General features: G+C 41.5%; 108 protein-coding genes, 2 tRNA genes and 1 pseudogene (1 of these 111 only partly in view). 59 read left to right on the plus strand and 52 right to left on the minus strand.

Annotation, left to right across the window (positions count from 1 at the left end):
- Nucleotides 1-368, minus strand: the 5' end (the start) of a protein-coding gene (locus MB09_RS12095) for a 3-coathanger stack domain-containing protein (RefSeq protein ID WP_045081184.1). It extends 1420 nt beyond the left edge of the window; the window shows 368 of its 1788 coding nt (coding positions 1-368); it begins with the start codon at nucleotides 366-368; its stop codon lies beyond the left edge, outside the window.
- Nucleotides 369-400: 32 nt separating this feature from the next.
- Entirely contained in the window at nucleotides 401-1462 is a 1062-nt protein-coding gene (locus MB09_RS15575) for a tail fiber protein (RefSeq protein WP_052671376.1), read from the minus strand.
- 216 nt (nucleotides 1463-1678) lie between these two features.
- On the opposite strand from MB09_RS15575, the gene MB09_RS12105 reads away from it, so the two are divergent.
- Nucleotides 1679-3928: a zinc-dependent metalloprotease gene (locus MB09_RS12105; protein ID WP_045081185.1), complete on the plus strand. Its 2250-nt coding sequence runs from the start codon at nucleotides 1679-1681 to the stop codon at nucleotides 3926-3928.
- A gap of 192 nt (nucleotides 3929-4120) precedes the next feature.
- Here the strand turns inward: MB09_RS12105 and MB09_RS12110 are convergent, their stop codons facing one another.
- The 3 genes from MB09_RS12110 to MB09_RS15800 all read right to left on the minus strand — a co-directional run bounded on the left by MB09_RS12110 (nucleotide 4121) and on the right by MB09_RS15800 (nucleotide 5761).
- Nucleotides 4121-4654: a hypothetical protein gene (locus MB09_RS12110; RefSeq protein WP_045081186.1), complete on the minus strand. Its 534-nt coding sequence runs from the start codon at nucleotides 4652-4654 to the stop codon at nucleotides 4121-4123.
- 203 nt (nucleotides 4655-4857) lie between these two features.
- Entirely contained in the window at nucleotides 4858-5598 is a 741-nt protein-coding gene (locus MB09_RS12115) for a hypothetical protein (RefSeq protein ID WP_045081187.1), read from the minus strand.
- A 4-nt stretch (nucleotides 5599-5602) separates the two neighbouring features.
- Nucleotides 5603-5761, minus strand: a complete 159-nt coding sequence (locus tag MB09_RS15800; RefSeq protein WP_076692431.1) for a YqaE/Pmp3 family membrane protein — start codon at nucleotides 5759-5761, stop codon at nucleotides 5603-5605.
- Between the two features lie 248 nt (nucleotides 5762-6009).
- Between MB09_RS15800 and lysS the strand changes: the two genes are divergently transcribed.
- The 4 genes from lysS to MB09_RS12140 all read left to right on the plus strand — a co-directional run bounded on the left by lysS (nucleotide 6010) and on the right by MB09_RS12140 (nucleotide 11083).
- Complete coding sequence (gene lysS / locus MB09_RS12125; protein WP_045081189.1) at nucleotides 6010-7701, plus strand: lysine--tRNA ligase; 1692 nt, start codon at nucleotides 6010-6012, stop codon at nucleotides 7699-7701.
- Between the two features lie 196 nt (nucleotides 7702-7897).
- Complete coding sequence (locus MB09_RS15580; protein ID WP_084709109.1) at nucleotides 7898-10018, plus strand: T9SS type A sorting domain-containing protein; 2121 nt, start codon at nucleotides 7898-7900, stop codon at nucleotides 10016-10018.
- Nucleotides 10019-10215: 197 nt separating this feature from the next.
- Nucleotides 10216-10644 carry a hypothetical protein gene (locus MB09_RS12135; RefSeq protein WP_045081190.1) on the plus strand — a complete coding sequence of 143 codons (429 nt, stop codon included), beginning with the start codon at nucleotides 10216-10218 and terminating at the stop codon, nucleotides 10642-10644.
- Between the two features lie 94 nt (nucleotides 10645-10738).
- The gene (locus tag MB09_RS12140; RefSeq protein ID WP_045081191.1) at nucleotides 10739-11083 is read left to right on the plus strand and encodes a hypothetical protein; all 345 of its coding nucleotides are present in this window, start codon (nucleotides 10739-10741) and stop codon (nucleotides 11081-11083) included.
- Between the two features lie 102 nt (nucleotides 11084-11185).
- Here MB09_RS12140 and hemL read toward each other — a convergent pair whose 3' ends face one another.
- From hemL to MB09_RS12155, 3 genes are all read right to left on the minus strand, one after another.
- Entirely contained in the window at nucleotides 11186-12475 is a 1290-nt protein-coding gene (gene hemL / locus MB09_RS12145; protein WP_045081192.1) for a glutamate-1-semialdehyde 2,1-aminomutase, read from the minus strand.
- Between the two features lie 205 nt (nucleotides 12476-12680).
- The gene (locus MB09_RS12150) at nucleotides 12681-13517 is read right to left on the minus strand and encodes a glucosaminidase domain-containing protein (RefSeq protein ID WP_045081193.1); all 837 of its coding nucleotides are present in this window, start codon (nucleotides 13515-13517) and stop codon (nucleotides 12681-12683) included.
- A 1-nt stretch (nucleotide 13518) separates the two neighbouring features.
- Nucleotides 13519-14442 carry a 1-aminocyclopropane-1-carboxylate deaminase/D-cysteine desulfhydrase gene (locus tag MB09_RS12155; protein ID WP_084709111.1) on the minus strand — a complete coding sequence of 308 codons (924 nt, stop codon included), beginning with the start codon at nucleotides 14440-14442 and terminating at the stop codon, nucleotides 13519-13521.
- A 218-nt stretch (nucleotides 14443-14660) separates the two neighbouring features.
- Between MB09_RS12155 and MB09_RS15585 the strand changes: the two genes are divergently transcribed.
- From MB09_RS15585 to MB09_RS16595, 4 genes are read left to right on the plus strand one after another with little or no spacing between them, the layout of a single operon-like run.
- Complete coding sequence (locus MB09_RS15585; RefSeq protein WP_052671378.1) at nucleotides 14661-15455, plus strand: hypothetical protein; 795 nt, start codon at nucleotides 14661-14663, stop codon at nucleotides 15453-15455.
- A gap of 12 nt (nucleotides 15456-15467) precedes the next feature.
- The gene (locus MB09_RS12165) at nucleotides 15468-16319 is read left to right on the plus strand and encodes a hypothetical protein (protein WP_045081194.1); all 852 of its coding nucleotides are present in this window, start codon (nucleotides 15468-15470) and stop codon (nucleotides 16317-16319) included.
- 16 nt (nucleotides 16320-16335) lie between these two features.
- Complete coding sequence (locus MB09_RS12170; RefSeq protein WP_045081195.1) at nucleotides 16336-17157, plus strand: hypothetical protein; 822 nt, start codon at nucleotides 16336-16338, stop codon at nucleotides 17155-17157.
- A 36-nt stretch (nucleotides 17158-17193) separates the two neighbouring features.
- Complete coding sequence (locus tag MB09_RS16595; protein ID WP_084709113.1) at nucleotides 17194-20289, plus strand: choice-of-anchor B family protein; 3096 nt, start codon at nucleotides 17194-17196, stop codon at nucleotides 20287-20289.
- A 374-nt stretch (nucleotides 20290-20663) separates the two neighbouring features.
- Here MB09_RS16595 and MB09_RS12180 read toward each other — a convergent pair whose 3' ends face one another.
- The 3 genes from MB09_RS12180 to MB09_RS12190 all read right to left on the minus strand — a co-directional run bounded on the left by MB09_RS12180 (nucleotide 20664) and on the right by MB09_RS12190 (nucleotide 25281).
- A complete protein-coding gene (locus MB09_RS12180) occupies nucleotides 20664-21410 on the minus strand; it encodes a hypothetical protein (protein ID WP_045081196.1) in 747 nt (248 codons plus the stop codon).
- 227 nt (nucleotides 21411-21637) lie between these two features.
- Nucleotides 21638-24130: a DUF5686 and carboxypeptidase-like regulatory domain-containing protein gene (locus tag MB09_RS12185; protein ID WP_045081197.1), complete on the minus strand. Its 2493-nt coding sequence runs from the start codon at nucleotides 24128-24130 to the stop codon at nucleotides 21638-21640.
- A 170-nt stretch (nucleotides 24131-24300) separates the two neighbouring features.
- Nucleotides 24301-25281 carry a pyruvate dehydrogenase complex E1 component subunit beta gene (locus tag MB09_RS12190; RefSeq protein WP_045081285.1) on the minus strand — a complete coding sequence of 327 codons (981 nt, stop codon included), beginning with the start codon at nucleotides 25279-25281 and terminating at the stop codon, nucleotides 24301-24303.
- A 313-nt stretch (nucleotides 25282-25594) separates the two neighbouring features.
- On the opposite strand from MB09_RS12190, the gene MB09_RS12195 reads away from it, so the two are divergent.
- From MB09_RS12195 to MB09_RS12210, 4 genes are all read left to right on the plus strand, one after another.
- On the plus strand, nucleotides 25595-26335 hold the full coding sequence (locus MB09_RS12195; RefSeq protein WP_045081198.1) for an electron transfer flavoprotein subunit beta/FixA family protein: 741 nt from the start codon (nucleotides 25595-25597) through the stop codon (nucleotides 26333-26335).
- 129 nt (nucleotides 26336-26464) lie between these two features.
- Nucleotides 26465-27433: an electron transfer flavoprotein subunit alpha/FixB family protein gene (locus tag MB09_RS12200; RefSeq protein ID WP_045081199.1), complete on the plus strand. Its 969-nt coding sequence runs from the start codon at nucleotides 26465-26467 to the stop codon at nucleotides 27431-27433.
- 165 nt (nucleotides 27434-27598) lie between these two features.
- A complete protein-coding gene (locus MB09_RS12205; protein WP_045081286.1) occupies nucleotides 27599-28222 on the plus strand; it encodes a bifunctional nuclease family protein in 624 nt (207 codons plus the stop codon).
- Between the two features lie 97 nt (nucleotides 28223-28319).
- Nucleotides 28320-30029: a NupC/NupG family nucleoside CNT transporter gene (locus tag MB09_RS12210; protein ID WP_045081200.1), complete on the plus strand. Its 1710-nt coding sequence runs from the start codon at nucleotides 28320-28322 to the stop codon at nucleotides 30027-30029.
- Here the strand turns inward: MB09_RS12210 and MB09_RS12215 are convergent.
- A complete protein-coding gene (locus MB09_RS12215) occupies nucleotides 30026-30391 on the minus strand; it encodes a hypothetical protein (RefSeq protein WP_045081201.1) in 366 nt (121 codons plus the stop codon). The two genes, MB09_RS12210 and MB09_RS12215, sit on opposite strands and share 4 nt — an antisense overlap.
- 143 nt (nucleotides 30392-30534) lie before the next feature.
- On the opposite strand from MB09_RS12215, the gene MB09_RS12220 reads away from it, so the two are divergent.
- From MB09_RS12220 to MB09_RS12240, 5 genes are all read left to right on the plus strand, one after another.
- Nucleotides 30535-31359, plus strand: coding sequence for a thymidylate synthase (locus MB09_RS12220; protein WP_045081202.1), 825 nt, complete (start codon nucleotides 30535-30537; stop codon nucleotides 31357-31359).
- Nucleotides 31360-31379: 20 nt separating this feature from the next.
- Nucleotides 31380-31814 carry an energy transducer TonB gene (locus tag MB09_RS12225; protein ID WP_045081203.1) on the plus strand — a complete coding sequence of 145 codons (435 nt, stop codon included), beginning with the start codon at nucleotides 31380-31382 and terminating at the stop codon, nucleotides 31812-31814.
- Nucleotide 31815: 1 nt separating this feature from the next.
- Nucleotides 31816-32319, plus strand: a complete 504-nt coding sequence (locus tag MB09_RS12230; protein WP_052671380.1) for an energy transducer TonB — start codon at nucleotides 31816-31818, stop codon at nucleotides 32317-32319.
- A 101-nt stretch (nucleotides 32320-32420) separates the two neighbouring features.
- Entirely contained in the window at nucleotides 32421-33584 is a 1164-nt protein-coding gene (gene egtB, locus MB09_RS12235) for an ergothioneine biosynthesis protein EgtB (RefSeq protein ID WP_045081204.1), read from the plus strand.
- 16 nt (nucleotides 33585-33600) lie between these two features.
- Nucleotides 33601-34569 carry an L-histidine N(alpha)-methyltransferase gene (locus tag MB09_RS12240; protein WP_045081205.1) on the plus strand — a complete coding sequence of 323 codons (969 nt, stop codon included), beginning with the start codon at nucleotides 33601-33603 and terminating at the stop codon, nucleotides 34567-34569.
- Between the two features lie 58 nt (nucleotides 34570-34627).
- On the opposite strand, the gene MB09_RS12245 is transcribed toward MB09_RS12240, so the two are convergent.
- A complete protein-coding gene (locus MB09_RS12245; RefSeq protein ID WP_131459914.1) occupies nucleotides 34628-35719 on the minus strand; it encodes an aminotransferase class V-fold PLP-dependent enzyme in 1092 nt (363 codons plus the stop codon).
- A gap of 75 nt (nucleotides 35720-35794) precedes the next feature.
- Between MB09_RS12245 and MB09_RS12250 the strand changes: the two genes are divergently transcribed.
- From MB09_RS12250 to fabD, 4 genes are read left to right on the plus strand one after another with little or no spacing between them, the layout of a single operon-like run.
- Nucleotides 35795-36232, plus strand: coding sequence for a 2TM domain-containing protein (locus MB09_RS12250; RefSeq protein ID WP_045081207.1), 438 nt, complete (start codon nucleotides 35795-35797; stop codon nucleotides 36230-36232).
- The gene (locus MB09_RS12255) at nucleotides 36229-36714 is read left to right on the plus strand and encodes a dihydrofolate reductase (RefSeq protein ID WP_045081208.1); all 486 of its coding nucleotides are present in this window, start codon (nucleotides 36229-36231) and stop codon (nucleotides 36712-36714) included. The genes MB09_RS12250 and MB09_RS12255 overlap by 4 nt, the downstream gene beginning before the upstream one ends.
- A 60-nt stretch (nucleotides 36715-36774) precedes the next feature.
- Nucleotides 36775-37620, plus strand: a complete 846-nt coding sequence (locus tag MB09_RS12260) for a fructosamine kinase family protein (protein ID WP_052671389.1) — start codon at nucleotides 36775-36777, stop codon at nucleotides 37618-37620.
- Between the two features lie 37 nt (nucleotides 37621-37657).
- Nucleotides 37658-38539, plus strand: coding sequence for an ACP S-malonyltransferase (fabD, locus tag MB09_RS12265; protein WP_045081209.1), 882 nt, complete (start codon nucleotides 37658-37660; stop codon nucleotides 38537-38539).
- Nucleotides 38540-38617: 78 nt separating this feature from the next.
- Here fabD and MB09_RS12270 read toward each other — a convergent pair whose 3' ends face one another.
- On the minus strand, nucleotides 38618-38764 hold the full coding sequence (locus tag MB09_RS12270) for a hypothetical protein (RefSeq protein WP_205618098.1): 147 nt from the start codon (nucleotides 38762-38764) through the stop codon (nucleotides 38618-38620).
- 340 nt (nucleotides 38765-39104) lie between these two features.
- Between MB09_RS12270 and MB09_RS12275 the strand changes: the two genes are divergently transcribed.
- Both MB09_RS12275 and MB09_RS12280 read left to right on the plus strand, forming a co-directional pair.
- Nucleotides 39105-39410 carry a hypothetical protein gene (locus tag MB09_RS12275; protein WP_045081211.1) on the plus strand — a complete coding sequence of 102 codons (306 nt, stop codon included), beginning with the start codon at nucleotides 39105-39107 and terminating at the stop codon, nucleotides 39408-39410.
- 106 nt (nucleotides 39411-39516) lie between these two features.
- Entirely contained in the window at nucleotides 39517-40374 is an 858-nt protein-coding gene (locus tag MB09_RS12280; RefSeq protein WP_045081212.1) for a T9SS type A sorting domain-containing protein, read from the plus strand.
- A gap of 60 nt (nucleotides 40375-40434) precedes the next feature.
- Here the strand turns inward: MB09_RS12280 and MB09_RS12285 are convergent, their stop codons facing one another.
- From MB09_RS12285 to MB09_RS12295, 3 genes are all read right to left on the minus strand, one after another.
- A complete protein-coding gene (locus tag MB09_RS12285; RefSeq protein WP_045081213.1) occupies nucleotides 40435-40779 on the minus strand; it encodes a cupin domain-containing protein in 345 nt (114 codons plus the stop codon).
- A 230-nt stretch (nucleotides 40780-41009) separates the two neighbouring features.
- Nucleotides 41010-41201, minus strand: coding sequence for a hypothetical protein (locus tag MB09_RS12290; protein WP_045081214.1), 192 nt, complete (start codon nucleotides 41199-41201; stop codon nucleotides 41010-41012).
- A 218-nt stretch (nucleotides 41202-41419) separates the two neighbouring features.
- Complete coding sequence (locus tag MB09_RS12295) at nucleotides 41420-42889, minus strand: T9SS type A sorting domain-containing protein (protein WP_045081215.1); 1470 nt, start codon at nucleotides 42887-42889, stop codon at nucleotides 41420-41422.
- A 165-nt stretch (nucleotides 42890-43054) separates the two neighbouring features.
- Between MB09_RS12295 and MB09_RS12300 the strand changes: the two genes are divergently transcribed.
- Complete coding sequence (locus MB09_RS12300; RefSeq protein WP_045081289.1) at nucleotides 43055-44131, plus strand: diphosphomevalonate/mevalonate 3,5-bisphosphate decarboxylase family protein; 1077 nt, start codon at nucleotides 43055-43057, stop codon at nucleotides 44129-44131.
- 66 nt (nucleotides 44132-44197) lie between these two features.
- Here the strand turns inward: MB09_RS12300 and MB09_RS12305 are convergent, their stop codons facing one another.
- Both MB09_RS12305 and MB09_RS12310 read right to left on the minus strand, forming a co-directional pair.
- Nucleotides 44198-47464, minus strand: coding sequence for a CHAT domain-containing protein (locus tag MB09_RS12305; RefSeq protein WP_045081216.1), 3267 nt, complete (start codon nucleotides 47462-47464; stop codon nucleotides 44198-44200).
- 105 nt (nucleotides 47465-47569) lie between these two features.
- Complete coding sequence (locus MB09_RS12310) at nucleotides 47570-48712, minus strand: hypothetical protein (RefSeq protein WP_131459916.1); 1143 nt, start codon at nucleotides 48710-48712, stop codon at nucleotides 47570-47572.
- A gap of 216 nt (nucleotides 48713-48928) precedes the next feature.
- On the opposite strand from MB09_RS12310, the gene MB09_RS12315 reads away from it, so the two are divergent.
- Nucleotides 48929-49867: a mevalonate kinase family protein gene (locus MB09_RS12315; RefSeq protein WP_045081218.1), complete on the plus strand. Its 939-nt coding sequence runs from the start codon at nucleotides 48929-48931 to the stop codon at nucleotides 49865-49867.
- A 50-nt stretch (nucleotides 49868-49917) separates the two neighbouring features.
- On the plus strand, nucleotides 49918-50829 hold the full coding sequence (locus MB09_RS12320; protein WP_045081219.1) for a geranylgeranylglycerol-phosphate geranylgeranyltransferase: 912 nt from the start codon (nucleotides 49918-49920) through the stop codon (nucleotides 50827-50829).
- Between the two features lie 23 nt (nucleotides 50830-50852).
- Here the strand turns inward: MB09_RS12320 and MB09_RS12325 are convergent, their stop codons facing one another.
- A complete protein-coding gene (locus MB09_RS12325; protein WP_045081220.1) occupies nucleotides 50853-51401 on the minus strand; it encodes a TrmH family RNA methyltransferase in 549 nt (182 codons plus the stop codon).
- 233 nt (nucleotides 51402-51634) lie between these two features.
- Between MB09_RS12325 and mutS the strand changes: the two genes are divergently transcribed.
- From mutS to MB09_RS12345, 4 genes are all read left to right on the plus strand, one after another.
- Nucleotides 51635-54250: a DNA mismatch repair protein MutS gene (mutS, locus tag MB09_RS12330; protein ID WP_045081221.1), complete on the plus strand. Its 2616-nt coding sequence runs from the start codon at nucleotides 51635-51637 to the stop codon at nucleotides 54248-54250.
- 156 nt (nucleotides 54251-54406) lie between these two features.
- Nucleotides 54407-54479, plus strand: a tRNA-Gly gene (locus MB09_RS12335).
- A gap of 114 nt (nucleotides 54480-54593) precedes the next feature.
- Nucleotides 54594-54677, plus strand: a tRNA-Leu gene (locus tag MB09_RS12340).
- Nucleotides 54678-54808: 131 nt separating this feature from the next.
- Nucleotides 54809-55102, plus strand: a complete 294-nt coding sequence (locus MB09_RS12345; RefSeq protein WP_045081222.1) for a GIY-YIG nuclease family protein — start codon at nucleotides 54809-54811, stop codon at nucleotides 55100-55102.
- 467 nt (nucleotides 55103-55569) lie between these two features.
- Here the strand turns inward: MB09_RS12345 and MB09_RS12355 are convergent, their stop codons facing one another.
- Nucleotides 55570-56337 carry a TIGR03915 family putative DNA repair protein gene (locus tag MB09_RS12355; RefSeq protein ID WP_045081224.1) on the minus strand — a complete coding sequence of 256 codons (768 nt, stop codon included), beginning with the start codon at nucleotides 56335-56337 and terminating at the stop codon, nucleotides 55570-55572.
- Nucleotides 56334-57617, minus strand: a complete 1284-nt coding sequence (locus tag MB09_RS12360) for a putative DNA modification/repair radical SAM protein (protein ID WP_045081290.1) — start codon at nucleotides 57615-57617, stop codon at nucleotides 56334-56336. The genes MB09_RS12355 and MB09_RS12360 overlap by 4 nt, the downstream gene beginning before the upstream one ends.
- Before the next feature lie 103 nt (nucleotides 57618-57720).
- On the opposite strand from MB09_RS12360, the gene MB09_RS12365 reads away from it, so the two are divergent.
- Nucleotides 57721-58503, plus strand: a complete 783-nt coding sequence (locus tag MB09_RS12365) for a LexA family transcriptional regulator (RefSeq protein ID WP_045081225.1) — start codon at nucleotides 57721-57723, stop codon at nucleotides 58501-58503.
- A 37-nt stretch (nucleotides 58504-58540) separates the two neighbouring features.
- Here the strand turns inward: MB09_RS12365 and MB09_RS12370 are convergent, their stop codons facing one another.
- The 4 genes from MB09_RS12370 to MB09_RS12385 all read right to left on the minus strand — a co-directional run bounded on the left by MB09_RS12370 (nucleotide 58541) and on the right by MB09_RS12385 (nucleotide 60728).
- A complete protein-coding gene (locus tag MB09_RS12370) occupies nucleotides 58541-58792 on the minus strand; it encodes a hypothetical protein (RefSeq protein ID WP_045081226.1) in 252 nt (83 codons plus the stop codon).
- A gap of 45 nt (nucleotides 58793-58837) precedes the next feature.
- On the minus strand, nucleotides 58838-59089 hold the full coding sequence (locus MB09_RS12375) for a hypothetical protein (protein WP_045081227.1): 252 nt from the start codon (nucleotides 59087-59089) through the stop codon (nucleotides 58838-58840).
- 30 nt (nucleotides 59090-59119) lie between these two features.
- A complete protein-coding gene (locus MB09_RS12380) occupies nucleotides 59120-59341 on the minus strand; it encodes a hypothetical protein (protein WP_045081228.1) in 222 nt (73 codons plus the stop codon).
- Between the two features lie 154 nt (nucleotides 59342-59495).
- Nucleotides 59496-60728 carry a 3-deoxy-D-manno-octulosonic acid transferase gene (locus MB09_RS12385; RefSeq protein WP_045081229.1) on the minus strand — a complete coding sequence of 411 codons (1233 nt, stop codon included), beginning with the start codon at nucleotides 60726-60728 and terminating at the stop codon, nucleotides 59496-59498.
- 182 nt (nucleotides 60729-60910) lie between these two features.
- Here MB09_RS12385 and MB09_RS12390 point away from each other — a divergent pair, with 182 nt between their 5' ends.
- From MB09_RS12390 to MB09_RS12445, 13 genes are all read left to right on the plus strand, one after another.
- Entirely contained in the window at nucleotides 60911-62068 is a 1158-nt protein-coding gene (locus tag MB09_RS12390) for a DegT/DnrJ/EryC1/StrS family aminotransferase (RefSeq protein WP_045081230.1), read from the plus strand.
- 35 nt (nucleotides 62069-62103) lie between these two features.
- Nucleotides 62104-63126 (plus strand): UDP-glucose 4-epimerase GalE, encoded by a 1023-nt coding sequence (galE, locus tag MB09_RS12395; RefSeq protein ID WP_045081231.1) that lies wholly within the window; start codon nucleotides 62104-62106, stop codon nucleotides 63124-63126.
- Between the two features lie 266 nt (nucleotides 63127-63392).
- On the plus strand, nucleotides 63393-64982 hold the full coding sequence (locus tag MB09_RS12400) for a T9SS type A sorting domain-containing protein (protein ID WP_045081232.1): 1590 nt from the start codon (nucleotides 63393-63395) through the stop codon (nucleotides 64980-64982).
- 252 nt (nucleotides 64983-65234) lie between these two features.
- Nucleotides 65235-65627, plus strand: a complete 393-nt coding sequence (locus MB09_RS12405) for a hypothetical protein (protein ID WP_045081233.1) — start codon at nucleotides 65235-65237, stop codon at nucleotides 65625-65627.
- A gap of 273 nt (nucleotides 65628-65900) precedes the next feature.
- A complete protein-coding gene (locus MB09_RS12410; protein WP_045081234.1) occupies nucleotides 65901-66626 on the plus strand; it encodes a hypothetical protein in 726 nt (241 codons plus the stop codon).
- A gap of 247 nt (nucleotides 66627-66873) precedes the next feature.
- Nucleotides 66874-67302 (plus strand): hypothetical protein, encoded by a 429-nt coding sequence (locus MB09_RS12415; protein WP_045081235.1) that lies wholly within the window; start codon nucleotides 66874-66876, stop codon nucleotides 67300-67302.
- Between the two features lie 161 nt (nucleotides 67303-67463).
- Nucleotides 67464-68066 carry a hypothetical protein gene (locus MB09_RS12420; RefSeq protein ID WP_131459918.1) on the plus strand — a complete coding sequence of 201 codons (603 nt, stop codon included), beginning with the start codon at nucleotides 67464-67466 and terminating at the stop codon, nucleotides 68064-68066.
- Nucleotides 68067-68149: 83 nt separating this feature from the next.
- Nucleotides 68150-68293, plus strand: coding sequence for a hypothetical protein (locus MB09_RS16215; protein WP_165586707.1), 144 nt, complete (start codon nucleotides 68150-68152; stop codon nucleotides 68291-68293).
- 56 nt (nucleotides 68294-68349) lie between these two features.
- A complete protein-coding gene (locus MB09_RS15595; protein ID WP_052671382.1) occupies nucleotides 68350-69405 on the plus strand; it encodes a T9SS type A sorting domain-containing protein in 1056 nt (351 codons plus the stop codon).
- 349 nt (nucleotides 69406-69754) lie between these two features.
- Nucleotides 69755-70129 (plus strand): helix-turn-helix domain-containing protein, encoded by a 375-nt coding sequence (locus MB09_RS12430; protein ID WP_045081237.1) that lies wholly within the window; start codon nucleotides 69755-69757, stop codon nucleotides 70127-70129.
- A 78-nt stretch (nucleotides 70130-70207) separates the two neighbouring features.
- On the plus strand, nucleotides 70208-72541 hold the full coding sequence (locus MB09_RS12435) for a T9SS type B sorting domain-containing protein (RefSeq protein WP_052671383.1): 2334 nt from the start codon (nucleotides 70208-70210) through the stop codon (nucleotides 72539-72541).
- Nucleotides 72542-72685: 144 nt separating this feature from the next.
- Complete coding sequence (locus MB09_RS12440; RefSeq protein WP_045081238.1) at nucleotides 72686-73786, plus strand: DUF4407 domain-containing protein; 1101 nt, start codon at nucleotides 72686-72688, stop codon at nucleotides 73784-73786.
- Between the two features lie 297 nt (nucleotides 73787-74083).
- The gene (locus MB09_RS12445) at nucleotides 74084-77089 is read left to right on the plus strand and encodes an aminotransferase class III-fold pyridoxal phosphate-dependent enzyme (protein ID WP_045081239.1); all 3006 of its coding nucleotides are present in this window, start codon (nucleotides 74084-74086) and stop codon (nucleotides 77087-77089) included.
- A gap of 75 nt (nucleotides 77090-77164) precedes the next feature.
- Here the strand turns inward: MB09_RS12445 and MB09_RS12450 are convergent, their stop codons facing one another.
- Nucleotides 77165-78199: an AI-2E family transporter gene (locus MB09_RS12450; RefSeq protein WP_045081240.1), complete on the minus strand. Its 1035-nt coding sequence runs from the start codon at nucleotides 78197-78199 to the stop codon at nucleotides 77165-77167.
- A 134-nt stretch (nucleotides 78200-78333) separates the two neighbouring features.
- Here MB09_RS12450 and MB09_RS12455 point away from each other — a divergent pair, with 134 nt between their 5' ends.
- Nucleotides 78334-78762: a YybH family protein gene (locus MB09_RS12455; RefSeq protein WP_045081241.1), complete on the plus strand. Its 429-nt coding sequence runs from the start codon at nucleotides 78334-78336 to the stop codon at nucleotides 78760-78762.
- Between the two features lie 2 nt (nucleotides 78763-78764).
- On the opposite strand, the gene MB09_RS12460 is transcribed toward MB09_RS12455, so the two are convergent.
- The 11 genes from MB09_RS12460 to hemW all read right to left on the minus strand — a co-directional run bounded on the left by MB09_RS12460 (nucleotide 78765) and on the right by hemW (nucleotide 88990).
- Entirely contained in the window at nucleotides 78765-80300 is a 1536-nt protein-coding gene (locus tag MB09_RS12460; RefSeq protein WP_045081242.1) for a cryptochrome/photolyase family protein, read from the minus strand.
- Between the two features lie 12 nt (nucleotides 80301-80312).
- Complete coding sequence (locus tag MB09_RS12465) at nucleotides 80313-81623, minus strand: DASH family cryptochrome (protein WP_045081243.1); 1311 nt, start codon at nucleotides 81621-81623, stop codon at nucleotides 80313-80315.
- Nucleotides 81590-81736, minus strand: coding sequence for a DUF2256 domain-containing protein (locus MB09_RS15805; protein WP_084709115.1), 147 nt, complete (start codon nucleotides 81734-81736; stop codon nucleotides 81590-81592). Before MB09_RS15805 ends, MB09_RS12465 begins: the two co-directional genes overlap by 34 nt.
- Before the next feature lie 3 nt (nucleotides 81737-81739).
- Nucleotides 81740-82735 carry a metal-dependent hydrolase gene (locus tag MB09_RS12470; RefSeq protein ID WP_045081244.1) on the minus strand — a complete coding sequence of 332 codons (996 nt, stop codon included), beginning with the start codon at nucleotides 82733-82735 and terminating at the stop codon, nucleotides 81740-81742.
- Nucleotides 82736-82841: 106 nt separating this feature from the next.
- The gene (locus MB09_RS12475; protein ID WP_165586708.1) at nucleotides 82842-83537 is read right to left on the minus strand and encodes a hypothetical protein; all 696 of its coding nucleotides are present in this window, start codon (nucleotides 83535-83537) and stop codon (nucleotides 82842-82844) included.
- A gap of 301 nt (nucleotides 83538-83838) precedes the next feature.
- On the minus strand, nucleotides 83839-85611 hold the full coding sequence (locus MB09_RS12480) for a MutS-related protein (protein WP_045081293.1): 1773 nt from the start codon (nucleotides 85609-85611) through the stop codon (nucleotides 83839-83841).
- 65 nt (nucleotides 85612-85676) lie between these two features.
- A complete protein-coding gene (locus MB09_RS12485) occupies nucleotides 85677-86036 on the minus strand; it encodes an MmcQ/YjbR family DNA-binding protein (RefSeq protein ID WP_045081246.1) in 360 nt (119 codons plus the stop codon).
- On the minus strand, nucleotides 86033-86644 hold the full coding sequence (locus MB09_RS12490) for a DUF4230 domain-containing protein (RefSeq protein WP_045081294.1): 612 nt from the start codon (nucleotides 86642-86644) through the stop codon (nucleotides 86033-86035). Before MB09_RS12490 ends, MB09_RS12485 begins: the two co-directional genes overlap by 4 nt.
- Before the next feature lie 4 nt (nucleotides 86645-86648).
- On the minus strand, nucleotides 86649-86999 hold the full coding sequence (locus MB09_RS12495) for a DUF4260 domain-containing protein (protein WP_045081247.1): 351 nt from the start codon (nucleotides 86997-86999) through the stop codon (nucleotides 86649-86651).
- 1 nt (nucleotide 87000) lies between these two features.
- Nucleotides 87001-87768, minus strand: coding sequence for a cyclase family protein (locus tag MB09_RS12500; RefSeq protein WP_045081248.1), 768 nt, complete (start codon nucleotides 87766-87768; stop codon nucleotides 87001-87003).
- Between the two features lie 67 nt (nucleotides 87769-87835).
- Nucleotides 87836-88990, minus strand: coding sequence for a radical SAM family heme chaperone HemW (gene hemW, locus MB09_RS12505; RefSeq protein ID WP_240484837.1), 1155 nt, complete (start codon nucleotides 88988-88990; stop codon nucleotides 87836-87838).
- Between the two features lie 118 nt (nucleotides 88991-89108).
- Here hemW and MB09_RS12510 point away from each other — a divergent pair, with 118 nt between their 5' ends.
- A complete protein-coding gene (locus MB09_RS12510) occupies nucleotides 89109-90167 on the plus strand; it encodes a transporter substrate-binding domain-containing protein (protein ID WP_045081249.1) in 1059 nt (352 codons plus the stop codon).
- A gap of 9 nt (nucleotides 90168-90176) precedes the next feature.
- Here MB09_RS12510 and ruvC read toward each other — a convergent pair whose 3' ends face one another.
- On the minus strand, nucleotides 90177-90734 hold the full coding sequence (ruvC, locus tag MB09_RS12515; protein WP_045081250.1) for a crossover junction endodeoxyribonuclease RuvC: 558 nt from the start codon (nucleotides 90732-90734) through the stop codon (nucleotides 90177-90179).
- A gap of 44 nt (nucleotides 90735-90778) precedes the next feature.
- Between ruvC and MB09_RS12520 the strand changes: the two genes are divergently transcribed.
- From MB09_RS12520 to MB09_RS12530, 3 genes are read left to right on the plus strand one after another with little or no spacing between them, the layout of a single operon-like run.
- Nucleotides 90779-91735 carry a hypothetical protein gene (locus MB09_RS12520; RefSeq protein ID WP_045081251.1) on the plus strand — a complete coding sequence of 319 codons (957 nt, stop codon included), beginning with the start codon at nucleotides 90779-90781 and terminating at the stop codon, nucleotides 91733-91735.
- A complete protein-coding gene (locus tag MB09_RS12525; protein ID WP_045081252.1) occupies nucleotides 91732-92859 on the plus strand; it encodes a glycosyltransferase family 2 protein in 1128 nt (375 codons plus the stop codon). The genes MB09_RS12520 and MB09_RS12525 overlap by 4 nt, the downstream gene beginning before the upstream one ends.
- 48 nt (nucleotides 92860-92907) lie before the next feature.
- Complete coding sequence (locus MB09_RS12530) at nucleotides 92908-93798, plus strand: hypothetical protein (protein ID WP_045081253.1); 891 nt, start codon at nucleotides 92908-92910, stop codon at nucleotides 93796-93798.
- Here MB09_RS12530 and MB09_RS12535 read toward each other — a convergent pair whose 3' ends face one another.
- From MB09_RS12535 to MB09_RS12590, 9 genes are all read right to left on the minus strand, one after another.
- A complete protein-coding gene (locus MB09_RS12535; protein WP_045081254.1) occupies nucleotides 93799-94278 on the minus strand; it encodes a hypothetical protein in 480 nt (159 codons plus the stop codon).
- A 192-nt stretch (nucleotides 94279-94470) separates the two neighbouring features.
- Nucleotides 94471-95760 (minus strand): M56 family metallopeptidase, encoded by a 1290-nt coding sequence (locus MB09_RS12540; protein ID WP_045081255.1) that lies wholly within the window; start codon nucleotides 95758-95760, stop codon nucleotides 94471-94473.
- Nucleotides 95757-96125 (minus strand): BlaI/MecI/CopY family transcriptional regulator, encoded by a 369-nt coding sequence (locus MB09_RS12545; protein WP_045081256.1) that lies wholly within the window; start codon nucleotides 96123-96125, stop codon nucleotides 95757-95759. The genes MB09_RS12540 and MB09_RS12545 overlap by 4 nt, the downstream gene beginning before the upstream one ends.
- Nucleotides 96126-96277: 152 nt before the next feature.
- Nucleotides 96278-96832 (minus strand): nitroreductase family protein, encoded by a 555-nt coding sequence (locus tag MB09_RS12550; protein WP_045081257.1) that lies wholly within the window; start codon nucleotides 96830-96832, stop codon nucleotides 96278-96280.
- A 54-nt stretch (nucleotides 96833-96886) separates the two neighbouring features.
- Nucleotides 96887-98956 carry a glycosyltransferase family 9 protein gene (locus tag MB09_RS12555; protein WP_045081258.1) on the minus strand — a complete coding sequence of 690 codons (2070 nt, stop codon included), beginning with the start codon at nucleotides 98954-98956 and terminating at the stop codon, nucleotides 96887-96889.
- A gap of 86 nt (nucleotides 98957-99042) precedes the next feature.
- On the minus strand, nucleotides 99043-99678 hold the full coding sequence (locus tag MB09_RS16465; RefSeq protein ID WP_052671385.1) for a hypothetical protein: 636 nt from the start codon (nucleotides 99676-99678) through the stop codon (nucleotides 99043-99045).
- Nucleotides 99679-99795: 117 nt separating this feature from the next.
- Complete coding sequence (gene gldJ, locus MB09_RS12570; RefSeq protein WP_045081259.1) at nucleotides 99796-101457, minus strand: gliding motility lipoprotein GldJ; 1662 nt, start codon at nucleotides 101455-101457, stop codon at nucleotides 99796-99798.
- Between the two features lie 813 nt (nucleotides 101458-102270).
- Nucleotides 102271-102708, minus strand: coding sequence for a DUF5675 family protein (locus MB09_RS12585; RefSeq protein WP_045081262.1), 438 nt, complete (start codon nucleotides 102706-102708; stop codon nucleotides 102271-102273).
- Nucleotides 102709-103464 carry a hypothetical protein gene (locus MB09_RS12590; RefSeq protein WP_045081263.1) on the minus strand — a complete coding sequence of 252 codons (756 nt, stop codon included), beginning with the start codon at nucleotides 103462-103464 and terminating at the stop codon, nucleotides 102709-102711. It lies immediately after the preceding gene.
- Between the two features lie 852 nt (nucleotides 103465-104316).
- On the opposite strand from MB09_RS12590, the gene MB09_RS15820 reads away from it, so the two are divergent.
- Nucleotides 104317-104478 carry a DUF1328 family protein gene (locus MB09_RS15820; protein ID WP_045081265.1) on the plus strand — a complete coding sequence of 54 codons (162 nt, stop codon included), beginning with the start codon at nucleotides 104317-104319 and terminating at the stop codon, nucleotides 104476-104478.
- 34 nt (nucleotides 104479-104512) lie between these two features.
- Entirely contained in the window at nucleotides 104513-104914 is a 402-nt protein-coding gene (locus MB09_RS12605) for a VOC family protein (RefSeq protein WP_045081266.1), read from the plus strand.
- A gap of 255 nt (nucleotides 104915-105169) precedes the next feature.
- Here the strand turns inward: MB09_RS12605 and MB09_RS12610 are convergent, their stop codons facing one another.
- The 3 genes from MB09_RS12610 to MB09_RS15605 all read right to left on the minus strand — a co-directional run bounded on the left by MB09_RS12610 (nucleotide 105170) and on the right by MB09_RS15605 (nucleotide 107592).
- Nucleotides 105170-105616, minus strand: a complete 447-nt coding sequence (locus MB09_RS12610) for a hypothetical protein (protein ID WP_045081267.1) — start codon at nucleotides 105614-105616, stop codon at nucleotides 105170-105172.
- A 126-nt stretch (nucleotides 105617-105742) separates the two neighbouring features.
- A complete protein-coding gene (locus tag MB09_RS12615) occupies nucleotides 105743-106156 on the minus strand; it encodes a response regulator (RefSeq protein WP_045081268.1) in 414 nt (137 codons plus the stop codon).
- A gap of 2 nt (nucleotides 106157-106158) precedes the next feature.
- Complete coding sequence (locus MB09_RS15605; protein WP_052671386.1) at nucleotides 106159-107592, minus strand: sensor histidine kinase; 1434 nt, start codon at nucleotides 107590-107592, stop codon at nucleotides 106159-106161.
- Between the two features lie 159 nt (nucleotides 107593-107751).
- Here MB09_RS15605 and MB09_RS12625 point away from each other — a divergent pair, with 159 nt between their 5' ends.
- The 5 genes and pseudogenes from MB09_RS12625 (at nucleotide 107752) to MB09_RS12645 (ending at nucleotide 111099) form a co-directional block, all read left to right on the plus strand.
- The gene (locus tag MB09_RS12625; RefSeq protein WP_045081269.1) at nucleotides 107752-108309 is read left to right on the plus strand and encodes a response regulator; all 558 of its coding nucleotides are present in this window, start codon (nucleotides 107752-107754) and stop codon (nucleotides 108307-108309) included.
- A 304-nt stretch (nucleotides 108310-108613) separates the two neighbouring features.
- Nucleotides 108614-109135 carry a DUF421 domain-containing protein gene (locus MB09_RS12630; protein WP_045081270.1) on the plus strand — a complete coding sequence of 174 codons (522 nt, stop codon included), beginning with the start codon at nucleotides 108614-108616 and terminating at the stop codon, nucleotides 109133-109135.
- Between the two features lie 250 nt (nucleotides 109136-109385).
- Nucleotides 109386-110045, plus strand: coding sequence for a guanitoxin biosynthesis heme-dependent pre-guanitoxin N-hydroxylase GntA (gntA, locus tag MB09_RS12635; protein ID WP_205618099.1), 660 nt, complete (start codon nucleotides 109386-109388; stop codon nucleotides 110043-110045).
- 98 nt (nucleotides 110046-110143) lie between these two features.
- Nucleotides 110144-110508 (plus strand): annotated as a pseudogene (locus tag MB09_RS12640) (MgtC/SapB family protein).
- Between the two features lie 3 nt (nucleotides 110509-110511).
- Complete coding sequence (locus MB09_RS12645) at nucleotides 110512-111099, plus strand: DUF1989 domain-containing protein (RefSeq protein ID WP_045081272.1); 588 nt, start codon at nucleotides 110512-110514, stop codon at nucleotides 111097-111099.
- Nucleotides 111100-111137: 38 nt separating this feature from the next.
- Here MB09_RS12645 and MB09_RS12650 read toward each other — a convergent pair whose 3' ends face one another.
- Nucleotides 111138-112448: a GIY-YIG nuclease family protein gene (locus tag MB09_RS12650; RefSeq protein WP_045081273.1), complete on the minus strand. Its 1311-nt coding sequence runs from the start codon at nucleotides 112446-112448 to the stop codon at nucleotides 111138-111140.
- A 70-nt stretch (nucleotides 112449-112518) separates the two neighbouring features.
- On the opposite strand from MB09_RS12650, the gene MB09_RS12655 reads away from it, so the two are divergent.
- A complete protein-coding gene (locus MB09_RS12655; RefSeq protein WP_052671387.1) occupies nucleotides 112519-114555 on the plus strand; it encodes an ATP-dependent helicase in 2037 nt (678 codons plus the stop codon).
- A 250-nt stretch (nucleotides 114556-114805) separates the two neighbouring features.
- Complete coding sequence (locus tag MB09_RS12660; RefSeq protein WP_045081274.1) at nucleotides 114806-115261, plus strand: ferritin-like domain-containing protein; 456 nt, start codon at nucleotides 114806-114808, stop codon at nucleotides 115259-115261.
- Nucleotides 115262-115343 lie beyond the last annotated feature (82 nt).

Below are 115343 nucleotides of genomic sequence, written 5' to 3' on the forward strand. Positions count from 1 at the left end.
TGATTCGTTCCTGTACCACCTCCACAATAGCCCTCAACTTCATAGAACATATCAAGCATTGTGTTTGTTCCAGGCGGAATACCAGCAAGATAGTTTCCATTGCTCATCATATTACCATTTTTATCAAAAATTTTAATTCCATTTGTAAAGAAAAGTAACTGACCAGAGCTTCTATCACTTATTGAAGCAGTGCTATATTTACTTATAAAATTATTAAGAGTAGAAAAAGAAAAGCTATTGTTCTGATCAAAAATCCATTTATTTTGACCAAACACCCATGTATCATTTTCACGTTGACCATATATTGGTGAGAATTGAAGCGCAATAGCGATCAATGCCAATAAAATTCTATAATTAAGAGTTCTCATAACATTATATTTTTAGATTAAAGAAAAAAGAGTTATTTATTGGATTCTAGCTTCGTCTCCAAAATCTTAATCCGTTTCTCTTGCTCAATAGTATACAATGTCAATTCCTCTATCTTTTGTAAAAGTATAGCCGTCATCTTACTTAACTTCAAGCCATCCTTTTGAATTTCTTCTGCAGAAGGCACATTAGGCAGGTGAAAATTCAATTTAGTAAAATCTTCAATCTCTTGAAGGGTGGGCATCTGGTAGTCACTCTTTAAAGTTGATTCTCCAGTATAAAATTTTTCAAATACATAATCGGGTGGTACATTTAAATCCACCTTAACTTCTTCTGCATGAATTTTCCCCTTTACGGTTAATTTTTCATCTGGATTGGAAGTTCCTATTCCAACTTTTCCGTTAACATAGGAATTTCCCTGAACAAATAAATCGACTTCAGTTGTTATATTTCCATCAGCAATAATGTTCCCTTCGATAATCGCATTCCCTTGTTTAACGATCAATTTCCCTTCACTAAATCTATAATCGCCAAATCCTCCAATAACAATTCGGGAGTTGGTCTTAGGCATGTGAATAAATGAACCTAAAGTAGGATCATTACTCACCTTAAATATCTCACCATTGTTGTTATCACGCAAACCTAAATAGGTTGTAGATGAACTTGCATAGAATTGGGAACGGTTATTCCCTATTGTTGAGGTTATTCCGCCGTTAGTTGAATTCAAATTATAAATGCTGCCATTCAATCCTATCTGGAAGAGATTTCCAGAAGCAAATTCTGGATTGATTTTAACCGTTCCAGCAAAATTGCTGTTAACATTGACATAAAACTTCTCATTTGTTATAACTGGATTTCCGATTACCAAAGAATTACCTACAAAATTCATGAGTGTGCTCCCACCTCCAAACGGATTATAATGTTCAAATCTTAGGATTGTTCCATTATATCCCTGAGTACTAGCTTTACTTATGAAGTAGCCCTTCGCCGTCCCCTGGGTATAAAATTTAATTGATCCGTCACCAACTACAGGATCCATTTGTGCGTTAAGACTCCCTGCACAAACCAAGATAATAATAAGATAGATTATTCTCATAATTGTAAAAATTTAAGTTAATATATTCTAAAATTAATTTTAAATTTTGATTATAATGTTAATTTTAGGTTAATAAAAAATATATTATCGTTGTTTTACCAATTATATCGTTACATGTACCTCGATGTTAACATAATATTTCATATAGAAATCATTTAAAATTCCACAAAGACCTTTATATTTACCATTCTAAACATTCATAAAAATTTCCTAAAAATGAAAAAAAGTACTTTTAAATCCATTGTGGTTTTATCCATTTCACTTTTGTGGTTTGGAATGAACGCACAAAATTCTTCTAATTTCTGGACGCCGGTCTCAGAAAATTCCGTTGCCACCAAAGCAAAGGAAGCGAGAAGCTCGACTCCAGCTGAATATAAACTTTTCAGCTTAAACACCTCGGCTTTGCAAGCTGCTCTGGCAACTGCACCAGCACGGGCAAACCTAAAAAACTCAACTACTGTTATTGACTTACCAGTAGGCAATGGGGAACTGCAGTCCTTTAGAATTGTGGACGCATCCAATTTTGCACCTGAATTGCAACAAAGACATCCAGATATCCGTTCCTTTGCGGGACAGGGAATCGACGATCCTACGGCCGTAGCAAGATTCAGCACTTCTCCGTATGGAGTCCATGTAATGATTTCATCTGCCACACGCCCAACTGTTTATATAGATCCTTATACTAAGGACAAGCAGCAATACATCAGCTACTCCAGAACAGACCTGCCTCCAGCACTCGAACCTTTCGTGTGTATGGTGGAAGATCAAGTAGGGCCCCGACCTAATACTGAAGAAGACTTGGATTTCAACAGAAATGCTGATGATGGAATGTTAAGAACCTATAGACTGGCTTTGGCCGCTACTGGCGAATATTCCATCTTTCATCTAAACGATCAAGGTGTAGATCCTTCTGCTAGCGATGCCGTTAAGAAAGCAGCTGTATTGGCAGCCCAGAATGTTGCTATGACAAGGGTAAATGGAATTTATGAAAGAGACGTGGCCATAACTATGGTCATTATCCCAGACAATGAGGATATTATATTTTTAAATCCTGCTACGGATGGTTTGAATAACGATTCTAGTGCAATCAATCAAATTCAAGCCAAAATTGATGGAATAATTGGTTTCGCAAATTACGATATTGGCCACTTATTTTCAACTGGTCCTGGGGGTATTGCTCAATTGCGTTCCCCTTGTGGCAGTGGTAAAGCAAGAGGTGTAACTGGCTTGCCCCAACCTATGAACGACCCTTTTTATGTAGATTATGTGTCCCACGAGATGGGGCATCAATTTGGTGGTAACCACACCCAAAACAACAACTGCCAAAGATCGAATGCTTCTTATGAGCCAGGTAGTGCTTCAACAATTATGGGGTATGCTGGTATTTGTCCTCCCAACGTTCAAAATGCAAGTGACGATTATTTCCACGGATACAGCATTCAGGAAATGTGGAATTTTGTAAGATTCGGCACGGGACAATGCTCCGTACAAACGCCTACGAACAATTTACCTCCTGTTGCAGATGCGGGACCCAATTATACTATACCAAAATCAACTCCTTTTATATTGGAAGGAACTGCTACCGATCCTGATGGAGATGCACTGAGTTATTGCTGGGAACAATTGGATAGCAATCCAGCCCCAATGCCTCCAAACAATACTTCCACTGTAGGGCCTGCCTTTAGATCTCTTGATCCCACAGATTCACCAGATAGATTTATGCCAAAGATAGCTACAGTCCTCACCGGCTCAACCCAAAACATTTGGGAGGTTGTACCGGCTGTTGGCAGAACCATGAACTTTAGATTGACCGTTCGCGATAACGTAGCGGGTGGAGGATCTTCAGACAGTGACAACATGGTTGTTACTACTGATGCCGGTTCGGGTCCATTTGTGGTTACTTCACAGAGTACGAACACTACCTGGACTATCGGCAATACCGAAACGGTGACTTGGGATGTTGCAGGTACGGATGTCGCTCCGGTTAACAGCCCCAATGTGGACATTTGGTTCTCAACGGATGGCGGACAAACTTATCCATTGAGTGTGGCATTAAATCTGCCAAACACAGGAAGTGCTACGATTAGCGTACCTAATGTGAATACTACTGCAGGTAGGTTGATGGTAAAATCTTCAAACAATATTTTTTATGACATTAACAATGCCGCTATAACAGTAGATGGTACTGTGGGTGTAGAAGATTTCACTTTTGATAATTTCTCGGTATATCCAAATCCATCCAATGGTACTTTCAACCTTACATTTAAGCCTGCTTCAAATGATAAGATTGAGATTTCTCTTTACGACTTAAGAGGTAGAGCGATCAACCAGTATACTTTTGACGATGTTTCCGCTACAAGTACTTTCAGCAAGCAGTTGGAGTATAGCTATATTGAAAGTGGAATGTATTTCCTTGTTGTGAAAAATGGCAATAAGATAACAACCAAAAAAATTGTGAAAAACTAAGCTTCACAAGGTAGTTTTAAACCAAAAAGAGAAAAGACAGAATTTACATTCTGTTCTTTTCTCTTTTTTTTTGGGTTTACCTGATTCTTTGCACTAAGTGCAAGTCGATCAAATGTTTCCCGAATGAAACAAACAATCCAAAAAATGATAAACTAACCGGTACCAACTACCGACTACCAACTACCGACTACTTCAAAACTTAACCGTCTCCGATATGTTGGAAATTACCTGCGAAGTTTTTCCCACTTCAAAATTTAGATTAAATGCAAGGGTCTGATTATTGATGGAAACCGACAGTTCCCCATTCGTAATTGGATAGTAACCGGCTTCTCCTTTGCAATAGCAATGTTTGCCATAAAGCAATTTCACATCGCTTAAGGAAGCATTCACCTTGTTAATATTTTTCATGGCTTTTGGTATCTCAAAGTGGATGGTTTCAGAATAATCCCCATCTACCGTATTTTCCGGTCCTTTTTTTAAATAGGTGTAAACAACTACGGTATTCGAGCCGGCAACCATCTCTGGATAGGTCGCTCCCGTGCCATCTTCCTTGACAACAAGATTCATGTTTTCGTGAACTTGCACGTTACAGTTCCCCGCCTCGGGACAGCCCGTGGCCTTTTCGCTTATTTGTTCCATGGTGTTTTCTGTTGTGGTTGCTGTACCCGTCTGCGTTTTGCATGCGTTTATCATTAAAAGTGGAAGTAAAAAATAAAATGCTTTCATAATGGTTTGATTTTAAGGTTCAATATATAATAAAGGAATGGATTTATTTTTTGGCGCTTTGCTTTAAAATATCTATTCCCAACTTTCATACAAAATTTATTCGCGGTCTAAACCCAAGCACCCATCACCTGTCATACTCCGTGCAGTCGAAGTGCAGCATCCAGCCCCCAGCATCTAGCACGCCACAGCCGTAACCCCGCATCCTACTGCTCCAGCTCCACCTCTAGATCCAACAGATCGGGATCCTTAAAATAATCGACAAATGACTTCTGCACTATTACGGTTTTTCCATCGCCGGAAAAGGTGGCATCGGGATTGGAAGTCCGTTTTATTTTCTTCGGAAAAGTATATTTTAACGTATAATAGGAGCCACCCATAAAAGCTTCGGTCTGCTTTAAGCTGTCCACCTGCTTCTTATGGAGGGTTTTATCCTTAATATATGCGTCCCTATTAAATACGCCATCGGCGAAAGAATAGTTTACCCCTATCACTTCGGGCGAATTCCCATCTTCTTTTGTTTGGCTACTGGAATCTGGACTGGGCATTAAATTGCCGGCCTGCTCCAGCCCGTTCAAAATATCGTTTGCCTCGCGTATATGTGTAAATTTTGTGGAAACCTCATAAACCATTTCCGCAGTTTCAGAATTCATCTTGATATGAAAATTGAAATTCTCCATTTTTCTCAGTTTTTCCCGTTCATCTTTTGATAGTTGGGAAATGCTGTCCTTTTTCTCTTCCAAAAATTGCTTCATATAGATAATGGTATCCAACTTTACATTCAGGGAATCGCCCATGGCCGATCCTCCAAAGGCCATCATCTCGTTTAGGTTTACCTCTACGGCCATGGTACCGCTGCCATCTGCATTCATCACCATTGTTTCTGTAAACTGGCAACTCCAAAATAATAAGCCGAGGGTAAAAAGTGCGAGTAATTTTAGTTTCATATGGCTATCTGTTAGGATTGTTCAAAATAATTAAAGCGGCAATAACGCCCGGAATCCAACCACAAACGGTAAGTATAAAAACTATAAGTACAGAACCACAACCTTTACCAATAACAGCAAGGGGCGGAAAAAGGATTGCAAGCAGCACGCGCCATAAACTCATAAAAACAAAGCTACAATTTATATTCCTTATTTTCAGACTTAGTTATTTTGGAATTTGGAATCTGGAATTTGGAACATGCCTGCCAAAGGCACGACAGGCAGGTTTGGAATTTGGAACCTCCCTACCAGAGGCACGACAGGCAGGTTTGGATTTTGGATTTTGGAATTTGGAATTTATTTTGAAAACCCTCTTTAGTATTTCGTACTTCAATTCCCTATCTTTGCAGCCTTATTTTTAGAAACCATTCTATGCAACTGTCTGAACTGGAAATAATCCGAAGAGAAAAACTACAACAACTGCGCGATCGGGGCATAAACCCTTATCCCGCTGAGTTATACCCTGTAAGCGACACTTCAATAAAGATAAAGGCCAATTTTGAGGAAGGAAAAAAGGTAGTTGTAGCAGGCAGATTGATGTCCCGCAGAATTCAGGGCTCCGCCTCCTTTGCGGAACTGCAGGATGCCGATGGCCGTATTCAGGTATATTTCAATCGCGATGAAATTTGCCCAGGCGAGGATAAAAGTTACTATAACGATGTCTATAAAAAACTGCTCGATATAGGCGATTTTATCGGCATTGAGGGCGAGCTCTTTAAGACACAAGTAGGCGAAAAGACCATAATGGTTAAAAACTTCACGCTTTTAAGCAAAGCTTTGAAACCTCTCCCGCAACCACGTGTGGATGCTGAGGGAAAGGTGCATGATGCCTTTACAGATCCGGAGCAGCGATACCGACAGCGCTATGCCGATCTGGTGGTAAACCCGCACGTCAAGGAAATTTTTGTAAAGCGCACCAAACTTTTTAACGCCATGCGCACCTTCTTTAACGAGCGTGGCTATTTTGAGGTAGAAACTCCTATTTTACAGCCAATCCCTGGAGGGGCCGCAGCGCGTCCGTTCATTACGCACCACAATACCCTGGATATTCCATTATATATGCGAATAGCAAATGAATTGTACCTAAAAAGACTCATCGTAGGTGGTTTTGATGGCGTTTATGAATTCTCAAAAAACTTCCGCAATGAAGGGATGGACCGCACCCACAACCCAGAGTTTACCGCCATGGAAATTTACGTTTCCTATAAAGACTACAACTGGATGATGGATTTTTGTGAGCAGTTATTGGAATTCTGCGCCATGGAAGTAAACGGTACCACAAAGGCTACCTTCGGAAAACACGAAATCGACTTTAAGGCACCCTACCCAAGGGTAACCATGGCAGAATCGATTAAACATTTTACCGGATTCGATATTACCGGAAAGACGGAAGAGGAAATTCGCAAGGCTGCAATGGATATGAAAATTCCCGTAGATGATACTATGGGCAAGGGCAAATTGATTGATGAAATTTTTGGCGAAAAGTGCGAAGGCAACTACATTCAGCCCACCTTTATCACCGATTATCCAAAAGAAATGAGCCCACTGTGCAAAGAGCATCGCGATAACCCAGAACTCACCGAACGTTTTGAGCTTATGGTCTGCGGCAAGGAAATTGCAAATGCCTATAGCGAACTTAATGATCCCATCGACCAGCGCGAGCGCTTCGAGGCTCAATTAAAATTGGCAGATAGAGGCGATGACGAGGCAACGGCATTTATAGATTACGACTTTCTTAGAGCTTTGGAATACGGTATGCCTCCTACCAGCGGGATGGGCATTGGGATGGACCGCTTGATTATGTTCCTCACCAATAACGCTTCAATTCAAGAAGTGCTATTCTTTCCACAAATGCGCCCCGAGAAGAAAAAGATAGAAATGACCGAAGAAGAAAAAACGGTTTATACCTTATTGAAAGCCAACTCCCCTATCGCATTGGAAATACTAAAAACCCAAAGTGGTTTAAGTAACAAAAAGTGGGACAAAGCAATAAAAGGCCTAACCGCCTCAAAAGTGGCCAAGGTGGAAAAGACAGAAGACGCCTTAATGGTTTCCACAATTTAAATAGTCAACGCAACCTTTCCCCATAGGTTCTGCAATTAATTTCAAAAAGGAGATTACGGTAATGTAGTTTCCTTTTTTCATTTTTCTCGGGAAATTTCAGAATATTCTTTTAATTCTTTGTTTTAAAACGCTTTGAATTATAACAGATTACCGCTACATTTGGCAATCTATTCACTCATTCTAAACCTATTATTTTATGAAAAGACTATTATTCACTTCGCTATTATTGGCGTTTACACAAGTTTTCTTTGCACAAATAAGCAAGGAAAGTGTAGCCCAATCCTGGATGGACAGTAACATGCCCATCAACAAAACCAATCAAGGTTTTGCCATGACAAAAAGCCACGCCGGTCCTTCCGGTGAGACATTTCGGTATCAACACACCGTAAACGGGGTAGAGGTATTCGACTCATCCGTAGCAGTCCACGTTTCAAACAAGAATCAAGTAACCTACCACGCCAGTACGTTTGACAGTGCCGTGGAAACAATAGATACAAACCCATCAATATCTGAAAATGAAGCTTTTAATATCGCGAAAACAGCCCTAAACATTGAAGGCTATATTTCGAACCAAGACGTAAAGCTTTATGTGTACAACAAATTGGGCAGCAGCAAATTGGTTTATAGGGTAACCATTATGTCCGAATTTCGCATAGGCAACTGGGAAACTATCATAGATGCCAAAACAGGTACTATATTGAGCACCCAGGATATTGCGATTTATCATAAAAAAAATGGCGACCACAGTCCAATTTCAATAAAAAATCCAACTTCCACGCTTGCAAACGGAACGGCTCTGGTCTTTGACCCAGATCCACTTACCAAAACGGGCAGTACCTATGGCGGCACCTATTCCGATAATGGCGATCAAACCAATCCAGATCTTGATGCGGCCAGAACCGCGGTAACTTTATTCGATATTGATTTTGACGGCACAAATTACAGGCTAAGAGGCCCCTATACCGAAATAGCGGAATTGGGCTCACCCGCCACCGGTCTGTTTTTACAACCATCTCCCGCTTTTAACTTTACCCGTAACGAGCAAGGCTTTGAAGCTGCAAACTGCTATCACCACATCGATAAAAGCTTCCGATACATCAACGATGTTTTAGGAATTCCGTTAGTTTCCATCTACAATGGAGGCGTGGTTCGCTATGATCCACACGGCGCCAATGGTGCAGATAACTCTTTTTATACTGCCGGTACGCTTCAATTTGGGGAAGGCGGTGTAGATGATGCCGAAGATATGGACGTTATACTTCACGAATTGGGACACGGACTTCACGATTTTGCTACCAACGGCAATCTTAGCCAAGTAAATGGCCTAAGTGAGGGAACAGGAGATTATTGGGCCAATTCCTATAAACGAAGCACAGGCTTTTGGGATATTACAGACCCTCAGTATTTCTGGGTATTTGGTTGGGACGGACACAATCAATATTGGAACGGAAGGGTTACCAATTATGGCGCCACTTACCCTGGAGGCCTTACTGGTTCAATCCATACCGATGGACAGATATGGGCCTCAGTACTTCTTGAAATTTGGGAAATTATAGGAAGGGAAAAAATGGACGCCGCAGTTTGGGAAGGTCTTGCCATGACAAATAGCAACACCAACCAACAAAACGCTGCTATCGCAGTTAGACAGGCAGCTATAGATATGGGATATAGCTGCGCCGAAATCGATGCCTTTACAGATCGATTTACGGCACGTGGCTATGTTTTGCCTAATTACATTTGCGATCCAACAGCCTGCGATATTTCGGCAATAGAGACCACAAATATTTCACTATGCGATGATAACGGCACCCCTACAGATGGTAGTGACGATTTCTTCACGGCAGATGTGACCGTAAGCTTTGTAAATCCACCAGCTACTGGCACTCTCGATTTAACGGGTGACGGCACAGCGTCAATAACCACATCGGGCCTAACCACCTCGCACACCTTTGTGGGGGTAGTATTTGCATCAGATGGCGGAGCTATCGATCTCACTGCGGCCTTTTCTGATAGTACAGACTGCAACTACCAAGATAATAATACAGGTACGGCTCCGGCCCCCTGTGTTACCGCAGGAGTTAATGACAATGAAATTTCCAGTGTGTCTATCTACCCCAACCCTGCTGATAGCACCATTTCATTATCAAACTTGACGCGCGATTATAAAGTGGCAATTTACAATATGCTCGGCCAGAAAGTTAAAGACCAACGTGTGGATGCAAACAACAACAGCATCAATATCCAGGATCTTTCCTTTGGCGTGTATGTATTGAAATTTGAAGATTATAACAAAGTATTGCGCTTTGTTGTAAAATAATAAATAGCTAATTTATTTCTTATGAAATGGGCCGTAGCAATACGGCTCATTTTTTTTACATAAACTTCTCGTATCCTTGAGAAGAGAGCAGCCTTAAAAGATTTTTTTGAATTGACTTTGTCGGAAATATTAGACTGACATTAAACTTATTTATAGTTATGGCGTCCTACTTCTGTAAACATTAAAATCGCATGCAGATGAAAAAAGCAATGATAATCCTTATGGCCCTTACCACTTTCGCCATAACCGCACAACACAAAAACCCGGACAGAAAAGAAAATCGTAGCCAGCTGAGGGAAAACTTAACCCCTGAACAACGCGCGGAGTTGCACGCCAAAAAGATGACTCTCGATTTAAACCTCAACGAAACTCAACAGACCCAAGTGAGACAACTGTTGCTGGATATGCAAGAAAACAAGCCTGAACGTCCCGCAAACAAAGAGGAAATGACCCCCGCCCAAAAGTTTGAGGCAAAAAACGCAATGCTCGACCGACGCATAGCGATGAAAAAAGCAATGAAGGAAATACTGTCCGAGGAACAATTCTCTAAATGGGAAAAGGACCGCGAAAATAAACAGACACGCTTTAAGCACAAAAAACGAATGGAAAAACGCGGCGAGAAATAATTAACCAAAAAAATACACTATTTTTGGCGTAATTGTTGTTTTAGTTAATATCAAATTAGTTACTTTAGTAACTTTAAAATCAAAAATTAAAAAGATGAAAAACCTAATAACAGTATTTGCCTTTGCGGTTACAATGCTTTTGGGAGCGCAAACAGCTTCCGCTCAGCAACTATCCCAAGATAATAGCAGACCCGAAGTAATAGCCAAAACAGAAACCGCAAAAATTACGGATGCCCTAAACCTAAATGGCGATCAAAGCCGTGCCGTATTTAGAGCTTACGTTACTAAGGAAGTAAACTATCAAAAACACATTGATGGCAAGGACGTTGCAGATGCCACCGTAAAGGCCAACAAACAAAAATTTGATTCTTCCCTAAAGGAAACAATGAAAAAGATTCTTACGCCAGAGCAATACGAACAATGGCTTAAAATGGAATAATTAGTGATTAATTATATTTAAATAAAGACCCTTTCTAAATTTAGAAAGGGTCTTTTAGATTAAAATAGTATCGAGATATCTTAACTTCTCTATATTTTGCCTTTATGCCAAAGTCTTCGCCACTTTCCCACAGGCCGTGATGGTAGCATCCAAATCCTCATAACTCAATGCGTCACAAAGAAACCAGGTTTCAAAAGCGCTTGGGGCAATGTAAATTCCTTCATTCAACATTCCGTGGAAAAACTTTTTGAAATTTTCATTATTGGCCGCGGCGGCAGAGGCAAAATCAATTACCGGTTCCTCCGAAAAATGTACCGAAATCATAGAGCCAACCCGGTTAATGGTAAATTTCACGCCTTCCGAAGTAAGCGCTGCATTTAAGCCTTTGTGCAAATATTCGGTTTTTTTGTTTATTGACTCAAAAACCTGCCTGTTCTGGTTCAATTCCTTCAGCATTGCCAACCCTGCTGCCATCGCCAGCGGATTTCCACTCAGGGTTCCCGCTTGATATACGGGACCGATGGGCGCCAAATGGTCCATAATTTCTTTCCTTGCAGCAAAAGCGCCAACGGGAAGGCCACCGCCAATTACCTTTCCGAACGTAACGATATCGGCCCTTACCCCGAAAAGTTCCTGCGCCCCCCCAGCGGCAAGCCTGAACCCGGTCATTACTTCGTCAAAAATCAAAAGAATATTGTTAGCGTCGCACAGGTTTCGTAAACCTTCCAAAAATCCTTTGGCAGGCGGGATACAACCCATATTTCCGGCCACGGGCTCTAAAATGATGCAGGCAATTTCATCTTTGTTTGCCGCAATTACCTCTTCCACGTTGTTCAAATCATTATAGGTGGCAAGTAGCGTGTCCTTGGCGGTGCCCTGGGTTACGCCCGGACTGTTCGGCGCGCCAAAAGTAACCGCCCCGCTCCCCGCTTGAATAAGGAAAGAGTCGCTATGGCCGTGGTAACATCCCGCAAACTTGATGATCTTGTCCTTGCCGGTATAGCCTCTCGCCAGCCGAACAGCGCTCATACAGGCCTCGGTACCGCTATTCACAAATCGTATTTTGTCTATATTTGGGACCATGGAGACGGCAAGCGCGGCTATTTCGGTTTCAATTTCCGTAGGCATTCCAAAGGACGTTCCTTTTTTGGCCTTGTCAATTACGGCACTCACTACCGGTTCGTGGGCATGGCCCAAGATCATCGGCCCCCAGGAATTTATATAATCAATCAGCTTGTTGCCATCTACGTCGTACAGATATGCTCCTTTTGCCTTCTCAACAAAAACGGGAGTGCCCCCAACGGCCGTAAATGCGCGAACGGGCGAATTCACACCGCCCGGAATAACTTTTTGCGCCTCCGTAAAAAGGGCGCTACTTCTTTGGTAATTCATAATAGTATTTTGATAATTTTTTTATTCTGAAGCCTTGACGAACAGTAGTACACTCCGCCATATTTCATTTTTCTCTTTCTTCTTAATTTCTCCAATAACCCCAAACTCCTAACTCATAACCCCTAACTCATAACTCCTAACTCATAACCCATAACTCATAACTCATAACTCATAACCCATAAACAATAACTCATAGTTCCAAAAACTACTGATTCTTCACCGGATGCAAATACAAAACCTGCCCAATGGACAAATCATTGCTTTTTAAACCATTGTATTTTTTTAAGGTTTCCACCGTAAGATTGAACCGTCGCGAAATGCTATAAAGCGTATCTCCGGCCTGCACTGAATATGTACCGATCTTGGACTCGTCCGGGTCCACGCTGCTGACCCTTTTCCCCAGCACGGCATCGTCATAAGCGGTGAGGTTATACCTTTCAATAATGCCTATAAGCTTGTCGGGGTATTTGGGATCCGTGGCATAACCCGCTTTTCGCAAGCCCTTTGCCCACCCTTTATAGTCATCTTTTCTTAGTTTGAATAAATCCTGATAGCGGCTGCGCTGCGTTAAAAAGAGGGAATGGTCCCTATAGGAATATTTGGGGTCGTTGTATTTTCTGAAACACTCGCCCCGTTCGTCATCGTCGTGATATACGCGATCGCCCTCCCATCCCGTATGGCACTTAATCCCGAAGTGATTGTTGGCTTTCATCGTAAGTTCGCCCGCTCCGGCACCGCTTTCCAAAATGCCCTGCGCCAAGGTGATACTTGCTGGAATTCCGTACTGTAGCATTTCTTCCTTGGCAATTTCGGCATACTCATTTATATAATTGGCCACGCGCTCGCTGTAGGGAATGTTTACGGGCACTACCACCACTTTGGGTTCCTCGGCCTTTGTGTCTTTCTCCTCAACAGTCTGGTTTACCCTGACCACGCGTTCGGTTTTATGTTTTTTACGGTATTTGGTCGCAGTTTTTTTTGATTTGCAACTGCTAAAACAAAGAATACTTGCAAGAAGAAGGATCGTAATTCTGCCAATCATGTTATTCAATTATAGGAAGGTTTTTCTTTTTCAATTTCTGGTTCATTCCCCGAATGCCCTGCAAGCCTCCGGTATGGATCGCAAAAATACGGCTATTTTCCCTGAAATGCCCCTTTTTTAGCAGATCCATGATTCCGAACATCATCTTTCCCGTATAGATAGGGTCCAGCGGGATATTCGTTTTTTCTTTGAACTCATTAATAAAACGCACCAATTCGATATCTATTTTTCCATAGCCGCCAAAACAATAGGCATCCGTAATACTATAATTTCTTTTGGAAGTGTATTTTTCAATTTCAGCTGTCTGAAAACTTCCTTTTAAGGCCGAAAACCCCAAAACTTGTTGGCTTTCACTTGAAGCTTTCACCAATCCGGCCATCGTACCCCCCGTGCCCACAGGAACACAGATATAGTCAAAGGAAATATCCGTTTCGCTTAAAATTTCCTCGCATCCTTTTACGGCTAAAGCATTGGTGCCACCTTCGGGAAGTAGGTAAAAATTTCCAAATTGGTGTCGTAAGTTATTTATGAATTGTTCCTCTTCCTTCTGTCTATAATCCTCCCGGGAAACAAAACACAGCTCCATTCCATAATCTCTGGCAAAGGAAAGTGTAGGGTTATCGACTATTTTACCTGACAGTTCCTCCCCGCGGATAATCCCAATGGTTTTAAAATGCAATTCCTTTCCCGCGGCCGCAACTGCCGCAATATGGTTTGAAAAAGCTCCCCCAAAGGTTAATAGGGTGTTGTGATCCTGCTCACGGGCCACTTCTAGGTTGTATTTCAGTTTTCGGAATTTGTTGCCCGAAACATACGGGTGGATTAAATCTTCACGTTTTACATATAGCTCACATCCCCTAATCTCAAAAAGGGAGCAGTCTATTTCGACCACGGAGGGATTCCCAAAAGTTAATTGCGCATCCATATGGTCAAAGATACAGGTTGGAACAGCAATAACTAATCCTGTTCTTGTATCTCTTACAAAATTCCTTCAAAATATTCCTACCAAAAAAACAAATAAGTAGGAAACAACTGATAATTAATAAGTTATTTCTTAAATTTTTTAACTTTTATCCTGAAAAATTTGCACTTTATCGAAATTATGTCATATTATTGTACCAATATTTTCAACAACCCCAAATCATGAAAATAAAAACACCTACGCTGTGGTCGGCTTTTGCGACCGCTCTTTTCTTGGCTCATAGCCTTTCCTACGCTCAAGTGGGGATAAATACTACCACACCCCACGGCATTCTTGACGTACACGGAAATAACCAAGGGCTTGTTCTTCCACGAATTGCCCTCACTTCTAAAACGGTTGCCGCTCCAGTTCTGAATCCACAAGGTGGCAGTATTGTTCCTGGCACCGTCATCTACAATACTGCCACAACTACTGGCACTAATGCTGTATTTCCCGGCATCTACGTGTGGACAGGTACGGAGTGGCAGAATAAATTCACAAAAAAGCAAACTCAAATTTATAAACAAACTAATTTTTTTCAACCGGCATCAAATGGAGGAGTCCAGAATGTGCCAGGCATGAGCCAAACTTTTACCCCTAAATACAGTGGACCATATAAAATGGAAGTAAGTGTTAATTTTGGTGGCGGGTATGTGGCCGATGCATCTCCGCAAATGGACATAGCCGCACAAATGGGCGATTTTGTTTTTACCATTAGTGGCACCCCCCCCATCACAATCCCTGCAAAAACAAATTGCACCCTCATGGGAACTCGATATTATGCCATTTGGCAACAAACTTTTATTATAGAATATATTAATCTGAATGCAAACACTCCTTATCCGTTCAATTTAACCTTCGATATGGCACCCGCACCGGGTTTTGATAATAGTGGAAACTCTGGTAATGGTCTGGGATATATTGGCATTCCCGACCACGTGCCCTGTTCAGTCGAATTTACTTATATAGGAAACTAATTGATTTAAAGTATGGATAGATATTACTTTTTATTTTATAAAAGCTTCTTTTTGCTTTTACTGACTCTCGGCTCTGCAAATGCGCAAATTGGTATTGGCACCACCACTCCCAAAGGCGCATTGGATATTGAAAGCACCCAATACGGGGTTGTGTATCCTAGCGTGGCGCTTACCGCAACTAATATAGTAGCTCCCGTGGTAAACCCAACTACAGATCCTTTGGAAGTAGGAACCACGGTATATAATACAAATACAACCAACAATGGATCTTTTGATGTGGAGCCGGGCATTTACTCATGGGATGGTAGTGTATGGGTACGACATTATTATAAACGACAAGTGCAGGGTTTTAAGCAAACTGGTGTTTTGCGAAGTAAATCCAGCGGATCCTTTCAGATAGTTCCAGGATTTTCCATTACTAATCCTAAAACTTTTTTTGCTAAATACACGGGCCTATATAAAATTGATTTAAAATTAAATTATGGCGGTGGCGCAATGATCGATAATGATGATGTAAATGTGGGCTTATTTGAAGGAAATTTTCGATTCACGTTTTCTGGTTCCACATCTTCACCCTATATTATTCGCGCGAAATCCTATTCCACATTCAATCAGCATATTGGAACTGCAGGCACTCAATTTAATAATATCTCTGCTCAAGTCTATAAAACCATTTATGTGAATTTAGTTGCGGGTACCGTATATACATTTTCATTGGAATTTGATCAATTTCCCGACCCTGATACCGATCTTACGGTAGGATACGTAAACAATGGCAATAGCGGTGGAGGAAATGGTGATGGCAGGGGTTATGTGGGTCAGGATATTCCCTGTATCATAGAGTTTACATACTTAAAGGAATAATAATAAAAATTTATTTATGAAACGCATCAAAAAAATAGGAATAAACTTAATATTTTTCCTTGCTTGGTCCTGGGGCAGTGCACAAATAGGTATTGGCACCGTGTCACCCAAAGGAATGTTAGATTTACAGAACAACAAATCCATGGGTCTGGTATTTCCTAAAGCTGCTTTAACAAGTACGAGCACGGCCGCTCCAGTGGTAAATCCAAATGGAGGAAACTTGGTAGCTGGGACTGCTATTTTTAACACCAACACTATTAATGATGTTTCGCCTGGTATATACGTGTGGGAGGGAACAAGATGGATACCTCAATACATGCGAGAGGATTATAAAATTTATGAACAAACACCATTACAACAAAGAATAGCACTCGGAAGCCTAGAATATAACGGACCAAGTTCAAATTGGGTGTATATAAATAATTTTGCTCCTGGAAATAATAGTTTTACCCCCATTTACAGCGGCACTTATAAGATCAAAGTGAATCAACAACTGGGCGCAGGCAAAATTAAACTTCCCGTGGATTCAAACAAAATTATGATGGCAACGCAGGAAGGTCTGTTTCGGTTTAACTTTAATGGAACCAATTATTTGACCTACTCCCACTCCTATTCCATGTATAACGCCGCCACGAATAACGGCACTTTCTACGAACAATTCCCGCATGACACCCAACTTACTCTTTATCTTAATCTAACTGCCGGGGTATCCTATCCCTTCACTTTGGAATTTGATATGGTCGTAGGCGAGGAGTTTGACGATCCCCAAGCCGGTCCCGGAATGGGGTATGTAGGAGTCGATAAACCCTGTACCGTTGAATTTACCTTTTTGGAATAAACTCCAACTTAAATCCATCCAACTAATAATCTCATTATGAAAAAAATCCTATTTCTTACTGTTCTGATGAACGCTGCTTTAATTATAGCTCAAACTCCTTGTAATAATGGATTTGTTAACATTGGTGGAACAAATTATCCCTGTGATGGGCTAAACCTCCAATCATTCATATCACTTTCATCGATGAATGCCACTAGTGGAAATGATTCTTGGGGATGGACAGATCCTCAAACCGGTAAGGAATATGCGTTGATGGGGGTGAATAATGGCACTGTCTTCATTGACATCTCGAATCCAACCAATCCAAAAAACTTAGGGAAATTGAAATCTCACAACAATTCAAGCAGCGCGTGGCGAGATATTAAAACTTATAACAACCATGCCTTCATAGTAAGCGAGGCTTCGGGTCACGGTATGCAAGTTTTTGATCTTACCCGTTTAAGAGGATTAGGCGCTAACGCAAGTCGCACTTTTACGGTAGATGCACATTATGGAGACTTCGGAAAATCTCACAATATTGTCATAAATGAAAACACCGGCTATGCTTATATTGTGGGGGCTAGTATCTTTAGTGGCGGACCACATTTTATTAACATCCAGAATCCCTCAAACCCTACCAATGCGGGAGGATATTCAGGAGATGGCTATACGCATGATGCCCAAGTAATAACATATAACGGCCCCGATCCTGATTACCAAGGAAGGGAAATTCTTATTGGAAGCAACGAAACAAAAGTGGTTATATTGGATATTACCAACAAAAACAATCCTGTTAAAATCTCTTCTCTTTCTTATGCCGACTTTAGTTATACTCACCAAGGATGGTTTACGGAGGATAAACGATATTTTATTTTAGGGGATGAACACGATGAAATGAGTGAGGGTTTTAATACCAGAACTTTAATATTTGATTTTACTGATCTAGACGCCCCCACCTTAAAATCTACCTACTATGGTCCAACTTCGGCAATCGATCACAACGGCTACGTCCGAAAAAACCGATTTTATCTTGCTAATTATGAAGCTGGTATTAGAATTATAAAAATTTCGGATATCGCAAATGGCAATATGACTGAAATTAATTCCTTTGATACATATCCGGCGGCCAACAGTGCTAATTTTCACGGAGCTTGGAATATTTATCCTTATTTCGAGAGTGGAAATCTATTGGTAAGTGATTATACGCGAGGATTTTTTCTATTAAAAGATCCAAACTATGACAATACAGATCCCATTGCTTTATGTAAAAATATTACCGCTACATTAACAAGCTCTGGCTCTGTAACAATTACCGCTAATATGTTAGACAACGGGTCAACCGATAATAAGGGTATTGTTAAAAAAACAATTAGTAAGAATATATTTACTTGCAACGACCTAGGACCCAACCTCGTTGAATTCACCGTAGAAGACGATTATGGGAATACATCCACCTGTACAGCAACCGTTACTGTAGTAGCCCCAACCACCCGCTACATTAGTGGCGCTTGGAATAATGGCATTCCGGGCCCCGGTTCCAATGCCCGTATAAGTCAGAATTACAATACTGCTACAAAAGGCAGCATAGAAGCCTGCACCTGTGAAGTGGATGCCAATAAAACGCTCACCGTGGCCGCAGACGACTATATCAACGTTACCAAAAATATTACCGTAAATGGTAACCTAATTGTTGAACATCAGGGCAACGTAGTTCAAACGGCCAGTAACGCCGTGGTTAACAACAATGGTGTAATCAATGTAAATTACACCACCCCATTTATGCTTCCCCGCGTGTTTTTGGTGATGGGAAGTCCAATGACCCTGGAAACTCGACAGAACGCCTTTGCAAATTCCTACCAGTTCCTAAACCATATAACGGAAAATTTCGTCCCCAATCCAGATGTGCAAAACCAATTTCCCGGAGCGGAAAACTTTGCCGACGATAATCGTGATGACTGGGCCAATTACTCTGGGGCAATTGTTCCCGGAACCGGATATATCTCCCGTCCACAATTGAACGGTAACGATGGCAACAGAACGTATGACATGACCTTCGAGCAGGGCACTCTAAATTCTGGCGACATCAATTTTACAGTCAAATACAATGGTAGCAGAAATAGCAGTCCAAACGTTTTGGCAAATCCCTATCCATCTGCTATTAGAGCCGTGGATTTTATAAATGCCAATTCAATGGTAAACGAAGTCTACTTTTGGAATCCAAATACTCCCCCAAGCTCATCCCTACCCGGCGCCTACTCAATGAATTTTAGTATGGAGGACATTTCTATGTATAACCTCTCGGGCGGTACCTACGCGCCTTCAGACCCCACGCAGACCCCTCCCAGCGGCTACATCTCCACTGGCCAGGGTTTCGGGATCAAAGCAACTGCCGCTGGCGTGGCCACCTTTAATAATAGCATGCGCGTTATTGGAAATAACAACACAGCCCCAAGACCAACCCAGGACGGGCTGGACCGTATTTGGATAAGTGTGCAAAATACAGAGTACAATATGGGCAACAACACCCTGATAGCCTTCTCTCCTTACGCCACTAACGGCCTGGATCTGGGCTATGACAGTAGAAGATTGGCCACGGTGCTCTCCCTCTATACACACTTGGAAGATGGGTCTGAAGAATTAGGCATACAGAGTCGTGAAACCTTTGAGGACGGGGCAAAAGTTCTTATGGGCTTCTCTTCCCTTTTGGACGAATACTTAGAATACTCTATATCGATAAAGGATTTCGAGGGAGCGAGCCTGGAAAACGCGACGGTTTTCTTAATAGATAACGCCCTGAATATTCGAACAAACCTTTCAGAACAAGACTATACTTTTAGAACAGAGAAGGGCACTTTTGATCAACGCTTTACGCTTCAGTTTAAGAGTAACGATATTTTGGGGGAAGAAACCGCTGGCCTTGATAATGTATCGGTATATCCAAACCCTACTACCAATATTCTCAATATTGTGTCTCCCGATGCCAAGGTGAACATTCTTGAAATATTCGACCTGAGTGGAAGAAGCCTTCGGAAAATAGATCTTTCCACTTCTACCCACTACCAGGTTGACCTTAGCAATCTGCAAAACGCAGTTTACTTGATTAAGATTGACACAGAAAAAGGTGCCGTTACAAAACAAATAATTAAACAATAAATCCCCACAATCATTATTCACTTAACCTAAAAAAGACCGTCCCAAGACGGTCTTTTTTTATACAGATCTTTTTGACCGATCTATGATGTCAAACGAATTATCCCTAATTGCATATATACTTTTCAATCATATACCGGGTAATGGGTTTCAGGGTTTTTCCTGTCTGTGGGTGCAGTCCATGACTACTGAAATATTCCAGTTCCCCCCTCTCTATTTTTGCCATAAGGCTATATGCCGTAGGTAAAAAACCTTTAGTCCCGCTTCGGTGGGACTTTTTTTATTGGAATAGACCTAGGACCGCTCAGATGAGTAATGTCCAGCCCTCGAATTTAAAGCAAGGGATAACTAAAACCCAATACAAGCACCTCACTTCCCTAAAACCCCAAAACCTCAACCCCCACCGCATTCGCGCTCTTAAAAAGATAATAGGTGCTGTCCACTTCCTGATAAAATTTCAGGCCCAATACGGCTATCTGCATTCCAACGACCTCAGGATCCTCAACACTCAGCTCTAAAGAAGTTGCACTATGCATCTTGTCAATATAAACGGGAGTACTGCTTCTTAATTTGTAGGTTAAGGTATCAAAATCAAAGTGCAGTAGCCCCAGGGTAAGTGCCAAATGCGTAGCACCGGCAGGAAAGCTTATATTTCTCACATCAAAATTTGTCATACTACACCTTCTACTCAGAAAATCATAATCAATGGACGCGCCCAGGACATCCATAACATTGCAGGCGGGCGTAAACATAAAACTGCGCAGAAGGTGGATCCCAAAAGAGGTTTCCAATCCCATGTCGACCTTTCTGTTGCCTCTAGTATTGTTGCAGTCCAAGGATTTTATCTTCGTAAATAAAGTCATCATACGACCGTGCAGCGACCCATCCTTTCGAATACATAAAAAAGGCGCCAACGAAAGTTTAAAAACCCTTTTAACCTTACTGCAATGGCCAAATTCATTTGCGTTTTCTCGGACACGGACCATAGTGGGCTTATTTTTATTGTCCATGCTATTAAATCCACCCCCGGCACTACGGGCTAAATCTCCTCCCGTGGAGGTCGAATAAAAATTTACATCCCCTATCGTGCCTTTCAATCGAATAATACCTGTTTGTCGTGCCATATACCTCAGTTTAATTTATCTAAGATAATATGAAAAAAGGCCTATTTTACATTATGATAAAATATTTAGCGTATATATAGTGTATATAAAGTATCTTTATAGCGTATGTATAGCGTGTCTATAGCGTATCAAAATCTATGAAAAAAGGTAAATTCCTTTAGTTCGATACCATTAAAATATCGAGAAAACTGTATCATCTAATTAGAAAGGGAAATGATCAAAAGAAATTAGAAACTAAACCCAAACACCCCAGTAACCCCAAAATCTCGGGCGTTTGGACTATCAAGATAGTTACCCCGGAAATTGAAGTCCAATCTAAAGACCCGGAAGATGTTGCCCACGCCCACACTCCATTCCCAATAAATTTCTTCGGGCGCCCGGTAAACTATATTTGAAGCGTTTAAATCTATATTCTCCTGCGAAATGGTTCCATACACCGCCCTAAATCCCACTACCTCCCGCAGGTCCAACTTCCGTAGCAATGGTATTCTTGAAAATATCCTTCCCCCAAAATTGTGCTGTAGGTGCAGCGATGCATAGGTATCGCTCACAAATTCATAATAATCCAATTGTGTAAAGGTATTATACAAACTAAAATACGTTTGGTTGCCCGGAATTGGATTCAACAAACTCAATGGTACGGCTCCAATGGTAGTACCCACCTCTACCGTAGAGAGCAAGCGTCCCACCCCTCCAATATTCCAAGGTTGGGTGTAAAGGGCCTGTAACTTTTTATATTCAAAATCGCCGCCCATTACGTCTTTCAGACCATAACTATATCCTGCATAGAAAGAAGGAAAATCCCCATCATTGATGATCGTGCGTTCCACCCCGTACCCAGAAGTTTTCCTGCCCGGAGCGTATAGAAACCCCAACTGTATTTCGGCCTGCTTTAGCTCACTTTTCACTTCCCCTGTAAAAACACCGTCTTCCATAACTTTATAATCTATGCTGAAAGTGTCCGTGGCAGATTTCAGGGTGCGATACGAACCCGTAAGACGTAAGATGAAATTCTTCCACGGTTCAATATCAAAACCTATCGTGCTCAGGTTTATCCGCGATAGCCTGTCATTAGACCCCACTGATAGCAACGACGAGGAGGCGAGACTTCGGCCCAAAACATCGTTACTATTGGTAAGACTGGCACCCGTTTGTTCTACATCCCGACGGTTGCCACCAAATACCGTAAGTCTCGATTTTCTGTCTAACAGCCACTTTCCTGAAATCCCGTATTTAAAGCGATTGTCCTTAAATCCATAGGCCCCAAAACCTTCCAGTCGCCAAGGGTCGTTCTGCCCGAAATAGGTCCTTCCCCCTAAACGGATACGCAGGCCCTCGGCCTCATTGAAACCAAAAATTGAAAATACCGGCCCCACGTCAAAATTGTCTATTTCGTAATAACCGCTGGCCAGGGTAGCGCCCACATTGTAAAGCGCCTTAAAGCGCCTGACTGTCTTTAAGGTATCCAGCATTTTATAAACTCCCTTCTCATCCTTGCTCAGCTTTTCCATGCGGTTCTCGTCCCAAAACTCATCCGGACGATTGTACACCTCATAATTATATGGATCTACCTGCTCGGCGTAAAACTTCTTGTCTTTTGGAATGTTGAAAACATAATTGTCATATAGCGTGGTACGTTTCCCATAAATCCCCTTGGCCTCCTCCTTTTTCCTAAAACTGAAATCACTCATAAAATAATCTCGCGTAATTAGAAAGATGGAATCGTTCAACACGTCAAACTCCTGTTCAATATATACATCCCGCACCCAGTTTAGGTTGGCACTCTTGGATGCTTGCAGATTTATCTCCTTAATGGCCCAGGTGGTATCATTTACCCAAAAATCGCCTTTAAATGTAAGTTCGTTTTTTCGGCGGGGATAATAAACTATATTATAGCACCATTTGTTATCACGGTATGCACTGTCGCGCAATACATAATTATATACATCTATGCCCGTACGCGATAGCGGACTGGTAAAGGCTTTGTCAAAAAATTTGAGGTAGTTGTCGTAAACGTCATATTCGCTGTAAAGATCCTTTACAAAAGCAATAAGCGTTTGGTTATTCTCAAAACCTGAGTTTTTATTTCCCTGTAGCACTTCCTTCTCTTCGGAAAGCAAATTGTCGCCATACACTTTGGAAGCGGCCTCATTGATAAAAATAGGCAAGTATGTATTTCCTGTAACCTTTGAAGTATCGGTCTGGTCAAAAATGAATTCCATCCCTTTAAAAATCCTGCTTTTAATCAGGGCACTGTCTATGGTATTTAGATCAAACTCCAGCTTTTCATATTTATCATACTGATACTGCTTGAATTTTTTTACCCCATTCTCCCTTCGGTTTTCCCAAATTTTCCGAAGTATGTCGAGGGCAGGATTGTTCTTTTTTGAAGTTTTCCCGGTGTAAACCACCACCTCATCCAGGGCATCCGCGCTCTCCTCCATTACCACCTCCATATTATAGGTACTTCGTGAGCTAAGTTCTATTTCTTCAGTGGTGTAGCCAATGAATGAAAATATTACCGACTTGTAGGTCTTGTTGCTTTCCAAATAAAAGCGTCCATTTTCGTCAGAAATAGTACCTTCCTGCGAATCCTTAAAAATAACATTGGCAAAGGCCACAGGATAGCCCGTTGGGTCTTTAATAACACCGCTTACCTTGGTTTGGGAAAAAATTGAAGAAGTAATCAAGAAAAATAGCAAAAAAGGAAATAGCTTCATGGAGTTCAAATACTTCTATTTAATCGGAATTTTTCCTGTTATTATATTTTTCTCTGTTTACATGGTTTTCAGCGCTTTGCGGCTTTGCGGCTTGGCGAGCAACTTTATTTTCACGCAAAGGCGCAAAGACGCGAAGTTGTAGACTGAATACTGGGACTGACTACTGAATACTATTCTTTATAGAGTACTTTTTTTACGGCTTTTATTACATCCTCGCTATTCGGCAACCATTCCTCCAGTAAAACAGGGGAGTAGGGCGCGGGAGTATCGGCAGTATTTATCTTTACAATCGGAGCGTCCAGATAATCAAAAACGTGTTTTTGCACCTGATAGGTTATCTCGGTGGAAACGTTGCCGAAAGGCCACGCCTCTTCCAAAATCACTAAGCGGTTGGTCTTCTTTACCGATTCAAAAATTGCTTCGTAATCCAACGGACGTACGGTACGCAAGTCGATTATTTCACACTCGATACCATCCTCGGCCAGCGCTTCTGCCGCCTTATAGGCTTCTTTTATAATTTTTCCGAATGAAACAATGGTTACATCGCTCCCTTTTCGCTTTATATCCGCAACCCCAATCGGGATTAAATATTCACCTTCGGGCACTTCATCCTTATCGCCATACATTTGCTCGCTTTCCATAAAAATTACGGGGTCGTCATCGCGGATGGCACTTTTCAGCAATCCTTTTGCATCGGCAGGATTACTTGGCACCACTACTTTTAGACCCGGACAATTGGCATACCAGCTTTCAAACGCCTGGCTATGCGTAGCGGCAAGTTGACCTGCAGAAGCCGTTGGCCCACGGAAAACGATCGGGATATTAAACTGTCCGCCGCTCATCTGGCGCATTTTGGCAGCGTTATTTATTATTTGGTCAATCGCCACCAACGAAAAGTTAAATGTCATAAACTCCACGATCGGCCTGTTACCGTTCATCGCAGATCCTACGGCTATACCTGAAAATCCCATTTCGGAAATTGGCGTATCAATAACCCGCTTTGGGCCAAATTCATCCAGCATTCCCTTACTGGCTTTGTATGCGCCATTGTATTCGGCCACTTCCTCCCCCATTAAATATATAGATTCGTCGCGACGCATTTCCTCGCTCATCGCCTCGGCTATTGCCTCTCTGAATTGTAGTGTTTTCATTGGTATAAATTGAAATGTAAATAACATAACTCCGATAGCTATCGGAATAAGGACAGCAAAAATACTATAATTACTATCTGTTTAGGTAGTAATTCTTCACTTTTAACCAAAATTTATTATGCGCGCATAACAAAAAAAGTCAAAATTATCCGTAACTTCGCACACGAGCAATTTAAAACATTTTCAGTTTTTTTATTGTGAAATTACAACCCAAAAAATTTCAAATATAAAATGCCCCCAGTATCAATACTAAATTGAGCGAAGATGTAGATTGGGGCATTACATCTTCCTACTTATCAAATATATTTAAAAGATGAAAATATTAGTCTGTATAAGTCACGTACCGGACACCACCTCCAAAATTAATTTTACCGATGGCGATACCAAGTTTGATACAAACGGGGTGCAATTCGTAATCAACCCAAACGACGAGTTTGGCCTTACACGCGCTATGTGGTTTAAGGAAAAACAAGGCGCTACCGTACATGTGGTAAACGTGGGCGGTGCCGAAACCGAGCCTACACTTCGCAAGGCCTTGGCCATTGGCGCTGATGAAGCCATACGTGTAAACACTGCAGCAACCGATGGTTTTTCGGTCGCAAAACAATTGGCGAACGTTGCAAAAGAAGGCAGTTACGATTTAATAATCGGGGGACGGGAGTCCATCGATTACAACGGCGGGATGGTTCCGGGAATGCTCGCTAAACTTATTGGCGCAAACTTCGTAAATACCTGTATCGGCCTTGAAGTGGAAGGCGACAAAGCCACCGCAATCCGCGAAATTGACGGGGGGAAGGAAACCCTTAAAACATCACTGCCATTGGTAATTGGCGGCCAGAAAGGTTTGGTTGAGGAAAGCGATCTTCGCATCCCGAACATGCGCGGCATCATGCAGGCCCGCACCAAACCGCTGAACGCAAAGGAACCCGTTGATGCAAATGCCGAAACAAATACAGTATCATTCCAAAAACCCGCTCCCAAAGGCGCCGTAAAATTGGTCGATACCGTAGATGAATTGGTAAACCTGCTCCACAATGAAGCAAAAGTAATTTAATACGCCTTATTTTTCGCAAATCTCAAAAAACAAAATAGTTTGAAACAATTCCACTTTGATTTTTGGAATTTGGATTTTGCGATTTGGAATTTTAAAGGCTAACGTCTAACGTCTAAAATCTAACATCTAATGTCTATTATAGTTTATACCGAATCAGAAGAAGGAAAAATAAAGAAAATCGCCCTGGAAGCAGTTTCTTATGCAAAGGGTATCGCAGACCAAATGGGAACTTCCGTTACTGCTATTACCGTAAATGCAAATGATACTTCCGAATTGGGCAAATACGGCGCCTCAAAAGTACTGGAGGTTTCCAACGATAAATTAAAAAAATTCAACGCCGAAGCCTATGCTGATGCCATTGCACAGGCTGCCAAAAAAGAGGATGCCAAGGTAATCGTACTCTCTACCAGTGCCAACGACAAATTCCTCGCCCCCTTGTTGGCGGTAAACCTCAATGCAGGCTATGTGCCCAATGTAGTGGCCCTGCCGGAAAGCACTTCCCCGTTTAAGGTAAAGCACAGTGTTTTCACAAATAAAGCATTTGCCACCACCGAAATTAAAACAGATATTAAAATTATTGGACTGGGGAAAAACTCATACGGGTTAAAAGAAGACGAAACTTCGGCTGCAACAGAAGCTTTTTCACCAAATCTCGACGCCCACGATTTTGATATGGAAATTGTTTCCGTAGATAAAGCAACCGACAAAGTAACCATCGCCGATGCCGAAATAGTGGTTTCCGGCGGCCGTGGCCTCAAGGGTCCAGAAAACTGGGGAATGATTGAAGACCTTGCCAAAACATTGGGCGCGGCCACCGCTTGCTCCAAACCTGTGAGCGACATGGGCTGGAGACCGCATAGCGAGCACGTTGGGCAAACGGGTAAACCCGTAGCGTCAAATCTATACATCGCCATTGGTATTTCCGGTGCCATCCAGCATTTGGCAGGTATCAACGCTTCAAAAGTTAAAGTAGTTATCAACAACGATCCTGAGGCTCCTTTCTTTAAGGCCGCAGACTACGGCATAGTGGGCGATGCTTTTGAAATAGTACCGAAACTCACCGAAAAATTAAAGGAATTTAAAGCGCAGAACGCATAATTTTTTATTAATTTGTGCCCCGAAAAAGGCTGTTTAAATCTAGGAAACACCCTCTATTTAAACAGCTTTTTCTTATTTTTATACTTTAATGACAATCTCGTTGCCAAAAAACTTGAAACCTGTCACCCTAAGTCCGTCGCAGGGCGGGAATTTGAAACCTCGATAATGAGTTTAGTAAAACTGACCATAAAAGGAATATCCTACAGCCAAACGCAAAATGGCGCCTATGCCCTTATTTTGAATGAGGTGGATGGCGAACGGAAACTCCCTATCGTCATCGGCGCTTTTGAAGCTCAGTCCATTGCCATCGCCCTGGAAAAAGACATAACCCCTCCACGACCCCTTACACACGACCTTTTTAAGAATTTCGCTGATCGTTTTGAAATTGTCATCAAGCAGATAATTATCCACAAATTAGTGGACGGCGTTTTTTACTCCAGCATCATTTGCGAACGCGACAAGATTGAAGAAATTATCGACGCCCGTACTAGCGATGCCATTGCCTTGGCACTTCGGTTTAAGGCACCTATTTTTACCTATAAAAATATTTTGGACAAGGCAGGGATTTATCTGAAAACATCTGCCTCCAAAAAATCGCTTTCAAAAAAAGAAGAAGCTGTTATTGAAAATTTGATTTTAGGGGAAGACAAGGAATCAGTCAAGCCTACGGGCCAAGATTACACAAAATTTAGCCTGAGTGAACTGAACAAAATGTTGGAGGACGCCGTAAAAAGCGAAAATTACGAGAAGGCGGCAAGTATCCGCGATGAGATTTCAAAAAGAGAATAGATTCATTTATCGATTTTTAAAATTTAAAATATAGTCCCCTGGGCGAGCCTGCACCGAGCGCAGTCAAAGTGTCAAAGGGTCGGAGTTTAAAAAGAATATGCAAAAATTCACACTCGTAGCCATTGTGCTATTTTTCTTCGGAAACACCTTCGCGCAAAGCATTGAAAAAACGTGGCAATTTTCAGAAGTAAAGGACGAGAACGGCCTCTCTCTTCTAAACATCAATCCCGAAAAAGATTTCCTGAAACTCGATAACGGCTTGTTTGAATATCAAGTGGCTAGCGACAGTCTTGTTTCCAAGGGCGATTATATGTTCCAGAATAATTTGCTGGTTCTTTTTTTCAATAAGCCCGCGGACAGCATTAGAAGATTTCGGGTAGAACAGGTTACCGACAGCAGCCTCACCCTTTCGGAAAACAATTATAAGTATCAGTTAAAAACGCCCGGCCTTCAAAACGTTTCTGCTCTGGAGACGGTTGCAAAAACTTCAGAAATAATTCCCAGTCAAGGATTTTCCTTTCAAAGCCTATGGCGCGGGGTCTTGGGTATGGTTTCGCTTTTGATTATCGCCTTCCTCTTCAGTTCAAATCGCAGGGCCATTAATTGGAAAACCGTAGGTATTGGCCTAGCCTTCCAATTGTTGATCGCCATTGGGGTTTTAAAAGTAGATTTTATAAAAAGTGGCTTTGAAGGTGTGGGACAATTGTTCGTAAACGTGCTGGACTATACCAAGGCGGGAAGCGAATTTCTCTTTGGCGGAATGCTGGATATAAACTCCTTCGGTTTCATCTTTGCCTTTCAGGTTTTACCCACCATTATCTTTTTCTCCGCCCTTACCTCGGTACTTTTTTACTTCGGAATCATTCAAGTAGTCGTAAAAGGAATGGGCTGGCTGCTCACGAAACTTTTGAATATTTCCGGTGCAGAAAGCCTTAGCGTGGCGGGAAATATCTTTTTGGGCCAAACGGAAGCGCCACTTCTCATTAAGGCCTATTTGGAAAAAATGAACAAGAGCGAAATGCTGCTTGTGATGATAGGCGGCATGGCTACTGTTGCGGGTGCGGTACTCGCTGCCTATATCGGCTTTTTGGGCGGCGACGACCCCGAACTTCGGTTGACCTTTGCCAAGCACCTTTTGGCCGCCTCGGTAATGGCAGCCCCGGGCGCTATCGTCATTTCAAAAATTTTGTACCCCCAGACCGAACCCATCAATACCGATGTGAAAGTTTCCTCAGAAAAAATTGGATCCAACTTTTTGGACGCAATCGCAAATGGAACTACTGAAGGCCTGCGGCTTGCGGTAAACGTAGGCGCCATGTTGCTGGTTTTTGTGGCGTTCATCGCCATGCTCAACGGAATATTGGGCTGGGTGGGCGAAGTAACTTCAGTTAATGAATGGGTGGCTGCAAACTCCGCCTATCAAAGCCTTTCACTTGAGGCAATTCTCGGAACTATTTTCGCTCCGCTTATGTGGCTTATAGGTGTTGCCAAGGAAGATATGTTAATGATGGGCCAATTATTGGGAATTAAACTAGCGGCCAGTGAATTTGTGGGCTACATCCAGCTGGCAGAACTGAAAAACGTTACCAATGAGCTTCATCTTAATTATGAAAAGAGCATCATTATGGCAACCTACATGCTTTGTGGATTTGCAAATTTCGCTTCTATCGGTATTCAAATTGGAGGAATTGGCTCCCTAGCGCCCGGACAGCGAAAAACCCTTTCAAAATTTGGAATGAAAGCCTTGATTGGCGGGACGATCGCTTCGTTAATTTCCGCAACCATCGCAGGAATGATAATTGGCTAATAGGCTCCTATCACGGTCTCTGCCCAATCGGCAGCTTCGTCAATACTTTTAAAGTAACTAAAGGCTCCCTTAAAAAGGCCTTGTTCTTCCATAGCCTCAAACTTTACGTCCTCATTGTTGGAAACTATCGCAATCCCCACCACCGATTTGGAACTTGCCTTTTCATAAACTATAGGATTAACCGTTTTGGCCATTTCCCGGTTGGAGATTACCACACATTTTCTACCCCGATAATGGGAATCTATAATTTTGGTAAGTTCCTCAGCCTCCTCCAGGTCATAGAAATCTGAATTAAAGTGAAAGACCGCGTACAAAGGATAGCACTCCAATATACCCGTTGATAACTCGTACTGTTTTTCCATTGGTCAAGGATTTCGAAATAAAATTAAATAAAATTTTAACATAATTTTAAAATCGTTGATAACTTATTTAAAAGCATTTCGCAAATAATTTGAGCATCCCCTTCCCTATTAGTATTTTAGACCGATAATTTATTTTTTTTGAAATGAAACAATACCACGACCTTCTAAAGCACGTAATGGAAAACGGCAGCGTAAAGCAAGACCGCACCGGCACCGGCACCAAGAGCGTTTTTGGCTACCAAATGCGGTTTGATTTAAGTGAAGGCTTCCCCATGGTCACCACTAAAAAACTACACCTGAAATCAATTATTTATGAACTCTTGTGGTTTTTAAATGGCGATACAAATGTGAAATATTTGCAGGAAAATGGGGTACGCATCTGGAACGAATGGGCCGATGAAAATGGCGACCTTGGCCCCGTTTACGGTCACCAATGGCGAAACTGGAACAGCGAGGAAATCGATCAGATTTCAGAAATAATAAAAACCCTAAAAACCAATCCGGACAGCCGCCGAATGCTGGTTAGCGCCTGGAATCCCAGCGTATTGCCCGATACCTCAAAACCATTTGCCGAAAACGTGGCCAATGGCAAAGCGGCGCTTCCACCCTGCCATGCCTTTTTCCAATTTTATGTTGCCGACGGAAAATTATCTTGCCAACTCTACCAGCGCAGTGCCGATATCTTTCTGGGCGTGCCTTTTAATATTGCTTCCTATGCCCTATTGACGATGATGATGGCGCAGGTTTGCGGCTACCAAGCCGGTGATTTTGTCCACACCTTTGGCGATGCCCATATTTACAGCAACCATTTTGAACAGGTGGAACTCCAGCTATCGCGCCAGCCACGCCCGTTGCCAAAAATGTTGCTCAATCCAGAAGTAAAAGATATATTTGGCTTCACTTTTGATGACTTTACGCTTGTGGACTACAATCCGCATCCGCACATAAAAGGCGCTGTTGCCATTTAAACTAAACTTAATTCCTCAAAATGAAAAACCTATTTATTGCCTTCTGCATACTTTTCTCAACTTCAGTTTTCGCCCAACAAGAATGGGGCGACGTTCAAAAAAATAAGGTAACCCTTAAGGAGATTGCCCCTATCTGGCCCGGATGTGAAAAGGGAAGTGCGGCTGAGCGCGACAATTGTTTCAACAATAAACTGGCTACCCACATTGCCCAAAATTTTAAATATCCGCCGGAAGCCTACAAGAAAAATGAGCAGGGAAGAGTAATTGTAGAGTTCATTATCAATGAACAAGGATTGGTTGAGGTAAAAAATGTTACCGGAGGCACCAAAGAATTGCAGGAAGAAGCCAAACGAAATATTATGGCAATCCCGAAAATGGCAAAACCCGGAATGATGGGAGGCAAACCGCGGCCCATAAAATTTACGGTTCCTTTTACCTTTAAAACCGGGAAATAAGATGCTGAAAAAAATAGTTTTTTCTCTAGTTTTAATGTTCATTTCTTCTTTTTTATCCGCGCAGGAAGAAACGGTAACCGAAGTTTCAAAATCTGAAATGACTAAGGCCGATGTACCTTATGCCGTGATTGAAAATGTTCCTGTATATCCAGGATGTGAAGGCAACGGAAATCAGGAATTGAAACAGTGCATGTCTACCAAAATTTCCGAATTTGTGAACCTTCATTTCAATATGAAGAAAGTTGAAGCCTTAAATTTACCTCCCAAGCTATATAGAACTTCGGTTCAATTCAAAATAAATAAAGAAGGCAAGGTGGTTGACGTTCGCGCCCGTGCGGAACATCCCGAGATTGAAAATGAAGCCGTTCGCGTTGTGAGCAACCTTCCCCAAATGCAGCCGGGAAAACAAAGAGGAGAAGCAGTGGGCGTGCTGTATTCACTTCCTATAATTTTTAAAGTTGAACCTCCTAAAAGGGAAGATAAAAAGAGGAAAACAAAGAATTGAAAAAGCTAGTTTAACAACTGTTTAACGTAGGTTGAATAGTCTTCAACAATTTTAATATTTATATTTAAAGTGTCGTCAAAAAAAATTGCGACACTTTTTTTATGATTGCTACAGATACACTGGTTTCGTTCTTTCTCGAAACCCGCCAACATACAGAAGATATTTGCAAACCGCTGGAAATTGAGGATTACGTGGTACAGCCCATTGTTGACGTTTCTCCTCCCAAATGGCATTTGGGCCATACCTCCTGGTTTTTCGAAGAGTTTATTCTGAAACCGCACAAACCAAATTACAAGCTCTTTCATGAAGATTTCGCCTTTGTTTTCAACAGTTATTATGAAAATGTGGGCAAACGCGTAATCAGAAATGACCGCGGCAACCTCTCGCGGCCCGGCGTGGCAAAGGTTTACGATTACAGACATTATGTTACCAATGAAATGAAGGATTTTCTTTCAGGGGAAATTTCCGCAGGGATTGAGGAAATCCTTTTAATAGGAATCCATCACGAAAAACAGCATCAGGAACTTCTTATTACAGATATAAAATACATTCTGGGAAATAACCCGTTATTACCGAAATACAACGATTCATTTTCGGAAAATCCACACCAGAAATTTCAGCGGGAATGGATTGAAATGGACGAAGGCATTTATGAAATAGGTCATAAAAATCTTGACGAATTCTGCTATGACAATGAATTGGGAAGGCACAAAGTATATCTGCACGATTATAAAATTTCAAAGAAGCTTGTTACCAATGCCGAATATCTGGAATTTATAAATGCCGGAGGCTACAAAGATTTTAACCTATGGCACGCTGAGGGTCTGGACTGGGTAAAACAAAACCAGATTGAAGCCCCAATGTACTGGCACAATATTGACGGGGAATGGCACCAATATACTTTACAGGGCCTTCAAAAAATAGATGCTGACGCACCGCTTTCGCACATTTCCTATTTTGAGGCATTCGCCTTTGCCCAATGGAAAGAATGCCGCCTGCCCACAGAATTTGAATGGGAAGCTGCCCAACAAAACTTTGAATGGGGCAGCCGTTGGGAATGGACTGAAAGCGCCTACCTACCCTATCCCGGCTATAAAAAAGCCCCCGGCGCCATCGGCGAATACAACGGGAAATTTATGGTAAACCAAAAAGTGTTGCGTGGTGGTTCCGTTGCAACTCCCAATAAACATACGCGACCAACTTATAGAAATTTTTTCCAGACCAATCTGCGGTGGCAATTCACGGGATTAAGGTTGGCACAATAAAAACGACTACCCACCTATGGCAACTACCGCAACACTATTGGACACTCCTTTTAAAAAAGAAGTTTTTGAAGGTCTGAGTGCATTTCCCAAATATCTATCGTCCAAATATTTTTATGATAAAAAAGGCGACAAACTTTTTCAGGATATCATGGCCATGCCGGAATATTATCTCACGGGCTGTGAATTTCAGATACTTTCCTCCCATACGGAGACCATCGGAGAGCTCTTTCGCGATCGCGAAAATGGTTTGGATTTAATTGAACTTGGCGCCGGCGACGGCAAAAAAACAAAGGTGTTGCTAAAATATATGGCAGGCCACAACTTCAATTTCGTTTACAAACCCATCGACATCAGTGAAAATGCGGTGGAAAAGCTTTCGGAAAATCTCGCTACCGAAATGCCCGCCCTAACGGTGGATGCCGAAGTGGGCGAATATTTTGAAGTCCTCGAAAGGCTGAAAGGTTTCAACAAACGCAAAAAGGTAATTATGGTTTTGGGAAGCAATATCGGCAACCTAAAACACCCAAAGGCAATCGAATTTCTTACAAAATTGAAAGACGCCATGTTGCCCGATGACTTGCTTTTCATGGGTTTCGACCAAAAGAAAAATCCGCAGACCATCCTCGATGCCTATAACGATGAAGCCGGAATTACCGCAGCTTTCAACAAAAATATTCTCACCCGCATAAATCGTGAATTGGGCGGAAATTTTGATGTGGATAAATTCGAACATTGGGAAGCGTACAATCCAGAGACAGGCACTGCCAAAAGTTTTTTGGTGGCAACCGAAGCAATGCAGGCAAGCATCGAAAAGTTGGGGTTAACGGTAAATTTTGAACAATGGGAAACCATCCACACCGAAATTTCACAGAAATACGACGATAAGATAGTGCAGTGGCTCGCGGAACAATCGGGACTCGAAATTGAAACCTCCTTTACGGACGAAAAGGGGTATTATAAAAATTATGCCTTTCGGAAGGTTTGATGGCTGCTGGGTGCTGGGTGCGGGATGACGTAAGTTATAACATCCTAATTTTTTCATTTCATCGACCTAAAATTTCAACAAGTTTTTCCAATTCATCTTCGGTGTTGTAATAGTGAAAACTTACGCGAATCCCGCTACCCCGAAGCGAACTGATAACATTATTATGCTGCAATTTCTGAAAAAGCGCTTGATCCCCTTTCAAATTATAAATGGACGAATGCTTTTCGCGGAGCAGCGTATCGTTTCCCAATAAATCCATTTCGGCGAAACGTTCCTTCGCCTTTGCTGAAAGGGAAGCTATTTTTTGGTATAAATCTTCCCTTCCCAAGTTTTTCTGAAACAACAGCGCCTGCTCCAAACTGCCATAATTTAAGGTGTCCTGATGGCCCGGTTCAAAATGCTTCATAAAAGCAGTTTCCGTTGCCAAACTTTCAAACCGTTCAGCAGAATTGAACCCGATGGTCTTTGGAAAAATCCTTTCACGCGCCGCTTCCTTCACCATAAAAAGACCGTTGCCATAGCCCGCCGTTAGCCATTTGTAGGCGCTCGCCCCCAAAACATCAATCGCGCTTTCGGCAAAACTGAAATTCTCCGTACCCAAATATTGCGTGCCATCAGCAATCAAAAGTAGGTTGGGATGATAGCTTTTTAACTGTTTCAAAAATTCAAAATCTATTTTTATGCCATTGAGCCACTGCACGATGCTGAACATAAAAATATCGGGCCGGTGCCTTGCCAGGGCCTCCTCTATATTCCGTTCTAATTTCTCATCAATTTTGGCATAGCAAACATCAAAATCGCGGGTCTCCACGGGCCAATTTACCGAGGGATAATCATTCTTTAAAAGTAGAATTTTCTGGCCTTTGGGAAGTCCTTCCAAGACTGTATTTATACCAAAGGAAAAATTGGGGACCAAAGCCGTTTCCTCGGCCGAAGCATCAAAAAACCCGGCCACCGTTTTTCTAATCTGTTCAATATGAATTTTATGCTTATCGCGAAAAACACTGGCATGGTGCATCAAATCGAGGTCGTGCTGGCGGCGCCATTCAATAACAGGCTTGGGAATCACGCCATTGGAAGCGGTGTTTAAATAGATACAGGATGTTAGGGCGGGAAAGTGTTTTCTTAAATCTTCCATAAGTAATGGCAAAACGGTGAATTTTCGGTATTTTTACAAGACTGATTTTAGCAGCGATTGTTGCATTTACAACGAAAGTAACCAACTATGTTTTCAAAAACTAAAAAATCCGAAAGAATTGATGCCGAACAGCGCGAGCAGTATGAGTACGCCCGCCGCCGCATCAAACAGAAAAAAAACCTGATGCGCCATTTTATACTGTTTTTGGTGGGTTCGGTGCTGTTAATAATCATCAATCCTTTGCTGGGCTATGGCAATGATTTCTTTATAAAGGATTGGTTTATTTGGGCCATTTTAATTTGGACTTTTATATTTCTCATACATCTTTTCAACGTTTTTGTGATGAACAAATTCATGGACAAGGAATGGGAAGACCGCCAACTCGAGAAACTGAAGGCCCGCCAAGCCGAACGCATGGCCGAACTGCAGAAAAAAGTGGATGCCGAGCTGCAATTGCCCACAACCCCACCGGACACTTCAAAAAAAAACGAACTGAACAACCCGCTACCGCCCGACGTACAATGATTACCATGATTGCCGCCGCTGGCGAGAACAACGAATTGGGAAAGGACAACGACCTGCTTTGGCATTTGCCGGATGATTTTAAACGCTTCAAAAAACTGACCACCGGCCATTATATCATTATGGGGCGGAAGACTTTTGAGTCGTTTCCGAAACCGCTTCCCAACAGGACCCATCTGGTCATCACCCGAAACAAGGACTATAAAAAAGAAGGTGCCGTGGTAGTCCATGATATGGAGGAGGCCCTGAAAATTTCAAAGGAAGATGCGCAGCCCTATATCATTGGCGGTGGCGAAATTTATAAATTGGGACTTCCCTTTGCCCATAAAATTGAGCTTACCCGCGTACACGGCACGTTTGCCGATGCCGATACTTTTTTTCCCGAGTTTTCAGAGGAGAAATGGGAGCTTATTTCCAAAGAAGAACATCCCAAGGACGAAAGGCATAACTATTCCTTTACGTATGAAACTTGGGTACGAAAATAATGAACTCCAACCCCAAAGGTTTTTGAAAGCTTTGGGGTTTTGCTTCCAAAAAAAACTCTTTTGAAAACCATCTTAAAACATATTGCTTCCCAAAATAACTTCAATTGTCACGATAGCAAACCCCTTTCGGGCGGTGACATCAACGAAGTATTTCTGCTAAATTGTTCCGAAGGAAATTTTGTGGTCAAGATTAACAGTACCTCAAAATTCCCCGCTATGTTTGAAGCGGAGGCAAAGGGATTGCAATTGCTGAAAGAGAACAGTAGTTTTAAAATTCCAATGGTGATTGCCACAGGAACCTATCAAAACACGGCCTATTTAATATTGGAATACAATCCCTCGGGAAAACCATCGAAAAACTTTTCGGAAAAATTTGCCGAGGCTCTTGTGACATTGCACAAAACAACTGCCGAAAATTTTGGATTGAACCACGACAACTATATTGGCAGTCTTCCGCAGAGAAATAGTTTTTGCGGTTCGGCTTCGGAGTTTTATATTTCACAACGTTTGGAACCACAGTTCAAAATGGCGGCGGACAACGGTTTTCGCTTTAAAAATTTAGAGGGATTTTTTAAGAATATTTCCGAAGCAATCCCGAAGGAGCCCCCGGCTTTAGTCCACGGCGATCTTTGGAACGGCAACTATATGGTTTCCAAAACTGGAAAACCGGTTTTGATAGATCCTGCCGTAGCCTTTGCGCCGCGCGAAATGGATATTGCCATGATGAAATTGTTTGGTGGGTTTTCAGATGAAATTTTCTCCAATTACAATGCTCTTTTTGTTTTAGGCGAAGGCTGGAAGGAACGGCTTCCCCTTTGGCAATTATACTATTTGTTGGTACACCTCAACCTTTTTGGAAGTGGTTATTTGCCGCAGGTCAATTCAGCAATAAAAAAATATTCATAGAATTAATCCTATTTTTGTATTTCTAAACCAATCGACAATGAAAGCATATATATTTCCCGGACAGGGTGCCCAATTTACGGGAATGGGCAAAGATCTTTACGAAAATTCCCCAAAGGCGAAAGAGCTGTTTCAACAAGCCAACGAGATTTTGGGTTTTGATATTACCAAAATAATGTTTGAGGGTACCGCCGACGAACTGAAGGAAACCAAAGTAACGCAGCCAGCTATATTCCTACACTCCACTATTTTGGCGGAAGTGATGGGCAGCAAGTTCCAGCCAGATATGGTTGCCGGACATTCCTTGGGTGAAATTTCGGCCTTGGTGGCCAACAGAACGCTTGCTTTTAGCGATGGCCTGCAATTGGTTTACAAACGCGCCTTGGCAATGCAAAAGGCTTGTGAGCAAACACCATCAACCATGGCAGCAGTTCTGGGACTGGACGATCATTTAGTTGAGGAAATATGCGCCAACACGCCGGGCATTGTGGTTGCCGCAAATTATAATTGCCCGGGTCAATTAGTAATTTCGGGCGATGTGGATGCCGTGGGAAAAGCCTGTGAAAGTTTAAAGGAAGCTGGCGCACGCAGAGCATTGATACTGCCCGTTGGCGGCGCTTTCCACAGCCCGTTGATGGAACCTGCTCGGGAAGAACTGGCGGCTGCCATTGAAGCCACCCAATTCACCGCACCAGCTTGCCCAATTTATCAGAATGTTTCAACTTTTGCCGTGACTGATCCTTCAGAAATAAAAGAAAACCTCATCTTTCAACTCACCGCTCCCGTAAAGTGGACGCAGAGTGTTCAAAATATGATAAAGGATGGCGCGACGAAATTTATAGAAGTAGGTCCCGGAAATGTTTTACAGGGATTGGTTAAAAAAATTGATGGTTCTGTGGAAACTGAAAAAGCGGAGGTGTGAATTCGTTGATTCGAAAAATAAAAAGTTCTGGATAAAATTAATTATTCAGAACTTTTTTATTTAAAAAACTGTTTCATCTCAATTGATCAAATTGTCCGTTCCCCTATTGTAGAACAGCTTCCGCTCCTCCTTGGGAACCAAGTCTCCTCCAGTGGCCCAAACAATATGGGTCGCGTTTTCCATATTTATTTTGTGTTTTGCTGCGTAATCGGTTTGTGCAACCATTTGTGGGCCGATCAGGCCAGCAGTTGCCGAAGGTATACAAAATTGATTTAAACAATATTTAGGAATTTTTCGCGACATCCTCCACCCGTTTTGTGGAATCTGCCTTATTGAGGCTCAATCGTACCGTAGTAGGCCGCACTATTTAAATTATTGGAAGGAATTGAAATGAAATGAAATTAAACGAATATTGTACTCTGAAAGTAACTTTTTAAAACGTTCTTAACCCTAAATACTGCCAGAAAATTTAGTTGGAAACTTAATAAATTCAGGTTAAAAAAATGAATTAATATGAATTTTTTGTATTTTTATATAAAAGAATAGTAATTAAAAATATAAAAACATGATAAAAATCATTTTTAGTATGTTTTCAATAATAGTACTGGGTATATTAGCTCTTCAAAGCTTCCAAGAAGAACACAACATAACAGAAATAAGTAGGTTAAGTCCAAATCATCAGGATATTACAAATTTTGAGCAGTGGTTAAACGAGAAATCCAGAGAAAGTACGCTCATAATTTTAGAAAATGGATGTCTAAGCTTCGAAGATCCACCTCTGCCTTGTGCTTGTCCTACTCCCACAGGAGGTTGCATTTATATTCAGCCCGATGCGATATGTTATAATGGAACACAACCTTTTTGTCCCTAATTTAAAAAATCGATGCTGTACTAATCATGAACCAAAGAAGACACGCCGGTAATAAGGAATTTTAGAAATTCACATTTTCATTTTACACTTCTAAAGATTAAACCCTATGAAAAAAATTACTTTTTTATTTGTTATATATAGCATTTCTATCATTTCACCCATAACAGCTCAACGCGAAGGTTCAGAAAACGAGCTAATCCTCTCCCAGAGCACTAATCAAATATTATTGCCCACAGGAGGCTTATCCTGTGCCGGTGGAGAAAATCATTGGTTCCGGAATTACATTCTGGATGAGGAAGGCGTAAATACACCCGTAGCCTTGGTGGGTGTAGAATTTGGTGTTCAATCCATAGATGAACTTCAAGAACTTGAGATATATGCATACGAATACATGGATTTTCCCGATGGTTATGATATTACCAATCCTCCACAACCTTTAGCGTCTGGCACTGTGAGTGTGGATCCAGAAAATATTAATCAGATAATTCGCGCAAATTTTGATGTTCCAATAGTGGTTTCTGCTCTAACATCAGTGGTAGTGAGTATAGTGCAACCGGGCACCGACGGAGCCGCTTTATATTTAGGCGTTACCGAGGAAGACACTAAAACCAATTATTGGGCATCCGAAAATTGCGGGATTACCCAACCCACTCCCGTGGCGGCACTGGGCGCTCCCAATTCACGGCATTTAATTAATTTAGTAGTTGATGATGCATTATCCACGACAGAATTCTCAAAAGAAAATATCAAGATTTATCCCAATCCTGCAATTAATACTGTCCATTTGAACATGCCAAATGGACTAAGCATTGACAAGCTTACACTTTGTGATGTTACAGGAAAAGCCTTGAAAATTATATATAATGACGATACTGTGGACATCTCTAAATTATCTTCTGGAACGTATTTTTTAAAAATAAAACGGGATAATTTCACCATCGTTAAAAAAATAATTAAGCAATGAGGGGTATTAAATTTTCGCAAAACACCCAATACTCATAATTTAATTGATTTTAAACAACATTTAGGAATTTTTCGCAACGTCTTCCACCCGTTTTGTGGAATCTGCCTTATTGAGGCTCAACCGTACCGTACTGGTCTCCAATGCTCTTAAATCGTGGGGCACACCGCCTTCAAGCGCAACCAAATCTCCCTTTTTCAAATGGCAAATAGTTCCGTTTACGCCAAAATCGATTGCGCCTTCAAAAATTTCGACTACTATGGGGAACGATGTTTTGTGCTCCTTCATAATCTGGCCCTCCCTAAATGTAATTCTAATTTCCTTGCAGGCCTCGGTGTCAATTAAAACTTGGATGGTCGGTTTGGTATCATTGTATTGCAGATCTTTAATAAGTGATGCTGTTTTCATAGTTATATTTTTAAATTTTCCTTTTTTTAAATTTCTTCAAAATTAAGCATAGCAAAAATCGAAACCTATGACCGAGCGCATACTTTAACGAAAATGATTGGACCGGCTATTTTTCTAAATAATGCACACAAAATTAAAAACGAAAACACCGAATGAAATTAATCATCCGGTGTTTCTACTTGTATAAAGATTGGTTCAATCCTTAATACTATACTTTAAATTTTAAATATCTATGCGCTAATCCTGCAATCTTCGCAGTCCTTCACCTCGCCATAATAGGTTTCGCGGTATTTGTGAAGGGTTTTAAATGGCACTTTCAAAAAGGTTTTTTTGATGTAGATCACACTGGTGGTGAACATTCCCATCTTTTCTGTAAATCGTTTTTCTGTTTTTGTTTGTCGTTTCACTGAAACTAACTTCATAACTTTTGTTTATCGGGTTTGGGCAAAGAAACAAAGGCTTGGGGCCAATTCCAAAGAAATAGCGTTAAAGCTGGGTTAAACCTGGATAGGGTATCAATTTAGCATACTGAAAGTGATACATTACTACGCTTAGCCCGTATGAAGAATATTTTCGAATAAATGCCCCCATATTCCAGGGGGCATTCCGACCGTTTTCACGGCCCCACAAGCTTATGGGATCATTGTTTGATAATCCTTAGAATTTTTGATCCCTCAATGCCAGTGCTTACCCTCACTATATAAACACCGGCGGCGCCAGTGATTTCTTGAGTTATTGAATTAGTAAAGTAATATTGTTTTTCTGAAATTATCTCCCTAAGTATGTTATATACCGTTATATTAACTTCGGGATATGTTTTTCCCAATTTTATGATGAAACTGCCCCGGGTTGGGTTAGGGTAGGATTCAAAGATTAAATCCTCCGGAACCTCATTGCCCAGAACCTCGTCGTTCCTAAAGATACGAGCGCGTTCGGGCAACCCATAATTTCCGTACAAATAGGTAGGCGAACCTACAGTAATTATGTTTCCAGCGCCATTTAAACTAACGGAATAACCACAATATTCCAATGAGGATTCTCCCACAATGGTATTGCCCACTTGCGACCAATCTGTACCGTTGTACATATATATACGTGCCTCGCCCAAACCGCTATTTGCACCTGGCCCTCCCAAAGCCACCACTTGGTTGTTATTGCTTAGGGCAGCGGAAAAGCCTATGCCCGAACCCAATGGGCCTTCTATTAAAGCTCCCTGCATAATCCAAGATGAGCCGTTCCACATAAATACCTGTGCGCCCCCATTGCCATTGATACCGGCACCCGAAACCACTACCATGTTGCCATTCATTCCGAGGGTAACGTCGTCGTAATCATAAGTGTTGAATAGATTGCCCTTTGGCGCCCAGTCTGACCCGTTCCAAGTATAAACTTGAATAGCTTTGCCAAAATTCGTGGCAATGGTATTGGCATCATCGCTTAGGTCCAAAACGTCGCCTGCTATATCGTCTTCCAAGCCGTTTATTGCGCTGCCGCGCTGCTGCCAGGAATTGCCAGTTAGGGTGTAAATTCTAACCTGGCCGGAATCGTTGCCGTTTGTGGAATTCCCAATATCGCCCAGGGCCAACGCGTCTCCACTTGGGCTTAGTTTTACAGAACCTTCATAGAGGGTAATGGAATTCCAAAGCAAGGTGTTGCCCAATTGTTCCCAATCACTACCATTATATTCATAGATCTTTACCTCGGCATCTTCCCCTTGTGCTCCACCAGAGGCGCAAATGGCAATTCTATTGCCGTCGGCGCTTAGGCAAATTTCAATACCGAAACCCCGATCCGTGGTGGTCCCGGTAAGTGGATACCCCTTTAGGGTCCAATCTGTTCCATTGTATCTAAAGACTCGAACGCTTCCTGCCCAATAGCTATTGGAATCAACACTAAAGGGTGAGCCAACTGCCACTGTAAGACCGTCCTGGCTTGTGCTTACGCTCGCCCCGCATTTTTCGTCAGGCTCTTGTCCCAGGATATCACCTCCCAATTGCATCCAGTTTTGGGCGATCAAGGGTGTAGTGCTAATTAGTATAAAAAAAACAATACACGTTTTTAAGGTATGATTGTTTAAAAATTTATTGGCGAGTATTTTTTTTGTTTTCATTATGGCTGTTTTTAACTGGTTTATGAAAAATATTATTAAGCAAAAGCCAACTTTATGCAATGCGGGTAGGTTGAGTGCTACCTATATATCGAATCTGGGTTTACATTGTCATCATTTCCATTACAATTTATTTTGCATTACATTTGCTTCCTATCCCTGATGTATATGCCGCAGCACAAATTTATTGTTTGCAATTACCAACATTCTCTTACTTCCGGAATAGTTAGCTGGCAGGCTCCAAGTAATATTGCCTTAGTAAAATATTGGGGGAAATATGGCGAGCAAATGCCCATGAACGCTTCGGTAAGTTTTACATTGAAGCACTGCAACACCAAAACTTCGGTCTCATTTGAAAATAAGCAATCTGAAGGATTTGAATTTGAAGTCTTTCTCGATGGAAAAAGGGAAGAAGGCTTTGAACCGAAAATCAATAAATTCTTTGAAAGAGTGGAAGTGTATTTGCCATTTTTAAAGGATTTCAAATTTAAAATTGAAACCTCCAACAGTTTTCCGCATAGTAGCGGCATAGCTTCTTCCGCCAGCGGAATGAGTGCCCTATCACTTTGTTTAATGGAAATGGAACAGCGCATGCAACCGTCAATTACCGATGATTATTTCAAGGAAAAAGCTTCCTTTTTAGCGCGGCTTGGCTCGGGCAGCGCCTGCCGCAGTGTGGAAGGTCCGCTGATAGTCTGGGGAGAGCATCCAGAAATTGACGGCAGCAGTAATCTTTTTGGCACAAAATACCCTTTTGATATTCACGAAAATTTCAGAAACTATCAAGACACCATTTTATTGGTTGACAAAGGTGAAAAGCAAGTGAGCAGCACACTTGGCCACGATTTGATGGTGGACCACCCTTTTGCTGCGGAGCGATTTCGGCAGGCAAAAGATAATCTTTCAAAGTTGATTCCCGTTTTTAAAAATGGCGACCTTCCTCAATTCATTAAAATTGTTGAAAGCGAAGCCCTGTCCCTGCACGCTATGATGATGACCTCCCTGCCCTATTTCATCCTCATGAAACCGAATACCTTGGAAATTATCAACCACATCTGGAAGTTCCGTGAAAAAACCGACAGCAAGCTTTGCTTTACACTTGATGCGGGTGCTAATGTACACGTGCTCTATCCCGAAAGTGAAAAAGAAAGTGTTTTAAAATTCATAGCAAATGAACTTTCGCAGTATTGCAAAAATGGGGAGTTTATTGAAGATGAGATTGGCTTTGGCGCTGTGCGGATCTGAAATTCAAGATAAAGGTTTTATTCGACGATAGAAATAGGCTTTTTCTTTAACAAAAAGGAAGGATTTTTAAGTTTTTGTCGATCGTTCAAAAGTAGAGTTTCGGGTGAAATAGATTAAAAACAACAAAACCATTAAAGTAGCGCCCGCCAATAAATACCACCACCAAGCTACATCTTTGCTTAAATCTATAGAGGCGGTATCGCCTATTAGAACAAGGCCTGCCCAATATTGTGGAGAGGCGGTGCGGCCTTCGGCGGTTTTAATATAACTTAACTTGGCTTCACGCAAAGCCTCATCCTTTGGCATTCCTTGCGAAAGATTATCATAAAACAACGTAACGATTTTTGCGCTGGATTCTTCATCAATCTCCCAAAGACTTGTCAAAATGCTTTCACTTCCCGCATAATTAAAGGCGTGGGCCAAAGATATCATCCCTTCGCCGGCTTGATAGGTTGGTTTTCCAGTCTCGCAGGCGGTGAGAATGGCGAGATTGGAAGATAGATCTATATTGTAAATTTCATAGGAATAAAGTGAGTTTTCATCATAATTCTCTTTGCCGGTGGTCTTTTTCGCAAAAATAAGTCGGCTGAGCTCCGGGCTTAGGTTATTGCTCTCGGCATGGGTGCCAATATGAATTATTTTATGCTCCTTCGCGCGGTTTATGAATAATTCTTTGCTAGCCTTTTCATTTATAAAATAATCGCCATCAAAAATTTTAGAATACTGTTTTACCAAATCCTCGCTAAACGGTTGTGGCAGCAATGTTAAATAGGTTTTGTCCAGCTTTACGGAATCTTTAATAGCCAGTTTGTATTCCTCTTTCATCTTTGTGTTGAAACCGGGTGCAAAGGCGATAAATTCAGAGGAATAATCTGCGACTTTCCCTTTGTCTTTATAAAGCAATAGGCTGAAATTATAAGAAATATCATAATTGGCCAATAAACTATTGGTTGCCATTTCCTGAAAATTCTTTATGGGCTTGGGCGTGAGCGTCTCAAAACTTAAATTGAAAAGTTCTCTGTCCGGCACAATGACAACCTTGGGTGTAAGTATGTACTTTTCCAAGGGAAACCAAAGGGCCCTGTATAATTCATAAAGTAGCGGTCTCGTTTTTTCGACCGAAAATTCATCATTCTTTAACTTTGGGATGTGGTTTTTAACCGAACTATAATTTAATCGCAGCATCTTTTTTAAGGAAGCGGAAACTACAAAGGCATACAATTGGTCGTCAATAAAAATATAGCGTACCACAGTGGTGTTGCCAGGGATTTTCTGTTGAAGATCATTCACTGATTCTTCCAAAGTGGCATAGCGCATTTTATAATACTTGGGAAAATGTTGCTTCAGCGAATCCAAGAAGTCCTCCCAGTTTTCGGATGCCTCAAAAAATGAGGAGAGACTACTGTTTTCAGAATCGTTTAAGGAGGATTTCATTTTATCTTTCAAGGTTTTTTCCCGTTCCAATACCTGGGCGGGGATGTGTTGAAACTGAACATTGTCCCGCAGATTGAGCCGTGAGCGAATACGGCTGTAGATACTGGATTCGTGAAGAGCAATGAGCTTATCTAAATACAATGGATCTTTGGTGATTTCGAAAAGTTCCAGCCGGAGTTTTTCGGCAAAACTTAATAGCTCTTCGTTTTCGGTTATTAGTAGGGTGAGGTCCTCATGATTGGTAATTATTTTTTTACGTTGGTCCAGAATAGAAATTCCTTCTTCTATTTGTTGCAAAAGTTCTTTTAAGAAAAATGGATTCTTACTTTCCGCCATATAGTATTTCGAACTCGCGTTTATCAATAAAGCTTGTGGTTTCCTATATTGACTGAGGATGGAATCTGTGGTGCTTATCTTCCGGCTTTCGCCTAGAATATTAAAACGTAGGGCTTCATTACTGTATTTTTCGGCCTCCGGATAATTCTTTAAAAGGAAATGCACCTGTGCAAGATTTATGGTGTGGTAAAATTCCTGCAAGGTGTTTTTAAAGTCTCCGTTATGGGTAAAATTATAGGTTTCATTGGCCAAAGCCAGCGCTTTTTCCCTTTTACCGTTTTTAGCTGCGAAAAGGGAATATTCCAAAATATTATCCAAAAAATCCTTGGTATAAGTAGTGCCCATCGTTTTTTGGTACACTATTCTGGCCTTTTCATAATAAATCGCGGCGTTCTCAATATCGTCCATGTGCTCATAGATGGTTGCGCGGGTGGAAAGGGCCGCAGCCTCCCAATAGAGATCTGCGCTGGCGCTGCTTTTTAGTAGCTGCAATGCGGTGTCGGCATTTTTGGCGGCACCTTCAAAATCACGGCTGGCTGTTTTTGCCTCTGCAAGAATAATGTTTGAAATAATAATATTGATATCGTTGGGCTCAAAAAGCTTCTTTTTTTGTTGAAAGGAATATTCAATGAGTTCCTGCGCACGAGAATGTTCTCCCAGCGTATTGTAAAACGTAGCCATATTATCTATTACTACGCATTGGTGACTTTTGGCTTTGTAGGTGCGGGCTTCGTCGGTAGCGCGGTTTATATATTCCTGAAATCCCGCGATCGATTCTTCTGAAATGGCAATGGCCTCTTGGTTCTTTCCCAAGGCATTCCACAGAACGGCGAGGTTCATCTTGATCAATGCAGGCCGATAGTATCGGTTCATTATATCGGTCTCGTCAGTTTTTTCTAAAACCTTGATGGCTTCCTGAAAGTAATATTTGGTGCTATCCAGTTTTGCTTCCTGCCACATCATCCCTCCCAAGGCATTATAAACTTGGTTATAGAAAACATAGTCTGGTTGCCCGCTTTTTATCAACATTTTCAGCGCTTTGAGGTAATGGGATTTTGCCAAGGGAAAATCACCCAATTTTGATGCATAATATCCCTGACGGTACTCTAGACCTGCAAGGTCAATATTGTTGGGTTCTGGGTTTTTTTGGGCGAATGGGATTGCCGATTTAAGGAGATTATATGCTTCCTGATGCTTTCCAGCATCGTCGTATATCCACCCCAATTCGGTTATTGCCTCTACTACAAAGTGTGGGTTGGCGTATTTTTTTATCTCTTTCGTAAGATTTTCAGCTTTTTTCACGGCAAGATTCTTATTGCCGTTATTCAACTTAAAACTTCCTTCAAACTGAATATAAGCATACAGGCTATCGTAGTTCTTTGCCGTTTTATAGAAATTGATGTTTTTGGCTATATGGCCCCGTGCCTGTGCTAAGGAATCCTGTTCAATAAGGGTTTGTATTTCCTTTACGCCAACATTCTTTTCTTGTGAAAATACCACTGAAAACGTAAAAAGAAATAACAATTGAGTAACAAAAGAGAATCTCCGGATTTTAAATGCCATAATGGAATAATACTTCAAAAAAACAGAACGAGTCCGGGGATAGATAAAGAAAGATACAATTTATTTTCTGTAGAATTGTGGTGCAGTCGAATTTTTCGGTGAAATTCAATTTTGTTCTTCGTATTCCGTCCAGGTCTGGTTGTTGATGTTCTGATCCAGATTGGGATTATATAGTGAATTGTCGCTCTTAATGTATTCGCCTTGATTGTTCATCCAGTATTGGTTGGCTCCTGCCTCTACTTTGTAGGTTTGCCCGGTATTTGGATCGCTTACGTTAGTGTTTCCATAAATATAATCTACAAACTGTTCTTGATTGCGATCGCTTGCGGCTTGATTGGCGCGCCAGCTTGCCATATTTTGATCCATCGCGGCCATTCTGTCATTGAAACGCGCAGTGTTCTGATCGCCAAAGGATTTTATGTTGGCCATCCGCTGTTGGTGGGCGGCATTGCTCTGTTGCGCAATTTGCATGTCTTTTTGGTTAACGGCCTGTAACCATTGTGGATTTATCTGCTGGTTTAAAAGCCCGTTGATGTATTGTGTTTTAGCTTGATCAAAAGCACCTTCGGAAGCTTCCAAAACCGAATAGGTTATGCCCCAATAACCCCCATACTGGTCATACGAAACAAAATGATGCAGAATAGTTAAAAATGAAGTGCCATCAGGATCGCGCCATTCCAGCCCCATAACTGTGAAAGTTTTTTGTGATGGCATACTTTTGTAGAGTTGGTCGTCAAATTGTTTGTCCCACGCGGCAATTTGCGGCATCGGGTATTTCCGCACAAGTTTTCGGTTTATTTTGTCGGCGTATTCCATAAAGCCTTCGTTGATAACTTGCTCAATGGATTTTGGAAGCTGCACTTGCATTCCGCTCTGTTGATACATTTGGTTCATCTGCGGATCTTTGGAAAAGATAAAACTGCCGCCGCGCTCTCCGTGAATTTTTATTCCATTCGGACCGGTGTAAAGATAATCACCGCCATTTTGTTTCTGCCAAGACGAAGGAAGGGGAATGCGGGACATCACTATTCCATTTCGGGAATCTATGGTGTTAAAATATTTCATTGCATCGTTTTTAGCCATTTGGTTATCTATAGGTTCATAATTTACCGCCTCATTTTCCTCATAGGAATAATTTTCAAAATTATCCCCATCACCCACATTCGGCTGTTCCTTATTTCCCTGGAAGCAAGCCGTGAAAAAAATAGACAATAAAACGAAGGAGAAAAGAGAGATGACAGCTTTCATGAGTTGGTGTTTTTAACTTAACATCTCTACATCGAACAATCCCCTTAATTGTCATCAAAACACAATACGAAGCTCAAATACAGTTTATTGAAAATTTTGCGAGCAGTTTATTCACACTTCTTTCTGAAAATATAATTGTTGAAATGGTTATCTTTGCAGCAGATTTCAGTTTAAAAAATAAAAAACCGTATTTTTATAGCTACAATAACACAACCTATGCGCGGCCCCCTCTTTTACTCAAAAATTTTACTTTTCGGCGAATATGGAATTATCAAAGATTCCAAAGGCCTGTCAATCCCGTATAATTTTTATAACGGTGCCCTGAAAATAGACGAGCACCATACCATTTCCACACACAAATCAAACGCCAGTCTTAAACGATTTGCAGAGTATTTGGAAACGCTTCAGGCAGAGCAGCCCAATTTGGTCTCCTTTGACCTGGAAGCATTAAAGGCCGATGTGGATAGCGGTCTTTATTTTGACAGCAGCATCCCGCAGGGGTATGGCGTGGGGAGTAGCGGCGCTTTGGTAGCGGCTATTTATGATAAATATGCCAATGAGAAGATTACCGTTCTCGAAAACCTAACCCGTGAAAAATTACTTGCTTTAAAAGCAATTTTTGCTGAAATGGAATCTTTCTTCCACGGAAAATCTTCAGGATTGGATCCGTTGAACAGTTATTTGAGCCTTCCCATTTTAATCAATTCCAAAGACAATATTGAACCAGCGGGCATTCCTTCGCAAACCGAAAACGGTAAAGGCGCCGTATTTTTATTGGACAGTGGCAGCACGGGCGAAACCGCACCGATGGTCCAGATTTTTATGGAGAATATGAAGCAGGAAGGTTTTAGAAATATGCTGAAGGATCAGTTTGTAAAACATACCGATGCCTGCGTAGAGGATTTCCTGCAAGGCGACGTAAAATCGCTTTTTGGGAACATCAAGCAGCTTTCAAAGGTAGTTTTAGATAATTTTAAACCGATGATTCCCGCGCAGTTCCACAAACTCTGGAAGAAGGGAATAGACAGCAATGCGTATTATCTGAAACTTTGCGGTAGCGGCGGTGGCGGGTATATGCTGGGCTTTACAGAAGATATTGACAAAGCCCGAAAAGCCCTAAAAGATTATAAACTGGAAGTGGTTTATAGTTTTTAGGAATGACTTTCTCTGAAATTTCTTTCAGATTTCTTCAACTTTAAAATTTTATGCTGAACCGAAAACAAAAACTCTTTCTTTTAAAGTTTTTCAGCCTGTTTTCTGTGGTTCGCGGCTATAATATTCTCATTATTGTAATTGCCCAATACCTTACCAGTATTTACATCTTGGCGCCAGACTTGCCCGTACGGCAGGTTTTGTTTGATGTGAATTTATTAATGTTAGTATTGGCCTCATCTTCTGCAATCGCTGGAGGTTACATCATAAATAGTTTTTATGACAGTGAAAAAGATTTAATTAACCGCCCGCGAAAAACGATGCTCGATAAATTGGTAAGCCAACGCACCAAGCTTTCTGCCTATTTTGTGCTCAACTTTTTGTCGGTCATTTTTGCGAGCTATGTTTCTTTTCGGGCCGTGCTGTTTTTCTCGATCTATATTTTTTTCCTGTGGTTCTATTCACATAAATTGAAGAAATATCCATTTATAGGAAACATTACGGCGGCCATACTTGCAGTAATTCCTTTTTTCGCAATTTTTGTGCACTACGCAAATTTCGACATTGTGATTTTTGTGCACGCCACTTTCCTGTTTCTGCTAATCTCAATGCGCGAACTGGTAAAAGACCTCGAAAACCTAAAAGGCGATTTGGTGCACGGTTACAATACCATTCCAGTGGTCTATGGCGAAAAAACCTCAAAAAGAATGTTGACGGTTTTAAGCATATTGACCTTGGTGCCAATCATCTTGCTCATCACAAAATTCAAGGAAGAAATAGGCTATATGGATTATTATTTTTACGCAAGCATTGCCGGTTTGGCCGTGTTTCTAGCGGTTTTGTGGTATTCAAAAAACAAGATACACTATATGGCCCTGCATAATATTTTGAAATTCGCCATCGTCATCGGCGTTTTTAGCATCGTTTTAATCCACGTAGATTTATTGCTGAACAGGTTTGCTTAGAACATTTCTCCACCGACTACCGTCTAACCACTACCGACTGCGTCGAGCTTCACAAAGAGATCCCAAACCACAACACCCACGCTCACCGAAATATTCAAGGAGTGCTTCGTTCCAAACTGCGGAATCTCAATAACAGCATCGCTGGCGGAAACAACTTTTTGCTGTACGCCTTTTACTTCGTTCCCGAAAATCACCGCGTAAGTCAATTCTTTTTGAACGGAAAAATCGTTGAGGTTTACGGCGAGTTCCGCTTGCTCGATGGATGCTACAAAAACGCCTTCGCTTTGCAGTTTGGCAACCACTTCCATAATATTTTCGGCATATTCCCAATCCACGCTTTCGGTCGCGCCGAGAGCGGTCTTTTGGATGTCTTTATGTGGCGGTTTTGCGGTAATGCCGCAGAGGTAGATTTTCTTCACCAAAAAGGCATCGGCCGTACGGAAAACGGAGCCGATGTTGTTCAAACTTCGGATATTATCGAGAATAATGATCAGCGGCGTTTTTTCCGAAGCTTTGTATTCTTCAGGGTTGATGCGGTCCAGCTCGCTGTTTTTTAGTTTGCGATTTTTCATAGGGGGCAAAGTTAGCTGTTAAAAGTTAATTGGAAAAAGCTCTTTGCGGCTTTGCGGCTTTGCGAGAGAATTTTACACGCAAAGTCGCAAAGGCGCAAAGTTGGATGGAAATTGTTGATAAAACCCAATAATTCACAACCCCTTCATTTCAAAGAAAAAAGCAATTTCGTTACATTTATAGCTTCGATAAACAATAACAATAAATAATAAACAATAGTAATAAACAATAAAAAATGCCCAAGAAGGAAACCCCGTTGATGAAGCAGTACAACACGATCAAGGCCAAGTATCCCGATGCTTTGCTGCTGTTTCGCGTGGGCGATTTTTACGAAACTTTTGGGGAAGATGCCGTGCGCGCAGCGGGAATTCTAAACATTACGCTCACCCATCGTAACAACGGTGGCGATCGGACTGAGCTCGCGGGATTTCCGCACCACTCGCTAAATACATATTTGCCCAAGCTGGTAATGGCAGGCTGCCGCGTGGCAATCTGCGACCAACTGGAAGATCCAAAAATGACCAAAACCATCGTAAAACGCGGCGTTACGGAATTGGTTACTCCCGGCGTTGCTTTTAACGATGATATTTTACAATCAAAATCAAACAACTTTTTGGCCGCCGTGCATTTTGGGGCAAAGGCTTTGGGGGTTTCCTTTTTGGATGTTTCCACGGGCGAATTCTTGGTTTCGGAAGGTTCTGCGGAATATGTGGATAAATTACTGCAGAATTTCAACCCTTCCGAAGTGCTTTTTTCAAAACAGAAACGAAAGCTCTTTTCTGAAACTTTCGGCGATAATTATCACGTTTTCCATTTGGAGGATTGGATTTTTCAGACCGATTATTCCTTTGAAACGCTCACGAAACACTTTGATGTAAAAAACTTGAAAGGTTTTGGCGTGGATCATTTGGAAGAAGGCATAATTGCTGCCGGTGCGGCACTTCATTATTTAAGCGAAACGCGGCACACCAAACTGCAACATATCTCAAAATTGTCCAGAATTGCCGAAGACGAATACGTCTGGATGGATCGTTTTACCATTCGAAATTTGGAGCTGTACCATTCCAACCAGCAAAACGCGGTTACGCTTTTGGATGTGATAGACAAAACCATTTCGCCCATGGGCGGAAGGCTTTTAAAGCGGTGGATGGCGCTTCCGCTTAAAAATGCTGAAAAAATAAACCGCAGACACGAAGTAGTAAGCTTTCTATTGGACAACCTGGTTACCTTGCAAAAGATCCAACAATACACCAAGCGCATCGGTGATTTGGAGCGATTGATTTCAAAAGTGGCAACCGGAAAAGTGAACCCGCGCGAGGTTATTCAGCTTAAAAATTCCTTGGAAGCGGTCGTTCCCATAAAAGCGTTGGCACTGAATTCCAAAAACGAATCGCTAAAAATTATCGGCGAACAACTGCACGACTGCGAATTGCTTCGGAACAAAATAAGGGAAACTCTTTTCGAGGAAGCGCCCGTAAATATTCTAAAGGGAAATAGCATCGCCGAAGGTTTTTCGGAAACACTTGACGAGCTCCGGAATATTTCAGCAAATGGAAAGGAATATTTGGACGAAATGCTGGAACGCGAAACCAAGCGCACGGGTATTTCATCGCTGAAAATAGCTTCTAACAACGTTTTTGGCTATTATATTGAAGTGCGAAACACCCATAAAGAAAAGGTTCCGCCGGAATGGATCCGCAAGCAGACACTCGTAAGCGCTGAAAGATATATAACGGAAGAATTAAAGGAGTACGAAACCAAAATCCTGGGCGCGGAGGAAAAAATCCTCGCCTTGGAGCAGGAGATTTTTGCAAAACTGGTAGATTGGATGCTTCAGTTTATCGGTTCGGTGCAGCAAAATGCGGCCTTGATTGCGCAGTTGGATTGCCTGTGTTCGTTTGCAACCCAAGCCAAAGAGGCCAATTACACACGGCCATTGCTGGATGACACTTTCGATTTGGACATAAAGGAAGGCCGCCATCCGGTTATTGAAAAACAGCTTCCGCCCGATGCGCCCTATATTGCGAACGACGTTTTTCTCGACAGGGAAAACCAGCAGATCATTATGATTACTGGGCCCAATATGAGCGGTAAATCGGCCATTCTTCGGCAAACGGCTTTGATTGTGCTTTTGGCACAAATGGGCAGTTTTGTTCCGGCCTCGGCGGTACGAATGGGATGTGTGGATAAGATTTTTACAAGAGTAGGAGCGAGCGACAATATTTCGATGGGCGAATCTACCTTTATGGTCGAAATGAACGAAACGGCCAGTATTCTGAACAATCTTTCAGAGCGGAGTTTGATTCTTTTGGATGAAATTGGCCGCGGCACCAGTACTTATGATGGAATTTCCATTGCGTGGGCGATAAGTGAATACCTTCACGAGCATCCTTCGCGTGGAAAAACACTTTTTGCAACCCACTATCACGAGTTGAATGAAATGACCGAGACTTTCGCGCGCATCAAAAACTACAATGTTTCGGTAAAGGAGTTGAAGGATAACGTGCTTTTTCTTCGGAAACTGGTGCCCGGCGGAAGCCACCACAGTTTCGGAATTCACGTGGCAAAGATGGCGGGAATGCCGCAAGCGGTGCTCCAACGGGCCAATAAAATCCTAAAAAGGCTTGAAAAGAGCCACGCTTCCGAAGAATTGACCGAGGAAATGAAGACTGTTTCCAAAGAAGAGATGCAGTTGAGCTTTTTTAAACTGGACGATCCATTGCTGGAAGAACTTCGTGAGGAAATCTTAGATATTGATATTGACACACTTACGCCGGTAGAAGCGTTGATGAAGCTGAATGAAATCCGCAGAATGCTGCAGCGCAATGCTTCGGTTAAAATGAAAAAGTAAAATTCAGCAATAATTTATCAAAAAACACTTTGCTTTTGAAGTAAAATTTTTAAATTTGCTCCCGCTTTGCTTAGGAAGCGACGTTCATTAAATATTCTGCGAAAATAGCTCTCCCGATAGCTATCGGGATGGTAAGCGCCACAGAATAATATTTCTGCGAAAATAGCTCAGTTGGTAGAGCGCCACCTTGCCAAGGTGGAGGTCGCGGGTTCGAATCCCGTTTTTCGCTCAACCTTGAATGCCGATGCAATTCGGCATTTTTTGTTAAGTCCAGATTGTAATAAACAATCTATCCGAGGCTTTTGCAGGCTGAAATTAAACCTGCAAGGAGCGCAGCCGAAATGCTCGAGTGGTGGAATTGGTAGACACGCCGGACTTAAAATCCTGTGACCATTTGGTCGTGCGGGTTCAAGTCCCGCCTCGAGTACACCGCGAAACCCCTGTATTTTCAGGGGTTTCTTTTTTAAAACGCCTTTTTCAAAATATGGAAAAGGAACCAAAAAGCGAAAATCCAACTATAAGTTCACCTATAAATTTTGAAATTTGTATGGCTGAAAAATGGTTTTCAACCTATATTCAAAATCGGTCGATGGCTATTATACTGGCAGCTGTTTAGATTTCACGGAACGTTTTCAAAGGCATTTGGACAAAACCTATTTCGATTCCTATACAAGAAAGGCATCGGACTGGATTTTATATTTAGCAATAAATGGTTTGGGCTATAAGCAGGTACGGAAAATAGAAAAGCATATCAAATCCATGAAAAGCCGAAGATATATTGAGAACTTGAAAAAGTATCCTGAGATGGTGGCGTCACTTATCGAAAAATATGGTGCGGGTTCATCCCGATAGCTATCGGGACCCGCCTCGAGTACGGAATCCCCTTTGTTAATAGACATTGGGGATTTTTTATTTTGGATACCCCAGTAGTTTACGTCTTTTTCCTTTAAAATACTTTCAAATCTCGAGCAATAAAAAAAGCCCTCTCAAAATTGAAAGGGCTTCTTGTTTATTTAGCAAAATTTGTTGCTTATTGACCGTCAGTAGCGTCTTCTACAGCATCTTCGGTTTCCTCAGCAGCGTTCTCGATAGCATCGCCAGTGTCCTCAGCAGCTTCTTCGATAGCATCTCCTGTGTTCTCCATAGCTTCTTCTACATCGTTAGTTGTAGTTTCTGCAGTGTCGTCAACTTTTACGGTAGTCTCTCTGCAAGAGTAAACTGAGAATACTAGTGCAAGAGCGGCAAGTGATAAAAATACTTTTTTCATTGTTGAAATAGATTAGTGATTAATAGTGCGCAAAAGTAATTAAAAATTTAATTCAAAAGTTTTTTTCGGTTAAATATTTCCAATACCTTTTTGGAATGTGTTTTATATGCAACCGCATGTTTTTTCTGGAAGCTATATTGCTATTCTTAAAGTAATTGCCCCAAAGTTTCTGAAATTGTATTTCTTCCAAGGTAAAGAAGTTTGGTGCCTCCTTCTGGGTATTTATTGCCTCGGAAATTTCCAACTGCACTGTCTTCACATTTTTTAGGTCGTAATAAATGCCATACTTTCTTTTCAGATCATAAATCAACCAGTTTTGGTCCGCGTATCTTTTTTTAAAATGAGTTGCATTTAGAGGAAGCACATTAAAATCTGGAGCTATGGTGGCAAAATATATTCCATCTGTGGTGAGTCGGAAGCGCACAAAGGCATCCATTCTATGTTTTTCACGATTCACTTTTTTGACGGTTTTTTCAATTTCGAGTATATGACGGTTACTGAAATCCCTTTCAACATTCTCCGAAGAAGAAAGGGCGTATCTTATGTAATGGAGCATGGAGTCTTCAATACCTAAAATTTCACTGAGGAAAGCTTTGTAGAGTTTTCGTTTTCCAGAAGTTGAAATTTTCTTTGACAGCCCGTTCCAAACGCGTTTGGCCCTGTGTGAATCTGAGTCAATCACTTTCTCTGTTCCAAATAAACTTACAAGCGCGTTCTCTTTCTTGATAATTGAAACATCGTCCAGATTGTATTCATATACATGGAAAACCGAGGAAAGAAACCCCTCGAAACTGCCGTCATAGATTAGGGTGGTTTTCAAGCCGAAAGATTATTTGGAACATCAAATAAATTTAACTGAGTGCTTAATTCTTTTCTGAATTTACTGTTTGACTCATTCAAAATTAGTCCCTTCAACTGCGCCGGTGTTCTATCCTTTCCTTCAAAAATCCGGGAATTGCAGGTTATAAAGTATTTGGCCCTATTTAATGAAGCGCCGATGGATTTTAAATTTTCCCAATTTAATTTACGATACCTGCGCGCCTGCATAATTTTATGTACCGATTTGGTTCCGAAGCCCGGAACGCGTAGCAGCATGCGCATATCTGCCCTATTTATATCTATTGGAAATTGGTCTAGATTGCGCAACGCCCAACTTAATTTCGGATCTATGTCTGCTTCTAGATTTGGAAAATCCTTATTCAGCAGTTCGCGCACGTCAAAACCATAAAAGCGTAATAACCAATCGGTTTGATAAAGGCGATTTTCCCGCAGTAGCGGTACGGCCGAGCCAATGGATGGCAGCCGTGTATCGTAGCTGATAGGAACATAACCCGAATAATAGACCCGTTTAAGGTTAAACGACTTGTAAAAATAGGCCGATGTGTACATAATTTCGGCATCGCTCTCGCCACTGGCGCCCACGATCATTTGTGTACTCTGCCCTGCAGGCGCATAGATAGGAACTTTTTTCAAAAGCTTTTTTTCATTCTTATATTGAATGATTTCATTTTTAACCTTTTCCATCGGTTTAATAAAATCTTTCCGATTTTTTTCCGGAGCCAAAAGTTTTAGACCTTTGTCGGTGGGAATTTCAATATTTACCGAAAGCCGATCTGCGTATAGTCCGGCCTCCCGCATTAGTTCATCGCTCGCCCCTGGAATTGATTTTAGATGGATATAGCCGTTGAAATTTTCTTCCTCCCGAAGTTTTTTTGCCACTGCAATCAAGCGTTCCATAGTATAATCCGCATTTTTAAAGATGCCGCTGCTCAAAAAGAGGCCTTCTATATAATTTCGTCTATAGAAATTAATGGTGAGATCCACTACTTCCTGTACTTTAAAGGCAGCGCGTTTTATATCGTTGCTTTTGCGGGTAACGCAGTAGGCACAATCAAAAATGCAATGATTGGTCAGCAATATTTTTAAAAGGGAAACACATCTTCCATCTTCAGTATAACTGTGGCAGATACCCATCCCGCTGCTATTGCCGAGGCCTTTATTCTTGTTTTCTCTTTTGCTTCCGCTGGAGGAACAGGAAACATCATATTTGGCAGCATCTGCTAAGATGCTGAGCTTTTCATTTATTCTTTCAAAATCCATAGCATTATTTGGAGGATGTCCAAAAATAGGGAAATATTCCAAAACTATTGGATATAATCCAAATTTTTTATAGGATATTTTCCAATAATTTCTATATTTGTGTATGAAATCACAACTAACCATAGAAGCTCAACGTTTTAAAAAACTTAGGGAAGAGCTACGGCATACGCAGCAATCGTTTGCCGAACTACTGGATATAGGAGCCACTACGGCCGATATAGAAAGGGGAAAGACCAAAATAACGGGAAAAATCATTATGGAGCTAATGGCCCAATTCAATATAAATCCGCTTTGGCTCTACGGCAAAAGTTTTGAAAAATATATTGATACGAGCCGCGGCGATGTGAGCCCCAAGGTTATAACCGTGGATAATACGGGGAATGATAGTATTCTGTTGGTAAATCAAAAGGCGGCGGCGGGTTACCCGAACAATATTCACGATACAGGCTGGTATCAAACCTTGCCGGCGTTCAATATTCCATTGCCTGAATATAGAAATGCATCCTATCGCGGGTTTCAGGTTGAGGGAGACAGTATGTTACCCAGCATAAAACCGAATGAATGGGTTTTGGGCCGTGCCGTGCCCAGCATACACGAAGCTGCCGATAGCAAGATTTACATCGTTGTTCTTAGGGATTCCGTCCTGGTAAAAAAACTTCAAAAAATACCGAATAACCCCCAGAGCATCCGGCTCATTAGCCTAAATGATGAATATTTGCCCATAGATGTAAAAGTTAGGGATATTCAGGAGCTCTGGTTGGTAAATAGCAAATTGAGTTTTGGTCTCGATGAACCTTCGGAAAGTAATTTGTTAAGACAGCTACAACAATCTATGGAAGAACTAAAGGCCCAAATGAAGGGGATGAGCCAAAAAAAAACCGACTGATATAAGTCGGTTTTTTAGTTTTAAATGCGGGGGGAACTTAATTGTTCTCGTCAATTTTTATTTTGGTATCGCCATCCTCGTCCTTTTTAATCTTCACCTCCTTTTCATCTGTTTCCATTTTTATTTTGGTGTCGCCGCCGTCTTCTTTAATCTTCACGTCGGCTCCATCAGCCTGCATTTCCTGGATGATGGCTTCTTCTTCTGTTACTTCTTCCTTATTTTCTCGGCAAGAAATAAAACTTGCAGCTATAAAGGCCGCGCTCAAGGTAAATAATGCTACTTTTTTCATAATTGTTGATTTTAAAATTAATTAGGGTGTTTAGTTTAATTTGATTTAAATATCATCGGTTCCACCAGTACCGGTGTTTTCCTTAATTTCGTTGACTCCTTCCTGTATTGTATTTTCCACAGGATCGGTAGAGTCGTCATCTGTCATATCCTTCACTTCATCTTCCACGTCGTCAGCAGCGTCATTCACATCGTCTGCAACATCTTCAATATCATCAGCTTTCTTGTTTTCACGACACGAAATAAAACTAGTACCGAATGTGAACATAAGTGCTAGAATTAAAATGGATTTTTTCATAATTTAAGGTTTTAAGGTTGTAATTTGGAATTAATCATCGTTTCCAATGTCCTCAATTTTCTTATCGATTTCCTCGTTTACTTCTTTGTCCACTTCCTTTGCGGCCCTTTCTAGTATGCCCTCATTTTCCCGTGTTTCAGGTTCCACTTCTACTTCTACCTCTCGAATTACTTCCCTGGTTTCAGTCTTTTGCTCGCGGCAAGAACCGAAGGCTAATGGAATGATGGCAAGGGCAATAAATAGTCTTTTCATAATTAGATTGTTTTTAATTGTTAAAACAAAGCTAGCTTTTTAAATTTCTCAAATGTATAATTAAATACTAAAAATTGTGAAAAGTGTATTAATTCGGATATTTCGATTCAAAAATTGATGCAATTTTCCCAATAAAATGTTTAAAAATGATTTTTTATTGAGCGATATGCCGCATTATTTTCGCCGTGGCCCCTGTGTTTTTGTTCACAAAATGTCCCGAAATCATTCCTGTTTTGGTTCTGAAATCTTTGTTTTCCACTAGTTTATTTAAAGTTTCCGAGCATTCCGAAGCATTCTTAATGGAGAACAAACCTGCCAAGTCCCGCAGACGGATGGCCTCGGGAAATTCACCATAATTTTTTCCAATCACGATGGGAACGCCAAATGTGGCGGGTTCCAAAATATTGTGGAGCCCGGTGCTGCCCATTGCCCCGCCCACATAGGCAACATCCGCATAACTGTAAAGTTTGCTCAGCAACCCGATGCAGTCGATGATTAAAACGTCATAATCTGAAATATTCACTTCATCTTTATTGGAATGGAGCACTGTTTTTTTGACGATTTTTTTAGTGAATTCTGAAATTTTATCGGCTTCAATTTTATGGGGAGCAATGATGAATTTTACATTTTCGGGTGCAGCATTGATATAATTCAAGAGTACGACTTCATCTTCCGGCCACGTACTTCCACAGACAATACAGAGTGAATTTCCTTTAAAATCCTCGGCAAATTTCAGGGTGTTGTCCATTTCAATTTGATGCGAGACCCGGTCAAAACGTGTATCCCCGCTCACAGTTACATTGCTGAAGCCGATGTTTTTCAGAAGTTCTTCAGAATTTTCATCTTGGAGAAAAAAGTGATCGAAACTTTGTAGCGCCTTTCGCATAAACCCGCCGTAGCTCTTAAAAAAGATCTGATCCTTCCTAAAAACGCCGGAAACCAAATAGGTGGGCACGTTCTTCTTTTGAAGTTCGAAAAGATAGTTTGGCCAAAATTCATATTTTACGAAAAGCGCCATTGTGGGATGAACTGCCGCCAAAAACTTTTTTGCGTTGGCCCGTATATCCATTGGCAAATAAACCACCACGTCTGCCAAAGGCGTATTCTTTTTCACCTCAAAACCTGATGGCGAAAAAAAACTGACCACTATTTTATGGTCCGGCCTTTGTTTTTTAATGGCTTCCATAATGGGAACGCCTTGTTCAAATTCCCCCAACGAGGCACAGTGGAACCAAATGGTTTTATCTTCTGAAGAGATTTTTTGCTCAAGAATTTCAAAAACGTCCTTTCTGCCGTTCACAAAAAGTTTCATTTTCTTGTTGAACAGCGCCACAATCCGCAAACCGAAGGAGGCCAAATGAATCGATAAATTATAGATTGTGTGCATAGGTGGTAAAAATACCAAATTTCAAGTATCAAATCCTAAATATGTAATTTCAATCCCGATAACTATCGAAACCAAATTCCAAATTAACGAATCCCTACATATCAAATATCATTTTCGTAATTTTACCGCATTCGAGAAATTAAAAGTTCAATTTAAAAGATACCCGCCTGCGCGGGCATGTTATGAAGAAAATACAAATGGTCGACCTGAAAGGGCAATATGAAAAGATAAAGGAGCGCGTGGACAGTTCCATTATGAACGTAATTGAAACCACCGCTTTTGTGAACGGCCCCGAGGTCCACGAATTTCAAAAGGAACTTGAGGAATATTTGGGGGTAAAACACGTAATTCCCTGTGCAAACGGCACCGATGCGCTGCAGATTGCAATGATGGGGCTTGGCCTAAAACCGGGCGACGAGGTTATAACGGCCGATTTCACTTTTGCCGCCACCGTGGAGGTTATTGCGCTTTTGCAGTTAACGCCAGTGTTGGTAGATGTGGATCCTATCAATTTCAATATAGATGTAGAAGCCATAAAAAAAGCGATTACCCCAAAAACCAGAGCCATAGTCCCCGTGCATCTTTTTGGCCTTGCAGCAAATATGGACGAAATTATGGCCATTGCCGAAGAACACGATCTGTATGTAATTGAGGACAATGCCCAGGGAATTGGCGCTGATTATACCTGGCCGGACGGCACAAAACAAAAGACGGGCACCATTGGCCACGTAGCCTCAACCTCCTTTTTTCCCTCGAAAAATTTAGGCTGCTACGGAGACGGCGGCGCCATATTTACCAATGACGATGATCTGGCACACATCATTCGCGGGATTGTAAACCACGGAATGTACGTTCGCTACCATCACGATGTGGTGGGGGTAAACAGCAGGCTGGATTCCATTCAAGCCGCGGTGCTTCGGGCAAAATTGCACCATTTGGACGAATACAATGCGGCGCGCCGAAATGCAGCCAGAAAGTATAGTGAAGCTTTCGCCGGAATAGCAAATATAGTCACGCCCACGGGCTTTTGCGACAACACCCAAACCATTTGCGATGTTTGCGACTGCCACGTTTTTCACCAATACACCTTAAAAATTTTAAATGCAGATCGGGATGCTTTGGTAAACCACTTAAACGAAAAGGGAATTCCTTGTGGCGTATATTATCCCATTCCCTTGCACCTTCAAAAAGCGTATAAAGACGAGCGCTATAAGGAAGAAGATTTTGCGGTTACCAATCAGTTGGTGAAAGAGGTAATTTCACTGCCCATGCACACCGAGCTTGATGACGAGCAGATAGATTATATTACCAAAACCGTGATTGATTTTATTCAGAAATAATAATTAAAGAGATACCCGCCTGCGCGGGCATGATAATGAAAAAAATACTCGTAACAGGCGGCTTGGGCTATATAGGGTCCCACACCGTTGTAGAACTTCAGAATTCAGGTTATCAGGTTATAATAATTGATAACCTTTCCAACGCTTCCTTGGATGTTTTAGAGGGCATTACCAACATAACCAAAACCCCTCCGGCCTTTGAAAGGCTCGACTTGCGCCTAAAAGCCGATGTTGCGGATTTTTTTAAACGGAACCAGGATATTGAGGGAATAATACATTTCGCGGCCAGTAAGGCAGTGGGCGAAAGTGTGCAAAATCCGTTGCTCTATTATGAAAACAACCTCAACACCTTAATTTACCTGCTACAGGAATGCAATGCCCACGGTATTGAAAACTTCATCTTCAGTTCGTCCTGTACGGTTTATGGCGAGCCCGACTCGCTTCCCATTACAGAAGACGCACCCGTAAAATCAGCGACTTCGCCTTATGGAAATACCAAACAAATAAGTGAGGAAATATTGAAGGATACGTGTTCCATTTCAGCCTTAAAATCAATTGCGCTGCGATATTTCAACCCTATTGGAGCCCATGAAACGGCAGAGATAGGCGAGCTTCCCGCGGGAGTGCCCCAAAACCTCGTTCCGTTCATTACGCAAACGGCTGCGGGAGTTCGGGAGCAACTTTCCGTATTTGGCGATGATTACCCTACCGAAGACGGCAGTTGCATCCGTGATTACATACACGTGGTAGATTTGGCAAAGGCACACGTTATCGCATTGCAGCGATTGCTTTCAAAGAAGAATCAGTCAAATTATGAAGTTTTCAATTTAGGAACGGGCAGAGGAAGTTCTGTTTTGGAAGTGGTGAATTCCTTTGAAAAAACTACCGGTGAAAACCTGAACTATAAAATTGTGGATCGCCGCCCCGGCGATGTAATCGCCGTGTATGCCGATACCCAAAAAGCAAATAAGGAATTAGGCTGGAAAGCCGAAAAAACCATGGAAGATGCCCTAAAATCCGCCTGGAAGTGGGAGAAAAAAATACGCAAAATTAAGTAATTGTTACTCAATAACGTTTCACTATCCTTTTACCTATCAGCGGTTACGATAATCTAACCCACCATTCACCTGCCACACTGAGTGCAGTCAAAGTGAACCTCCAAAACCTGCCCCACGGAGCGCAGCCGTAGTGCAGCACCCAGCACCCAGCACCCAGCACCCTTCACCCAGCACCCTTCACCCATCACCCATTACCCCCAAAACATTTTTCGATGACATTTCACCACTTTCCCGATACACCTACATAATCCTTAATTAATCAAATTATGAAAACCACAATTACCATTTTCGCATTGGCAGTGGCACTATTCACTGCACAAGCCCAAGACCCATCTATCATCTGGCAAAAAACCATAGGCGGTAGCGACACCGATTTTTCAACAGTATTTCAAACTACAAATGATGGCGGCTACATCCTGGGCGGCTATTCCACAAGTAATATTTCCGGGGAAAAAACTGAGAATAGTAACGGCGCCATCGATATTTGGATCGTAAAAATTGACGGCTCCGGCAACATTCAATGGCAAAACACCATCGGGGGCAGCGGCGACGACTTTCTTATTTCACTTCAACAAACAACTGATGGCGGCTATATTGTAGGCGCTGGTTCAGACTCGAACATCTCAGGAGACAAAACCGAAAACTCCCGTGGCGGCTTGGATTATTGGATCCTAAAACTGGATGCTTCCGGCAACATCACCTGGCAAAAAACCTACGGCGGCAACCAGCCGGAATTTGACACCTATATAGTGGAAACCGCAGATGGCGGCTATTTTGTGGGCGGCTATTCTGATAGTGACGTAAACGGCGACAAGACCGTTCCCTCTAATGGACAGCGTGATTTTTGGGCATTAAAGCTCGACGCCAGTGGAAATATCGTGTGGCAAAAAAGCATCGGCGGTAGTTTGGTAGACCGTCCCCAGGCAGCATTTCAAACTTCTGATGGAGGTTATATAATAGGAGGTTTCTCAAACTCTCCCATCTCTGGCGATAAAACCGAAAACACCAGGGGCGGTAATGACTATTGGATAGTAAAACTGGATGAAAACGGCCTGGTAGAATGGAACCGTACTTATGGAGGCAATGACAGCGATGTGCTACGGGATATGATACAATTGAATAACGGCGGCTTTTTGGTGGCCGGATATTCAAAATCGAATATTTCCGGAGATAAAAGCGAGAACTCCCAAGGCGACTATGACGGCTGGATACTAAAGCTCGACGGCAGCGGAAATTTAGACTGGCAAAACACCATAGGCGGTAGCGGAATAGACTATCCCAGAGATATTCAGCAACTTGCAGACGGCGCTTTTATGCTTGCCTGCTGGAGCAATAGCAATATAAGTGGCGATAAAACCGAAAATTCAAACGGCGGCTATGATTTTTGGTTGCTTCGGCTCAATACAGACGGCAGCATTGTATCGCAAAACTCCATTGGTGGCTCCGCAGACGAAAGCGGCTCTTACATTCTCCCAACCACAGACGGTAACTTTGTAATGTTCTGCTCCTCAGACAGCAATATATCAGGCGACAAAACTGAAAACAGCAGAGGCTTGGATGATTATTGGATTTTTAAGACAACCCCCGCAGTCCTCGGAATTTCCCAAAACAATTTCGGAGTTTCCCTAACCGCCTATCCCAATCCCACAACCGGAAAATTCACCATCAATCTGGGCGAAAGCTTTGCAGAAAGTACCGTTCATATCACAAACTTATTGGGGCAGGCAGTTTCGACTACCCATTATAAAAACGCACAATTATTGGACGTGGAAATAAACGGGGCAGCAGGCCTCTACCTTGCCACCGTAACAACTTCAGAAGGTAAACGAACCACCATAAAAATAACAAAACAGTAATTTTTTTCATTTCTCGTGGCCAAACTGCAAAAGCTCCCATAAAAAGGAGCTTTTGCTTTAATAGCCCTCCCCGCTAACCTGTCCTTTTCAACTTTACTTTTTACTTTCAGATATAAAAGTTTAAAAATCATTATCTTCACAAAAGAATACACAAGAAATCATCCTCATCCGTTGGCTAATTACCATCTGTGAAAAGTGTTTATTCTTCTATTTTTAAGACCGAAAAGGTTCCAATTTTTAAAATAAGCTCTTATGAAAAAAGCATTCATCATTTTAACAACAGTCCTCTTTGCAACAGTGGCCCAAGGCCAAACCCTAACCCAGCAGGATCTTATGGGCACTTGGCTTGTTAGCAACGTTGAAAACACCAACAGCAACCCAAAAATGGCCAGTGCCATGGCCGATGCAGTAATCAATCTTTACGCCGACAACAGTTTTGAGATAAAGGAAAAGCAACAAAGCGGTGCAAACTATACATACAAGACCACCACCCATAAAAACGCCACCTGGAGCTACAACCCAAGCACCCAGACCATAAGCACCACCCGCTCAAAAATGGAACTAAAAATAACGCAGACCGGAGGCAAAACCTATTTTACCGATACCGATAGCGGTCTTAAGTTTGAGGTAACAAAGCCCATATAAAAATCCTGTTCTCCCCTTTTATAAAAAAACCCATTGCACCCATATAAAAGGCAATGGGTTTTTCAATTTAACCCACCCCAAAAAAAATCCGACAACCAACTACCAACTACCAACTACCGACTACCAACTACCGACTACCGACTACCGACTACAGACCACCACCTACCACCTACCACCTACCAAAAAAAAATTCCCCTCTTTACGGGAAACCGTAAAAAACTCTCAAAACACCATTATAAATTTGACATATTAATCCCTTAAACCAAATTTATCATGAGTTCAAAATCTGAAGTAGGCCACAACAAGAATGTTGCAAACTATAAGGCCGCCTACACCATTCTGGAAGAGATGGGATCGCTCTACAATCCCACAAACACACAAATCCTGCTTACCAATCTGGAACCCCTCAGGACCACCCTCACGGGCCAGATAGACCAGCTAGATGCCAGCCTCGCAGAGTATCGCGCAGATGTGGCAGACAGAAAAAACGCCATAGCCCTCATGGACAAAAAAGCCACCAAGATCAACCAGTACTTCCACTCGCTGGACGTGCCAGAAAACGAAAAGCAAAACATTGCCGCCCAGGTAAAACTCATCCGGGGCGACAGCAAAAAGAAGACCACTCCACCCCCCAATGAAGAAGAGGAAAATCACATCTCCACCAGCCGCCAGAGTTTTGACAATAAGGTGGCAAACTTCAATACCCTTATAGCCCAACTGGAGCAGTTCAGCGAGTACGCCCCAAATGAAGACGAAATAAAGCTACCAACCCTACGCAGCTATACCGAAGCGCTAGAAACCCTCAACGAGCGCGTACACGTAAGCGGCGATGGTCTTATCACCGCCCGGGCCGCCCGCAACAACAGCCTCTATTACGGCACCCCAAACGTACTGGCACTAATAAAAAACATAAAAGCCTATGTACGCTCCCTAGGTTTGGCCGGCGAGCCCTATTATAAGGCCCTTGTTAGGTTAAAGTTCTCAAAACCCGTAAAATAACCTGGGTCGTACCCCAAAAAAGAACCCCTCCTCCATTTCTCATTTTTGGAGGAGGTGGTTTTTTAAACCGCTCAAAAAAAATAAAAAAAGTGATAAAAATGAGGAAAACCGTACATAAGATTTTAATCATAGCGAATAAATTGTTTCCTTTATATTTGATGATTATCCTATATTATTTATAATAGGTATATACGTAATTATTGCGTATATATACATGTTGGCAGTAAGCTAAAAAACGAAATCTGAAATGAAAATAAGAATTCTTAATTTGACATTTATTTTGACTCTGATTTATGGAATAAGTTTTGGACAGAATCAAGCATCCACAGAATTTAACATCAATCACCTAAACGGAACTTGGAAAAACATTACGGAATTTAGAAGCGCAAAATTAACCTACGCAAAATCACACAGGACTGAAAAAGATTACGTCGGATTAATAATGGAATTTAAAGCTGACGGAAAAGTTATATCTCGTCACAAAATAAAATCATTAAGATGTGGAAATGACTTGAGGCGAATTCCCAGAAAAGGCGAATGGTATTTTGACAGGGAAACTGGAATTTTGCAAACGAATATGGAAAGTCAAATTTCAGGAGGAAGTGAAATTGTTCAATCCTATAAAATTTTGGAATTGACTAACGATAGATTAGTAATGAAACGTATAACCGAATAAAAAAAGCCTACTGCCAACAACGTGTCCTATAAAAACCCCCCAATCCATTCTACAAAAAACAATAACAACAAACACCAAAACCCAAAAACCCAGACATAAAAACCTCTCACCCCCAGGACAAAGACCCCAAAAAACATTATAAATAGCAATTAAAATAAACCATGAAAAAAATCCTTATACTATTCTCAATCATCCTCTTTAATGCACACCTCGCCCATTCGCAAGAGGACTATATGTCCAAAATTGTAGAAAATTCCTGTCAATGTTTAGCTGAAATACCCAATACCGAGGAGCTCAGTAGTATTAGGATAGGCCTCTGTATGATTCAAGAAGCAAATATATATAAGGAGGAATTGCTGCGCGATCACGGCATAAATATGGACAATATAGATGTAGAGGGAGAAAGGCTCGGAAGATTAATAGCTCTGGAAATGATCACCTCCTGTCCAGAGCAAATACAGCGTATCGCCTCCAATATAGACAAATACGACGAGGACGATGATTCCTATCAAAAGATTCAAGGAGTCATTAAAGCAATAGATAAAAACGACTTCATTGCCTTTTCCGTGACCTCAGATGACGGCAAAACATCCAAATTTTACTGGCTAAACTTTATCAACAGTAATAAGGACATACAAAATGAATTTAATAGTTATAAGAAGAAAAAAGTTGAAATAGAATATTCCATATATGAATTCTATGATCCCAATTTAGGAGAATATAGAAATTATAATGTAATTGAATCCCTAAATATTATTAACTGATGGTGTAATGACTTCAAAAGAGGCCATCCCCATCCCCTTCACAAAACAATCAAAAAGAAACAGTAACCAAAACCTAAGAAACCATGGCAAAATCGAGCGGCCTTAAAAATGCCCCAAGCACCACAGGCAATCCATCAGGAAAAGGAAGAGCAAACAACTCCCCAAGCAAATCAAGCGGAAGTTCAAAAGCCGCCTCTACCTCAAAAGGCGGGGCTAAAAAAAGCTAGTAAATCACACTCCACGACTATCAAATCGAAGCACAATATTACAATCTTCCCATAAAATGAAACACCTCTATCTCTTTGCCGTTCTGCTACTTATCAACCTGAACAGCTACGCCCAGGCAACAGATTTTTTGACCGGTCTCCATCAACCCACAGATATACTACTGCATGATAACATACTCTACATTGCAGAAACCAATGCCGGCAGAATAATAAAAGTGGACCTATCAATACCCAATCCACAGCCCGAAGTAGTTATAAATGGCATACCCGTGGTAGCCGGCTTGGCAATAAAAGGTACAGAATTATATTTTAGCCAACTAAATGGGCAAAACAGCATATCCAAGATAGAACTTACCGATCCCAATCCCACACCAACGGTAATACTCGAAAATTTCGTAACCGCCCATGACATAGCGTTCTACGGCAATGAATTGTACATAGCACAGTTTGGCCTGGATAGAATTGTCAAAATAAATCCCAACATCCCAAACCCACCCATTGTTGAAGTAATTACCAATTTTGAAACGCCCATAGCCTTGGAATTGATAGGGGATGAATTATATATAGCCACCTATATTCAAAATAAAATATCAAAAATAAATTTAACAAGCCCCAATCCAGCACCCATTGATGTTATTACAAATCTCTCCTTACCCGTAGGTTTGGAACATAGAAGAAACGAATTATATATAGCAGAAGCGGGCCAGCGCATATACGAAGATAGAATCTCAAAAATTGATATAAGAGATTCAAATCCAGTGAGGCAGACCGTAGTTTCCGGTTTATACAATCCCACAAGAGGATTGGAAATCTATGAAGATGTGCTCTATATAGCCGAAGATTTTAAAATAAGCAGTTTCGGCCTACCTCCCCTTTCCACGGAAGAATTTAATATAGAAAATATCATAACCTACCCCAATCCCACCCCAGATTATGTAAAAATCACTGGATTAAAAATGCCCGTCAATTACAGAATATACAATACGTTCGGATCCATTTTAAAACAAGGCCTAGTTGCAGATGGTGAAGAGTTAAACCTAAAGCCCCTGCTCAAAGGCATGTACATTTTAATTCTTGACGATACCACCGTCATTAAAATCCTAAAAAAATAAGAGCAACTGGCAGCATTAACCTACAACCCAAAACCTCAAGCAAGCATTCCACCTTCCTCCGCCGGTACAAGCTTGCAAGTTAGATACAAACCTTCCCAATCCTAAACCCACCTCCATTCCCCCTTCCGCAATCATTTTTCGCACTTACCACATAAAATTTCGCATTTTATAAATAAATTTTATCATTTAATACACAACAAATAATACTAACAGGAATATATTTTTTCTTTCAATCAATCTTTTTCGCACTTTATAAGAATTTCTTCGCACTTCCTTTATCATTTTTCACATTTTATGCAATATATTAGCAAAACAACTCCTAATAAGTCTTCCATAAAAAACAAAGAATATGATAACCCTTAACCTCCACCAAGTTTTTAAAACGCGCGGCATTACCAAAGGCTACAGCTTTCTCGTAAAAAACGGCATCAGTCCCGGTACTGCCAAATCATTAATGTACAATAAGCCCCGAGCCATCCGTTTAGACCACATAGAGATACTATGTAAAACCCTGGTCTGCGAACCAAGCGACCTATTTACCTATACTCCGGAAAAGAAAGACACTTTACCGGACACCCACCCCCTAAAAAAACTCATCCGCGACCCCGAAGAAGCTTCCCTCAAGCAAACCATAAGCCACCTAAGCTACCAAGAGCTCATTGAAATCAAAAAACTCATCAAGAGCCAAAAAACCAGCCCATCCGCCCCCATCAAAAATGAGTAAACTTTTATGCAAGAAACTTGAAACCAGCCTTCAGAAACCATAACTTTGCACCCGCTATAAAAAAGTAAGGAGCACCCTTTGAATAAGTATATTTTTTTTCTGTGGTTCGTTTTGTGCTGCATCCAGCTCGTCCCCGCACAAAACATTCAGGTAGATGCCACCACCTACACCCCCCAACAACTCGTTGAGGACGTCCTTATAGACAGCGGCTGTATCAGCAATGTACAGATTACCTCCACCACAAGCGGCAACTTCCCCGATGGCGACAAAAGTTTTGGCTATTTTAGCGCAAACGGCAGCAATTTCCCCTTCCAAAAAGGTATTGTAATGAGCACCGGCAAGCTAAACAACGTTCCCGGCCCCAACACAACCCTCAGCGACGACGATGCCCCCGGCTGGAACGGCGACCCAGACCTGGAAGCCGCCCTAAACATCACAAACACCACCAACGCAACGATAATAGAGTTCGATTTTGTTTCTAATGCCGACAATATCCAGTTCCGCTACCTCTTCGCTTCTGAGGAATATCAGGAAGGCGACCCCAACACCTGCATTTATAGCGATGCCTTCGCCTTTTTAATCAAGCCCCTCGGCGGAAATTACACAAACATTGCCCTCGTTCCCGGCACAAACACCCCCGTACTCGTCACCACTGTCCATTCCGGCATCCCCGGCGCCTGCCCGCCCATAAACGAAACCTATTTTGAAGGCTGGAACGGCCCAAACGTGCCGATAAATTTCAACGGACAAACAAAGATTCTCGTTGCAGAAACCCCCGTAACCGTTAATCAAGCCTATCACATAAAACTTGTAATCGCAGACGAGGCCAATTATCGCTACGACTCAGCAGTATTTCTGGAAGGCGGCAGTTTCAACATCGCCGCCAACCTCGGGCCAGACCGCAGCTTCGTAACAAACAATCCCCTTTGCGAAAACGAAACCTACCTCCTCGATGCCACGCCCCAGGGCACCACTCCGCTCGGCTACAAATGGTATAAAAACGATATCATAATCCCCGGTGAAACCTCTGCCCAGCTTACCGTCACCACGCCCGGCACCTATAAAGTTGAAATAGACTACGGCAACAACTGCATCGCCACAGACCAAGTGTTGATTGAGTACACAGGCCCCGTAACCGTCCAAAATACCGACCTATACCAGTGCGAACCAAACGCCAACGGCCTAGCGACCTTCAACCTTTTTGATGCGGAAGAAAACATCATCAATGGAGACCCGTTACTCCGCGTATATTCCTTCCACCGCAGTTTTAATGAAGCCCAAAATAACATTGCTCCAATACGAAACCCCGAAAGATACACTAACACCCAGCCAAATGAAATAGTCTATGCCCGTGTAGTTTCCGATTACGGCTGTATCGGCGTGGCAGAAGTTACCCTAAAAACCACAACAAACACCGTTTCAGATTTCTTTTTGGTGAATTGCTCCGCGCTAGGCACCCCCGGTTTCGCCAGTTTCAATCTGTCCGCAACCACCGCCGAATTGCAAGTCCTCTTCGGAAATAATACCGAAATAACCTACCATCTTTCATACGAAGAAGCCATTTCACAAACCAATCTGCTGCCAATTCCCTTCACCAATACCCAGGCAAATATCCAAACCATCCACGCCCGCATCAGTGGCGACCTTGGTTGTCTCGGCACTGCCAAAATCAACCTCAGCGTAATCAATACCCCAGAGTTTGAAGGCGAGGAAACCTACACCTATTGCCTTAACACCTACCCAGATACCATTACAATAGACTCCGGTTTAATAGGTGCCATCACAGATTCCACCTTTCTTTGGTCCACAGGCGAAACCACCCGCTCCATTGAAGTAAATGAGCCTGGCAGCTATACCCTAACGGTCACCCGCCGCAAAACCATAAACGGCGATGCATATTCCTGCACCAGCACCCGCACTTTTACCGTCCTCCCTTCCGAAAGGGCCCAAGTTAGCTACGAGCTTACGGGCAGCAATGAAAATCCTATCCTCAATGTTCTCGTACAAGGTGTGGGAAATTACATTTATTCCATAGACCACGGCCCCTTTCAGCAAAGCCCGGTCTTTGAAAACCTCACTCCCGGCGAACATGTACTAATGGTAAAGGACAAAAACGGTTGCGGCACCACCACCATTACGGTATATGTATTGGGTTTCCCAAACTTCTTCACTCCAAACAACGACGGCTACCACGACACCTGGCAAATTGCCGGACAAAACCCCGACACTCCCCAATTACAAAGAATCGAAATCTATGACCGTTTCAGCAAACTGCTATACATTCTCAACAAAAACACTAGCGGTTGGAACGGCACCTATAACGGCAAGCAAATGCCCTCCTCAGATTACTGGTTCAAGGCTATCTTCAAGAACGGCAGCACCTATCGCGGCCACTTCACCCTAAAACGATAAAAGAATTACAAATCAAAATCCCCACCCAAAAAATACGTCTCCTAAATATTGAACATCGAACATTCATAATTGAACATTGAATATTGAAAATGTAACAATCTGAACCAAATTGCGTTATATAGTCTCATCAATCCAAAAAAATTTATGCTACAACGCTTTTTCATCTTCTGCTCCGGCGCAGATACCGCCATCCTTGACGAATGTTCGCCCGGCGAACGCACCAAATATGCCGGCATTGGCGCCACCGTATTCTTTACCGCCGTTATGGCCACCATTGCCGCCGCCTATGCGCTTTACACAGTTTTCGACAATTACTTTTCCGCTATTTTCTTCGGAATAATTTGGGGATTGTTAATTTTCAATTTAGATAGGTTCATCGTTTCCACCATCAAAAAGCGAAACAACTTCTTTGATGAATTAATTCAGGCCTCCCCGCGAATTGCCTTGGCAATAATCATCGCCATCGTGATCTCAAAACCCTTGGAAATGAAGATTTTTGAAAAGGAAATCAACCAAGTTTTGCTCACCGAGAAGAATGAGATGACCCTTGCCAACAAAGACCAATTGGCACTTCAATATACACCTTCCGTGAATGCTTTGGAAGCGGAAATTGCAGGTCTAAAAAAGGAAATAACCGATAAGGAAACCGAAGTAAACGCCCTTTATAACACCTACATTTCAGAAGCTGAAGGCACTGCGGGCACGCAAAAATTGGGCAAAGGCCCAGTTTACAAAGAAAAACGCGAAAAACACGACACCGAACTTGCAGCTTTGGCAGAATTAAAGAAAACAAATGCCGAAAAAATAGCCGCTGCGGAGGCACAAATAGCAACCCTCGCCACCGAATACCAAACTAAGGTCGCAGACACCCAACCTATAATCGACGGTTTCGATGGTTTGATGGCACGCGTAAATGCATTGAACAAACTTCCGCTGTTGCCTTCGCTATTTATCTTTTTGCTCTTCCTCGCAATAGAAACATCTCCCATTTTGGCAAAACTCCTTTCCCCGAAAGGCGCTTATGATTTAAAGTTGGAAGAACAGGAAAGCGCATTAAAGTCCTGGGTTGTCCAACAGAAAACACAACGCGATATACTCGTAACAACAGACCGCGATATAAACAATAGAGTGTACGCAGACATAGCCGAGGAGCAGGAACTTTACGATTACAAACGAAAAAAGGCAAGAGAGCTGATGCAAATGCAGGCCGATGCCTTCTATAAAAAACAGAAAAGCGTGCTGTAAAGCCCCCTAACTCCCGAAGGGGGAACTTTTCTTTAGGCTCAAAACTGCGCTATTATAATTAATTTAATGGCTCCTCCCCTGATAGGGGGAGGTGGCATTTCATTTTGCCATAAAGCAAAATGAAATGACGGAGGGGGTACAGGTTTAAACCCATTTTCAATATACCATTTCCGTAATTACTCCAGATTTACCCCTAATTGCCCCCAGATTCATCTGGGGGAACAATTAATATGGAATTTTGGGAAGGGCTTTAGCCCAACATTCAGTAATTTTGAAATTATATTTTTCCGGTATATTATGTCCAAAACCACTCCCGAGCAAGCCTCGAAAATCGCCAAAGAACATTATAACATTTCAGCCGAAGCTTCAAAACTGGATGGCTATATTGATGAAAACTTTTTACTGAAAACAACTTCCGGGGAAAAATTTATTCTAAAAATTTCTTCCGAAGAAGATGGCGAGCAACAAGATTTTCAAGTACAAATCCTGAAACATCTTTCGGATAAAAAACTGGATGTTTCCCTTTCCGAAGTTGTCCCAAATAAAGCAGGAAACCCACTGACTACCCTTGAAAAAAACAGGACCGCAAGAATATTGAGCTGGCTTCCCGGTAGGCTATGGGCAATCGTCAACCCCAAAACCGAATCTTTGCGAAACAGTTTGGGCAAAGCCTCCGGAAGTTTGACAAACGCTTTGCAGGATTTTAAACATCCCGCCGCCCACAGAAAGCTGGACTGGGATTTGGCAAACTCAGCTTGGACTTTAAAATATATAAATCGGTTTTCGGGGAAAGAAAAAGAGATTGTCCAATACTTTCAAAATCGTTTTGAAGAAATTAAAAACAATTATAAAACCCTTCCCAAAAGTATCGTCCACGCCGATGTAAACGATTACAACATTTTGGTCTCCGACGATCTGCGAAACCCGAAAGTAACCGGAATAATTGACTTTGGCGACGCAGTTTTTACCCAGACCGTCAACGACCTCGCCATAGTTCTGGCCTATGCCGCCATGAACCTTCCGGACCCGCTTACAGCAGCTTTGGAAGTTGTAAACGGGTATAACAAACACTACAAACTATCGGAAAACGAACTGCAATGTTTATATACTTTGGTCGGAATGCGCCTCGTTACCACCGTTACGAGCGCCTCCCTTAAAAAAGAGGAATTTCCTGATGAGGAATATTTCGTAATAAGCGAAAAACCTGCGTGGGATTTATTGGAAAAGTGGTTTCAAGTGAATGAAAACTTTGCCTATTATTCCTTTCGAAATACCTGTGGATATCCGGCGCATCCCTTGGAAAAAAAGTTTGAAACTTGGGCAAAGAACAATCAAATTTCTTTAAAAACAATGTTCCCGACAATTGCTTCGCAAAAGGTTGTAAATCTCGATATGAGCGTGGGCAGCACGCTTCTCGGCAATCTTTCGGAATACAACGACCCCGAGCTTTCCAAATTCAAATTAAAGCAATTTCAAAAGCACCACCCACAAACCATTTTGCTCAATGGATACTTGGAAACACGTCCCTTTTACACCACCGCAGCATTTAAAAGCGAGGGCAACAACGGCTCACAATACCGTACCGTCCATTTGGGAACTGATTTTTGGGTGCCCGCCGAAACTCCCGTTCACGCTCCCTTCGAGGGTGTTGTAAAAATAATCCACCATAACAATTACGATAAGGATTACGGCCCGATGCTCATTTTGGAACACGTTTTTGAAGGGGAAAAATTCTTTTCACTCTATGGCCACTTAACGCTTTCTTCCCTTGAAATTCTAACGATCGGTCAAACGGTTAAGCAGGGGGACCTCATCGCTTATATAGGCGCCCCAAATGAAAACGGCAATTGGGCGCCGCACCTTCACTTTCAGCTTATCCTGGATTTATTGGGAAACAATGAAAACTTCAATGGCGTGGCTCTGCCCTCAAAAGTTGACGTTTGGAAAAGCATCTGCCCGAACCCAAATTTTATTTTTGAAGAGGAATTGGAAACTTTCGAAGATAAAATTTCTGATGAAAACATAATCAATTTCAGAAAAGAACACCTCGGAAAAGGCTTGAGTCTTTCCTATGAAAAACCGTTGCACATCGTGCGCGGCGAAGGAGTTTATTTAATTGATATTGAAGGCCGAAAATATCTCGACACCGTAAACAATGTAAACCACGTAGGCCACCAGCACCCAAAAGTGGTTGCTGCCGGACAACGGCAAATGGCGGTTTTGAATACGAATACGCGCTATCTGCACGAAGAAATTATCGCCTATGCCGAAGCATTGCTGAAAAAACTGCCGCCGCATTTGTCCGTAATCCACATTGTAAATTCTGGCAGCGAGGCAAACGAACTCGCCCTGCGAATGGCAAAAACCGTAACGGGCAACAAGGATATTTTGGCGATTGAAGTGGGCTATCACGGAAATACGAATGCAGTGATGGACGTAAGTTCCTATAAATTTGAAGGCAAGGGCGGTTTTCCAAAACCCGAAAACACACACATTCTCCCGCTTCCCGATTCTTTCCGAGGAAAATATTCGGGAGAAAATTGCGGGATTGATTATACCAATCACGCCGCGGAAATCATTCAAAATCTAAAAGCAGAAGGAAAAGAAATCGCAGGGTTTATTGGAGAAACTATGATTAGTTGTGGCGGACAGATTGTTCCCCCGAAAAACTATTTCAAGGAAATTTATAAACACATTCGCGAGGCCGGCGGCATCTGCATTGCCGATGAAGTACAAACAGGTTTTGGCAGAATGGGAAAAACTTTTTGGGCCTTTCAACTTTACGACGTACAGCCAGATATTGTAACGATGGGCAAACCCGCAGGGAACGGGCATCCGTTGGCTGTAGTTGCTTGCACTAAAGAAGTGGCGGAAAAATTCAATACCGGAATGGAGTATTTCAACACTTTTGGCGGCAATCCCGTTTCCTGTGCCATCGGCCGCATGGTTTTGGAGGTTATTGAAGAAGAAAACCTGCAGCAAAATGCTTTGGAAGTTGGAGGTTTCTTAATTGCTGAATTGAAAAAGCTTCAAAAGCAATTCCCAATCATTGGCGACGTACGCGGCGAAGGATTGTTTTTGGGGTTTGAACTGAACGATTCCAATAAAAATCCGTTGCCCGAACACGCTTCCTATTTGGCAAACAGAATGAAACAGCTCGGTATTTTAATGAGCATTGACGGCCCGGACCACAACGTTCTAAAAATAAAACCGCCGATGGTTTTTAGCAAAGAGGATGCGGAGGAACTTCTTTACAGATTACATACCGTTTTTGGGGAGGATTTTATGGTTCCTTCTTTTTAATTTCAACTAGCCCTTTGCGAACTCTGCGACTTTACGGTAAATTATCACCGCAGAGGCGCGGAGAACGCAAAGGTTTTACGAGTCTTTCTTTTTTATCAAAAAGGCATACGGCTCCATTCCTTTGGTATGCTGGAAAATGACCTTTAAAACCCCTATGAGCGGAAGGGCAATAATGGCGCCCACCATGCCCCAAAGCACGGAGAATAGAATAACGCCGAACACCGTAACGAAAGGGTTTAATTCAATTTCATCGCCAATAATCCACGGCGTTAAAATATAGTTCTCTACCAATTGCGCTGCGGAAATTACGCCAATCACAATAAGTGCGGGCGTAGTGCCGGCATACAGATAGGAAAGGATAACGGCAATGCCGCCCCCGATAATGTTTCCCACATAGGGAATAATGGAAAAAAGCGTTGCAAACACCGCCAAAAATAGCGCGTAAGGCACCGATCCCAAGGTAAATCCGAGGTAATAAATCCCGAAAAGAAAAACCATAATCTTCCCTTTTCCCAAGAGATAATTATTGATGATTTTTTTTGAATCGCTTAAAACCACACCCATCGCCGAGGCATTTGAAACCAGCTTTTTAAAGAATTTGATAAACATATTCCGCTGCATCAACAAGAGAATGATATACACAAAAATGATAAGCGACTGCGACAATAAATTCATTACCGACGAAAGGAAGGCACTGCCAAAACTCTCGGCCTTTTGCACCAACCTTTTGTTGTTCTCAAAGTAATCTTTATAGTCCCAATTTAGAGTTTGGTTTGCCCATTCAGAAAGAGTATTGAGTTTTTCTGTTGCCTTTTCCTTAATGGTAGGCCAATCGTTGGCCATTGTATTTATCTGTGAACTTATAAGCCACGTAAGAAGGCTGAAAATTATGACCATCAACAAAACGGAAAGGGAGATTGCCAGCCAATTGGGGAGGCCCCATTGCTTTAGTTGTTCGGTGGGCTTGTCCAATAAAATAGCGATTATGGCCGCTACCAGCAAAGGCATCAGCAGTCCCGAGCCGATGTACAGTATCGTTAAAATACCGCCCACAATGAGAAACGTTTTTATAAGATACGTGCCGGAAATTTCTATTTTGGAAGTGCTCAAGAGATTCAGTTTTGGTTTAACGCGGGTTTGTGTTGAAGTAAAGTTAGCTGAAATTTTTAAAAATGATTTGATTGCGAGCTATTTTAAACAATTCACTTTAAAAATAAATTTATCTTTAGTGAAACTTTCCGATTATGAAAAAACTTCTTCCTTTACTATTTTTAATCTTAACGCTTCAAGCTTTTTCCCAAACTGAAACCGCTGATAAAAAGGCTATTCTTTCCGTTTTGAAATCACAGGAAAACGCTTGGAACCAAAACGACCTTGAAGGCTTTATGCAAGGCTATTGGAAAAGCGATTCGCTGAAATTCTACGGCAGCAAAGGAGTTACAAACGGATGGCAAAAAACATTGGACAACTATAAAAAAGGATATCCTTCAAAAGAATATACCGGGACCTTAACCTTCACTATCGACGCGATTACCAAAATTGAAGACAATTCGTATTACGTTATGGGACAATTTCACTTGGTTCGCGATGCGGGAAATGCGAACGGAGTTTTTCTTATTATTTTCAGAAAAATTAACGGGGAATGGAAAATTATTGCAGATTTGAGTTGTTAACTTTAGAAAGCATCAGGGTTCGCAATTATTTTTTTCGCTCTGTTTAAATGTGCTTCCAGCGTTTCCGGTTTCATTTTCTCCAATAAGCCCATCATCATATTCATTCGTTGGTTATTTTTAAAGTGTTCCCGTTTCTCACTTAAAAAATTCCAGTACAGCGCGTTGAACGGACAGCTTTCTTCGCCCGTTTTTTTATTTACGTCATATTTACAGCTCTTACAGTAATTGCCCATTTTGTTGATATAACTTCCACTGGAAATGTAGGGCTTGGTTGCCACGATTCCGCCATCGGCATATTGGCTCATCCCGCGTGTGTTGGGCATTTCGACCCATTCAATGGCATCGATATAGATTCCCAGATACCACGCATCTACCTCATCGGGATGCACTTGGGCGAGCAGTGCAAAATTGCCCGTTACCATCAATCGCTGGATATGATGGGCATAGGCGTGCTCCAAACTCTGGGATATGGCGTGGTGCAGGCAGTTCATTTTTGTTTTGGCCGTCCAATAAAAATCCGGCAATTTGTTTTGGTTGTCCAATTTATTGGAGCGGCGATAGCCGGGCATTTTCAACCAATAAATACCGCGCATATACTCACGCCAGCCTAAAATCTGTCGCACAAAACCCTCCACTTGCGAAATATCAATTTCAGATTTTCTATCGTAATAGGTTTCCAAAACCTTATCGATCACTTCTTGGGGCGAAAGCATCTTGGTATTCATTGAAAAGGAAAGCCGCGAGTGGAACAGATACGGCTCGTCCGTATGCAGCGCATCTTGGTAATCGCCGAAATGTATCAAAAGGTTTTCGCAGAAATAGTTGAGCACCTTTAAGCTATCCGGCCGGGAGGTGGGCCAATTAAAGGCCGTTGCATCAACGGTACCAATAGTTTTTATGTCCTGTTTTTCAATCTGTTCCAAAATTTTTGAAACATCTTTTCGGAATCCTTTTTCGTGCGGAATTTCAGGTTTCCCGGTCCATTTTTTTCGGTTGCTTTTGTCAAAATTCCACTTGCCGCCCTCGGGTTGTGAAGCATTCTGCATCAATATTTCGTGTTTTTTCCGCATATTTCGATAAAAATATTCCATCGTCAATTCCTTCTTTCCCTCGTAAAACTCGGCCATTTCGGTTCGTGTGGTGTAGAAATGTTCAGTGTCGAAAGCTTCGGTTTCAATTTCAATATTTTTACAGAAATCCTTCAATTGTTCGTCCAATCGGTACTCGTCGGGAAATTGGTATTCAAATTTTTCAATGCAGTGCTTTTCAATTAAATCCCGCAGGTTTTCAACCAAATGCTGCTTATTTCCCTCGGAATCAATTTCATAATAAATTATTTGGTGACCGTTGCTTTTGAGGTGTTCGTAGAAATTCCGCATTGCAGCAAAAAAGCCGATTACCTTTTGGATATGATGATGTGCATTATCGGTTTCCTGCCGCATTTCAGCCATAAAATATAGGGTGTCCTTTTCAGTTTTTGAATACCAGGAATGTTTGTGGTTTAATTGATCGCCGAGGATAAGCCGTAGTTTTTTCATTGCATTTTTATATTAAAAATCCTTTAGCCATTTTTTTTGATATTCCCCGTCCGGGTCATACCGCTCCGCCTGTTTTTGAATGTTGAACTTCCGGTCGCGGGGATCGTTGCCCACGCCGCTGTTATACATCCAGTTGCCCCAATTGCTGTGCACATCATAATCTATGAGCATACTTTCAAAATAGGCCGCGCCGATGCGCCAGTCCTGCAACAATTCCTTGGCCCAAAAACTGTTCACGTTTTGGCGGCCGCGGTTGCTCATAAAACCTGTGGCAGCAATTTCATTCATATTTGCGTTTACGAAAGGTTCCTCCGTTTCGCCTTCAGTCCATTTTTTAAAAACTTCGGGTTCGTTTTTCCAATCCAAATTCTTTTTTGAAATTCCATTTAACTGAAAAATTTTGGAACCGAGCTTCAGGGAAATATATTTAAAATAATCGCGCCACAGCAGTTCAAAGATCAGCCAATATGTGCTTTGGTTTGCGACAACTTCACGCTCGAACTTTTTCACTTCTGCATAAATAAACCTCGGGGAAATACTGCCATTGGCAAGCCAAGCGGAGAATTTGGAGCTGTACTCAGTGCCCAACATTCCATTTCTGGTTTCCTTATAGTTTTTTAGGTTCTGCGTTTCCCAAAAATAGTTCTGCAAACGTTCTTCTGCCGCTTCCTCGCCACCTTGGAAGGGAAATGCCGAGCGTGCATCAACCTCAAATTCCGCCAATCCCAAATCGATTAAACCCGGAATTTCCGTGCTGTGTTCCACAAGATTGCTTTCTGGCTGAACTTTAGGATACTCCGCATATTTTCTGACTTCGGCTTTGGCTTCCACTCTTTTTCTGAAATCGGTAAAAACTTCAGGGATTTCCGAAAAATTTGAAATGGGAATTTCCGCAGGATGAAAGAGAAATTGGTCATAGGTTTCTATGAAATTGCAATCGGGCAAAGCTGCCTTTATTTTTTGTGAAACCGAAACTTCCTCGCTAGTCCATTCCCGCTGACAATAAATAGTATCAATTTTATATTTTTTTACAATTTTCGGAAAAATAACTTCCGGTTTTTCGTGAAAAACCAACAACGTGATATTGTAGTTTTGAAGATTTTTCCGAAAATTTATAACGGTTTCAATCAAAAATTTAGCTCGGAATTTTTCAGTTTTTTTAAAACCGTACTTGGTTTCGGCGAAATGCCGCGGATCAAAACAATAAGCCGCAACCGTTCTTTCATTTTCAGCTAAAGCCTGCAGCAGCGAATGATTGTCACGCAGGCGAAGGTCTTTGGTGAACCAAACTAAGGCCGTAGATTGTGTTTGTTTTTCTGGCATTTTTTACTGCAATATACCACGTTTTCCCAATCCCGCTCCCATTTTTTCCGCCAGGTGAATGGGCGCCTACAAATAGGGCAAATTTTCTGCGGAAGATCGGCTTTCTTTTTCATGGGTCAATTTCCTTTGATCCGCGTCCAAAGATCAGCCAATAATTTTTTGGCATCACGGGTATCTTTTTCCTCTTCGGTAACGATAACGTCATTTCCTGTTTTTTCGATTCGAAAACTAAAGGCATACTTTTCCGCTTGCGGATCAACGCTCATCATCCCGAAACGCAGATCGTTTAAATAAATTCCCTCTTCCTTTTCAGAAATCGTGTACCAACCCTGCGTAATTTTTATAAGGCGTTGCACTTTGTCGTATTCCATTAAATCGCCAAGGGCTTCGTGGTTCTTCGGATGCGGATAAAACCGAATGGGTTTGGTATCAAAAAAAGAATAATCGCCTATCAAAAAAGCATCGTCGGTTTCCACATTTGCGGTCCACAAAATTGTGTTCAGCGGGCTGGGTTTTGTTTCCAATGCGGAATAGGGAATGTTTTGCTTTTTCAATGCAGCTTCAAATTTGGAATAGGTTATTCCCTTCAGAATTATTGTAAGCAACATATAGGCACTGCTGATGATCAAACCGAGGTTATTGAATCTTCTCCTTTTAATGCTTCCCCTTTTTTGAAGCATCGCCAATATCAGAAACACCAAAAACGGCAGCGTATAAAGCGGATCGATTACAAAAATATTTTTGTAGGCCAAGCGAAGATCCAACGGCCAAAAGAGCTGTGTGCCCCAAGTAGTGTGAGCGTCCAACAACGGATGCGTGACGAAACACAGAAACCAGAACCACGACCATTCTTTTAAACTCGCCCGTTTGTCCCAAAGGGAAAGCAGCCACCCAAAAAGCAATCCGAAAACTACTGCAAAAACAATGGAATGGGTAAACCCACGGTGGATTTCCAAAGCGGTAACGGTATCGGTAAAATGGCTTGAAAGCACATCCAAATCCGGTATCGTTCCAGCAATCGCGCCCAAAACCATTGCTTTGTTGCCAATCTTTTTACCTAGAACCGCTTCGCCCACGGCAGCACCCAAAACAATCTGCGTTACTGAATCCATTCGGAAATACCTTTCATTTGAAAAACCGTGAAAATACGTACTTCTTCAAAATAAAAAAAGGATGCTTTTTAAAACATCCTTTTCTAAATATTTCAATTCTGAATTTCTATTTTGAAAGTTCAGCCACTAAAGTATAGGCCGAATCACCGTGGACTCCAGTAAAATATTTGTTCCATTTTTTACCTCTTTGTTTTCCTGTATCTCCCGGCCACGCTTGGCCAATTAATTCACTATTTTTATCAAACATTTTTTCCATGTCGCACATTGAATCTACAAAAAAAGCTTCCACAAACTCAGTTTTGTCGCTTCCCCAAGCGTGAACATTTGGATAATAGCCTTTTATATAATCGTTTTTAGAAAGAACCTTCGACATATTTTCGGCACGCATTTCATTGAATTCCTTTTGGGAACCATCTTCCGGGAATGTAAAGTAGGTTCGGCGAACATATAGTACCAAATCTTTCGAATTATTCTGTGGAAGCAATTTAACGCCATCCAGAGGAGCGTAAATTTCGTCAGAATGGTTTACGGAAAAATAACTATCTCGATTTTTGAAAAAATTTCCTCGTGCTTTTTCGTCAGGCCAAGCTTGCTGTGCGAGCTCCTCAGAACGTTGCGCTGCTTTTTCCATTGCTTCCCACGATGGGTAAGTCTGTACATAAAGCACTTCGGTATTGTCTGGGGAAAAAAGATGGGTGTAATAGGATGCCGAGGTAATGTGTTCATTCTTCGCAACTACTTTTTGCAAATATTCCTTCTCTACAGCTTTCCAATCGTCCATATTGAAATCTTCTTTATCCATATTCCAATGCATGGTTGTAACGGAAAGATACTTTGGTCGATTTGCTTCACTTTGAGCAAAAACACTAAAATTCAATAACAACATTATTGATGTTATTGCAATAAACTTAAGGTTGGTGGTTGTTTTCATAATCCCATGAAATTAAATTAGTATAAATATTAAAATTGATTACTATTTTAAATTTTGGGGCAAAGTGAGGAAAGTAAAAAAGCTAAAGTGAAGAATCCATAAAGAATAAAGCTTTTTTAAAAGTAAAGAAAAAATAATTATAATTGACTGTTTTTCCGATAATTATAAAAAATCAATCTACAATTTGCATTTTTTTCAGAAGAAATGAAGCATTCATATTTTGGCAGATTCCGGGTTTGAAGGTGTAGTCAAAAATAAGTTCGTCGTTTTCAATTCGCGCGTCAAAAAAATAATTTTTTACTTCGGACAGTTCTTCAGCAGCCACGCAAAGACTTAAATCGTGGGTGGCGATGATGCCCGTGGAATTGCTGGCTACGAGCTTTTCAACAAATTTGCGCGAGCCGATGGCTTTGTCAGTGCTGTTTGTTCCTTTCAAAATCTCATCAAGAATGATGAAATAGCGGTCAGACTTTATTTCGTCCACAATAAATTTCAAACGTTTCAACTCACTGAAGAAATACGACTCATCGTCTGTCAAACTATCCGTAGTCCGCATACTTGTAATGAGCTTTATTGGGTTATACTGGGCTTTTTCGGCACAAACCGGCAAACCTATATTTCCCATTACAATTTGAAGGGAAACGGTTCGAAGAAAAGTGCTTTTGCCCGCCATATTCGCCCCGGTAACGATAAAGAATTCTTCTGAATTAATCTGAAAATCATTCCGCACCATCGTGCTTTCCTTCAACAATGGATGTCCGGCTCCCTTCACTTTTAAAACGGGAACATCATCACTGATTTTTGGAAACACATAGTCGGGATGGTTAAAGGCGAAATTGCCCAAACTGTTATAGGCATCAAAAAAAGTAATTGCATCAAACCACACCGAGACACTCGCATTGTGCTCCAAAATCCATTGTTCAATATTGTAACTTTGACGCAGATCGCGAAGCATAAAACCATTGGCAATAACCCCAATAAGCATATTGCTACGTTGATCTAATGCATCTAAGTGTTTTGCAAATTTCTTCAGGACAGATGAGGCTTTCTTTTCTGAATTAACCACCAGATTTCGTTTTTCCGAAAGTAATTCTGAAGAAAATTCCTCGCGTTCTATTTCTTTGATTAATTTATAAAATTGTTCAAAAGTGCTTTGAATTTTTGAAGTATGCGAGGAAAGGTCGTTTACCTTTTTTAAATAGCTGCCCGAAATTGCCAATCCCAAAAAGAACCAGCCGGCCACAGCGTAACCCGAAACCAAATCGAGAAAGTTCAACACAATCAATGTTACTGAAATAACCGAAAACACAAGCGACACAGTCTTTATCCACTTTGGGACAAAAGCTTTATAGTTTTTAAGCCAATCGGTTACTTCGGTGGCAGAAACTTCTATTTTCACCAAAGAAGCAATTGCAGAAAATTGTTGGCGCCATTTGGGCATTTCAGCCAATTCGGTTATTGCCTGTTGCTTTTTTGGAATTGCATCAATTTTGTTTTCAGTGAAAATTTTCGCCAAAAAATCGGAGCCGCTTTCCAAAGCAGTTCTATTTAAGTATTGAAAAAAAGAACCACGCCCAAAAAGATCAATATCCTGACTGTAGTAATGAAGCGGATCTTTATATTTTTCGCCGGAAGGCAAATGGTGAAACGCCCGGTCCAGCACTTCCAGCTCGGTTTCATTTTGTGCTATTAGAGCGTTTTCTAAATCTCGCTGGTATTGCAGAGCGCTGTGTTTTGAAACCAAATAAACAAATGCCCCGATGGTCGCTGCAATGATGGCAACCACCACTTTTACATTTCCGAAGAAAAAATATACCCCAAAACAGGCAAGCAAAAACACCACCAACCTGAGCGTGCTGGAAAAGGCGAGTTTCCGTTTTATCTTTCGTAATGCTTCGGAATGGATTTCAATCTGTAATTTATAAAAATCGGAGGGGTTGCGCATAGTTTTAAGTTTTGCCATTACGATAAACCTCACAGGTCTTTGAGACCTGTGAGGTTTTTGGCTCTTTAGGATTTTTTCAGTTCTGCTTGTAGTTTTTTGGTAAGACTTTTTAGAACCAAATCATAGGAGTGGTCAATCATTTCCAAAAGCAATTCATTGGGAATGTTTCTTTCGAGTTCCACCGTGTTCCAATGTACTTTGCTCATGTGGTAGCCCGGGCGGATCAAGCCGTAGTATTCCTCTCGGAGCGCGATGGCACGCTCGGGGTCGCACTTTAGGTTGGCCGTGGCGGGATGCGTTTCCAAACCGGTGAGTGCGAACATTTTCCCCATCACCTTAAAAACCAACATATCTTCCCCAAAGGGAAAGGTTTCTTCCACGCCTTTTTTAGAGATGCAATATTCACGAAACTGTTCTATGTTCATTGGTTTATTTTTGGTTTTTCTTCTGCCGAATACAATGCCGAATAATCCAGTTTCCAATTGATGGTCTCTACCAGTTTTTCCATAAGCTGAATGGTTTCCAAGGCTTGTTTTGAAGCTTCATTGAACAAACCGCTTTCAGGTATTTTATCAACAATGTGCTTTTTGGCTTCCTGATTTATTTCCGTCAAATCGCTCGCTGTAAAAGGGTTTGCCCACCCTTCCTTTTTATCGTAATATTTAAAATCTGTTTCTATCGTGAGCAGTTCGGGCTGGGGAAAATTGGTTAAAATGATGGTTCGGTTTTTTGTATCGGCATCCATCTTCACTTTTGTTAGGTCAAAGCCAATGTGTGCTTTGGCTTCAATCAAAACCAAGGCTTTCTTTTTTCCCAAAAGTAAATTCAGCCATTTATCCTTCACATTTTCGTAATAGAAAATTTCAGAAAAATCGCCTTCCACGGTAATGAATTTGCACACACTGCGTATTTTTTCCATCAAAATAACCGACTGGGTGTTTACCTTCTCACGTTTTCGGTCACCACTGAAACGCGCAAAAAGAAAATAAGCCACAACAGCACCAACGGCCAAGCCAATAAAGAGATATTCCATGATATTATTTTCCAATGCTTCCCAAATGAGTATTCTTAAAACTGTCTGGATATTTTAAACCGTATCCAAAAATTCTGTCGAAGGAAGCGTGTGAGAACAAAATTACACCTATTAAAATTAACATGGAATTGTTGAGATAAAATCCTGACAAGCCAAGGGCAATTGCAATAGCTTTATGGTGAAAAAGATTATAGGTAAAAGCGCCAACCCTAGTGTTAACCAAATATCCCACCATGCCAATATCGGGTGTGAGCAACAATGCCGGAAACCACCACCACGCATAATCCAATTGTGAAAAGAGGAAAATCCCCAGGATAAATTGGGCCGATTCCTCTATTTTTAAAGTTGTTTTCATCCTAAATGATTTTATATAAAACTGGCTTGCTGGGTGAAGCATCGTTATGGAAGGATGCAATCTGTAAATTCAACAAATAGCTGCCGTCCTCAATAGAATCGGGAACATAGATCAATTCTGTAATTGTACAATCCTCACGTGGGTTTTGTGGAAAATTCCAAAAAGCCTTGTGCGCCAAAAGTTTACCTTCGTCGCGTTCTTTGTCAACCGAAGGCAAATCAATTAGCAGATGTTTTACGCCGATTTCCCGTAAAAACAATGCAGCTTTTTCGTGAAGAAAAGGCCAATTGGTATCTGACCAATGTTTTGATTTTTTGTCTGAAGTATTCGGGAGTGTCCTGATTACGATGGCTTCGGGTGTTTTTCCATTTAAGGCTTTGGCAATACTTTCTTCGGAAATAATTTTGTCCTCTCCCCCCGCTCTCTCCGAAGGAAAGGGAGCTTCGGGTTTTACCGAAATCACTTCGGCCAAAAAAAAGAAGGTTTTCAACGCCTCATTTACCGAATGGAAATCCTTGGAAATATGCCCAAAACACTCGGTATGTGTGCCGTGCGCGTGCGGATTGAAAAACATATTGTTGAAATTTACCGAAGCGCCTTCCGAAACCTTTCCCGTCCAATCGCCCATTTTTACGGGCTCAATTATCGGTTGGTTTTGGTACCACGCCAACGGATTTTCTTCCGAAGCCTGAAGTGGAATTGAAATATCCAGCGGTTTGGAAAGATCGATGTTAATTGATATTCCTTTATGTTCAATTGTAGTTTTCATTTGCAAATTTTGAAAAAATAAAGATACGACATTCCCAGACCTAACAGGTCTTAAGACCTGTTAAGTCTCAAACGAAAAACAAGTCTGCCGCAATCCCATCACTCAAAAATTTTCCTTTTTTTGAAATTTTTAGTGTTTCGTTTTCAAGGATCAAAAGGTTATTTTTTAATAGATTCTCAGCTTGTTTTAATAAATATTCTGAATATTTTTTTCCAAATTCGCTTTCAACCTTTCCCAAGGAAACGCCCTTTTTGGTACGCAATCCCGTCATGATATATTCGTTGTACTTGTCTTGTTTTGACAGCAATTCTTTTTCAGATGGAAGCTCGCCTGCCTCAATGCTTTTTATGTATTTTGTATTGTTGGCAATATTCCAACTGCGGAATTTTCCATCGTAACTGTGTGCCGAGGGCCCGATGCCCAGATAGGGTTTCCCTTCCCAATAGGCAGTGTTGTTTCGGGAATGGAAACCAGGTTTGCCAAAATTTGAAAACTCATAGTTCTCCAACCCAGCTTTTTCGGTTTCCGAAAGTAATATTTCGTAGTGCTGTTTTGCGGCTTCTTCATCCACAGGCGGCACGATTCCCTTTTCGATGAATTTTTTTAAAGCGGTTTTTGGCTCCACTGTCAAGGCATAACACGAAAGATGCGGCACGTCCAGACTTAAGGCAATTTCAAGATTCCTTTTCCACCGCTCGTTGCCCATTCCCGGAATGCCGTAAATTAAGTCGATGCTGATGTTTTCAAAATATTGCTTCGCCTCTTTTATAGACTCCAAAGCTTCGGAAGCTTTGTGGGCCCGGTTCATTAGTTTTAAATCTTCTTCGAAAAAAGATTGGATGCCGATGCTCAAACGGTTAATCTGTGAATTTGTGAATTTGAGAATTTGTTGTTTTGAAAGGTCATCGGGATTGGCTTCGAGGGTGATTTCTGGATTTTCTGAAACCTTAAAATTTAAATAAATAGTTTCAAAAATTTGTTGCAATTCTTCGGAAGAAAGCAAACTCGGGGTACCGCCCCCAAAATAAATGGTTTCTACAATTCCGTCGAGCTCATTTTTCCGCAGCAGCAATTCCGTGCATAACGCATTTACCAATTCCTTCTTTTTCTTCAGCGAAGTGGAAAAATGGAAATCGCAGTAATGACACGCCTGCTTGCAAAAAGGGATGTGGAGGTACAGGCCGAAACCTTTATTTTTGTTTTCTGAATTCATCATTGCCATCAAGAAATGCACTGTTTTAAAGCCGAAACCGCACAGAGCTTCAAAATTAGTTATTATTTTTACCGAAACGGGAATCCTACATTAAAAACAACTCTTTATACATTTTAGAAAAACTGCTATGCCAAAATTTCTAAGTATTCTTTTCATATTTATCCACCTATTAGCCTTTGGGCAGGAGAAAAACGAAAAAATCCGTGTGGGCTACGCTGGCTCGGCTCCTTTCGTATTACACGACGGAAAAGAAGAGGGGATCGTTTTTGATATTTGGGAAGAAATAGCTTTCAACTTAAATCTGAAATACACCCTACAAGAATTTCCTTCCGTTGAGGACGGAATAGAAGCGGCCCAAGCGGATAAAATCGATATTTTGCTGGGCCCGATAACCATTAATGCCGAACGGGCGGCTGAAATTTCCTTTTCTCAACCCTATTATAACACCGAAATGGCCATTCTTGCACCCGTTCAGGAACTTACCGTTTGGGAAAAAGTGAGTCCCATTTTTTCAAAAACATTCCTTTTTGCCGTCTTGGGCCTGCTACTTATTCTTACCATTGTAGGTTTTCTATTTTGGTTAGTGGAAGGCCGGAAAGCCAAGGATGTTTACGGAGAGCGCGTGCATCAGGGCATAGGTTCAGGAATCTGGCTGGCTATTGTAACTATGACCACGGTGGGTTACGGCGATTATGCCCCGCGAACCACCGCCGGACGCGTGGTTATGGGGTCTTGGATGATTATTTCGCTGATTTTGGCAACTTCCTTTGTGGCCGGAATTGCCACAACATTATCTCTTACTACCCGCGAAGATAAGACTATAACCAGTATGCAACAGCTTGAAAACAAGAGGGTGGCGGTGCCGGATTATAAAAAAATAATGGATAGAACCATTGATATGGGCGGAACTCCGGTAGCCGTGCATACCGTTTCCGAAGCCTACCAAATGCTTCTCGATAAAAAAGTGGATGCGGTAATCTACGACGAAATCCCGCTGGAATATATTTTTGAAACCAAAAGAAGGGACGATTTTTTGCTGAGCAGAAAAAAGATCGAACCCCAATATTACGGCTTTGTATTTCCAATTGGCAGCAACTTAAAGCGACAAGTGGATTTAGAGATTATCCACTTACAGGACACAAAGGAAATCCAGCATATTGTGGAAGATTGGATTTCCCGAAATTAAAAGTCTCAACTATTTTATACGGTCCTCGTTCTGTTTCACAAAAGCTGCCCAACCTGTGTAACTTTTTCCAATTTCAACCTTCCCGGAATTGTAAAAGTGGCAAACGGCCGCCGCGAGACCATCGGTACTGTCCAAATTCTTTGGTAATTCCTTTAAACTCAAAAGACTTTGAAGCATTTTTGCCACCTGCTCCTTACTGGCGTTTCCGTTGCCCGTAATGGCCATTTTTATTTTTTTGGGAGAATATTCGGTAATGGGAATCTGCCGTGAAAGTCCCGCAGCCATTGCCACTCCCTGCGCCCTTCCCAGCTTGAGCATCGATTGCACGTTTTTTCCAAAAAACGGTGCCTCAATAGCAATTTCATCAGGATTGTGCGAGTCAATCAACTCAATGGTACGCTCAAAAATCAGCTTCAGTTTTAGGTAATGGTCGTCATATTTTTTTAGTTGCAGCTCGTTCAGTTGCATAAACTGCATTTGTTTGCCTACCACTTTTATTAAGCCGAACCCCATAATGGTGGTTCCCGGGTCTATTCCCAATATTATTTTTTCAATTTTGTCTTTCATCAACAGAATATTCCCGCTTTCGTGGGAATTAGTATTTTAGCACTATGATTGCCGTACCCCACAAAGCTAAACAATATCTGCTTGCCGCCGCCAAAGTTTTGGTGATTGCCCTAACGTTTGGGTATATATTTTTTAAACTGAAAAACAATTCTACATTGGGCTTTAGTGACTTTACGGCCACTGTTCTTTCCAAAGGAAGCATTGCCGCATATTCATTGTTGTTCTTTGCTTTATTAGCGACTGCCAATTGGTTTTTTGAAATTCTGAAATGGCAAACCTTGGTTTCAACTTTTGAAAAAATGAATTTCAAAACTGCGCTAAAACAGAGCTTGGCGTCGCTTACCGTTTCATTGGCAACGCCTAACCGAATTGGTGAATACGGTGCAAAAGCACTCTTTTTTGAAAGTAAAAAACGAAAAAAAATACTGTTGCTAAACTTCTTTTCAAGTGCGGCACAAATGTTTGTCACAAGTTTTTTTGGCTTTTTTGGACTGTTATATCTATTGCGAAATTTTAATATAAGCTATTCGGTCGCGACGCTCTGTTACTTTGGAATTGGCATTATTTTGCTTTTTGCGGTCGGTTATTATTTCAAGGAAAAAGAACTTTTATTAAAGGGGTTTTCGATTGCCAAAGTGATTCAATTTTTCAAAAAGATTCCGTTGCAGATACAATTTAAAACCCTTTTATTCTCAACATTTCGCTATGCCATTTTCAGCGGGATGTTTTACGGCTTGCTGCTATTTTTTGGCGTAAACATTGCCTTTTGGGAGGCTATCCCGCTGATTTTTGCAATGTATTTTTTGGTTTCCATCTTGCCCACGCTTTTTATTTTTGACGTTGTAATCCGCGGGGGCGTGGCGGTTTGGCTGTTCTCGTTTGCCGGAGTTGCGGAGTTGGTTGTACTATCAACCGTGCTCGCTATGTGGATTTTCAATTTTGTATTGCCTTCGTTACTGGGCAGTTTTTTTGTGCTCACTTACCAACCCGCAACCCGATGATTTGGGCGGTTCTGATAGTGTTTGTCGCTTATTTTATTTCGATGGCGGCCATAGTTTATGGTTTTAAAAAAATAGCTTCTTTTTCTTCGGAAACGGAAAAGTCCAAAACCCGTTTCAGTCTTATTATCCCTTTTAGGAACGAGGCCGAGAACCTTCAGGCGCTTTTGGAATCCATTGAAAAATTAAAGTATGACTCTGAATTGCTTGAAATCATTTGTGTAAACGACGCTTCCGAAGATACTTCCGAAGCAATTGTTTCCGAGGCAATTCAGAGAAGCAGATTTTCAATAAAACTTATTCAAAATAAGCGGATTTCACACGCGCCAAAGAAAGATGCCATTTCCAAAGCCATCAAAAATTCAAACTTCGAATGGATTGTAACTACCGATGCCGACTGCGAGCTTCCTAAAAACTGGCTAAAAACCTTGGATGCTTTTATTCAAAAAAACAATCCCGTGATGGTCTGCGGCCCGGTAATCTACAAATCAAACGGAAGTTTTATTGAAAGCTTTCAGCAACTCGACGGTTTGAGTCTGCAGGCCGTGACCATCGGTAGTTTTGGACTGAACAATCCGTTGCTCAGTAATGGCGCAAATTTGGCCTATAAAAAGGAGGCTTTTTCAGAAGTGGACGGATTCTCGGGAAATGAACATATTGCCAGCGGCGATGATATTTTTCTGTTGGAAAAGATGAAAAAAGCATTTCCGAAGCAAGTTCACTGTTTGAAATCGAAGGAAGCAATTGTTTCCACAAAACCGCAAGAGACTTGGGGAAAAGTTATAAACCAGCGTATCCGTTGGGCTTCAAAAACTTCGAAGCAAAAAAATACAGCTTCCACGTTTTTGGGCATTTTGGTGTTTTTGGTGAATGTTTCATGGCTCGCAATTCCGTTTTTAATGGTTTTCAATTCTCAAAACCTTTTCGTTTACATATTGCTTCTTTCCGCAAAAATAATCGCAGATTATCTTGTAATTCGGCAAGCGGCAGTATTCTTTTCAGAGAAAATTGTACTGTGGAAATTTTTGTGGCTGCCGTTTCTGTATGCGACGATTGTTTTGGTGGTAGTTTTCGGTAGCTTTGGCGGAAACTATTCCTGGAAAGGGCGAAGCTTTGAAAAACAGTGATAAATTGATTAAATTTTTTACCTTAGCCATACTTTAAAACTTGCCCTTATGAAATCGTTCCTTCCTATTTTCGTTTTGTTTTTAACCTTTTCCGCAGGCACGCTGCAGGCCCAGCAGCAATATACCGTCAACGGTGAAACCTACACTCTGAAAACTGAAGTGGAAGGCGCCCTAACCTTGCTTTGGAATACAATTGATGGAGAGTACCGCTATTTTTCAAAAAAAGGCAGCGATATTGAAGAACTTAAGAACACAAGACAAAACGGCGATTACCAAGAGGAATACAAGGAAACCCTACGGCAGCAAACGAGTGATGCCGCGATCTCCACTGAAAAAGTAAACCTAACCCTACCGAGTCTTCGCGCATTTTTTGTGGAATACAACAAAAAGAAGGATCCCAACTTCAATGAAAAAGAAAAATCCATAGATCTACAGTTTCGCATAGGAGCTTTTGCAGGGGTTAGCAACAGTGTTTATACAGAAAATCCAACCAATGAATTGCAAGCCGTCGCGGGAATAGATTTTGAATTGATAGATGTTGTGAAACTAAAAAGACACGCACTTGTGTTTCGTTTTAAACAGACTTTTGAAAGCAGTGAGTACAAATATTCCGCTTCGCAATTATCGCTGAACTACCGTTTCAAATTTGTGAAAAAATCCAAGTTTGATGCTTTTATAAATACCAAATTTGCTGCACTTACTTTTTCAAAAAGGGAACAAACCTATATTTTGGCACCCCATGTTTTTCCTAATATAACATATACTGAAAAGACTTCCGGCAGCGATTTCAACGCTCCATTAACATTTGGCTTGGGGGCAGATTATAAAGTGGGCAACGGTTACATCACTTTTAACTACAACGATATTGTGGGGTTAAATGTGGAAAGCAATGATGAGTTTCCTGTAGATTTCACACTCGGTTATAAATTCAACCTGTAATCAATTTGTTTTGATAATAACGGGTAAGGTGAATTGTGTTTTCACCGGAATACCGCGTTTATAGGCCGGCGCCACTGGCTGCAGGGAATCGATACTTTGGATGAGCCATTTTTCCAAATCGGGAAATTCCCTTTCTAGCAAAGTGTCCATTTTTATTTCCAGTATGGAAAGCTGGCCATTGCTGCCCACTTCAAAATTTACCTTTATCGTATCGTAGATTTCCCGTACCGCGACCATATCATCCTTACTGATAGAGCGGTATAAATGTGTATTGATGGTATTGATAAAACAGTCCTTCTGCTCGGGTTTTTCCAAAGTGTTCTCGCAGTTGGAAAAGGAAGGATACCTATCTACATCCTTCCAATCGATGGTCTTGATTTCTTCGTTATAAATTTCTTCCGAAGAAACTTTTTCGGTCTCAAAAAACTGGCAAGACGACGCCAGCAGCAGGAATGGGACAAAAAGAAAGAGGTACTTCATTTCAGAAAAATGTTCTACTGGGAAAGGTACAAATTTACTGAAACTTAATTCCTTGAAAAGCTAAGTTGTTGTTTATTAAAATAGACGAATCTATTTACCAGTTTTTTTCCTATAAATATTTGAAATCTTTGGGTTAGGTGGTTTTAAAAAACCTGACAGGTCTTTGAGACCCGTCAGGTTTGGGAAAGGATGCTATTCCACCACCTCGAAAACAATGGGCAGGGAATACAGCACGCCCACTTTTTCGCCTTTCTGCTCGCCCGGCTGCATTTGTGGGAGCAATTTTACTACGCGAACGGCTTCGGCCTCCAGTTCCGGTTTTGGCGCGCGGGCACGCACATCTGTTATTCTTCCTGTTTTGTCAATTTTAAATTGGACGGCGATGCGCTGTCTGCCCTTTAAGTTCAGTTCTTTCCCCAAACCGATGTTGAAGTTTGAATTTACAAATTCGGCAATTTTTTGCGACATGCAAAGTTTCATAGTCTCGTTATCGGCCTTCGGACAGCCCGGAAATACAGGAACCCTTTCTATTGCGGAAAATGGGACATCCGTGATTCTTTCAGCGGTTTGGAGGGTATCAATGACAACTATGGGTGCTGTTTGATTGGATTTTTCAAAGCCTCCCTTTTTTGTTTCGTCCGAACAGGATGAATAGATTAACATTCCACAGATTGCCGGAACCAGCAAAAAATACTTTAAGCGCGCGGTTTTTGTGGATTTTGATTTTTGTAACATAATGATTCGTTTTTTGATTAATGATTGATTGAAAAATGTATTGATGAATGAAATATTTTCGGTCTGGAATACTTCTGAAAGTAGGTTTTGATAGTATTGCTTTTTATCGTTTGTCTTGGCAACCTCTGCATCTGCGATATATTCGTGCAGTGTGGCTATCCGCCTCTGAAAAAGATACACCATCGGGTTGAACCAAAATAGGATGCGGAGCACTTCAAAAAACAGCAAATCCAGCGAATGTTTTTGTTTGATGTGGACCTTTTCGTGAGCAATGATACTGGCTCTGCTGGCTTCGGAAATATTTTCACCCAGAAAAATAGTGTTGAAGAAAGAGAAGGCAGCCTCAGACCGTGGCAGAATTATCAATTGAATGCCGTGAACCTTTTCCACGGCGCCGGAGGATTTCAGTTTTGCGATTTTATATAATTTCCAAAGTAAGAATATGGTGCTGAAGAGAATTCCGACAATCCATATCTGCAGTAAGGTAGGAGGCCAAGAGGAGGATGTGGTTACTATTGTTTCCTCATTATTGCCGATGACGACCGCTGGCAACTGAAACACGTATTGCTGCGGAATATTTTGCTGAATAAAGCCAAGGCTTATAAAGGGCAACACGCAGCCCAATACGGGTGCGAAAAGCAGATAGGCCCTGTTTAAATTGAAAAAAGTTTCCTTTTTCAGAAAGAGGTCGTATATCGCCAAAAACAATATTTGAAAAACGAGAATTTGAAATAATGTATGTATCATTTTTCAGTCTTTTCGGAATTAATCTCTTTCATAATAGCTTCCATTTCCTGAATGCTGATATCGTTTTTCTTCATAAAAAAAGAAACCATACTTTTAAAGGAACCTTGGAAATAACCCTCCATTAATTTGTGCAGGGATTGATTGCTATATTCGGTTTTCTTCACTTTCGGAAAATATACGTGCCCGCGACCTTCCTTTCTGTAATCCACAAAATCCTTGCTTTCCAGAATACGGACAATGGTGGAAACCGTGTTATATGCAGGTTTTGGCTCAGGCAGTTGCTCTATAATTGCGGCTACGTTTGCCTCTTCCAAATCCCACAGGATTTGCATAATGTCTTCTTCTGCTTTTGTTAATTGTTTCATATCTCTTGTGCTTAACATTTCAAATATAACTAATTTTTTAGTTTAAACTAATTCTTTAGTTGTTAAAGTTATGATGGGATATAAAAAAACCCACAGCTTTTATAAAAACCTGTGAGTTTTTTTAGGAATCTTGAATCTTAAATCTTGAATATTTACACCCAGACAGTTTTTGCCTCAATGGAAGTCTTGCGGGTGCCTTCGGGAAGCTCGTCGTCATATTTTCCCAAATAGAAAAAGCCCAAGCACTGCTCGCCCTCCTCCATCTGAATAAATTTATCCATATATTTTAAAACCCCCGGAGATGCCCAATAGGCACCGATGCCCATATCGTGCGCTGTTAGCCACATGTTCTGCACGGCCATTGCTGTGGCGGCAATTTCTTCCCACTCCGGAATACTCTCCTTTGGATCTCGCTGCATACAGATTGCTATTACGCATCCCGCTTTTACAGGATTGTCCATGAATTTATTGTACGTAAACTCTGAGAAGTTTTCTGTAGTTTGTTTGTAGGTTTCGGATATGAATTTCCCCAAGGCAATTTGTGACACGCCATGAAAAATTTTAAAACGCCACGGTTCGGTGCGCTTGTGGGTTGGCGCCCAATTTGCGCTTTCAAGGATGGTTAAAACTTCTTCTTTGGAAATGGGCTGGTCGTTATACTGGGCAGGAAAAACCGCACGACGGTTCTTTATGGTTTCTGAAATCATTTTTTTTAATTTGGCTCGTGAAGATAGTAAAAGCCTCTTTGATAAAAAACAATTTTAAGCGAATGTGGGAATTTTGAAAATAATATTTTGTTGCACTAAAACGTCGGTAACCATTTTCAAATCTCCTGCGTTTGGTTCTTTTGAAATTTTACTTGAAAGCAATTTTTCAACCTCGTCTTTCATTGTATCATTGTGGTATTCCAACAATAATTCGTTTTCGCCCAACTTCACCAAACAATCTTTTTTGCCAAATTCTATAGATACTTGTGGATTTAACCGAAGTTGCGAATTATTTTGGGGATAATAAGCACGCTGCAAGACCTTGTAAAGTGCCTCCAGAACCCTCTCTAACGTTACAGATGTTAAGCAGATTCTGTGGGCACAGTTCAAGATTACGTCATAATTACATTTAAGGTTGCAAACGCCTTTTTTTCCCCAGATAAGCTCGTTGTGCTCCGCAAAGCTGCCCCAACTTCCCGGACCGGTGGGGCCATAGATTCCCACAGTGGGCACATTAAACGCTCCAGCCACATGGGTTATTCCGGCGTCATTACCAATATGGAACAATGCGCCTGCCATCGCCTCGCCCACATCTTCCATTCCACCAGTAATGAACTCAACGTGCGGCATTGGTTTGGAGAAATATTTGGCAAGGTCAGGGTCGTCCGGCCCCATAATAACTTTGCAGTCTAAATTTGGGAAGATTACGCGCAGTCTTTCAATTAAGGCTGCATATTTTTCAGTTGGCCAAATTTTAAGTAAAAAACCAGCTCCGTGATGTACGACGAAATAAGAATTTGAAGCCTTTTTATTATTTTCAAAATAGGGGTAGCTTTCCAAATGATTGTCTATATCAATATGCAGTTTTGAAACCGTGTCTATATAATGCTGAATCGCGTGCTGCTTTACTTTTTTATGGGTTGGATATTTCAGGGCGTGCGGCAAATCATAGCCTCGAAAAGCTGGATAATTGCCCAGTTCGTAGATGTTGCTGTAATTGGATTCCTGATTGCGCGCTTCGGGTTCGCCCACTACCTTGACCCCTTTTAAATGTTTACGGAAAAAATCCACAAGTCTTGGCGCCACAGCACAATGAAGCTCTTCAGAAACTGCCGCCAATTTATAGATAGCGGGAATAGCGAAGAAAATATCGCCTAGGCCGCCATAGCTTTTATAGACTAAAACCTTCTTCAATTTGGGCGCTTTGGTCTTTCCTGAATTGGTTAATATGACAGAAACTGCATTCCAAAAATTTTCCGGGGCCTGCAGCATTTCGGCTTTGGCCTTTTCGAAATTATCAGGGTAAAAGTCAAAAGAAAACGTTCCTACTCTATCATTTGAGAGCATTTCGCAGCCCGAGAGAAATGCTTCTGCAGCAAGCCTTCCCGAGGGTTCTGGCCAAACTGGCTTACATATAAATTGTTTTGTCTTTCCAAGAATTTCAAGTACTTCCGCGTTTGAAACGGGTTCATGAAAAGTTATGTTCGTTGGCATTTCACGACGCAATCGGTTTTTTCCGAAAACCTTAAATTTTAATTCAGGATGATCTTCGGCATAGGTTACATAGTCGTGCCCGCCCTTTAAAAAGTTGAGATCCCCAAAAAAAGGAATTGTTTCTTCGTCTTTTTCTTCGGAAGGTTTCAAATTGGCAACATCTACTGTGGGCGGCATGATTAAATGTTTTGCTACGGCTTCTCCATAAAATTCGAAATGTGATTGGTAATGTTTCGGCGATTGAAAAACATTTAGGGCCGCGCCGGAAAACAATTTCCTGAAAAGATGAAATTTATCGGGGTTGCAACAATTGCGTACTTTATAATCTACTGTGCACAATATATTACGGCGCACACAGAAGTTATAATCATATTCCACTTTAATATACGGAACGTTTTGCGAAAGGAGATACTCCACCAAGTCCAACTCAAAATGACATCGGGAAGTACTGTTTAAAACTATTAAATCTGCTTTGGAAATTTTACTTTTTGTTTCCTCAAAATTCCTCAGAAAATCTACGGAAACGGAATGGTTTTTAGTTTCGCCAAGCGCCATTAATTCTTTAATGGTCAGCTCAGCACCGCGGGGAGTTTCCAAAAATGTATCGTGGAGGAATAGAATTTTTTTCAAAATAAAAGAAGGGATTAAATAAAATTGGACATTTCTGAAAAGTTTTTAGAGAAATGTCCAATCAAATACAAAAGACAACAAACAGACTATATTTTCTCAAATATAAGAATATCGGTTCCACCGCCACCTCCGCTCACATCGCGCAGTTCTATTCTGGCAGGCAGGACACTTACAATATCCCAATCGTCATTAAATTCGTTAAAAGGAACTCCCGTAAAGTTTAGGGTTAATTCATTCCCGGAACCATTCACCAACCAGCTTCCATTATTGGTATTGCTTCCATTTGTGGCAGTAACTTGGTCATTTACTTTAAAGTCAACCGTATAACCGTTATAATCTCCGGTTTCATCAACGCCACTATCTATATAACTCGCAACTTTCCAGTTTGAGCCAATTAAAATATCCCGAATAACTTGGGCATCGCCGTAGTAGCCATCGTCGTAGTAGCCATCGTCGTAGTAGCCATCGTCGTAGTAGCCATCATCGTAGTAACCATCGTCATAATAACCATCATCGTAGTATCCATCATCGTAGTAACCATCGTCATAATAACCGTCATCGTAATAACCGTCATCGTAATAACCATTGTCGTAATAGCCGTCATCAAAAAAATCTTCAGAATCGTCTGAGGAACAAGAAGAAATAATGGCGCCGGTAATTGAGATGGTTGAAACGGCAAGCAAGGCCTGGCCTGATTTCTTTATAAAGTTTCTGCGTTTCATAAACAATTGTTTTAGTGGCTGTTATAAATATAGCAAAAAAAAATTGATTGCTTCTTTTGTGGTATTCATATATTGAACAAATATCTTAAAAAATACCCTACCCTTTTTTGAAAAAAATTATCGGCGCGGTCGTTTTTTCTTATTGGTCTTAGAACCCACCCTGGACATAGCGCACCTAAAACCAATATAGTCTGTAGCCATATATTGTGGCAAAAACCGTCTTTGGGCCGGGTCCAGCCAATAATCCCTATCGCGCCACGAACCGCCTTTATAAACGCGAACCTCATCATTTATCAATGTGGTTCTATTGGAACTTTTATCATATTCACGATGAATTTTGCCCGTGCTATCGACAAAGACTTTATGGATCGGCGCGTTGTACATCGGATAATCGGTGGAAGATTGGTTTTTGGCATTATACAGTTTTGATCTTTGATCGCCGTCCTTAAAATTTCTGTTGTCACTTGTTGAAAAATTTATACGAAGGTAGGTTTCCCATTCATCTACAGGAACTTGAATCAGTTCTCCCGGAAGTTGCCTTGGAATGAGTTTGCCGGTGGGCAGGGTGTCATAAATTATAGAATCTATAGTCACAACGTTAAAAGTACCATCAGAATTTCGGGAGTCTTTGGTATAAACATTTCCTCGATAATAATTGAAGTCGTTATAATCGTCTTCCACAATTGGTCTGTATACATCGGCTACCCATTCTGCCACATTTCCAGCCATATCATATAGACCGTAGTCGTTTGGGGGATAGCTTTTTACTTGGGCGGTAATATCGGCATTGTCATCGCTCCAACCGGCTATTCCACCGTAATCTCCATACGATTGTTTAAAGTTTGCCAATTGGTCGCCGCGCGACTTACGTTTTCCGGAGCGGGTGTATTGTCCGTTCCAAGGATACTTTTTTCGTCCTTTATGAATATTATATTCTCTAATTCCGTCGAGCCCCAAGGCAGCATATTCCCATTCAGCTTCAGTGGGTAGGCGGTACTCTGGAAGGAAGATCCCATCACGGCGCTGCATATATAAGTCGGTATGTTTAGCACCCAGAATTGTACTATCTTTTTTAAGTTCTACAAGACGACTGGAACGTTTACCACCATTTAAGATGGAATCATTACCTCCATATGCTAAAGTAGGTGCTTTGATATAGGTTTCTGTTGAAAATATTTCGTTTGCTTTGATATTGTATCTAGCATTAAGTGCTGTAAAATCGGCATCTTCCAATAATTTTTCATTCACCCTATCGGTTCGCCATTTGCAAAAATTTACTGCCTGCAACCAACTTACGCCCACCACCGGATATTCTGAAAACGCGGGATGGCGCAGGTAATTCTTCACCATAGCTTCATTAAAACCCAGAGGATTGCGCCAGGCCAAGGTATCGGGAAGTGCACTGGCATAGATATTTCCATAATTTTCATCATCGGGTGGAAATACACGTTTTAACCAGTCCAAATACTCCAAGTACATCAGGTTGGTAACCTCTGTCTCGTCCATATAAAACGACATTACATGCTGCTGGTTGGGAATATTGTTCCAGTCGCCCATAGGGTCATCCTGCACGCGGCCCATGGTGAATGTTCCACCTTCAATAAAAACCAGGCCCGGACCCGTTTCCTGTTCTTTGGTCTTTTTATTATAATTTTTGGCAAAACCGCCCATCCGGCCAATCATTTTCCATCCCGTGGCCCGCGAACTGTTCTTGTAGTCGTCCTTTTTTGAACAGGAAAGGAGAAAAAGGATAAAGATTAAGGGAAGTATTCGCTTCATTAATCGACTGGTTTTTAATATGTCAAAAATAAAATTATTCTCGATTCAGTCAAGTTCACCAAAGCCAGATTTTATAAAAAAACAATTATTGTGGGGAAGTTCTTACTTCTTATAGTTTTTTTAATTATCTATTTATATAAAGCATCCATTCCTTTAAACAAATATTTTGGTGCAGCCACATTACAAAACGTCCATAAACAAAAAAAGCCCGTCCACTTCAGCGTAGTTTATAGTTTATCGAAAGACTCTGTTCAGGCTTTAGGAAGCTTTTCTTCGGTAATCCCGATCTGGGATTTAACCACAGCCCAAAAAGCTAGGGCAACTAAGGCTATAAAGTGCAAGGACATACTAAAAAAAAAACCGTTAGGATATAAGATTCCTAACGGTTTTGATATTTAGGAGGTTATAATTTCTTAAACCATCTTCTAATTGTGGAGAAATATGTGGTTGACACAGCTACAATTTTACGTAAGAGGAGGGTTGTAAAGAAACTAATTATTGCGCCTATAATCGCCAAGATACAGGTTGTGATAAGTTGTTGGGAACCTATATTGGGGAGCGTAGAAGCCAAAAAGCCTCCAATGGTGCCGGCTATAAAGGGAATCTCCTTAGAGACCACCATTAGGCGCATGTGGGGGCTCAGGATCCTCACCCTGAACCGTTGCCTGACTTACAGCCGTGGCCACTGTGCCAGCGACCACTACGTAGGTAGCGGCGGAAAGCAGCCAGGCCGGAAGGGCTACAGGCGCCGCGAGCAGGGTGCCGCCGGCCGTTGCCAAGCCGAGGCCCACATTGCGCAGGGTTCGAAAGAACTTAGGAGTGGGACTTTTGTATCTGTTTAAGATATTCATACCGATTTGAATTAATGTTAAGGATTACTTTTTCATTTTTATCCCTAGCCTGATGGTATAGGGAGAGGAGTTTCTGTAGGGCCAGTTTAGAGTTGATACCCGTACCAATACCCGTTAACAGGTTGACCGGGGCAATACAGCCACGCAGTTGGGTGATGGCATTGTTTGCGGGATGGATTAGGATATAACTTCTATTTGGCACGTCCAAGATTTCCAGGTGGTTGTGGAATTTGGTGGAGGTTCGGGACCTCAGTTCGTAGTTGCCTTCCGGGATGCAGGAACTATTTTGTTTGTTCTCTTTCCAAGGAAGCTCAATGGTAAAGCAGACGAAGTGTCCGTTTAAGGTGAGGGTACCATTGGTACCCCCACGCTTATAAACCCTTGTTAGGACAAGTTCCATTTACACATCGTCAACATTTACCACATTCAGGGCGTTGAAGGCACCATTCTTTAGGGAATAGTACTCGCCATTTACCTCTTGGTAAAATTCGATACCCATAACGATTACTACCGGCAGGGTTGAATTGGGGTTTACCGAAGCGGTAAGGTTTGCCGCTGCTACAGCCGAGTTGTCGTATGGCAGGATACCCATATGCATCTCGCTGAAGGAAAAGGTTTTGTTTGGGAAATCCAACTCAGCGACGCCCATTGCCAATTTAAAGTGGCTAGTACCCGATGGAGCGCCAATTTGCTCAGTGGCGGTAAAGGCCTCGATGGCAATGGTGGCATCACCCGTAACCCGATCAAAACTTGGGATGAACTGGCCGAAGAAGGTGGTGCCCAGTTTTCCATTAATGTTAAAGTCGAAGTCCTCAAGCATTGCCAGGTTGCCTTCCGAAAGGGTACGATTGCCACGGGAGTTTACGGCATCAGTTTTAATGATAGCCAGTAAGAGGGTGGTGAGCCTACTTACCACACGGCGGTCCTTAGCCTTTTGCATCAGGGATCGGAGGGCGGTGCGAATTAATTTACCGCCCTGGCCTGCCCGACCGAATTCGGAGTTGTTCTCACGGGTGCGTGCAAATGCAGCACTGTGAAGGATCTTGTCGCGGTCAACTCCTCCCTTAGCTCGGGCAAGGTGACCGTCTGTGGTTTTGTAGAAGGCAATATCATCAATAGTGCCTTTTAACTTGATAATTCCAGTTTGTTTAGCCATAATAAAATAATTTAAAGTGAACTGCAAAGATGGCTTTGAAGACAGGTGATTGTTCACAAGGACGCAACAAGATGGGCGCGATTTATTTTGCGAAATTTCCAAAAGCCCTTTATATAAGGGGATACCAGATAAGATATTTCCCCATTTTTTTATGAGCGGGGATTTTTTATGGGTGATGGAGAGAGGGAAAGAGTGAAAGGAAAGAAGAAGTGTAGTTTTATTTATAGAATTTTTAAATTCTTATAAAAGAGGCAAATCCTTAATAAAGAAAGATTTAGACGGAAATATGGCGGAATGGATTATTGCCATTTTTCCCAAGCTGTTCCCAAGTAAATATGTAATACTTTTAATTTTGTAGGAAAATATGCCGTTATCTTCCAATTTAATGACTTTGCTATAGAGTATCTGTGGTGGAAGATTTGTGGAATACAACAAGGGCAAAACTGAGCCATCCTAAAATAACCATACAGGTTAAAGAATAAATCCTGATATATTTATACAAATGAAACTAATAATCTTAAAAGAACTCACTTGTGTTTTTTCATAATAAGATACTTATATTTCTTCCATCATTGGGTCAAACTCCCTGATTGCAAATGCGCTTGCCGCAATATCTCTTTAGGACAAGAAAATCTATTATAATTATCCCTTATACCCCTTGACGCGGCAAGGATGTATTTCTTATAGCAAACAGTAGATATTTTATGGTATAATTTTGTATTCAGGGGGACGATTATAGCGGAAGTGAATTTTTAAAATAATTAACAACTCCCGTTAAACTAGAATTAAAAAGTTTTGTAGAAATATTCTGCACGGTATCTTAGTTAGATACTAACAACAAAACTACAAATTATGATTAGATGGATTATTATTTTTCTTGTAATAGCTATTATAGCAGCCATATTTGGGTTTGGAGGCATAGCCGAAGGAGCCACTGATATTGCGCGTATTATTTTCTACATTTTCCTAGTACTTTTAGTGTTGGGTCTATTGTCAAGACTATTTAGGCGTTAAACTGCCCTTTAACTATTAACCAAATTACAAAGCTATGAGAATTGAAGCATATTTATCCTTCCGTGGCCAATGTCAGGAAGCTCTCAACCATTACAAGGAAATTTTTGGAGGAGATATTGGCAATATTGAGACCTATGAGAATAAAAAAATCGATATTCCCGAAAATTATAGAACGAAGTGGCAACACGCAGAATTAAAAGGCAAGAATTTTACGATCCTAGGGTACGACGCGGCACCAGATACGCCCTTGACTGACGGAAACAATATGCATTTAGGCGTGGATATGGATTCAGAGGGGAGTGCAAAGTTTGCGTTTACCGAATTGTCCAGGGGCGGTCAGATACACACCAACTTCCAAAAAACATCTTGGGGAGCCTATTACGGGAGATGTACCGACAGATACGGCATAAATTGGATGGTCAATTTTAAGGAGTAGTCCGACCCTATCATCAATATTTATGAACGTTTGGAAGTCTTATTTTCAAACGTTCTTTTCTTAATGGTTGCCCCGTGATATGGATCGGTATGTTTTCATCTTTCCATAACCTAAAAATACTTTTTTAGGGAAAATCGGGTAAAACCTACTGGCAGGAAAAAGTAATTGCGTTTTACAGATACATAGCTGAAACGAACGATTTGGCGTTGCTCTAGAGGCAGTTAATTTTGTCCGCCGCATTCTTGAAATATCGACTTACTTTTCAAAAAAAGAAATTAACTCGAGCAGGCCCGCTGCCGTTAAGCCGAATATAATATGGGCGAGGAAAAGCTGCAGATAAAATAGTTTAAAATCGATCTTTGGCTTTTGCGGATGCAGATAAAACAGGAGCGCCCATCCAAAAATTCCAAGTAGCCCGAAAATGGCCCCGATTATTCCACCCCACCTCATGGATGCATCTTTTCCCAAAAACATCCATAAACCCATAAACAGGGACATAAAAACCAACCCAATAGCAAAATGCAATAACCATCCCTTAGCCCTGGGCACGAAAACAGGCTTATTAGGAGCACGGTAATTTTTGAGCAACCATGCCAACAATATTGGCTCCCGAACCTCTCGATGGCTTATCCTATAGATTATATTGCTGAATAGCGTCATCATTCCAACCGCGCCAATCCAAGCTATTACAAATTTTATCATGTGCTTATTTCCAAAATCGGGGGGAAGGAAAATAGTTCCACCATCCCCGTATTATAATAAGATTTTAAAAAAAATCCTTCCCACTGGTAAATGGGAGGCGGAAAACTATAATTGCCCCTTCCCTGTTTACAAATACTGGGAAAAATACGTTTGCAGAATATTGGCTAAATATTCTTCATTTAAAGGCTTGCTGTAAAATCCATGCACACTTTTATACTGCTGTGCCCGCTCTCGATCTCTTTCGTCTATGGAATTGCTTAGCATGGTGAGCACCACCTCCCCTTTTTGCGAGACTTCCAATTGTTCATATTCCTCCAGAAACTCCCACCCATTCATTCCCGGCATATTAATATCCAAAAAAATAAGGGTGGGTTGGGGATGTATGCCTTCCAGTTCACTTTTAAGATAATCCAAAGCCTCTTCCCCACTATAGCAGATATGGATATTATCTGTAATTCCCATTTTTTTTATTTTTCGGGCGTGATAAAAATTATCACTTTCCGAGTCGTCAATAAGTAGTACATTTTTTAGTTTTCCCATAATTATTTTTTAAGCGTAAAGTGGACAGTGGAACCTTCCCCAAATTTAGAACTTACCCAAATATTCCCCAAATGGAGTTCTACTATTTTCTTGCAGAATGCCAGGCCAATACCTTGGCCCTCATAATCCTTCGCACTGTGAAGCCTACTGAACATGTCAAAAATTTTGGAGAAATCCTTTTCTGGAATGCCGATACCATTATCGGCAATATGAAAGTTATAATAATTGGTCGTTTCCTCAAAGGTGATAATGATATGGGGATCAGTATTGGGAGCAGTAAATTTAATAGCATTCGAAATGAGGTTTTGGAACAATTGCTTAATCTCGATACGATAGCCTTTTACGCTGGGCAAGTTTCCGTATTCCAGGATGATGTTGCGTTGCTCTATTATTGAATCCAAATCTTCCCTGATCTTCTGTAGGGTGACATTTAGGTCAATATGCTCCATTTGACCACTGGTTCCCAACCGGGAAAAGGACAGAAGGCCACTAATTAAATTCCGCATTCGCTCTACTGCCTTATTGATAAATTGGAAGTACAGGGTGGCTTCTCCTTCCAAACGCTCGGGAAAGTCTTCCTGAAATATTTCCAAATAATTGGAAACCGTCCGCAAGGGTTCCTGTAGATCGTGGGACGCTACATACGCAAAATGGTCCAGTTGCTGGTTCTTGGCAATGAGGGATTCATTGAGTTTTTCTGCCTCGTCTATTGCCGCTTCCTTGGCTTTTATTTCATTTTCCTTTTCCCTATTGAGAGTTTTGAGCTCCTTTAATGTTTTCTCCATATCTCGATTGGCCTGCTCTAGTTTTGATTGGGTAGCCAAAAGTTCTTCAATTAGCGGCTTTATCCTTTTTATAAGGTTGAACAGGCTCAGGAATACAATAACAGTGGCAATTCCCAAGGCGCCCAAAATAATGACCTTCCAAATGGCAAACTTTTGATTGCGGTCTTCCAAAAGGGCGTTTTCCACACTAAGAAGTTCTTCCAACTTTTGTTCAATATCTCCGATAAAATGCAATTCCATATCCTGTTTGCGCACCTCCCGATAATTCTCGATGGCCATCCTTCTTTCAAACTGTGCAATATTCTGGTTCATATGGCGGGATATATCCTCCACGCGTGCTACTTGCGCCTCATTATCGGCAACCAGATTTTTAAGGGAAAGCAAAAGCGAATCGTATTGCTCCTGTGCCTGCCGAAAGGCATGTTTATATTTCAACTTGCGGGTAGATTCATAGGCCAGCCCGAAACTCTCCATTTTGGAAATGGAGGCCGAAACCCGGCGGATGTTATTCTTTACCTCCCAGGTATGGGCCATGTCATTTACCGAAGCCGAGTTTTTGATGTATGAAAAACCGATGAGTATTATTACCAATATAAGGGAAGAAATAAGGAGGATAAAATTGGTAAGACCCACTTTTTGGATTCGCTTCATTCGGATAAGGTTAAAACTTGGAAAAAATTTCCTAAATTTAATTCTCTATATTCACATATGAAACCTTGGAACCTAAAAAAGATAAATTTTATTTGATTTTAATCATTCTTAATTTTCCTATCCCCGTAACTTTATCGGATCCAATCAACCTCAACCGCCATGAAACTACCCGATGTCTTAAATTTCCTGATTGTGGAAGATCTTGTATCAGATTCTTTCCTATTGCAACGCCAGTTAAAAAAAATATGCGCCCATCCCGAGATTAGATTTGTGGATAGTGAAATAAGCCTGATAAACGCCCTTAAAACTTATATTCCGGATATTGTATTGACCGATTATAACCTTAATGGCATGAATGCTTTCGATGTAATCCGGATAGCGAGGAACTATAATGATAAAATTCCCGTGGTAGTAATAACCGGCAATTTGAAATACGAAGCCGATAGTGAAAAATTGATAGAAAGTGGGGCCGAAGGATTTTTTTTAAAGGAACCTATCAATACACTTAACGAGCGCTTGCTCCCCCTCTTTTTGGAGATAATAAACACCCAAAAGGAGAAGTTGGATAAAATTCATTCCGAAAGGCGCAAATACGACTCTTCCAAGTCGCATAGCGATTTTTTAAGGGAATACACTTTTGGCCAGAAAAAGGATTCGGGGAAGGAGAAAGAAAGTCATTCATTTTTGAAAAAAATAGGAAAGTTCCTAAAGGGATAATTTTTGTTTCCTCTCAAAGATTTGTTTAAGTGCAGTTTTGACAGATACTTCAATATTTCCTCTTAACATAACCCTCTTTGATTTTCTCACCGAAAAAATAGTAGTTCTAAGAAAATAGCGTTAAAACAATTATAAATCCATACGGGGCAAAAGGTTAATTTTTAATTTTATAGTGGGATTATTATCAATCAAAAAAATAAAACCTGCACCTCTATAACACTTTCGTCCATATATTAAAGCTGTCTAATTAAAAAACTTTAATTTCTGAAGGATGTGTTCCGGTGTCTTAAATCAAAATCAAAGTATGGAACATTTATTAGACCTCACCCTGTCCAGTGCCATCCGGATAGTAATAAGCTGCCTGGGTATCTATATAGCGGTAATCGCTTTTACCCGCATTTTCGGAAAACGGAGTTTTAGTAAGATGTCCAGTTTTGACTTTGCAATGACCGTAGCGGTGGGATCGCTGATTGCCACTACAGTACTCTCCAGCACCGTTTCGCTGGCGGAAGGAGCGGTGGGCCTGCTTGCCGTTTATTCCTTTCAATTGGCCGCTGCCTTTTTTAGGCGATATAAACCTTTTCGGCAGGCCATAGACAACACCCCCTTGCTCTTGATGCGAAATGGGGAAATTCTTCACGACAATCTAAGGAGAGCCCGCGTAACTGAAGGAGATTTACGCGCCAAATTGAGGGAAGCCAATGTTAGCCATTATTCGGAAATACAGGCCGTGGTATTCGAGACCACGGGTGATATTACCGTTCTGCATAGTAACCATATGGATAAAAATCTAAAGGAATGGTTGCTGACGGATGTTGCTGAATAGGTACTTCCAAAGTAATAGTAAAACCAAGATTTGCATATCGGACCCCACAGCCATAGTTCCTGTTTATTTAGAAAAAAAACAAGAACTGAATTCACCCTATGTTTAGTCCAATCCGAATTCCGATTAACACTTTCAATATTAGTGAGAGGATCGATGTTAAATTGAACTTAAATTGCAGCTAATGAAATATTAAAAAAGTGGAAAGTAAAGCCCGTTGTATTTAATTTTCAAGAAAAAAGATATGGACCCTATGTTACAAAGACATCTTGATAACAAACTTACCTACGATTTCCGAAATTTTATTCTCGAAGAGAACCATCCCTGTATTATGGCCAATACTGTATTCCAAATGGAGAAGTTCCAGTTGCAAAGTTATGGTACCTTGGGAAGCAAAAATACGGCCCAGGCCCTTTGGGAAGATCTAAAGGAATACATCGCCCATTACGATTTTGGGAACAAGGACTTTGAATCGTTTCTGGCAGTTTTTCCCGAGACAGAAGTGGTAAGTGAACTGGAGTTTGAAAACCTCTTATGGAGGCAGTTGCAGTATCTGCACGAGCGGGACACCGAGCCTTGGGACCCCACAGTTAGTGATGATCCTGAGAATCCAAATTTTAGTTTTAGTATTGGGGGAAGGGCATTTTATGTGGTAGGCTTACACCCTAAAGCCTCTCGTAAGGCCAGACGTGCTCCCTACCCCACTTTGGTCTTCAATCTCCATTCCCAATTTGAACAATTGAGGGAGATGGGCGTATATCAGAAGGTACGTGACAAAATACGAGAGCGGGATACCGCATTACAGGGAAATATCAATCCGGTATTGGAGGATTTTGGTGAGCGAAGTGAAGCTAGGCAGTACAGCGGGCGCAATGTAGGAGGATCATGGAAGTGTCCCTTTCACCATAAGTAAACCCAGCCTATTCTATGGAAGCAGTATCTACTTTCTAATTCATCTTAAATACGGTAATTGCCATGGTAGCGGGGATTTGTGTGGGCATAGAAAGACAAATGAAAAATAAGAATGCCGGCCTAAAAACCAATGCCCTAGTGGCCGTAGGGGCCGCTATTTTATGGGGATATCATTCCAATATATCGATATGGAGAATGTTGACCTTACTCGAATTACCGGGCAAATTGTAGTTGGCGTCGGCTTTTTGGGAGCAGGGGTAATCGTAAAGCGAAAAAAGGAGATATCGGGACTGGCAACAGCCGCAGCCATTTGGTGTAGTGCGGCCCTAGGCTGTTTGGCGGCATTGGGTATGTATGCAGAGCTCGCCGCTAGCACACTTATAATAGTTTTTATCAATTTGGTGTTAGGATATTACAATAAGAAAATTTACAAAAACAACCAAGCAGATCAAAAATCAGAATAATATATGACAAAGCAGATCGAGCCCCAGAGTGGAGTGGCATTTACCCTAAAAAAAGGTGACAGATTAAAAGTAATTGACCCCAAAGGACAACAGGTAAGTGATATGGTTCTATTTAACTATCGCGATTCCCGGGAAAAGCTATCGTCGGGAAAGACCTTGGATTTCGAGGAATCCATTCTTATAACCCAGGGCAATTATTTATGGAGCAATCGCAGCCAGAAAATGATGCGAATTTTAGAAGACACTAATGGAAGAAATGATTTTTTATTGGCGCCTTGCAGTCCGGAAACCTTCCAGATAATGTATGAAAACCCCGACTACCATCCCAGCTGTTTTGAAAATCTTTATACCAATCTGGAGCCTTACCATATTTTACCAGACGATATTCCCACGGCCTTTAATATTTTTATGAACGTACAGTTTGATGAAAAAGGGAAATTATCGGTACGCCCCCCCTTAAGTAAGGCGGAAGATTATGTGGTTTTTGAAGCTATGATGGATTTAATAGTGGGCTTAACAGCGTGCTCGGCCGAAGATAGCAACGGTGGCAGCTTTAAACCTATCCAATACGAGGTAATTACCAGAGAATGATTAGAGGTTGGAGCGGCTGGTCGAGCACCTTGTATGCTTTATTCCTTTGGAAGAATTAAAATATTTTCCTTGGATATTTTGTTTTGAAGTGTGTGTATGATCCTAGAAGTATCGTAATTGTTTTTTTGCGGGGTGAGAAAGCCCAATAAGTCATTTATACTGTAGCAGACGGCAGATTTATCGATAAACCCGTAACCTTCATATACATCGTTTACCGTATAGACAAAGGCATCTTCAGAACTGCTACGCCCTTTCATTTTAAAGATTTTCCTCTCCTTTCTGGCCTCAAACTCTTTTATGGCCCGCCCGAAGCGCTCATTATAAGCCTCCCTTGATTCCACCCCAGCACAAATGCCCTTACATTTATTTTTTCCATAATCACTACACGGGCCCTTAACGCTTTCTATTCCACAATACTTTCTACATAGACCATAAGTGTCGCGAAAAAGCAAAAGTGCCTGTTTAACGGAGTCCCTATTAAAATATTTCTCAGGAAGACTGTCCTTTATTTCCTTTCGGGTAATCTTTAACCTTGCGATTCCGTTGGCAGTATATGTTTTATTGATGATATAAGGAGGCGAATTATTTATTTGTTGGGTATTATAAGTGGGTTGCAGTCTCTTGATAGCTTCCGATTCCATGAGTTGGGCAATAAAATCATTCCCGGCATATTCTACCAAAATATTCTTTACCTGGGAATAATCCAGCTTCCCCTTATCGGGTCGGCGTGAAAAGTGGCCTTGCAGCCTCTTTCGTATATTCTTCGCCTTTCCCACATATAGTACCTCCTCAATATTATTGAGAAAAAAATATACACCGGGAAGCGGCTTATACTTTTTCCAATCAAGCTGCAAGTCAGCATTTGTGTTGGGTTGGGCATAGCGCTCTTTCTTATCCCCTTTTACTGTTTTCATATAGTCCAGCACCTTTAGCGCAAAGCCTATACTATGCTCTGTCCCAACATTCGTTCCCAGTGTGTCGGCAAAAGCCGCTAGAACATCCCTGGGTGTTTTGCCCGGATATACAAAAATGGGGACCCCCTTAAAATTAAACCCAATGATCTTAAATTGATGCCTAAGGAGCGCAAACTGTTTCCGATCCCAAAATACCATTTTCTTATTGGCATAAAGATCGATTAAATCATCGGCGATATCGCAGAATGGTGGGGCGCTCAGCAATTCCTGTCGGTCAAGATGGGCACTTTCATATACTCTTTTCGGTATTGTTTTTTCCGGGCGTATGGTATAAACGCCGGCCTGCGCGTCATTATGGGTAGATAGCACCGTAATTCTATATAAGACTTCCTGATTTCTGCCGTGAGGCATGGATTGGAGATAAGTAAAAATCATAGTACAAAAGTAGGAATTATTCCGTTTGTTGGAAATATTCCTAATTACTATCTTTACCCAAAAAGCTACATTGAAGAATCATATACTGAATGAACAACAACAACGGGCAGTCCAATTTAAGGGAAAGCATCTACTGCTATTGGCTGGCGCGGGAACAGGAAAAACGCGATGCATAGTAGGGAGGGCGGCCTATCTTATCGAAAATGGCATACAGCCCGAAAAAATACAAATTCTCACCTTTACCAAACGTTCGGCAAATGAAATTGTGGAGCGCGTAAAAGCGTCCCTAACCGATAATCAGGCGCAGAGCTTGAATGGATCAACCTTCCATTCTTGGTGTAACCAACTGATAGTGCGATACCCAAATCTTTTTGGCGCCTCAAACTATACGGTAATTGATCCGGACGATCAATTGAGCGTTATGAAAATGGTATGTGGGGACCGAATTATAGAGTATAAAGGAGTCCGAATAAAACCCCAGCAGCTGCTGGACATCTACTCTTATGGAAGAAATACGCGCAAAAATTTGACAAACTCCATTCGGGAAAGGATTTATAAAGGAAAAAGTGATGCGGAGACCAATGATGAAATAGATATCATAAGGCCCAAGGTGGAGGTTTTGCTTAAAGCATATCAACAAAAAAAAGAGGAAGGCCGATATTTGGACTACGATGATCTATTATTGGTGGTAGCCAACAGAATAAGGAATGATGATGAAGCCAAGGAGATCTTGAACCATCAACTAGAACACTTATTGATAGATGAATTTCAGGATACCAATCCGCTACAATGGTATTTGTTGGAACCTTTTCTGGATATCGCCAAATTTTATTGTGTGGGAGACGATGCACAGTCCATTTATTCCTTTAGGGGGGCGGATTATAAAAATGTACATCTTTTTTCTGAACGCGTACCGGATTCCGAAACCTATATTCTCGACACTAATTACCGATCCACCCAAGAAATTCTGGATCTCTCCAATTGGCTTATGGAGGAATCGCCATTGGATTATCGAAAAAAATTGATGGCCTCACGGGGACCGGGCATCAAGCCCAAATTAGTAAATGTATCGAGCCAGTGGGAGGAAGCCAATTATATTGCGGAGAACATCCTTGAAAATTTTACTGAAAACAACAAGCAATTTGCCGACCATCTTATACTTTCCAAGTCCACATTTTATACCAAACCACTACAGGCGGTATTTATCCAAAAAAAGATACCATATGTTACCTATGGCGGGAGAAAATTTATGGAGGCTGCCCATATTAAGGATGTTGTTTCGGCCTTGCGGGTAGTCAACAATCTCTTCGACGAAATAGGATGGATGCGTTTTCTGACTTTTTGGGATGGCATAGGGGAAATTAAAGCCGGAAAGTATCTCAATAAAATACTGGAGTTTAAGGATCCAATTGATTGTGCCCAACATGTGGGCGAGGTGATTGGAGGGCCTGAGGGCGAGAAAATAGCCGATATTTATAATACAATTTTTGTGAATTCGGGAAATGTAAAACGCGCCTTACAGGAAACCTATGCAAAAATGGAGCTATCGCTGGCCTTTAAATATAGAAAGGACTGGGAGGAAAAACGGAAGTCAGATTTTCCCGTACTTGAAATGCTGGGCGACAACTATGCTTCCATTGGGCAACTAATTTCTGAAGGAATTTTGGAAAATGCCAAGCAGTTAAATGGCAATCCGGTACTGGAGGGGTCCAAACTTGATGATAGCGAAATAAAGGACCATGTAATAATCTCAACGGTACATTCGGCCAAGGGGCTGGAAGCCGATACTTGTTATGTGCTCAATGTTTCCCCCAAGGTTTACCCCAGTGCCTGGAACCTGGATGATGAAGAGCGAACAGAGGAAGATAGACGGGTACTCTACGTAGCCCTCACGCGGGCGAAAAATGAACTGTATATTAGCAGGGATACCAATTCAATCAACACCGTAAATACCCAGCCCTCCACCCATCCGAATTCAAAATATTTTCTGGAAGCCTTGCCTGACAGGCTTGTAGAGCAAACCATTAACCCCTATTCGCTTATTAAGCCTAAAGATATTAACCGCCCAAATAAAATAGACCTTTCCTTGGGGATGGATTTTTCCTAATTAGTATTTTTAAGGATGGTTAGAAAGACCCTCAAAATTGTTCGGAAGTCGGAATGGTAGTATAGTAAATAAAGAGACCGGAATGTTGCTGAGACCAAGCTTCTTCCACGCTATGATTCGCGCATCCCAGTTTTCCCTAAAAAATAGCAACTGTCATTCTATATGTGTTAATATTTAACTTTTTAGTAATAAAATCTTTTCTTTTCTGTAATTATCTTTACCCATAAGCCAACTTTATAACAAAATAATTATGGATACCGTTGAAAAAATTTCAAAAAAAGTAAATGCCCTTATCGAAAAAAACAACGATGCCTATCAGGGTTTTAAAAAAGCCGCGGAGAATGTTGACAGTTTCCATTTGCGCGATTTTATGATGGATGAAGCTACCCAGCGCCAAGAATTTGCCGCCCGCCTTTCACGGGCACTACGCACCTATAATCCCGACTTTGATCCAGATACCGATGGGAGCTTTACAGGCTCGATGCACCGGGCGTGGATTGATATTAAGGCAGCCTTGTCCATGGATAACGATGAATCTGTGCTAGAGGAATGTATTCGGGGCGAGAAAGCTAGCGTAGATGAGTATGAGGATTTTCTAGAGGACTACCCCTCCCTCCACTCAGATATATCCGGGGCGATAAGGGACCAGCTTAGCCATATAAAACAAGTTTTGGATCGCGTAAAGACCTTGGAGGATCTACATTGAATAAGTTTGACTCCCCATTGTAGTGGCCAGCTGCCAAAGGGTAGCCCATGTTTTTAAAACAGCAAGAACTGCTCAATTATTC

It is taken from the genome of Aequorivita vladivostokensis (assembly GCF_000952855.1).
Lineage (GTDB): Bacteria > Bacteroidota > Bacteroidia > Flavobacteriales > Flavobacteriaceae > Aequorivita > Aequorivita vladivostokensis.

Bases quoted from the DNA above. Each gene is read 5' to 3' on its own strand.
- MB09_RS15575 (WP_052671376.1), bottom strand. From the start codon at position 1,462: ATGAGAATAATCTATCTTATTATTATCTTGGTTTGTGCAGGGAGTCTT.
- MB09_RS12105 (WP_045081185.1), top strand. From the start codon at position 1,679: ATGAAAAAAAGTACTTTTAAATCCATTGTGGTTTTATCCATTTCACTT.
- MB09_RS12110 (WP_045081186.1), bottom strand. From the start codon at position 4,654: ATGAAAGCATTTTATTTTTTACTTCCACTTTTAATGATAAACGCATGC.
- MB09_RS12115 (WP_045081187.1), bottom strand. From the start codon at position 5,598: ATGAAACTAAAATTACTCGCACTTTTTACCCTCGGCTTATTATTTTGG.
- MB09_RS15800 (WP_076692431.1), bottom strand. From the start codon at position 5,761: ATGAGTTTATGGCGCGTGCTGCTTGCAATCCTTTTTCCGCCCCTTGCT.
- lysS (WP_045081189.1), top strand. From the start codon at position 6,010: ATGCAACTGTCTGAACTGGAAATAATCCGAAGAGAAAAACTACAACAA.
- MB09_RS15580 (WP_084709109.1), top strand. From the start codon at position 7,898: ATGAAAAGACTATTATTCACTTCGCTATTATTGGCGTTTACACAAGTT.
- MB09_RS12135 (WP_045081190.1), top strand. From the start codon at position 10,216: ATGAAAAAAGCAATGATAATCCTTATGGCCCTTACCACTTTCGCCATA.
- MB09_RS12140 (WP_045081191.1), top strand. From the start codon at position 10,739: ATGAAAAACCTAATAACAGTATTTGCCTTTGCGGTTACAATGCTTTTG.
- hemL (WP_045081192.1), bottom strand. From the start codon at position 12,475: ATGAATTACCAAAGAAGTAGCGCCCTTTTTACGGAGGCGCAAAAAGTT.
- MB09_RS12150 (WP_045081193.1), bottom strand. From the start codon at position 13,517: ATGATTGGCAGAATTACGATCCTTCTTCTTGCAAGTATTCTTTGTTTT.
- MB09_RS12155 (WP_084709111.1), bottom strand. From the start codon at position 14,442: ATGGATGCGCAATTAACTTTTGGGAATCCCTCCGTGGTCGAAATAGAC.
- MB09_RS15585 (WP_052671378.1), top strand. From the start codon at position 14,661: ATGAAAATAAAAACACCTACGCTGTGGTCGGCTTTTGCGACCGCTCTT.
- MB09_RS12165 (WP_045081194.1), top strand. From the start codon at position 15,468: ATGGATAGATATTACTTTTTATTTTATAAAAGCTTCTTTTTGCTTTTA.
- MB09_RS12170 (WP_045081195.1), top strand. From the start codon at position 16,336: ATGAAACGCATCAAAAAAATAGGAATAAACTTAATATTTTTCCTTGCT.
- MB09_RS16595 (WP_084709113.1), top strand. From the start codon at position 17,194: ATGAAAAAAATCCTATTTCTTACTGTTCTGATGAACGCTGCTTTAATT.
- MB09_RS12180 (WP_045081196.1), bottom strand. From the start codon at position 21,410: ATGGCACGACAAACAGGTATTATTCGATTGAAAGGCACGATAGGGGAT.
- MB09_RS12185 (WP_045081197.1), bottom strand. From the start codon at position 24,130: ATGAAGCTATTTCCTTTTTTGCTATTTTTCTTGATTACTTCTTCAATT.
- MB09_RS12190 (WP_045081285.1), bottom strand. From the start codon at position 25,281: ATGAAAACACTACAATTCAGAGAGGCAATAGCCGAGGCGATGAGCGAG.
- MB09_RS12195 (WP_045081198.1), top strand. From the start codon at position 25,595: ATGAAAATATTAGTCTGTATAAGTCACGTACCGGACACCACCTCCAAA.
- MB09_RS12200 (WP_045081199.1), top strand. From the start codon at position 26,465: ATGTCTATTATAGTTTATACCGAATCAGAAGAAGGAAAAATAAAGAAA.
- MB09_RS12205 (WP_045081286.1), top strand. From the start codon at position 27,599: ATGAGTTTAGTAAAACTGACCATAAAAGGAATATCCTACAGCCAAACG.
- MB09_RS12210 (WP_045081200.1), top strand. From the start codon at position 28,320: ATGCAAAAATTCACACTCGTAGCCATTGTGCTATTTTTCTTCGGAAAC.
- MB09_RS12215 (WP_045081201.1), bottom strand. From the start codon at position 30,391: ATGGAAAAACAGTACGAGTTATCAACGGGTATATTGGAGTGCTATCCT.
- MB09_RS12220 (WP_045081202.1), top strand. From the start codon at position 30,535: ATGAAACAATACCACGACCTTCTAAAGCACGTAATGGAAAACGGCAGC.
- MB09_RS12225 (WP_045081203.1), top strand. From the start codon at position 31,380: ATGAAAAACCTATTTATTGCCTTCTGCATACTTTTCTCAACTTCAGTT.
- MB09_RS12230 (WP_052671380.1), top strand. From the start codon at position 31,816: ATGCTGAAAAAAATAGTTTTTTCTCTAGTTTTAATGTTCATTTCTTCT.
- egtB (WP_045081204.1), top strand. From the start codon at position 32,421: ATGATTGCTACAGATACACTGGTTTCGTTCTTTCTCGAAACCCGCCAA.
- MB09_RS12240 (WP_045081205.1), top strand. From the start codon at position 33,601: ATGGCAACTACCGCAACACTATTGGACACTCCTTTTAAAAAAGAAGTT.
- MB09_RS12250 (WP_045081207.1), top strand. From the start codon at position 35,795: ATGTTTTCAAAAACTAAAAAATCCGAAAGAATTGATGCCGAACAGCGC.
- MB09_RS12255 (WP_045081208.1), top strand. From the start codon at position 36,229: ATGATTACCATGATTGCCGCCGCTGGCGAGAACAACGAATTGGGAAAG.
- fabD (WP_045081209.1), top strand. From the start codon at position 37,658: ATGAAAGCATATATATTTCCCGGACAGGGTGCCCAATTTACGGGAATG.
- MB09_RS12270 (WP_205618098.1), bottom strand. From the start codon at position 38,764: ATGGTTGCACAAACCGATTACGCAGCAAAACACAAAATAAATATGGAA.
- MB09_RS12275 (WP_045081211.1), top strand. From the start codon at position 39,105: ATGATAAAAATCATTTTTAGTATGTTTTCAATAATAGTACTGGGTATA.
- MB09_RS12280 (WP_045081212.1), top strand. From the start codon at position 39,517: ATGAAAAAAATTACTTTTTTATTTGTTATATATAGCATTTCTATCATT.
- MB09_RS12285 (WP_045081213.1), bottom strand. From the start codon at position 40,779: ATGAAAACAGCATCACTTATTAAAGATCTGCAATACAATGATACCAAA.
- MB09_RS12290 (WP_045081214.1), bottom strand. From the start codon at position 41,201: ATGAAGTTAGTTTCAGTGAAACGACAAACAAAAACAGAAAAACGATTT.
- MB09_RS12295 (WP_045081215.1), bottom strand. From the start codon at position 42,889: ATGAAAACAAAAAAAATACTCGCCAATAAATTTTTAAACAATCATACC.
- MB09_RS12300 (WP_045081289.1), top strand. From the start codon at position 43,055: ATGCCGCAGCACAAATTTATTGTTTGCAATTACCAACATTCTCTTACT.
- MB09_RS12305 (WP_045081216.1), bottom strand. From the start codon at position 47,464: ATGGCATTTAAAATCCGGAGATTCTCTTTTGTTACTCAATTGTTATTT.
- MB09_RS12310 (WP_131459916.1), bottom strand. From the start codon at position 48,712: ATGAAAGCTGTCATCTCTCTTTTCTCCTTCGTTTTATTGTCTATTTTT.
- MB09_RS12315 (WP_045081218.1), top strand. From the start codon at position 48,929: ATGCGCGGCCCCCTCTTTTACTCAAAAATTTTACTTTTCGGCGAATAT.
- MB09_RS12320 (WP_045081219.1), top strand. From the start codon at position 49,918: ATGCTGAACCGAAAACAAAAACTCTTTCTTTTAAAGTTTTTCAGCCTG.
- MB09_RS12325 (WP_045081220.1), bottom strand. From the start codon at position 51,401: ATGAAAAATCGCAAACTAAAAAACAGCGAGCTGGACCGCATCAACCCT.
- mutS (WP_045081221.1), top strand. From the start codon at position 51,635: ATGCCCAAGAAGGAAACCCCGTTGATGAAGCAGTACAACACGATCAAG.
- MB09_RS12345 (WP_045081222.1), top strand. From the start codon at position 54,809: ATGGTTTTCAACCTATATTCAAAATCGGTCGATGGCTATTATACTGGC.
- MB09_RS12360 (WP_045081290.1), bottom strand. From the start codon at position 57,617: ATGGATTTTGAAAGAATAAATGAAAAGCTCAGCATCTTAGCAGATGCT.
- MB09_RS12365 (WP_045081225.1), top strand. From the start codon at position 57,721: ATGAAATCACAACTAACCATAGAAGCTCAACGTTTTAAAAAACTTAGG.
- MB09_RS12370 (WP_045081226.1), bottom strand. From the start codon at position 58,792: ATGAAAAAAGTAGCATTATTTACCTTGAGCGCGGCCTTTATAGCTGCA.
- MB09_RS12375 (WP_045081227.1), bottom strand. From the start codon at position 59,089: ATGAAAAAATCCATTTTAATTCTAGCACTTATGTTCACATTCGGTACT.
- MB09_RS12380 (WP_045081228.1), bottom strand. From the start codon at position 59,341: ATGAAAAGACTATTTATTGCCCTTGCCATCATTCCATTAGCCTTCGGT.
- MB09_RS12385 (WP_045081229.1), bottom strand. From the start codon at position 60,728: ATGCACACAATCTATAATTTATCGATTCATTTGGCCTCCTTCGGTTTG.
- MB09_RS12390 (WP_045081230.1), top strand. From the start codon at position 60,911: ATGAAGAAAATACAAATGGTCGACCTGAAAGGGCAATATGAAAAGATA.
- galE (WP_045081231.1), top strand. From the start codon at position 62,104: ATGAAAAAAATACTCGTAACAGGCGGCTTGGGCTATATAGGGTCCCAC.
- MB09_RS12400 (WP_045081232.1), top strand. From the start codon at position 63,393: ATGAAAACCACAATTACCATTTTCGCATTGGCAGTGGCACTATTCACT.
- MB09_RS12405 (WP_045081233.1), top strand. From the start codon at position 65,235: ATGAAAAAAGCATTCATCATTTTAACAACAGTCCTCTTTGCAACAGTG.
- MB09_RS12410 (WP_045081234.1), top strand. From the start codon at position 65,901: ATGAGTTCAAAATCTGAAGTAGGCCACAACAAGAATGTTGCAAACTAT.
- MB09_RS12415 (WP_045081235.1), top strand. From the start codon at position 66,874: ATGAAAATAAGAATTCTTAATTTGACATTTATTTTGACTCTGATTTAT.
- MB09_RS12420 (WP_131459918.1), top strand. From the start codon at position 67,464: ATGAAAAAAATCCTTATACTATTCTCAATCATCCTCTTTAATGCACAC.
- MB09_RS16215 (WP_165586707.1), top strand. From the start codon at position 68,150: ATGGCAAAATCGAGCGGCCTTAAAAATGCCCCAAGCACCACAGGCAAT.
- MB09_RS15595 (WP_052671382.1), top strand. From the start codon at position 68,350: ATGAAACACCTCTATCTCTTTGCCGTTCTGCTACTTATCAACCTGAAC.
- MB09_RS12430 (WP_045081237.1), top strand. From the start codon at position 69,755: ATGATAACCCTTAACCTCCACCAAGTTTTTAAAACGCGCGGCATTACC.
- MB09_RS12440 (WP_045081238.1), top strand. From the start codon at position 72,686: ATGCTACAACGCTTTTTCATCTTCTGCTCCGGCGCAGATACCGCCATC.
- MB09_RS12445 (WP_045081239.1), top strand. From the start codon at position 74,084: ATGTCCAAAACCACTCCCGAGCAAGCCTCGAAAATCGCCAAAGAACAT.
- MB09_RS12455 (WP_045081241.1), top strand. From the start codon at position 78,334: ATGAAAAAACTTCTTCCTTTACTATTTTTAATCTTAACGCTTCAAGCT.
- MB09_RS12460 (WP_045081242.1), bottom strand. From the start codon at position 80,300: ATGAAAAAACTACGGCTTATCCTCGGCGATCAATTAAACCACAAACAT.
- MB09_RS12465 (WP_045081243.1), bottom strand. From the start codon at position 81,623: ATGCCAGAAAAACAAACACAATCTACGGCCTTAGTTTGGTTCACCAAA.
- MB09_RS15805 (WP_084709115.1), bottom strand. From the start codon at position 81,736: ATGAAAAAGAAAGCCGATCTTCCGCAGAAAATTTGCCCTATTTGTAGG.
- MB09_RS12470 (WP_045081244.1), bottom strand. From the start codon at position 82,735: ATGGATTCAGTAACGCAGATTGTTTTGGGTGCTGCCGTGGGCGAAGCG.
- MB09_RS12475 (WP_165586708.1), bottom strand. From the start codon at position 83,537: ATGGATAAAGAAGATTTCAATATGGACGATTGGAAAGCTGTAGAGAAG.
- MB09_RS12480 (WP_045081293.1), bottom strand. From the start codon at position 85,611: ATGCGCAACCCCTCCGATTTTTATAAATTACAGATTGAAATCCATTCC.
- MB09_RS12485 (WP_045081246.1), bottom strand. From the start codon at position 86,036: ATGAACATAGAACAGTTTCGTGAATATTGCATCTCTAAAAAAGGCGTG.
- MB09_RS12490 (WP_045081294.1), bottom strand. From the start codon at position 86,644: ATGGAATATCTCTTTATTGGCTTGGCCGTTGGTGCTGTTGTGGCTTAT.
- MB09_RS12495 (WP_045081247.1), bottom strand. From the start codon at position 86,999: ATGAAAACAACTTTAAAAATAGAGGAATCGGCCCAATTTATCCTGGGG.
- MB09_RS12500 (WP_045081248.1), bottom strand. From the start codon at position 87,768: ATGAAAACTACAATTGAACATAAAGGAATATCAATTAACATCGATCTT.
- hemW (WP_240484837.1), bottom strand. From the start codon at position 88,990: ATGGCAATGATGAATTCAGAAAACAAAAATAAAGGTTTCGGCCTGTAC.
- MB09_RS12510 (WP_045081249.1), top strand. From the start codon at position 89,109: ATGCCAAAATTTCTAAGTATTCTTTTCATATTTATCCACCTATTAGCC.
- ruvC (WP_045081250.1), bottom strand. From the start codon at position 90,734: ATGAAAGACAAAATTGAAAAAATAATATTGGGAATAGACCCGGGAACC.
- MB09_RS12520 (WP_045081251.1), top strand. From the start codon at position 90,779: ATGATTGCCGTACCCCACAAAGCTAAACAATATCTGCTTGCCGCCGCC.
- MB09_RS12525 (WP_045081252.1), top strand. From the start codon at position 91,732: ATGATTTGGGCGGTTCTGATAGTGTTTGTCGCTTATTTTATTTCGATG.
- MB09_RS12530 (WP_045081253.1), top strand. From the start codon at position 92,908: ATGAAATCGTTCCTTCCTATTTTCGTTTTGTTTTTAACCTTTTCCGCA.
- MB09_RS12535 (WP_045081254.1), bottom strand. From the start codon at position 94,278: ATGAAGTACCTCTTTCTTTTTGTCCCATTCCTGCTGCTGGCGTCGTCT.
- MB09_RS12540 (WP_045081255.1), bottom strand. From the start codon at position 95,760: ATGATACATACATTATTTCAAATTCTCGTTTTTCAAATATTGTTTTTG.
- MB09_RS12545 (WP_045081256.1), bottom strand. From the start codon at position 96,125: ATGAAACAATTAACAAAAGCAGAAGAAGACATTATGCAAATCCTGTGG.
- MB09_RS12550 (WP_045081257.1), bottom strand. From the start codon at position 96,832: ATGATTTCAGAAACCATAAAGAACCGTCGTGCGGTTTTTCCTGCCCAG.
- MB09_RS16465 (WP_052671385.1), bottom strand. From the start codon at position 99,678: ATGAAACGCAGAAACTTTATAAAGAAATCAGGCCAGGCCTTGCTTGCC.
- gldJ (WP_045081259.1), bottom strand. From the start codon at position 101,457: ATGAAGCGAATACTTCCCTTAATCTTTATCCTTTTTCTCCTTTCCTGT.
- MB09_RS12585 (WP_045081262.1), bottom strand. From the start codon at position 102,708: ATGGAACTTGTCCTAACAAGGGTTTATAAGCGTGGGGGTACCAATGGT.
- MB09_RS12590 (WP_045081263.1), bottom strand. From the start codon at position 103,464: ATGGCTAAACAAACTGGAATTATCAAGTTAAAAGGCACTATTGATGAT.
- MB09_RS15820 (WP_045081265.1), top strand. From the start codon at position 104,317: ATGATTAGATGGATTATTATTTTTCTTGTAATAGCTATTATAGCAGCC.
- MB09_RS12605 (WP_045081266.1), top strand. From the start codon at position 104,513: ATGAGAATTGAAGCATATTTATCCTTCCGTGGCCAATGTCAGGAAGCT.
- MB09_RS12610 (WP_045081267.1), bottom strand. From the start codon at position 105,616: ATGATAAAATTTGTAATAGCTTGGATTGGCGCGGTTGGAATGATGACG.
- MB09_RS12615 (WP_045081268.1), bottom strand. From the start codon at position 106,156: ATGGGAAAACTAAAAAATGTACTACTTATTGACGACTCGGAAAGTGAT.
- MB09_RS15605 (WP_052671386.1), bottom strand. From the start codon at position 107,592: ATGAAGCGAATCCAAAAAGTGGGTCTTACCAATTTTATCCTCCTTATT.
- MB09_RS12625 (WP_045081269.1), top strand. From the start codon at position 107,752: ATGAAACTACCCGATGTCTTAAATTTCCTGATTGTGGAAGATCTTGTA.
- MB09_RS12630 (WP_045081270.1), top strand. From the start codon at position 108,614: ATGGAACATTTATTAGACCTCACCCTGTCCAGTGCCATCCGGATAGTA.
- gntA (WP_205618099.1), top strand. From the start codon at position 109,386: ATGTTACAAAGACATCTTGATAACAAACTTACCTACGATTTCCGAAAT.
- MB09_RS12645 (WP_045081272.1), top strand. From the start codon at position 110,512: ATGACAAAGCAGATCGAGCCCCAGAGTGGAGTGGCATTTACCCTAAAA.
- MB09_RS12650 (WP_045081273.1), bottom strand. From the start codon at position 112,448: ATGATTTTTACTTATCTCCAATCCATGCCTCACGGCAGAAATCAGGAA.
- MB09_RS12660 (WP_045081274.1), top strand. From the start codon at position 114,806: ATGGATACCGTTGAAAAAATTTCAAAAAAAGTAAATGCCCTTATCGAA.